The sequence below is a fragment of the Bacteroides sp. M10 genome, assembly GCF_014334015.1.
Lineage (GTDB): Bacteria > Bacteroidota > Bacteroidia > Bacteroidales > Bacteroidaceae > Bacteroides > Bacteroides intestinigallinarum.
In genome coordinates, this window is sequence record NZ_CP060488.1 from 6,065,941 (window position 1) to 6,181,283 (window position 115,343).

General features: G+C 41.8%; 74 protein-coding genes and 2 tRNA genes (2 of these 76 only partly in view). 37 read left to right on the top strand and 39 right to left on the bottom strand.

The features are described from left to right. The 20 genes from rho to H8796_RS22770 form a co-directional block, all read left to right on the top strand. Positions 1–246, top strand: the 3' portion of a protein-coding gene (rho, locus tag H8796_RS22675) for a transcription termination factor Rho (protein WP_117934034.1). 2,088 nt of this gene lie to the left of the window's left edge; the window shows 246 of its 2,334 coding nt (coding positions 2,089–2,334); its start codon lies off the left edge, out of view; the stop codon is at positions 244–246. 284 nt (positions 247–530) lie between these two features. Then, complete coding sequence (locus H8796_RS22680; RefSeq protein WP_187343880.1) at positions 531–1,997, top strand: sulfatase; 1,467 nt, start codon at positions 531–533, stop codon at positions 1,995–1,997. Between the two features lie 90 nt (positions 1,998–2,087). Next, positions 2,088–3,938 (top strand): HAMP domain-containing sensor histidine kinase, encoded by a 1,851-nt coding sequence (locus H8796_RS22685; protein ID WP_117934038.1) that lies wholly within the window; start codon positions 2,088–2,090, stop codon positions 3,936–3,938. Then, complete coding sequence (locus tag H8796_RS22690; RefSeq protein ID WP_117934040.1) at positions 3,935–5,890, top strand: HAMP domain-containing sensor histidine kinase; 1,956 nt, start codon at positions 3,935–3,937, stop codon at positions 5,888–5,890. The genes H8796_RS22685 and H8796_RS22690 overlap by 4 nt, the downstream gene beginning before the upstream one ends. 39 nt (positions 5,891–5,929) lie before the next feature. Further along, positions 5,930–7,252 (top strand): MATE family efflux transporter, encoded by a 1,323-nt coding sequence (locus tag H8796_RS22695; RefSeq protein WP_117934042.1) that lies wholly within the window; start codon positions 5,930–5,932, stop codon positions 7,250–7,252. 104 nt (positions 7,253–7,356) lie between these two features. After that, the gene (gene ffh, locus H8796_RS22700; protein ID WP_004300796.1) at positions 7,357–8,679 is read left to right on the top strand and encodes a signal recognition particle protein; all 1,323 of its coding nucleotides are present in this window, start codon (positions 7,357–7,359) and stop codon (positions 8,677–8,679) included. Positions 8,680–8,835: 156 nt separating this feature from the next. Beyond that, on the top strand, positions 8,836–9,717 hold the full coding sequence (gene folD / locus H8796_RS22705; RefSeq protein ID WP_004304330.1) for a bifunctional methylenetetrahydrofolate dehydrogenase/methenyltetrahydrofolate cyclohydrolase FolD: 882 nt from the start codon (positions 8,836–8,838) through the stop codon (positions 9,715–9,717). Further along, complete coding sequence (locus H8796_RS22710) at positions 9,714–10,862, top strand: CapA family protein (protein ID WP_117934045.1); 1,149 nt, start codon at positions 9,714–9,716, stop codon at positions 10,860–10,862. Before folD ends, H8796_RS22710 begins: the two co-directional genes overlap by 4 nt. A 64-nt stretch (positions 10,863–10,926) precedes the next feature. Further along, positions 10,927–11,002: transfer RNA gene (locus H8796_RS22715), tRNA-His, on the top strand. Positions 11,003–11,144: 142 nt separating this feature from the next. Beyond that, the gene (locus H8796_RS22720) at positions 11,145–12,440 is read left to right on the top strand and encodes a phage integrase SAM-like domain-containing protein (RefSeq protein ID WP_032853684.1); all 1,296 of its coding nucleotides are present in this window, start codon (positions 11,145–11,147) and stop codon (positions 12,438–12,440) included. A 101-nt stretch (positions 12,441–12,541) separates the two neighbouring features. After that, on the top strand, positions 12,542–14,650 hold the full coding sequence (locus tag H8796_RS22725) for a DEAD/DEAH box helicase (RefSeq protein WP_008999876.1): 2,109 nt from the start codon (positions 12,542–12,544) through the stop codon (positions 14,648–14,650). A 242-nt stretch (positions 14,651–14,892) separates the two neighbouring features. Continuing rightward, the gene (locus H8796_RS22730) at positions 14,893–15,561 is read left to right on the top strand and encodes a hypothetical protein (protein ID WP_008999875.1); all 669 of its coding nucleotides are present in this window, start codon (positions 14,893–14,895) and stop codon (positions 15,559–15,561) included. 337 nt (positions 15,562–15,898) lie between these two features. Next, complete coding sequence (locus H8796_RS22735) at positions 15,899–16,168, top strand: hypothetical protein (protein WP_008999874.1); 270 nt, start codon at positions 15,899–15,901, stop codon at positions 16,166–16,168. 93 nt (positions 16,169–16,261) lie between these two features. Next, positions 16,262–17,161: an AAA family ATPase gene (locus tag H8796_RS22740; RefSeq protein WP_008999873.1), complete on the top strand. Its 900-nt coding sequence runs from the start codon at positions 16,262–16,264 to the stop codon at positions 17,159–17,161. Between the two features lie 88 nt (positions 17,162–17,249). Beyond that, the gene (locus H8796_RS22745; RefSeq protein ID WP_232293029.1) at positions 17,250–18,278 is read left to right on the top strand and encodes a DUF3871 family protein; all 1,029 of its coding nucleotides are present in this window, start codon (positions 17,250–17,252) and stop codon (positions 18,276–18,278) included. A gap of 8 nt (positions 18,279–18,286) precedes the next feature. Beyond that, positions 18,287–18,742 (top strand): JAB domain-containing protein, encoded by a 456-nt coding sequence (locus H8796_RS22750; RefSeq protein WP_008999871.1) that lies wholly within the window; start codon positions 18,287–18,289, stop codon positions 18,740–18,742. Positions 18,743–19,714: 972 nt separating this feature from the next. Then, positions 19,715–20,389: a hypothetical protein gene (locus tag H8796_RS22755; RefSeq protein ID WP_008999870.1), complete on the top strand. Its 675-nt coding sequence runs from the start codon at positions 19,715–19,717 to the stop codon at positions 20,387–20,389. An 83-nt stretch (positions 20,390–20,472) separates the two neighbouring features. Next, entirely contained in the window at positions 20,473–20,877 is a 405-nt protein-coding gene (locus H8796_RS22760) for an aspartyl protease family protein (protein ID WP_008999869.1), read from the top strand. 1,430 nt (positions 20,878–22,307) lie between these two features. Continuing rightward, complete coding sequence (locus H8796_RS22765; protein WP_004300799.1) at positions 22,308–22,541, top strand: PspC domain-containing protein; 234 nt, start codon at positions 22,308–22,310, stop codon at positions 22,539–22,541. Position 22,542: 1 nt separating this feature from the next. Beyond that, positions 22,543–22,920, top strand: coding sequence for a VOC family protein (locus H8796_RS22770; RefSeq protein ID WP_117934046.1), 378 nt, complete (start codon positions 22,543–22,545; stop codon positions 22,918–22,920). Here the strand turns inward: H8796_RS22770 and H8796_RS22775 are convergent. Then, positions 22,912–24,777 carry a DNA polymerase III subunit gamma/tau gene (locus H8796_RS22775; protein WP_117934048.1) on the bottom strand — a complete coding sequence of 622 codons (1,866 nt, stop codon included), beginning with the start codon at positions 24,775–24,777 and terminating at the stop codon, positions 22,912–22,914. The two genes, H8796_RS22770 and H8796_RS22775, sit on opposite strands and share 9 nt — an antisense overlap. Before the next feature lie 156 nt (positions 24,778–24,933). Between H8796_RS22775 and H8796_RS22780 the strand changes: the two genes are divergently transcribed. Continuing rightward, positions 24,934–25,230 carry a septum formation initiator family protein gene (locus H8796_RS22780; RefSeq protein ID WP_004300802.1) on the top strand — a complete coding sequence of 99 codons (297 nt, stop codon included), beginning with the start codon at positions 24,934–24,936 and terminating at the stop codon, positions 25,228–25,230. Between the two features lie 3 nt (positions 25,231–25,233). Next, positions 25,234–25,575, top strand: coding sequence for a hypothetical protein (locus tag H8796_RS22785; RefSeq protein ID WP_074638637.1), 342 nt, complete (start codon positions 25,234–25,236; stop codon positions 25,573–25,575). A 100-nt stretch (positions 25,576–25,675) separates the two neighbouring features. Here the strand turns inward: H8796_RS22785 and H8796_RS22790 are convergent, their stop codons facing one another. Then, positions 25,676–26,278: an OmpH family outer membrane protein gene (locus tag H8796_RS22790; RefSeq protein ID WP_004300804.1), complete on the bottom strand. Its 603-nt coding sequence runs from the start codon at positions 26,276–26,278 to the stop codon at positions 25,676–25,678. 27 nt (positions 26,279–26,305) lie between these two features. Further along, on the bottom strand, positions 26,306–26,539 hold the full coding sequence (locus tag H8796_RS22795) for a hypothetical protein (protein WP_004300805.1): 234 nt from the start codon (positions 26,537–26,539) through the stop codon (positions 26,306–26,308). Positions 26,540–26,672: 133 nt separating this feature from the next. On the opposite strand from H8796_RS22795, the gene H8796_RS22800 reads away from it, so the two are divergent. Continuing rightward, positions 26,673–28,133, top strand: a complete 1,461-nt coding sequence (locus H8796_RS22800) for an aminoacyl-histidine dipeptidase (RefSeq protein WP_117934050.1) — start codon at positions 26,673–26,675, stop codon at positions 28,131–28,133. Further along, on the top strand, positions 28,114–29,313 hold the full coding sequence (locus tag H8796_RS22805) for an endonuclease/exonuclease/phosphatase family protein (RefSeq protein ID WP_117934052.1): 1,200 nt from the start codon (positions 28,114–28,116) through the stop codon (positions 29,311–29,313). Before H8796_RS22800 ends, H8796_RS22805 begins: the two co-directional genes overlap by 20 nt. A 164-nt stretch (positions 29,314–29,477) precedes the next feature. On the opposite strand, the gene H8796_RS22810 is transcribed toward H8796_RS22805, so the two are convergent. From H8796_RS22810 to H8796_RS22865, 12 genes are all read right to left on the bottom strand, one after another. Beyond that, the gene (locus tag H8796_RS22810) at positions 29,478–30,653 is read right to left on the bottom strand and encodes a mechanosensitive ion channel family protein (RefSeq protein ID WP_117934054.1); all 1,176 of its coding nucleotides are present in this window, start codon (positions 30,651–30,653) and stop codon (positions 29,478–29,480) included. A gap of 138 nt (positions 30,654–30,791) precedes the next feature. Further along, entirely contained in the window at positions 30,792–32,609 is a 1,818-nt protein-coding gene (locus H8796_RS22815; protein WP_117934056.1) for an alpha-L-fucosidase, read from the bottom strand. 128 nt (positions 32,610–32,737) lie between these two features. Next, on the bottom strand, positions 32,738–35,827 hold the full coding sequence (locus H8796_RS22820; RefSeq protein ID WP_117934156.1) for a glycoside hydrolase family 2 TIM barrel-domain containing protein: 3,090 nt from the start codon (positions 35,825–35,827) through the stop codon (positions 32,738–32,740). A 39-nt stretch (positions 35,828–35,866) separates the two neighbouring features. Continuing rightward, positions 35,867–38,191 (bottom strand): family 20 glycosylhydrolase, encoded by a 2,325-nt coding sequence (locus H8796_RS22825; protein WP_117934057.1) that lies wholly within the window; start codon positions 38,189–38,191, stop codon positions 35,867–35,869. Between the two features lie 15 nt (positions 38,192–38,206). After that, a complete protein-coding gene (locus H8796_RS22830) occupies positions 38,207–39,790 on the bottom strand; it encodes a sulfatase (RefSeq protein WP_117934059.1) in 1,584 nt (527 codons plus the stop codon). Positions 39,791–40,021: 231 nt separating this feature from the next. Then, the gene (locus tag H8796_RS22835) at positions 40,022–41,374 is read right to left on the bottom strand and encodes a PL29 family lyase N-terminal domain-containing protein (protein WP_117934061.1); all 1,353 of its coding nucleotides are present in this window, start codon (positions 41,372–41,374) and stop codon (positions 40,022–40,024) included. Between the two features lie 38 nt (positions 41,375–41,412). Next, positions 41,413–43,341: a DUF5006 domain-containing protein gene (locus H8796_RS22840; protein ID WP_117934063.1), complete on the bottom strand. Its 1,929-nt coding sequence runs from the start codon at positions 43,339–43,341 to the stop codon at positions 41,413–41,415. 33 nt (positions 43,342–43,374) lie between these two features. Beyond that, positions 43,375–45,180 (bottom strand): RagB/SusD family nutrient uptake outer membrane protein, encoded by a 1,806-nt coding sequence (locus H8796_RS22845; RefSeq protein ID WP_117934065.1) that lies wholly within the window; start codon positions 45,178–45,180, stop codon positions 43,375–43,377. Positions 45,181–45,196: 16 nt separating this feature from the next. After that, positions 45,197–48,529 carry a TonB-dependent receptor gene (locus tag H8796_RS22850; protein ID WP_117934067.1) on the bottom strand — a complete coding sequence of 1,111 codons (3,333 nt, stop codon included), beginning with the start codon at positions 48,527–48,529 and terminating at the stop codon, positions 45,197–45,199. Between the two features lie 826 nt (positions 48,530–49,355). Next, positions 49,356–51,341 carry a response regulator gene (locus H8796_RS22855; protein ID WP_117934069.1) on the bottom strand — a complete coding sequence of 662 codons (1,986 nt, stop codon included), beginning with the start codon at positions 51,339–51,341 and terminating at the stop codon, positions 49,356–49,358. A gap of 108 nt (positions 51,342–51,449) precedes the next feature. Further along, positions 51,450–52,199, bottom strand: a complete 750-nt coding sequence (locus H8796_RS22860) for a nucleotidyltransferase family protein (protein WP_187343881.1) — start codon at positions 52,197–52,199, stop codon at positions 51,450–51,452. Then, positions 52,196–53,623 (bottom strand): RNase adapter RapZ, encoded by a 1,428-nt coding sequence (locus H8796_RS22865; protein WP_117934071.1) that lies wholly within the window; start codon positions 53,621–53,623, stop codon positions 52,196–52,198. The genes H8796_RS22860 and H8796_RS22865 overlap by 4 nt, the downstream gene beginning before the upstream one ends. A 164-nt stretch (positions 53,624–53,787) precedes the next feature. Between H8796_RS22865 and H8796_RS22870 the strand changes: the two genes are divergently transcribed. Next, positions 53,788–57,735 (top strand): two-component regulator propeller domain-containing protein, encoded by a 3,948-nt coding sequence (locus H8796_RS22870; protein WP_117934073.1) that lies wholly within the window; start codon positions 53,788–53,790, stop codon positions 57,733–57,735. Between the two features lie 85 nt (positions 57,736–57,820). Here H8796_RS22870 and fsa read toward each other — a convergent pair whose 3' ends face one another. The 8 genes from fsa to H8796_RS22910 all read right to left on the bottom strand — a co-directional run bounded on the left by fsa (position 57,821) and on the right by H8796_RS22910 (position 69,821). Further along, positions 57,821–58,477 (bottom strand): fructose-6-phosphate aldolase, encoded by a 657-nt coding sequence (gene fsa, locus H8796_RS22875; RefSeq protein WP_117934075.1) that lies wholly within the window; start codon positions 58,475–58,477, stop codon positions 57,821–57,823. A 67-nt stretch (positions 58,478–58,544) separates the two neighbouring features. Further along, positions 58,545–59,597 carry a class I fructose-bisphosphate aldolase gene (locus tag H8796_RS22880; protein WP_117934077.1) on the bottom strand — a complete coding sequence of 351 codons (1,053 nt, stop codon included), beginning with the start codon at positions 59,595–59,597 and terminating at the stop codon, positions 58,545–58,547. 27 nt (positions 59,598–59,624) lie between these two features. Next, positions 59,625–60,371, bottom strand: a complete 747-nt coding sequence (gene gpmA, locus H8796_RS22885) for a 2,3-diphosphoglycerate-dependent phosphoglycerate mutase (RefSeq protein WP_117934079.1) — start codon at positions 60,369–60,371, stop codon at positions 59,625–59,627. A 240-nt stretch (positions 60,372–60,611) separates the two neighbouring features. Further along, positions 60,612–63,101: a zinc-dependent metalloprotease gene (locus H8796_RS22890; RefSeq protein ID WP_117934081.1), complete on the bottom strand. Its 2,490-nt coding sequence runs from the start codon at positions 63,099–63,101 to the stop codon at positions 60,612–60,614. A 16-nt stretch (positions 63,102–63,117) separates the two neighbouring features. After that, positions 63,118–64,545: a RagB/SusD family nutrient uptake outer membrane protein gene (locus H8796_RS22895; RefSeq protein WP_117934083.1), complete on the bottom strand. Its 1,428-nt coding sequence runs from the start codon at positions 64,543–64,545 to the stop codon at positions 63,118–63,120. A 21-nt stretch (positions 64,546–64,566) separates the two neighbouring features. After that, a complete protein-coding gene (locus tag H8796_RS22900; protein ID WP_117934085.1) occupies positions 64,567–68,166 on the bottom strand; it encodes a SusC/RagA family TonB-linked outer membrane protein in 3,600 nt (1,199 codons plus the stop codon). A 19-nt stretch (positions 68,167–68,185) separates the two neighbouring features. Then, positions 68,186–69,250, bottom strand: coding sequence for a FecR family protein (locus H8796_RS22905; protein WP_117934087.1), 1,065 nt, complete (start codon positions 69,248–69,250; stop codon positions 68,186–68,188). 67 nt (positions 69,251–69,317) lie between these two features. Further along, a complete protein-coding gene (locus H8796_RS22910; protein ID WP_117934089.1) occupies positions 69,318–69,821 on the bottom strand; it encodes an RNA polymerase sigma factor in 504 nt (167 codons plus the stop codon). A gap of 492 nt (positions 69,822–70,313) precedes the next feature. Between H8796_RS22910 and H8796_RS22915 the strand changes: the two genes are divergently transcribed. Further along, positions 70,314–72,134: a PAS domain-containing hybrid sensor histidine kinase/response regulator gene (locus H8796_RS22915; RefSeq protein WP_187343882.1), complete on the top strand. Its 1,821-nt coding sequence runs from the start codon at positions 70,314–70,316 to the stop codon at positions 72,132–72,134. A 35-nt stretch (positions 72,135–72,169) separates the two neighbouring features. On the opposite strand, the gene H8796_RS22920 is transcribed toward H8796_RS22915, so the two are convergent. The 10 genes from H8796_RS22920 to H8796_RS22965 all read right to left on the bottom strand — a co-directional run bounded on the left by H8796_RS22920 (position 72,170) and on the right by H8796_RS22965 (position 90,138). Continuing rightward, positions 72,170–73,624, bottom strand: coding sequence for an ATP-binding cassette domain-containing protein (locus H8796_RS22920; protein ID WP_117934091.1), 1,455 nt, complete (start codon positions 73,622–73,624; stop codon positions 72,170–72,172). A 107-nt stretch (positions 73,625–73,731) separates the two neighbouring features. Further along, the gene (locus H8796_RS22925) at positions 73,732–75,867 is read right to left on the bottom strand and encodes an alpha-glucuronidase family glycosyl hydrolase (protein ID WP_117934093.1); all 2,136 of its coding nucleotides are present in this window, start codon (positions 75,865–75,867) and stop codon (positions 73,732–73,734) included. Between the two features lie 165 nt (positions 75,868–76,032). After that, positions 76,033–77,010 carry a glycoside hydrolase family 43 protein gene (locus tag H8796_RS22930; protein ID WP_117934095.1) on the bottom strand — a complete coding sequence of 326 codons (978 nt, stop codon included), beginning with the start codon at positions 77,008–77,010 and terminating at the stop codon, positions 76,033–76,035. Between the two features lie 27 nt (positions 77,011–77,037). Continuing rightward, positions 77,038–78,168, bottom strand: a complete 1,131-nt coding sequence (locus tag H8796_RS22935; RefSeq protein ID WP_117934097.1) for an endo-1,4-beta-xylanase — start codon at positions 78,166–78,168, stop codon at positions 77,038–77,040. A 39-nt stretch (positions 78,169–78,207) separates the two neighbouring features. Next, positions 78,208–79,623, bottom strand: coding sequence for an MFS transporter (locus H8796_RS22940; protein WP_117934099.1), 1,416 nt, complete (start codon positions 79,621–79,623; stop codon positions 78,208–78,210). 16 nt (positions 79,624–79,639) lie between these two features. Beyond that, complete coding sequence (locus tag H8796_RS22945; protein WP_117934159.1) at positions 79,640–81,298, bottom strand: sialate O-acetylesterase; 1,659 nt, start codon at positions 81,296–81,298, stop codon at positions 79,640–79,642. A gap of 332 nt (positions 81,299–81,630) precedes the next feature. Next, positions 81,631–83,853, bottom strand: a complete 2,223-nt coding sequence (locus tag H8796_RS22950; RefSeq protein WP_117934101.1) for an endo-1,4-beta-xylanase — start codon at positions 83,851–83,853, stop codon at positions 81,631–81,633. A 24-nt stretch (positions 83,854–83,877) separates the two neighbouring features. Next, complete coding sequence (locus H8796_RS22955) at positions 83,878–85,284, bottom strand: glycan-binding surface protein (protein WP_117934103.1); 1,407 nt, start codon at positions 85,282–85,284, stop codon at positions 83,878–83,880. A gap of 14 nt (positions 85,285–85,298) precedes the next feature. After that, positions 85,299–86,945, bottom strand: a complete 1,647-nt coding sequence (locus tag H8796_RS22960; RefSeq protein ID WP_117934105.1) for a RagB/SusD family nutrient uptake outer membrane protein — start codon at positions 86,943–86,945, stop codon at positions 85,299–85,301. A gap of 19 nt (positions 86,946–86,964) precedes the next feature. Continuing rightward, a complete protein-coding gene (locus tag H8796_RS22965; RefSeq protein ID WP_117934107.1) occupies positions 86,965–90,138 on the bottom strand; it encodes a TonB-dependent receptor in 3,174 nt (1,057 codons plus the stop codon). A 395-nt stretch (positions 90,139–90,533) separates the two neighbouring features. On the opposite strand from H8796_RS22965, the gene H8796_RS22970 reads away from it, so the two are divergent. Both H8796_RS22970 and H8796_RS22975 read left to right on the top strand, forming a co-directional pair. Continuing rightward, positions 90,534–94,667, top strand: a complete 4,134-nt coding sequence (locus tag H8796_RS22970; RefSeq protein WP_117934109.1) for a two-component regulator propeller domain-containing protein — start codon at positions 90,534–90,536, stop codon at positions 94,665–94,667. 107 nt (positions 94,668–94,774) lie between these two features. After that, positions 94,775–96,487 (top strand): glycoside hydrolase family 43 protein, encoded by a 1,713-nt coding sequence (locus H8796_RS22975; protein ID WP_117934111.1) that lies wholly within the window; start codon positions 94,775–94,777, stop codon positions 96,485–96,487. A 21-nt stretch (positions 96,488–96,508) separates the two neighbouring features. Here the strand turns inward: H8796_RS22975 and pulA are convergent, their stop codons facing one another. The 3 genes from pulA to H8796_RS22990 are packed head-to-tail and all read right to left on the bottom strand — an operon-like array spanning position 96,509 to position 99,432. Continuing rightward, a complete protein-coding gene (pulA, locus tag H8796_RS22980; protein WP_117934113.1) occupies positions 96,509–98,515 on the bottom strand; it encodes a type I pullulanase in 2,007 nt (668 codons plus the stop codon). A gap of 51 nt (positions 98,516–98,566) precedes the next feature. Then, a complete protein-coding gene (ruvC, locus tag H8796_RS22985; protein ID WP_004300848.1) occupies positions 98,567–99,133 on the bottom strand; it encodes a crossover junction endodeoxyribonuclease RuvC in 567 nt (188 codons plus the stop codon). After that, positions 99,130–99,432, bottom strand: coding sequence for a DUF4286 family protein (locus H8796_RS22990; protein ID WP_032844683.1), 303 nt, complete (start codon positions 99,430–99,432; stop codon positions 99,130–99,132). Before H8796_RS22990 ends, ruvC begins: the two co-directional genes overlap by 4 nt. 115 nt (positions 99,433–99,547) lie before the next feature. Here H8796_RS22990 and H8796_RS22995 point away from each other — a divergent pair. The 9 genes from H8796_RS22995 (at position 99,548) to H8796_RS23035 (ending at position 112,510) form a co-directional block, all read left to right on the top strand. Then, positions 99,548–99,621: transfer RNA gene (locus H8796_RS22995), tRNA-Ala, on the top strand. Between the two features lie 282 nt (positions 99,622–99,903). Further along, complete coding sequence (locus H8796_RS23000; protein WP_004321495.1) at positions 99,904–100,476, top strand: sigma-70 family RNA polymerase sigma factor; 573 nt, start codon at positions 99,904–99,906, stop codon at positions 100,474–100,476. A gap of 79 nt (positions 100,477–100,555) precedes the next feature. Next, positions 100,556–101,626 carry a FecR family protein gene (locus H8796_RS23005; protein WP_008999827.1) on the top strand — a complete coding sequence of 357 codons (1,071 nt, stop codon included), beginning with the start codon at positions 100,556–100,558 and terminating at the stop codon, positions 101,624–101,626. Between the two features lie 23 nt (positions 101,627–101,649). Beyond that, positions 101,650–104,628, top strand: coding sequence for a TonB-dependent receptor (locus tag H8796_RS23010; RefSeq protein ID WP_117934115.1), 2,979 nt, complete (start codon positions 101,650–101,652; stop codon positions 104,626–104,628). Positions 104,629–104,636: 8 nt separating this feature from the next. Then, complete coding sequence (locus tag H8796_RS23015) at positions 104,637–105,824, top strand: DUF4876 domain-containing protein (protein WP_117934117.1); 1,188 nt, start codon at positions 104,637–104,639, stop codon at positions 105,822–105,824. Between the two features lie 91 nt (positions 105,825–105,915). Beyond that, complete coding sequence (locus tag H8796_RS23020) at positions 105,916–107,481, top strand: DUF6850 family outer membrane beta-barrel protein (protein WP_117934119.1); 1,566 nt, start codon at positions 105,916–105,918, stop codon at positions 107,479–107,481. A gap of 44 nt (positions 107,482–107,525) precedes the next feature. Continuing rightward, positions 107,526–109,715, top strand: coding sequence for a zinc-dependent metalloprotease (locus tag H8796_RS23025; RefSeq protein WP_117934121.1), 2,190 nt, complete (start codon positions 107,526–107,528; stop codon positions 109,713–109,715). Then, positions 109,712–111,919 carry a S46 family peptidase gene (locus H8796_RS23030; RefSeq protein WP_117934123.1) on the top strand — a complete coding sequence of 736 codons (2,208 nt, stop codon included), beginning with the start codon at positions 109,712–109,714 and terminating at the stop codon, positions 111,917–111,919. The genes H8796_RS23025 and H8796_RS23030 overlap by 4 nt, the downstream gene beginning before the upstream one ends. Before the next feature lie 21 nt (positions 111,920–111,940). Continuing rightward, positions 111,941–112,510 (top strand): PepSY-associated TM helix domain-containing protein, encoded by a 570-nt coding sequence (locus H8796_RS23035; protein WP_004321502.1) that lies wholly within the window; start codon positions 111,941–111,943, stop codon positions 112,508–112,510. 73 nt (positions 112,511–112,583) lie between these two features. Here H8796_RS23035 and H8796_RS23040 read toward each other — a convergent pair whose 3' ends face one another. From H8796_RS23040 to H8796_RS23050, 3 genes are all read right to left on the bottom strand, one after another. Continuing rightward, positions 112,584–112,796 (bottom strand): hypothetical protein, encoded by a 213-nt coding sequence (locus H8796_RS23040; RefSeq protein WP_117934125.1) that lies wholly within the window; start codon positions 112,794–112,796, stop codon positions 112,584–112,586. Positions 112,797–112,924: 128 nt separating this feature from the next. Beyond that, a complete protein-coding gene (locus tag H8796_RS23045) occupies positions 112,925–113,791 on the bottom strand; it encodes a hypothetical protein (RefSeq protein ID WP_117934127.1) in 867 nt (288 codons plus the stop codon). Between the two features lie 841 nt (positions 113,792–114,632). Then, on the bottom strand, positions 114,633–115,343 hold the 3' portion of the coding sequence (locus H8796_RS23050) for an ISL3 family transposase (RefSeq protein ID WP_117938157.1). It continues 957 nt past the right edge of the window; the window shows 711 of its 1,668 coding nt (coding positions 958–1,668); its start codon lies beyond the right edge, outside the window; the stop codon is at positions 114,633–114,635.

Genomic DNA, 115,343 nt, shown 5'->3' on the forward strand with positions numbered 1-115,343 from the left:
ACAGGTAACATGGAGTTGCAGCTCGACCGCAACCTGTCCAACAAACGCATCTTCCCGGCAGTCAACATTACTGCATCCAGCACTCGTCGCGACGATCTGTTGCTTGATAAAACAACTCTTGACCGCATGTGGATATTACGCAAATATCTTGCCGACATGAATCCGATCGAAGCAATGGACTTCGTTAAAGACCGTCTGGAAAAAACCAGAGACAACGACGAATTCCTGATGAGCATGAACAGCTAATCAACAGCAAACTTATAAATGAACGGTGAACAAACTGCGCCATAACAAGTGCAGTTTATTCACCGTTTTCTTTTTCAGTAACCCATTTTATGACTTATTACCTGCCGTTTATCACTTATCATTCAACTCCCATCACCGATAGTTACCCCTAACCGCTTGCCACACCTTTCATTTTTGTACAAAATACTTTCATTTGCGTCCAAAACTACTACCTCGCCCTTTTTTACGTTTCCTTTTTTCCTACTTTTGCTTCCAAATCAAATATTACTTAATTCTAACCAGTAATGAAAACTATTTATCCATTCATGGGATTAGCCCTGTGCAGCGTGACAGCGCAGGCCCAAGAAAAGCCCAATTTCCTGATTATCCAGTGCGACCATCTGACACAACGCGTTGTGGGAGCTTACGGACAAACACAAGGCTGCACCCTCCCTATTGACGAAGTCGCTTCACGAGGAGTTATCTTCTCCAATGCTTATGTAGGCTGCCCTCTCAGCCAACCCTCACGCGCTGCTTTATGGAGTGGCATGATGCCTCATCAAACCAATGTACGTTCCAACTCCAGCGAACCTATCAACCCACGTATTCCCGAAAATGTACCGACATTAGGAAGTCTTTTTTCTGAAAACGGTTACGAAGCCGTACACTTCGGAAAAACACACGACATGGGTTCACTTAGAGGATTCAAGCATAAAGAACCGGTAGCCAAGCCATTCACCGATCCGGAATTCCCGGTTAATAACGACAGCTTCCTGGACGTAGGAACATGTGAAGACGCTGTTGCTTATCTAAGTAATCCGCCGGAAGAACCATTCATCTGTATCGCTGATTTTCAGAACCCTCACAATATCTGTGGATTTGTAGGAGCGAACGAAGGAGTACATACCGACCGCCCCATCAGCGAAACCCTTCCGGAACTACCGGCCAATTTCGATGTAGAAGACTGGAGCAATATCCCTAAACCTGTGCAATACATCTGCTGCAGTCATCGCCGTATGACCCAAGCCTCTCATTGGAATGAAGAGAATTACCGTCATTACATTGCTGCTTTCCAACACTATACCAAGATGGTTTCCAAGCAAGTAGACAGCGTATTGAAAGCCCTCTACTCCACTCCTGCCGGAAAAAACACAATCGTTATTATCATGGCTGACCATGGTGATGGAATGGCTTCACACCGCATGGTGACCAAACATATCAGCTTCTACGATGAAATGACCAACGTACCGTTTATCTTTGCAGGCCCCGGCATCAAACAACAGAAAAAGCCCATAGACCAAGTATTGACACAACCTACACTGGATCTTCTGCCTACCCTTTGTGATTTGGCAGGAATTCCTGTTCCGGCCGAAAAACCGGGAATCAGCCTTGCACCTATATTAAAAGGAGAAAAACAGAAAAAAACTCACCCCTATGTAGTTTCTGAATGGCATAGCGAATATGAATATGTCGTTACTCCCGGACGTATGGTACGCGGACCGAGATACAAGTACACTCACTATCTGGAAGGTAACGGAGAAGAGCTATATGATATGAAAAAGGATCCGGGAGAACGCAAGAATCTCGCCAAAGACCCTAAATACAGTAAAGTTCTCGCCGAACACCGCGCCATGCTTGATGATTACATCACCCGTACCAAAGATGATTACCGGAGTTTGAAAGTAGATGCCGATCCACGATGCAGAAACCATACTCCCGGCTACCCCAACCACGAGGGCCCTGGGGTACGAGAGATACTCAAAAGAAAATAAATTATAAAAAAGAGTGAAGATTTCTTTGTAATCTTCACTCTTTTTAGTTCTTTTGCAGATAAACTTACAAGCAAGCAATTCTTATATCAAGTGAAAAAACACAGACGTCATACAATTGCAATAGTCGTAACCGCATTAATATCGGTCACCTTATATGCTGCACGCACAAATTCAGAGCGTCTTTCTTTATTACAACCTTTACTTGAATACAATCATCCATTTAGTCCGGACGCCCCAGTCGACAGCATCATTGTCTGGAAAAAACTTTTAGAACCGGAATTACAAAAGAAACAACAATATTCACTCCTATTTCAGATAAATCTGCTGGCCGTTCAGGCTTTAATAGCAAAAGGTAACATCAGTCTTGCCATCAATCAGGCCAACCAGATGTATCAAAAAGCTAGAGAAATGAACTATCCTTTGGGAACAGCACTCGCATTACACGCCATTGGAAATGCTTATTTAAGCTCGTCAACACCACAAGCCGCCATCGAATCGTATAAAGAAGCATTAGAAGTGATCCAGAAAATACCTCATACCAACCAATACGCCAAAACACTCTTACCCCAACTCATTCTGACCAAGCTCAAATATCATCAAATGACAGATATAGAAGATTATATTGGGGAACTCGAATCAGTTACTGACAAGGGTGGGAATCCCCAAGACGATTTTCATCTAGTTTACTGCCAGGCATTCTACCGTATTCAGACACACCATCTTCCTGAAGCATTAAGCTATATACGACAAGCCGAACAAATCAGCCAGGAGTATCAGTACCCATATTTTCATTTAATGATTAAATACCTGTACTCTTCTTATTACACTGAATCCAAAGAATATATCCAGGCATTAACCACACTTAATGAATTACTCTCACATACAAAAGCGGCCGGCTCATACACATCCCTGCAGGTACAAAAGGATCGGGCACACATACTTGCCCTAATGGGAAACAGCAAGGAAGCATGTGAAGCTTATGAAATATTCAATACATACAAAGACTCTTTGGATGCAATGAATTACATTCGCCAAATCAACGAATTACACACCCTCTACCAAATAGACAAAAACGAACTGGACAACTTAAACAGGCAGAAGACAATCCTTTTCTGGAGTTGGTTTACCATCCTATTCATAGTCATACTGATTGTATTTTTCATCCTTTTGGTCAGACGAGGAAATAAAAAACTGCGCCAATCGCAGCAGGAACTGGAAAAAGTGAAAAAGCAAGAAGAAAATTCCATCCGGACAAAGAGCCTTTTCCTTTCCAACATGAGCCATGAAATTCGCACACCGCTCAATGCGTTGTCCGGCTTCTCCTCCATCCTGACGGAAGAATCCATCGACAACGAGACCCGGAAACAGTGTAGCGATATTATTCAGCAAAATTCAGAACTGTTACTCAAGCTGATTAACGACGTAATCGACTTGTCCAGTCTCGAAGTGGGCAAGATGAAATTCAAATATGAGCGATGTGATGCAGTAACAATATGCAGAAACGTTATCGACATGGTTGAGAAAATAAAACAAACGAATGCAAACGTCCGTTTTTCAACCTCTCTCCATTCATTAGAACTGACGACAGACAATGCAAGGTTGCAACAATTATTAATCAACCTTCTCATCAATGCAACCAAATTTACTCCACAAGGCTCCATCACCATGGAACTGGAAAAACAGACAGAAGATACAGCACTGTTTTCTGTGACCGACACCGGCTGCGGTATCTCTCCGGAGAATCAGAATAAAATATTCAACCGTTTTGAGAAACTGAATGAAAATGCTCAAGGCACAGGACTCGGTTTGTCTATCTGCCAACTCATTATCGAGCAGCTGGGCGGTAAAATATGGATTGACTCCAATTATAAGGAAGGAGCCCGTTTCTTGTTCACACACCCTATTTGCCATGAGCAATCAGGAAAGGAGGAAGCCGAATGAAACAAGTCCTGCTCCTGTTCCTTCTATTATGCTGCACCCTCACCGGAAAAGCCAATACCGAGATTGTTTTGGAATCCGATAGCCTGATAAAGGTGTTGCAAACATTACCGTACGATACGACACGGCTGAATGTTCTCAATCAAATCATCAGAATAGAACAAAACAACCATCAATGTATCCAATATTCAGATGCATTAATGAAAGAAGCATTGCAACTGGGAAATGACAAATATGCCGGTCTGGCTGCTTACTACCATATCTTATACTATTACAATCGTAATAATCAAGACAGTGTAGCCAAATGGCTCACCATAATGGAGCCTCATGCCCGGAAATCAGATTTATGGAACTACTTCTTTGATGCCAAACGTTTTCAGATAGACCTGTACACATTCAACGAACAATATGAACTTGCTATCAACGAATCTCAAAAGATGCAACAGCAAGCCTCCCAAATGAACAGTAACCGGGGTAGTATAGCCGCCTATCAATGCCTGAGTAATGCATATATCGGCAGCCAGCGCTGGGATAAAGGAATAGAAGCACTGGAGGCTGCCTACCAGCTACTCACTCCAACAGAAAATCCGGTGGTCCGTATCTCGGTATTATCACAGTTAGTATCCGTTGTCAAAGAAAAGAAAGATAATAAAAAACTACTCAAATACCTGCAGGAACTGGAAAACACTCTTCATAACCACATCAGCGCGAATCCATCCTTAAAAGCGGGATTTGCCGATGTATACCTGTTCAATGAACTGTTCTACGGCTATTATTACCTGAATACCCATCAGCCGCAACAAGCTTATGAACATCTCGTAAAATCTAAAGAATATCTGGACGAGAATACTTATTTCATGTATAAAGTACTCTATTTCGACACATTTGCCAAATATTACCAGGTAATTGGAGCCTATCAACAGGCATCGGATTATATCGATACGACACTGATGATGTTGAAGAAAGACTTCACAAGCGACTATGCCGAACAACTACTCGAAAAGGCCAGAATATGGAAACAGGCAGGGCAAAGCGGAAAAGCCATCCCTCTGTATGAGCAGGCACTCGCCATCAAAGACTCGACAGCCACTGTACTCTCAAACAATCAGATGGCACAGATACAAAGCAAATACAATATCGAAAAAACAGAACTGGATCAAAAAAGGGAAAACAACCGGATCCAGCTCACCTATCTGATTTTTATATTTGTCATCCTGATTCTGCTTTTTATCTTTATGGCGCGACTCTTTATGGTACGGAAAGCACTTAAATACGCGGAAAACGAAATCCGGAAAACAACAGAAAACGTGCGGAAGACCAATGAAATAAAAAATCGCTTCCTGTCCAACATGAGCTATAACATCCGTACCCCACTCAACAATGTAGTCGGTTTCTCACAACTCATAGCCAGCGAACCCAACATAGACAAGGAAATAAGGCAAGAATACTCAAACATCATCCACAAAAGTTCGGAGAAGTTAATGAGACTTGTCAATGACGTTCTCGACTTATCCCGTTTGGAAGCTCAAATGATGAAGTTCCAGTTGCAAGACTATGATGCCACTACCCTATGCAAGGAAGCATGCAGCATGGCGCAGATGAGGAACGAAGAAACAGGTATCCAGATTGAATTTTCCAGTGAAACGGACGCCCAAATCCATACCGATACAATGCGACTGACGCAGGCCTTGATTAGCGCACTGGTGTACCCACAAGAACACCGACAAACACGAATCATCCGGTTCACATTAAGCCAGAATGAAGACATGCTCCGTTTCCGGATCACTAATTCACCTTTGGCAGACCATGCATTCGTATCACAGGAAACCATCATCCGGCATGATATCAACCTGTTGTTACTAAAACATTTCGGAGGAAACTATCTCGTCAATGATAAAACTCCCGAAGGTCCGGAAATTGTTTTCATCTACCCTATCGTTTCCGAATCGAAATAAAGCACTATCTTTGCAAAGTGTAAACTTAAACACTTAATTATGTACACCAACAAACAGATTTGGAGTGTCAGTTATCCGATACTACTAAGCTTGCTGGCACAAAATGTCATCAATGTCACCGACACAGCATTCCTCGGACACGTGAGTGAGGTAGCCCTTGGAGCATCAGCTATGGGCGGGTTATTTTATATATGCGTATTCACCATCGCATTCGGATTCAGTACCGGTTCGCAAATAGTCATCGCACGACGCAACGGCGAAGGGCGCTATTCGGATGTCGGTCCCGTCATGATTCAAGGAGTCATGTTCCTGTTCGTGATGGCACTGCTGCTATTCGGATTCACCAAAGCATTCGGCGGAAACATCATGCGTTTGCTAGTTTCTTCAGAATCCATCTACGAAGGAACGATGGAATTTCTGGACTGGCGTATTTACGGATTCTTTTTCTCGTTCATCAATGTCATGTTCCGTGCATTGTATATCGGCATTACACGTACTAAAGTACTAACCGTCAATGCCATCGTCATGGCATTAACCAATGTCGTACTGGATTACGCATTAATTTTCGGAAAGTTCGGTTTGCCGGAAATGGGCATCAAGGGAGCAGCTATCGCCTCCGTACTGGCAGAAGCTTCCTCCATTCTCTTTTTCGTCATTTACACATACCTCACCGTCGATTTGAAGAAATACGGCCTGAACCGCCTGCGCACATTCGACCCGGCATTACTGATGCGAATACTTAGTATCTCCTGTTTCACCATGCTGCAATATTTCCTGTCAATGGCTACCTGGTTCGTATTCTTTGTAGCCGTAGAACGGTTGGGACAACGGGAACTGGCGATTGCCAATATCGTCCGGAGTATCTACGTCGTACTGCTAATTCCGGTCAATGCACTGGCTACAACCACCAACAGCCTTGTCAGCAACGCCATTGGTGCAGGAGGTATCCAGCACGTGATGCCGCTCATCAATAAAATTGCCCGGTTCTCCTTTTTCATCATGCTGGGACTAGTAGCGGTATCAGCACTATTTCCGCAGTTCCTACTCTCTATCTACACCAGTGAGGCGGCACTCATTACAGAATCCGTGTCCTCGGTATACGTTATTTGCTTCGCCATGCTTATCGCATCCGTAGCCAACGTGGTGTTCAACGGCATCTCCGGAACAGGAAATACACAAGCAGCCCTGTTGCTCGAAACAATTACAATCATCATCTACGGATCTTACATTGTTTTCATCGGAATGTGGCTGAAAGCACCAATCGAAATCTGCTTTACAATTGAGATTGTGTATTATAGCTTACTGTTGATAACAAGTTATATTTATCTCAAAAAAGCAAAATGGCAGAATAAAAAGATATAAATACAAGAGATTTTTGTACATTTGCAAGCTCAAATAAAGAGCAGACGGAAAAGTCTCTCTTTCGCCCAAGTAAATTGTAATTAGTAATTCGTAATTAAATAACTATGTTCGATAATTTAAGTGAAAGACTAGAACGGTCATTCAAGATTCTGAAAGGTGAAGGCAAAATCACCGAAATCAACGTGGCGGAGACGCTGAAAGACGTACGTAAAGCACTTCTCGACGCCGACGTAAACTACAAGGTTGCAAAGAATTTCACGGATACGGTGAAAGAAAAAGCGCTTGGCCAGAACGTTCTTACGGCTGTGAAGCCAAGCCAGTTGATGGTGAAGATCGTGCATGATGAACTTACACAATTGATGGGTGGAGAGACAGCCGAGATCAACATCGACGCCCGTCCGGCAGTTATCCTGATGTCAGGTTTGCAGGGTTCGGGTAAGACCACCTTCTCCGGTAAACTGGCACGGATGCTGAAAACCAAGAAGAACCGTAAGCCATTATTGGTGGCTTGTGACGTTTACCGTCCGGCAGCTATCGAACAGTTGCGTGTATTGGCAGAACAGATTGAAGTACCGATGTACTGCGAACTGGACAGCAAGAATCCGGTAGAAATTGCACAACACGCCATTCAGGAAGCCAAAGCCAAAGGATACGACCTCGTTATCGTCGATACAGCCGGACGTCTGGCAGTAGACGAGCAGATGATGAACGAGATCGCCGCTATCAAAAAAGCAATCAACCCGGACGAAATTCTGTTCGTGGTAGACTCCATGACCGGTCAGGACGCTGTAAACACAGCTAAAGAATTCAACGAACGTCTGGACTTCAACGGTGTGGTACTGACCAAACTCGATGGTGATACCCGCGGTGGTGCGGCTCTTTCTATCCGTTCGGTAGTGAACAAACCGATTAAATTCGTAGGTACAGGTGAAAAGCTGGAAGCAATCGATCAGTTCCACCCTGCTCGTATGGCCGACCGTATTCTCGGTATGGGTGACATCGTTTCATTGGTAGAACGCGCACAGGAACAATACGATGAAGAAGAAGCCAAACGCTTACAGAAGAAAATTGCCAAAAACCAATTCGACTTCAACGACTTCCTTAGCCAGATTGCACAAATCAAGAAAATGGGTAATCTGAAAGACCTCGCTTCCATGATTCCGGGAGTAGGAAAAGCAATCAAAGATATTGATATTGACGACAATGCTTTCAAGAGCATCGAAGCCATCATTTATTCCATGACTCCGGCAGAACGTTCCAATCCGGAAATACTGAACGGTTCACGCCGTACGCGTATTGCCAAAGGTAGCGGAACGACTATCCAGGAAGTGAATCGCCTATTGAAACAGTTCGACCAGACACGCAAAATGATGAAAATGGTGACTAGCAGCAAAATGGGTAAGATGATGCCTAAGATGAAAAAGTAATCATTCTGTAGATCCAAATCTAATGATAAGTAAAAAGAGGGAGTTTCGGCTCCCTCTTTTTTTATACCACCCATCTCTTGACAAAAATTCCAATCCCTTTGGAGAGTTCAGTTATTTATTTTACTTTTGTCCATCACCAATAAATACTCTGAAAATATGACTCTGATAGACGGAAAAGCAATTTCCGAACAAGTAAAACAAGAGATTGCAGCCGAAGTAGCCGAAATGGTGGCTCATGGCGAAAAACGCCCGCACCTGGCCGCTATTCTTGTAGGACACGATGGTGGTAGCGAGACTTATGTAGCTGCCAAAGTAAAAGCCTGTGAAGTATGTGGTTTCAAGTCTTCCCTCATCCGTTATGAAAGTGACGTGACCGAAGAAGAACTGCTTGCCAAAGTACGTGAACTAAACGAAGACAACGACGTGGACGGCTTTATCGTACAACTTCCCTTACCCAAGCATATCTCCGAACAGAAAGTAATCGAAACAATTGATTACCGTAAAGACGTAGACGGTTTCCACCCGATCAACGTAGGCCGTATGTCCATCGGGCTTCCGTGTTACGTATCCGCTACTCCCAACGGCATCCTCGAATTGTTGAAACGTTATAACATAGAAACTTCCGGAAAAAAGTGCGTCGTACTCGGACGCAGCAATATTGTCGGCAAACCGATGGCTGCCCTGATGATGCAGAAAGCCTATCCGGGCGATGCCACAGTAACCGTATGCCACAGCCGTAGCAGAGACCTGGTAAAAGAATGTCAGGAAGCTGATATTATTATCGCTGCCTTGGGACAACCGAACTTTGTAAAAGCCGAAATGGTGAAAGAAGGCGCGGTAGTTATTGACGTAGGTACTACCCGTGTGCCGGATGCAACCAAGAAATCAGGTTTTAAACTGACCGGCGACGTGAAGTTTGACGAAGTTGCACCGAAATGTTCATTCATCACTCCCGTACCGGGCGGTGTTGGACCAATGACGATTGTATCGTTAATGAAAAATACACTCTTAGCTGGTAAGAAAGCTATTTATCAATGAGACATACCCTGTTTCTGATGATTTTGCTTCTCTCTTTGTCCTGCACCTCCCGGTCGCAGGCAAAGAGAGATTCTATCATTGACACCCTGTCGGACAGCCTTTCCGACAACATCTCCTCCACCGACACCCTGCGCCTCCTTTTCGTAGGTGACCTCATGCAACATCAGGGACAAATCAACGCTGCACGAACATCAACGGGCTATGATTACTCCACATGCTTTGCGTATGTCAAAGAAGAAATAAAGAAAGCCGACCTCTCCATCGCCAACCTGGAAGTGACATTAGGAGGCAAACCTTACAAAGGTTATCCTGCTTTCAGCGCGCCGGACGAATTTCTGACCGCAATTCACGATGCAGGTTTCAATGTTTTAGTGACTGCCAACAACCACAGTCTCGATCGTGGTAAATCCGGACTGGAGAGAACCATTCAATTAATAGACTCTTTAAAGGTTCCACACGCAGGCACGTATATCAACGCTGATGAACGTGAAAAGAAATATCCTCTTTTATTAGAAAAGAACGGATTCCGCATCGCCCTGCTCAACTACACGTATGGAACAAACGGCATCCCCGTTACCCCTCCTAATATCGTGAACTATATCGATACAGCCATCATCGCCAAAGATATTGAAGAGAGTAAAGCAATGAAGCCGGATGCCATCATAGCTTGTATGCATTGGGGAATCGAATACCAGTCACTCCCGGACAAAGAGCAAAAATTCCTCGCCGACTGGCTGATTGAAAAAGGAGTAAACCATATCATCGGCTCCCATCCTCACGTAGTTCAGCCCATCGAAGTTCGCACAGACAGCCTGACGAATGACAAACATCTCGTAGTCTATTCGCTGGGAAATTATATTTCCAATATGTCCGCCCGCCGCACTGACGGAGGACTGATGGTAAGAATGGAATTAGTAAAAGACAGCACTGCCCGCCTCAATAATTGTGATTATAGTTTGGTATGGACAGCCCGTCCCATTCAATCAGGAAAAAAAAATCATCAATTGCTCCCAGTCAATTTGCCGATTGATTCAATTCCTTTACAAGCACGTAACTCTCTGAAAATCTTTGTAAATGATGCGCGAACCCTTTTCAGCAAGCACAATCGGGGAATAAAAGAATATACTTTTTTCGAAAAAAAATAGCAGAATCTTTTGGAGATTAGAAGATAATATCTATCTTTGCACCGCGTTAGAGAAACGCAAACATGGTGGATGTAGTTCAGTTGGTTAGAGCGTCAGATTGTGGTTCTGAATGTCGCCGGTTCGAGTCCGGTCTTCCACCCAACAAAAACCCTTGTAAGTTAAATACTTATGAGGGTTTTCTGCTTTCAGGAGGTGGGCATTCAGGTGCTAAATTTGGCTCAAAAAGACTACTTTATGAGGTATTTGTTGGTCTATTGTTGTTCCCAAGAAAACCAATATAACATGCTGACTATCAAAGCTGAAATACTAAAAACTAAGCAGAAAGTTGATAACACCTACAATCTAAAGATAAGACTAACCTACAACAGAGAAGTAAGGAGGTTAGCTACACATATCTTTGTGAGAACAGAAGACCTGACTAAGGGCTTCAAGTTAAAGAACCCAAAGTATATCAAGGAAGCTGATAGACTAGTCAGATACTATCAGGAGCTATGCACCAGCCTACCCTTGGAATCTTCCAAGTTAACCATTAGTGATATACTTGACTATATCCAGAAAGAAAAAGAGAAGAACACTCCTATAGACTTTCTCCAGTTCTGTAATGAATGGTTGGAAACTACAAAAGTTAAGGGTAAAGTCAACTATAAATCAGCCCTTAATACATTCAAGACCTTCTTAGGAAAGGATAAGTTGAACACAAGTCAAGTTACCAAATTGCTGATGATGGAGTTCATGGATTATCTCCAGAAGAAGAGAGCTAAACATGTTGCAGAACTCCAGAAAAAAGGCAAGAGGATACCTTCCAATAGAATGGTCTCTCTGTATATGGGTAGTATCAGACACCTGTTTTATGAGGCTAAGAAAAAGTACAATGACTATGATAGGAATGTCATTAGGATACCCAACTCTCCTTTTGAGAACTTGGAGATACCCAAACAGGAAGCTACAAGAAAGAGAGCTGTGTCACCAGAGCTAATAAAGAAGATATGGGAAATACCCTATATCATCAATGCTAATGGCAGGGAAAGATTGTGTCCTTTCAATCTTGCTAAGGATTGCTTTATACTATCCTTCTGTTTAATTGGAATGAATTCAGCAGACTTGTATAACTGCACTGAATTGGAAGAGGATTCTATTACTTACTATAGAACTAAGACAGCAGATAGGAGGCTTGATAAAGCAAAGATGAGAGTTGATGTTCTTCCAATCTTACTACCTCTGATAAAGAAGTATGAAGATTACACTCACCAGAAGGTCTTTTGCTTCTATCATCTTTACTCAACCTATAAGAACTTCAACAGAGCCATCAATCTGGGGTTAAAGCAGATTGGCAAGATACTAAAAGTAGATGACTTGGAGTACTATGCTGCAAGGCATTCATGGGCTACTATTGCTGTCAACAAAGTAGGTATAGATAAGTATACAGTTCATGCTGCATTGAATCATATTGATGAGGCTATGAAGGTCACGGACATCTACATTGAAAGGGACTTCAAGATTGAGAATGAAGCAAACAAGAAGGTAGTAGAATATGTGTTTGGTAACCAAGGTGAGCTGTCCAGTCCAGAAGTGGAGTAGATTTATAAATAAAAGAACCTCTGTAGTTGATTGAACTATGGGGGTTCTTTAGTATATTTGCTCACTTACTTGTTATATCTATACTTAAAGCTAACTGCGAGATGGAAAATACTAAGCAACACAATCAAGTCATTTACAACACCTTTGCAGATGTAATAGACTGGGATGACCTAACAGAGAAAGACCACCAAGTAGTAGAGGATCTAAAGGAGAATGGGATAAACATAACTCCTACTACTATAATCAAAGACTTATCAGGCTTTCCTATAGGTCAAGCTACTTATGCAGGAAAAGGTATATTTGCTAGCAAGAGATACCTCCTGTCTGACTATTTATCCAAGACACCCCACGGGTTAATAGACAAGAAGGTAACTGGAATTGGAGCTACTACTCTTGAAATAAATTCAAAAAGAAACTCTATTATAGTTCTGCCTACTAAAGCACTTGCATCAGCTAAGTGCAATAAACACCTTAATACACTTTACGTAGGTAGTGAGATTAAAGGTGAAAGAGAAAGAACCACAGACAATATGATTCAAGAGTACTTAAGTAGAGATGGCTATAAGAAACTCTTAGTGGTAGCAGACAGTTTAAGAAGAGTACTTAAGTATATCTCTCCAGAAGAATTAAAAAACTACTTCTTGATGGTTGATGAGATAGATGTACTCCAGTCTGACAACAGTTTCAGACCTCAACTAGAAGATGTAATTGACTACTATTTCATGTTTCCACCTAAGAACAGATGTATGGTAACTGCTACTATGAAAGAGTTTAGCAATCCACTACTGAAAACTGAATGTAAGTTCTCCGTACCATGGTTATGCAATACAGCCAGAACCATTAGACTACTGTACACTAATAACATCACACAAGTAGTTGTAGACGAGTTACACTCCCACCCTACAGAGAAAATACTCATAGCTTACAACTCCATACTTCAAATACAGAACATCATATCAACCTTAGATGAGAAGTCCAGAAGTGAGTGTGCTATCCTATGCAGTGAGGCTTCTACTAAGGAAGCAGGAGATTACTTTGCTCCTAAACTAGGAGATAATGACACATTGCCTGCCAGAATCAACTTTGCCACTTGTTGCTACTTCACTGGCATAGATATAGATGATAGCTATCACCTGATTACAGTTTCAGATACGAGAAGAAGCCACTCTATGTTAGGTATTGATAGAATAATACAGATACATGGCAGATGCAGGAAAGTCACTGGAGTACTTAGTGATACAATAGTATTCAACATAACTAAGCAACACTCTGGAAAGAGCATGGACACCTATCCAAAGATACTATTAAACAAAGCCAGTAAAGTCCTCAAGGTTATAGAGGCAGCAAATGACATAACACAAGATGACTACACTTTAGATAATCTATTCTCTATCATTGCAGAGGCTATACAGGAGAAAGCACAAGAAAAGAGTATAGGAGGTGAATTAATAAACCTTGTAAGAAAGAATATACAAGGAGAATATGTTCCTGCATACCTCAACATTGACTATCTCACAGAGAGATTAGAGCTACATGATGAGCTTTATTCACATCCAGAAACCATCAAGAAAGCCTTAAGTAAACTAGGTAATATCATTAGCTACAGTACACTGTCTTACAATACAACATCACAGCAGAATGATATAGAGCAAAGCAACAAAGCCATTCAAGAGCAACTGATAGACAAGTACATCCAAAATGCCATTGTTGAAACCAGAGGACTAGCAGCTACTAAGCAACTGAATGATAACACCTTGATTATGTACATAAGACATAGCAGAAGCAAAGTGAAGATATTCTATGAAAGGTTCTTGAGACTATATAAGTATGTTGACTTGGAGAGCTTGTTGAATCAATTATGGGAAATAAGAGCAGATAACAATGCAGCTTTCAAGAACCTCAACAATGCTGTCATGTATTGGGCACTAGATGAAGAGCACCCTTTCAAAGTTGCTGTAAGAAGCAGTTTTACTTTGAATAGAGCCTACTCTGCAAATGAGATACAAGAGTTATTGACCCCTATAGTCCAATATCATCTACACAAGGTACTAAAACCAAGAAAGTACATAAGTCTGCTGAATGTGATATATCAGACTATGAGACCCAAGAACAACTACATCATTAAAGAGGAAAACCCAATGCAGCTAAAGGAGCATGGTATCAGGATAAGTTGTGAAGATAATAACATGCTAAGGTATTTTATGTTTTAAAATGTTAAGGATGAGTATATTACTAGCTGAAGATGTTGCATAAACCAACTATTTTTCATACCTTTGCATCTGATAATCAAAGAGATACATATCATTCTCACCTCTTTGGTTTCTTAAATGCAACCTATACAAATTGTGGTCAATAACACCTCTATACTAATTACTAAAGCCCTTTATACCATACTATTATCATAGTAGGTAGTTAGTATAGTAGTAATATTGACCATTCTAATCTTTAATATATGACAACCATTAAAGAATATACCATATTCCCCGTTAAAGCTTGTATATACTTCAAGCAGAGAGACCTCTACCTATTGGCAGGTCTATATATCAATGCCCATTACCAAAAAGGTGTTGATTATATAACAACAGACACTACCTACAAACAACTTTCAGAGTTGACTGGAGTCCCTGTTTATTATATCAAAGAGTCATTTGTACCTAAGCTTAGAGCCAGTGAATATATTCAGGTTAGAACTGTACAAGTAGAACCAGAAGTTAAGAGAAATACCTATTACCTACCTAATCCCAATATAAACTTTAGGTATATCTGGAAAGAGTTATTTGATGATAAAACACTTACCCCTGATGAAAAGGGTTTTATGATAGGCTTATACTGTATGTGTGCAAACAATGAGTTCAGAATAGACCTTTCAGATATTGAAGTCTATAGACATTGGAATATAGCAAAGAACACCTATGTTAAATACAGGAATCTGTTGATAAATAAAAAGGTTATCTGGTCTTCCTATGATGTACCTATGGCACTCACTTGGACTGAACATATGGATGCCAAAGTTATCTTATACCCTCACTTAGGTCATACTACATGGATAGATAAAGTTACATCACACACACCTGATGATGATGAGATAAAGGATTACCTTGATACTATTAAAGATGAATGAATATGTACATTAATTAACCTGATACCCCCTGTCTTCATTCCAGAAAGCAGGGGATTACTATATAAATACATCCGTAATGCATAACTCTTCTTACTGCAAGTACTCTTTCTATCATTTCAAATTTTCTTCTAATTTTTTCAGCTACTCTATTGGTATGAGTGTGCTCTAATTCACTTAAACACCCACCCCCTACTTTAGAAGTGGGATAGCCCCCTGTGTCAATTGTGGGCTCATTACATTATAATGGGCTTATTACACTTAAGCTCATTACCCCTTCTTAGTAGCTGAATCAACAGCAGCAGAATAGTCTACTGCACAACAATAAAATTACAAGATTATGGAAAGATTAAAGTTCTTAGAGACAATGACAGTTAATGAGTTCAAGGCTCAAAAGGGTGTTAACAAGATTGAAGTAAAGCAGAATCCACATACAGGTAAGTGCTTCTTTGTGTATGGTTGTGAGACTGGTGCTGTCAGTGATAAGTTTGTTAATGGTGAAGTGACAGTTCCTGTTATATCCCAAGTATGCTCACCTGATACTGGTGACATGTTCTACATGTTGCATCAGAAAGGTGAAGGTGGTGCTATGACAGTGGCTACCTTATAAGGTGAGTCTGTAAAGTCCTCAGTGGTAGTTAGTCTATTAAAGACTAGCTACCTTTTTTGTTTACTAATTACTAACAACTAAATACCATCTAATATGTTGAATTTAAGAGTTTCATCCAAGAAGCAAGCTAAGATTAAATTAGCTCTGCAAGGTTGTGCTGGTTCAGGTAAGACCTATTCAGCATTGCTGTTAGCTTATGGACTGTGCAGTGACTGGTCTAAAGTAGCTATCATTGATAGTGAGAATGGTTCAGCAGACCTTTATGCTCACTTAGGTGCTTATAATGTATTAAATCTAAGTGAGAACTTTACTCCTGAAACCTATATACAGGCTATTGAAGTCTGTGAAAGTGCAGGTATGGAAGTTATCATCATTGACAGTATCTCCCAGTGCTGGGATACCTTGCTAGAGTATCATGCCAGTTTACAAGGTAACAGCTTCACTAATTGGCAAAAGGTCACTCCAAGGATTAATGCTTTCATGCAGAAGATTCTACAGTCCTCAAGGCATATTATCTGCACTATGAGGTGTAAGCAAGATTATGTTCTAAGTGAGAAGAATGGCAAGATGATACCAGAGAAAGTAGGACTAAAAGCAGTTATGAGAGATGGCATAGATTATGAGTTTACCATAGTCTTTGACATCAATATAAAGCACCAAGCCATTGCATCTAAGGACAGGACTAACCTTTTCATGAATAAACCTGATTTCACTATTACACCTACTACAGGACAGATCATATTAGATTGGTGTAATGATGGAGTTAATCTGGAGATGATAAGAAGCAAGATTAACAGCAGTAAAACTGTTGAAGAGCTTACAGCCATTTACCATCAATACCCAGAGTGGTATCAACAACTTACATCAGACTTCATGCAAAAGAAAACATCCCTTCTGGAGCAGAAGAACCAACCTATTATTAATTACACACCCAGTTTTATTCAATATGGAAGCAACCCACACACTACAATTAACCCCAGTACAAAGAACTAACAGTATGTTCCAAGTACCAAGTCAGCCTAGCTTAAAAGTAACACTACCTCTAAGCACTGTAAACACAGCTACTACAACTAAGAACTCTATGATAACAGAGTCTGTAAATACAAGCCCTGTAAGCACAGTAGCTGTACCAACAGAGCCTGTATCAACAGAACTTTTAGAGGTGGAAACTGTTCAGTCCAGAGTAGGACATAAATTACCTTTCATTGAAGCTAACACCAAAGAGGTTACCATGCAGTACCTTAAAGCGGAATGTGTTGTACCAGTGTTTAGCAAGGATAATGAGGTTACTATCAGTCATCCGAACTTCATAGAAGCTATATGGGACGCAGCTAATCAGGTATTTCCCAATGAAAGAATTGAAGAACCTGCTATTAGAGTCAGCCATGTTATTAAAGGCAGAGTACCAGAAGCCATTCATAAACCTGTGAATCAGTTACTGGAGTCAGACAGAACCCAGTACTTTGAAAGAATGATGTTCTGCTTTGAGATACCTACTATCTATGAGGATATATCAGGCAACAGGCTTAACCTGACTATTGGAGGGGTGAGAGCTTATAACCATGAGAACCTGTACAGTAGGAAAGGTGCAGAGAAGTTCAAGGTATTCATTGGATTCAAGAATCTGGTCTGCTGTAACATGTGTGTATCAACAGATGGTTACAGATCAGAATTAAAGGTTATGAGCACTACAGACTTATTCAATTCAGTGATGAGGCTATTTCAGGAGTACAACATAGCTAAGCATCTGTACTATATGTCAGCTTATAAAGACAGCTACATGACAGAGAAGCAGTTTGCAATGTTCTTAGGAAAGAGTAGGCTGTATCAGTTTCTACCTACTGATAGAAAGAAGAAGTTACCACAGATGTTAATGACAGACACCCAAATAGGTTTAGTTGCTAAAGCATACTATAATGATGATAACTTTAGCACTCTTCTGGACAGTAGAGAAATCAGTATGTGGAATGTGTACAACTTGCTAACTGGAGCTAATAAGAGCAGCTACATTGATAACTTCTTGGATAGGTCACTTAATGCCACCCAATTGGCAGAAGGACTTAATAAGGCTTTATATGGTGAAAATGAATATAGTTGGTTCATTAATTAGTGCATCTTATGGACAGTATAATGAATGTAGCAGAGGTTCAGTTAAGCTATAGAAGCTGTGTTAAATCATCAACCAGATACAAGATAAATAGCTCACAAGATAGCTATGAACTGCTAATTAAGTACTTCCCTGATGATACAATAGGCTACAGGGAAAGCTTTAAAGTAGTGCTACTTAATCAGTCTAACAGAGTATTGGGTATAGTACCTATTTCAGAAGGTGGAATATCTGCAACTTATGTAGATGTAAGGCTGATATTACAAGCTGCATTACTGGCTAATGCAACACAGGTAATATTGGCACACAATCACCCTTCTGGTAGTATGAAACCCAGCACTTTGGATGATACTCTAACTGAAAGAGTTAAGAAGGCAGCTGAACTCATGGAGATTCATATAGCAGACCATGTAATCCTAAGCCCAGAGAATGAATACTACTCATACTATGATGAAAGCAAACTATAAATCCATACATATTCAACCCTACCAATAACCTATCACTCTCTACTAACACTCTCTCCCTACCATTTCTTTCCATTATGATGGGAAATAATGTTAGTCTCACTTGGTTGATGGTATATATTTATAGAGTAAGTGAGATTGCACAGTGTACTCACTTTTAATTCTAATTATAGAGAAAGTGAGTACAAACTATCATCTTGTTTAGGATATGCTATATTGGTTGAGGCTTTAGAGGTGTTGATTGAAATGGGTACGGATGTTACCTGTACTTCAAAATATCCTTCTGAGGACTGTTAGAGAAAGCTGAATAAGAATAATGTTATAACAAACTAAATTATTATGAAAGATGCAGTAACAGAGCTAGCCATGATTGTAGTATTCTCTATTATCATGAGCTTATTTATAAAGGACTAGGAGTTTAAGACCTCTTATTATGTGTTTTATTGTTGTTTCAAGCCCCAGTCTGCAATAGGATTGGGGCTTTTAAACCTATTAGAATGGAAGCTTTATATTTATTAGTGCAATGGGGTGAAGTACTTATTGCAGGTACTTTATTTGTTTATTGGGCATACAAGAAGTAAGGTTAAAACCTACCTTTGTATGCAGTTAAGATATAGCCCACACCTATGGTACTGATATGGCTTTAAACCTATTAAAAGTAGCTCTCTAATGATGAAGTATTGCTGAAAAGTTCTAACTTTGCAACATGAACTAATTAAATGAGAATTAATGAAATAGAAGTTTAACTAAGACATATTAGAAGAAGAAGTGTTTGCTTCTTGCTTGATGTTATCAGAGAAATCGCCAATTTCAATCAGATATAACCATCAAAAGCAGGTTAGTGAATGCTCATACCTATATAGGTGTGGGCTTTCCTTGTTTGCGTGGTTATAGGTGTTTGGCGATACCTTCTGATAAGCATCAAGGCTAGGCTCACACCTTCTTTTTGTAGTATGGCTACAAAAAGTAATAATTATGGGAATATTAAATTTATTCAGAAAAAGGATTAAAGACCCTGAACTATGCAGGCTACGAGACCTACTGGCAATAGTCTACGCTAGTGGAGAAATGACCACCAAAGAGAGAACTACTATTCTTGAAATAGCAGCAAAGCACAACATTAGTAGTAGTAAGTTTCATCAAATGCTTGAAATAGATCCTGATAGTGTACAAGATATATACCCTACCAGTGAAGAAGACAGGTATCAGTATCTGTATGAGTTGATATATCTAATGACAGTTAACAGAAAACACAGTACACGAGCAATAGACTATATTAGATTTATTGCTGCAAAGATGGGATACAGCCCTAAAGATGTATATGAAATGACTGAAATAATAGATTCAAGCCCCTTTACCCCCTCTACAAAACAGAAGATTACACCTACTAAATGGACTATTAAGTTTGAAAGGGACTTTAATCAGGAAGAGGTTGCAGCAGTTGAGCAGGCAGTTGTGGTATCATCAGAGTATGGTAACTCTATTCAGTTCACTTTGAGGTCTGGTGGTATGACCTACATACCTTTAGACCATAATAGTGATTTGGGTACTGGTGAGATTATTGACATAACTAAAGCCAAACTTATTTGTTTAGAGAAGTCTGGTGAGTCTGACATCTACAGAGTAGGGTATCAAGAATCACCTTGGTAACATACTAATGAGATCACTTGTTAATCCAAATAACTACATTAGTACTAAACACATTCTAATGAATATGAGAAACAACTTACTGAATGGAAAATAGATGCTCTATTATCTATGGACTAGAGCATACCAGACTTCCACTAATCCCAGTTGAAGTTAAGGATAAATACCTTAGTTTCATCTTAGACACTGGAAGTACCTGTAGTCTAATAGACAGCACTGTAGTAGAATATTTCAAGGATATAGTAAAGCCTATTGGTGAGTATTGTATCAGTGGAATAGAAGGAACTAAGCACAAGGTAGAAATGATTACTCTACCTTTCACTTTTGAAGGTCAGGTTTATAAGCCTAAGTTCTGTGTTAAGCCTTTACTTAATACCTTTATAGGTATTGAAGATGAAAGTGGAATACAGATACATGGTCTACTTGGGACTGACTTCTTACTGGAAAACCAGTGGGTAATTGATTTTAAAGAACATATAATACACTACTAAATGCTATCACTTGCTTTATTATTAATCACATTCTATGGAATTCACTTATTCTTAAAGTGGTTTTTAAGTAATAAAAGAGGGAGATGGGCAACTATTGTCTTGTTTATTCTCCATAGAGCTATGTACCTTATGATATACCTTTTCAATTGGTTCATAATCATAAATGCTATACCTAGAAAGACAGAATTACTTATAGCATTAGTCTTTACTTTTCCAATGGCTTGGTATATGGGAAAAGTGTGCCTCCATGATATAGATATGCCTCAAAGGATACAATGGTACCCTTTCTTTGGAAGGTATTTCATCCTCTTTAAATGGAAGATTATTAAATGGGAATACAAAGATAAAGATGATTACACAATATATTAGAAGATAACTATGAGATATGAACCTCACGGACAAGTAGACTTGGAAGACCAGTGGATTAATCCTTGGTTCAATTTGATAGGATGGTTGGTCATCATCCTGTGTGTATGGTATAATCAAAGCTATTCTATAAAGAAGATGACCTATAAGCAGTCTGAAAATGAATGGGAAAAGCCTGTAAAGATAGAGATGTCATGGAGTAAAAGATGTATAGTTATCTTTAAATGTCTAGCCATTGATGTTAAGAATAACCCTCGCTATACTCTTGGATGCTGTGCTCTCTTGATATACCTACTAATCAGATGCTTCTTATAGCCATCACATATAGTGAAGTCATAAAACGAAGTATCTATTAGTTTTGAAAATAAACAATTAACATAACCTATTAAACTCCAACATTATGCCTAATCCACAAAACAACAAATGGTCTGGTATCATATTACTCATAGGAGCAATCATGCTTATCATCATTATGATTATCCTAACAGTCAAAGCCAGTTCAAACATATAGTGCAATGACATTAGAGCAGTATGCCTACCTTCATTAAAATGAAAAAGATATTTGATGAATCAAATAGATTTGCTACATTTGCATTAACCACTTTAACAGATTTAATTATGAAACACAAGAAAGAAGTTTAGCACCTCTAAGTGCTATTGGTAGCATGACACTAGCAAAATAGTATCACTACCATTGTTGGTCTATAGTTGTCCTATAGACTATTACAGAGACTGTAAAAAAGACTAACAATTACACATATCATAGAAGTTTATTTTCCAGTTTGTGGTTCTGAATGTCGCCGGTTCGAGTCCGGTCTTCCACCCAACAAAAACCCTTGTAAGTTAAATACTTATGAGGGTTTTCTGCTTTCAGGAAATAGACATCTTAGAGAGCAAATCATGCTAAATCCTACCTAATATTCCTTGTTGTTGGTCTATTGTTGACCCCCAATTAAGTAAGTTAAAATGCTAACAAATAATACATAAATCTTTCCGTTTAACCCATAAACCAAATATATTCTCTATATTTGTGTAGCATTTGCACTAAAAGAACATAGTATATCATGGAAAATGAAAAGAAATTAACCCGCTCTTCCAATCGAATGATTGCAGGTGTATGTGCCGGAATAGCCGAATATTTCGGATGGGATGCTACTTTATTGAGAATAGTATATATATTGGCTACATTCTTCACCGCTTTCGCCGGAGTGATTATATATATTATCCTGTGGATTGTCATGCCGGGAAGAAAACCTTCAGACGGATATGAAGACCGCATGAATCAACGCCTACATTGATATGAAAATCAAGAATATCGACCATATCGTCATACCGGTGTCCGATATAGATAAAAGCCTACATTTCTACACAGAAGTCCTGGGAATGGAAGCCGATACAAGCAACCAACGCTTTGCCGTCAAGTTCGGTAATCAGAAAATCAATCTTCATGTAGGAAAAGCACAGTTACTTCCTGCAGCCAAGCATCCTGCTTTCGGAAGTGCGGACATCTGTTTACTTACAGAAGGAAACATAGAGGAAATAAAGGCCGAAGTAGAATCCAAAGGAATAGAAATAGAAGTCGGTATAGTCCAGCGTCAAGGTGCGCAGGGGGCCATCCGGAGTATTTATTTCAGAGATCCGGATGGTAATCTGATAGAAGTAAGTACATTAATATAATTCCAGCCCGAACTCATCTTTCAGTTGCATCAATGCCTGATTCTTTTGAGCCATCATCTGGAATTTCTCGACACGTCCCACAGGACGTACTGTTTCTGTTGCCTCACTTACCCGCACTGTCATCATCACTTTACTGTTCTTCAGTCTGCCGCGAAGATAATCCTGCAATTCGGGAATCAAAGCTGTAAAATCCTTTGCAGCAAACTCATTATCAACCACCACTTCAAAAGTCGTTGAGTTGTTAAGCAACGCCGGACGGAGCATCTGCATACGTTTTGCAAGAGCATCCTGTTCTTTCGGCAACTGGCCGGCATACTCCTGCCAATAATAATTCAAATCCCGGTCATTGAACATAAAATCCTCTTCCGGTTGTTGCACCTTAGGAACATAAGTTGTAGTCGTATTTTGCGATACTTGGTCACGCTGCGGATTCTTGATAGATACCCCCAAGCTGGACATCTTCATCACGGGAATTTTTCGTTCTTCCTTGGCAGTCTGAGCAACTCCCGCTCCTTGTGACGGAGCAGACGAAGCCGCACCAGGAGAAGCCGGTGCTCCCGGTTGCACAGCCGCAGAAGCCTGCGGATGCTGGGCAGTAGTGCCATTAGCAGCCTGTGTTGTAACTGAAGACGGAGACGAATGAACTGGAGCCTGCTGAACCTGAGTGGCAGAAGCTACCTGCGGCTGCTGTGCTGCGGCAGGCTGAGTGAATACGGGTTTTATAGTCTTCTTAGGGCCACGCCCACCACTCACGTCATCCCCCTCGGTGGTAAGCTGTGCAACCTGTATCAAGGTCAGTTCTACCAGCAAACGCTTATTTTTGCTGATGCGGTAATTCAAATCGCACTCATTACACAGCTTCATAGCCCGGTACAAAAAAGGTAACGGACATTTCTGCGCCTGTTCCTGATAACGTTGGCGTATGCTCGCTCCCACTTCCAGTAAAGGCAATGTCACCGGGTCTTTCCCGACCAACAAGTCACGGAAATGAGACGACAATCCGGTAATAAAGTGACTTCCGTCAAAACCTTTATTCAATATATCATTGAAAAGCAACAATGCGTCGCTCACCTTGTTTTCGAGGAAGCAATCCGTCAGACGGAAATAATATTCATAATCAAGTACGTTCAGATTATCAATCACACTCTTATAGGTGATATTTCCTCCGGTGAAACTAACCACCTGATCGAAGATAGACAATGCATCACGCATACCACCGTCCGCCTTCATGGCTATCACGTTCAGCGCTTCCGGCTCTGCCGTGATTCCTTCTTTCGAAGCAACATACGACAGATGATTCACCGTATCTTCCACGCTTATCCGGTTAAAGTCATAAATCTGACAACGGGAAAGAATGGTAGGAAGAATCTTATGCTTCTCCGTCGTAGCCAGAATAAAAATCGCATGACGGGGAGGTTCTTCCAGCGTTTTCAGGAACGCATTGAAAGCAGATGCCGAGAGCATGTGCACCTCGTCGATGATATATACCTTATACTTACCAATCTGTGGTGGGATACGCACTTGCTCCACCAACTGGCGAATGTCATCCACCGAGTTATTAGAAGCAGCATCGAGTTCGTGAATATTATATGACCGCTGTTCGTTGAAAGCTACACATGACTCACACTGATTGCAAGCCTCTCCGTCAGCGGTAGGCGTCATACAATTAATGGTCTTGGCAAAGATACGCGCGCAAGTCGTTTTTCCTACCCCGCGCGGTCCGCAAAACAAATAAGCATGAGCCAGTTTTTGGGTAGCAATTGCATTTTTCAGCGTAGTAGTCAACGCCCGCTGTCCCACCACCGATTCGAACGTGGACGGACGGTATTTACGGGCTGAAACAATATAGTTTTCCATATCCGGGATTCTCTCTGTTTTTGAAATTTCGCTTATTCTGCAAATGTACACAAAAAAAGTGATAAGTAATAAGGGATAAAGAGAGAAGTTTTGAAGCCGAAGCGATAAGTTTTTAAGTTATTAGTTTTATCTTTGCAGATATTAAAAGGAGAAATTATGGGTAAACTAATCAGTATCTGGAGTTTCATATGCAGACGCAAGTACCTCATTACAGTCGTTGCATTTGCTGTTATCATTGGCTTTCTGGACGAGAACAGCCTGGTTCGTCGTTTCGGATATGAACGGGAAATCAGTCAGTTGAAAGAAGAGATAGAAAAGTACCGGGCAGATTACGAAGAAAACACCAAACGTCTCAACGAAATAAGTACCAATCCGGACGCCATCGAACAGATCGCCCGTGAAAAGTATCTGATGAAGAAACCCAACGAAGATATTTACGTTTTTGAAGATTAAAGAATGAAACAATTAGTACCCGCCCTTTTCACCGTAGGCGCCATAATGGCTCTCACCGGAGCAGCTGTGTTTATTACCGGATGGATATACGCTCCTTACATATATACTGTTGGAGCCGGATGTATCGCATTGGCACAAGTGAACACACCCGTCAAAGGAAAGAGCAAAACATTGAAACGCCTGCGTGTTCAGCAGATATTCGGTGCACTGGCACTTATCCTGACCGGAGCCTTTATGTTTACCACACGAGGCAATGAATGGATTGCCTGCCTCACAGTTGCTGCCATCCTCGAACTTTACACCGCTTTCCGTATTCCACAGGAAGAAGAAAAAGAAAGGTCATAAAAAAAGCCCGTTCATAGCTTTTCAGTCTTGAACAGGCATCACTTTTTTTAATTCGATAATGTTCCGTCCTTTTATAAAGAACGGAACAGTTTTATATCATTTATTTCTTCACAGGTGAATATCTTGCATTCAACCCGTCAACAATTTCTTTTGTAATATTGAAAGTGCTGTCAGCATAAAGCAGGTTATCGAAACCAGTGTTGCTGAAGATCAGGCTATATCCGTGAGTCTTATTATATTCTTTCAGGAAAGCGTTGATAGAATCGCGGAACTGCAAGCTATTCTTGTTGTTCTCTTCCATCAAACCATTCTGAAGTTTGTTGCTCAACTCTTGCAAATCTTGTTCCAACTTCACCAGACGGTTGTACTCTTGCTGCGCTCTATCTTGTGACAGGAAAGCATTGTTTTCAACTTTCTTCTGAAAATCTTGCTTTTCCTTGTTCAAAGAGGTAGCCTTCTGATTCAATGTCATACGAACGTTTTCGCTCTTCTTTACCATCGCCTCATTCAAGTCAATACAGAAATTGTATTTGGCAAGCAGCGTATCTATTTCAACATAGGCAATTTTCATTCCTGACAGTTCGGCATTAGCCTGAGCCGGAGCATTGGTAGTTTGATTGTCAGTTTTGCCAGCACATTGTGAAAATAAAACGATAAACGCAAGAGCAGCCAAACCGTTCATGAGGTAGTTCATTCTATTCATAATTAATAAGTATTGTTTTTAATAAATTTAATTCATACTATCGTTCAAGGCTTTTTCCAACTCGTTAATAGAAAAACGCGGCTTCTTTTGTGCTTCGCGATCTTGCGACTGTGCGCATCCGATTCCTTTCTGACGCAACGCTTTATTCCCACTCACGTGACCATTCGGGAACTTCCCACCCTTCGTAAAGAATACTTTCACCCCTAATAATACCAGGGAAATAGCAACTATTAACAAAGTTATCAGTATAGTCTCAACCATTTCTATTAATTTTGTGAGTGCAAAGATAGGCTTTAATGAGATATGAGTTCAGATAAGTCAATCAAATTAACCATATTTAGCAATAGAAGAAGCGAAAACAGCCCTTCTATTCCTATTATAAAATAGAAACAGCATGGAAAAAAAAGACTTAAAGCCGGCTGGCGTATTCAAGTATTTCGAAGAAATCTGCCAAGTGCCACGCCCTTCGAAGAAGGAAGAGAAAATGATTGCCTACCTGAAGGCATTCGGAGCAAAACATAATCTGGAAACCAAGGTGGACGAAGCCGGCAATGTATTGATTAAAAAGCCCGCTACTCCGGGAAAAGAAAATCTTCAAACCGTCGTTCTGCAATCGCATATCGACATGGTGTGCGAAAAGAATAACGATGTTCAACACGACTTCCTCACCGATCCCATCGAAACGGAAATTGACGGTGAATGGCTGAAAGCCAAAGGCACTACCCTCGGAGCCGACAACGGTATCGGTGTAGCTACCGAGCTGGCTATCCTGGCTGACGACAGCATTGAGCACGGTCCGCTGGAATGCCTGTTTACCGTAGACGAAGAAACCGGACTGACCGGAGCTTTTGCCCTGCAAGAAGGTTTTATGAGCGGTGACATCCTTCTGAACCTCGATTCGGAAGATGAAGGGGAAATCTTTATCGGATGTGCCGGAGGTATCGACTCCGTTGCAGAATTTACTTATAAGGAAGTGGAAGTTCCCGCCGGATATTTCTTCTTCAAGGTGGAAGTGAAAGGGCTGAAAGGCGGTCACTCCGGTGGCGATATTCACCTGGGACGTGGCAATGCCAACAAAATACTGAACCGTTTCCTTTCCCGCATGACTGCCAGACACGATCTGTACCTATGTGAAATCAACGGTGGTAACCTGCGCAACGCTATTCCCCGCGAGGCTTATGCCATCTGTGCTGTTCCCGAAGACGCCAAACATGATGTCCGCACCGAACTGAATATCTTCACCAGCGAAATGGAAGACGAATTGTCCGTTGTAGAGCCCGACTTAAAGCTGGTTCTCGAATCGGAAACTCCGCGCAAAATGGCTATCGACCAGGATACTACTACCCGTTTATTAAAAGCTCTGTATGCAGCTCCTCACGGTGTATATGCCATGAGCCAGGATATTCCCGGACTGGTGGAAACTTCTACCAATCTGGCATCTGTCAAGATGAAGCCCAACCATATCATCCGCATTGAAACCAGTCAGAGAAGTTCTATATTGTCCGCACGCAACGATATGGCGAACACGGTTCGCGCCGTATTCCAACTGGCAGGAGCCAATGTTACTTTCGGAGAAGGTTATCCGGGATGGAAACCGAATCCACATTCGGCCATCCTCGAAGTAGCAGTTGAATCATACAAACGCTTATTCGGCGTAGATGCGAAAGTAAAAGCAATCCACGCAGGATTGGAGTGCGGCCTGTTCCTTGATAAGTATCCAACGTTGGATATGGTTTCTTTCGGACCGACACTTACAGGTGTTCACTCTCCCGACGAACGGATGCTTATTCCTACCGTAGAGAAATTCTGGAAACATCTGTTGGATATCTTGGCACATGTACCTGCCAAAAAATAACAGACAGATAAAATATCACAAAAAAGAGTATGGTAACAAGCGGAAAAGAATCGCTGCTGCCATGCTCTTTTTTACAATGTTTTTAATTGTCGTAAGTTTCTTCGTTCCTTGCTCTGTCATAGCACAAGACTATCATAGCAAACAAGCTCCCTGTCAGGAAGAAAGAATCCCTTTCCGTGTTGTCAGCTGGAACATAGAAAACCTGTTCGATACGCACCATGACAGTTTAAAGAACGACCACGAATTTCTTCCCGATGCGCTGCGTCATTGGAATTATAGCAGATATAAGAAAAAGCTGGCTGATGTGGCGCGAGTAATCACAGCTATTGGAGAATGGAATCCTCCTGCACTAGTCGGATTATGCGAAGTGGAAAATGATACGGTGCTGCGTGATCTGACCCGCCGTTCTCCTTTAAAAGAGCTTAACTATCGTTATGTAATGACCGATTCCCCTGATTTGAGAGGGATTGACGTAGCCCTGCTTTACCAACGGGATTTATTCAAGCTGTTATCTTCCCGTTCTATCTCCATTCCTCCGTTGAGACAATACCGCCCGACAAGAGATTTGCTGCACGTCAGCGGACTTCTGCTGACGGGAGACACATTAGACGTATTTGTCTGCCATCTCCCAAGCCGTTCGGGTGGAGCTAAAGAATCGGAACCCTATCGTTTATACGCAGCTCAAATTCTGCGCACGGAAGTCGATCACATTCTAAATATTCGTTCTCATCCGCAAGTTATTATTATGGGGGATTTCAATGATTACCCGACGAATCAATCTATCCAGAAAGTACTGGAGGCCGAAGCGCCTCCCATTACTGTCCCAAAGCCAGCCTCAACACTCAACTCCACCAACCCTTCAACAATTGTTCCTTCCTCACTAAAACTATATCATCTGCTTGCCCGGAAAGCGAAGTCAAAAAGCTTCGGTTCTTACAAATATCGCGGTGAATGGGGATTGCTTGACCATCTGATTGTATCGGGTACTCTATTAAATCAATCGAGCCATTTTTTCACCAGTGAAGAAAGAGCAAACGTCTGTCTTCTCCCCTTTTTACTGAAAGATGACGAGAAATATGGGGATAAAGAACCTTTCCGCACCTACAAAGGAATGAAATATCAGGGAGGTATCAGCGATCATCTTCCTGTTTATGCAGACTTCGAACTGATTCCCTATTGATTAGAACTCACCAAACGACGTCACAGTATATTCTGATAAGAGATCATTCTCATCGTAGTGAGAAAATATTCTCATCGCAATGAGAAAAAGTTCTCACCACTATGAGAATTTTTTCTCATAATGGTGAGAATGCTTGAGAATTATACTTACCTGATAATGGTTGACTAATCCGAGTACTGATAAACTTTTAAATCAAACTTCGGAACCATTGCCAGCAAATGATCGAAGATATCGGACTGGATACGCTCGTATTCTTTCCAAACCTTATTACGAGAGAAGAAGTAAACCTGAATAGGTACTCCGTACATGGTAGCTTCTTTTTGGCTGATAATCAAATCCAAATCCTGATTGACCACAGGCAGACTGCACAAATAGCGCTCAATATACACCCTGTACACTTGAGAATTGGTAGGAACCACTCCTTCTTCCGGTTGATAATCCGCCATTAATGGAATTTCTTTCCGGTAACGGTCCAGCATTTCCGGCGTACAGAATTGAAGTGTAGTTAAATCCAAAGTGATATTCTTCATCACCCGTCGTCCTCCCGACTGTGTCATTCCCCGCCAATTCTGGAAAGTACTGCTCACTAATGTATAAGGAGGGATAGTGGAAATGGTATTATCAAAATTCTGAATCTTGACCGTATTCAATGTTATCTCCTGCACCGTACCATTTGCGTCGCCGGAAGGTAACGTTATCCAGTCGCCCGGACGGACCATGTCATTGGCAGAAAGCTGAATACCTGCCACAAAGCCTAATATGGAATCCTTGAACACCAACATCAAAATAGCTGCCGAAGCACCCAGCCCGGCAAACAAAGTGGCAGGAGATTTATTCACGATAATGGCAACGATTACAATTCCACCTACAAAGAAAAGAAGCACCTGCAAGACCTGAATAAACCCTTTCATCGGGCGATCCTTCATCGTTTCTTTTCCGTCATAGATATCCATTATCATCAACAGAATCCCATTAATAGCCAATAGTAAAGAGAAAATAATATAAACGACACACGCCTTTTGAGAAATCAACAACAACTCTTTCCCCCGGATAAAAGCCATCGGCAACAAAGCATAAACCAGAAAAGCCGGGATGGTATGAATCAAATGATGAAACACCTTGCGCTTCATCATCAACGTATTCCACTGATGGGGCTTCCGCCTCGTATACTGTTTCATTCCTCCGATCAAAATCGCCTGGCAGAGGTAATTCAGAACGACGGCAACCACTATCATCAGTAAAGCCATAATAGTCTCATCAAAACGATCGGCAACGCCCGGATCTATTCCCCAATTTATGAGGGTTTTATTCATCCATTTTCCTAAATCTACTACTAACATAACTTCTGTCTTTTTTAATAAATAACAGTAAAATATTCATTTGGTTTAGAAAAAAAGAGACCGGCACCTGATTCATTAAAAATCAAGATGCCGGCCTACACTGCTATTCTCTAAACATATCTTCCGATGAGGGCTCTATCAGGGAGCCACCATCACTCCTATTTCATCCATATTTACTTTTGCAACGGCAGCATCAGGCGTAGTGGCCTCCAGTTTAATGAAACGTGCCTGCACTTTCTGATTGAAAGCAACCGTCTGTGGCAACGGATTATGCATGATATTGCTGAACTCCCCACTGGTAGGAACCTCTTTCCAATTCTTGCCATCCACACTTACCAAGAATTTATAGCGGAATGCCATCGTCGGCTTTGCCTCCGCTTTCGCGGGAGCATACGTAAAACTGTTCAACGTTACTGTCTTTCCCAGATCAATCGTTAACGGAGAGGCAACCACTTGTTTCCATCCGGAACGCGGCAAATTATTCCAGTCTTCTTTCGTTGTTTCTTCCTGCAAAGGTTCCGCATAATAGGCAGCAACCTGACTAATAAATGCAGTCAACCGGCATTCGTCTATTTTCACGCGGAGCTTACTGGCCTTCACTGCCGGAAAACGCAACATACGCTTATATCCTATCGTCGTACCTTTTCCAACTTCCTTCCAGCCATTATCAGTCAGGGCTTCCACCGTAAAGGCTTCTACCCGCTGCCCTTTCGTTATATCTTCCTGAAGCATCACCACATTCATCTCTGCATTCGGCTTCAATGAATAAATCTTTTCACTGCCAGGGGTTGTATTCCAGTATTTTCTACCATTCACAACCTTGTTAGAAGCGAATACCCGCTCACGATAAGCTGCAAATTCATTCAATCGCCGCACATCGGCTTCATTAATCAGTCCCCTACGATCCGGAGGAATATTCAGCAACAAAACAGAATTATAACCTACTGATTGAAAATAGATATCCGCCAAATGTTTCAATGACTTCACTTTGCTGTCTTCTTCCGCATGATAGAACCATCCCGGACGAATGGATACGTCCACTTCCGAAGGATACCAGAATAATTCCGTAGCTTTCTCCAATATCTTACGGCTTCCCAAATCTTCCGCTTTACCAAAAACTCCCAGACGGTTATTATTCTCTTGTGAACGGGTATATATGCCGGGAGTTAGCACAGTTGCACTCCATTCTGTTTCACGTCCTAATCCTTTTTCGTTTCCTACCCAGCGGACATCATCCCCCATAATTGCCATCACAGCTTTGGGTTGAAGGCGTTGGATGGTCTGATAGAAAGCATCCCAGTCATACACCTGTTTCTTTCCGTTCGGACCTTCTCCATTCGCTCCGTCGAACCAGACTTCATGCACTTCGCCATAATTGGTGAGCAATTCAGTCAGTTGCCGGATGAAAAATTCATTGTAACGGGGAGAGTCCCCGTAACATTCCGCATTCCGGTCCCAGGGAGAAAGATATACTCCAAACTTCATATCATATTTATCACAGGCAGCACGAAGTTCTTTCACTACATCGCCTTGTCCGTTTTTCCAGGGAGAAGAGGCTACGGAATGTTTGGTAGTAGCCGTAGGCCACAGGCAGAAGCCGTCGTGATGTTTGGCAGTCAGAAGCACCATTTTAAAGCCGGCTTCCTTGAGGGTACGCACCCATTGTTCAGCATCCAGTTCCGAAGGGTTAAAGAGTGCGGGATCTTCTTTTCCGTCACCCCATTCACGCCCGGTAAAGGTGTTGATTCCGAAATGGAGGAAAGCTGTCAGTTCCAATTGTTGCCAGGCATATTGCTGCGGAGTGGGCACCAGCCGTGCTGCCATATCGACTTTCTGTTCGAGAGTTGCACCTTGAGGAAATTCAACATGCTTCACATAATAGTTTTCTTTTTTCTGCGCCTGCACTCCGCTCATGAGAGCAACAGACAATAAAAGAGAGGTCAGTAGTTTATTCATGGTCTATTATTTATTGCAATCGTACAAAGATAAAATAAAGGTGCAGATTTCACGATTATCACGGAATACTTTCTTACGATATTCCATCCAATCAGTGTAACCCCCACCTTTATATATTATCTAAAAACCTATTGATTCAGTATCCATTTCACCGGATAAAGGGTAAATTCAAAACTCTGTTTCCTTAATGGAACCAAGTATTGCGGTAATACTCCGGGGCCACAAGTGGCCGTTCCCACACCTGCCTGTTCGGCATCCAGATGTACTGTCAGCAATCCATCACGTTCCAGTTCGTTGATATGGCGGGCTTTCACTAATAATACATCCGAGAAAGGAATGATACTAAACTGGAAAGCACGATCCGACTCAACAAAGATGCCTTCGCCGGAAGTATCTGCCAATTTCGCCCAACGTACATCGGTGCGGTTGCCCGTAGATTGCGGAGCAACATAATAATGGAACATCCGTTCCGGTGTAGTCTGATATACACCGATTTTGCCGGATTGATTGCGGTCAGCGTATGTTTCATTGTCCCCGCGTCCCAAGTAAGAAACCTGATCGTAAGAGTTCGCTACCCGGAATGTCAAGCCCAGACGGGCCATGGATTTCACGATGGTCGTATCGGGCTGGAAAGTAGTGTGTACCTTCAGTGCACCGTTTTTATCCAACGAATACACAAAATCGGCTGTTCCTACCTTTTGATTTTTCGCATTTAGAATTTCTACACGGGCGGTAGTCGAAGTCTTACTTTCCTTCAGTGATATTACTTTCTGGGTCAGACCATCCAGTCCTGCATCACGCCACAGGCGTGCGCCGTTTTTATCCCGGTTGTCATTATCCGTTGCCGGGCGGAAAAGGCTCAATGTCAGCGGAGCAGCCAATAAATCTTTGCCGTTCAGGTTCAATGAAGTAAGCGCACCTGTTTTCTTATCAACGGTGAAAGTTGTTTCACCTGCTTTTTGCGGACGGTAGCCTGTGTAATTCTTATTACCGGCAAGTACAAACTGGTCGTATGCCACTTCCCAGTCCTTATCTATCATTGAAGAAGCTTCACGACGGGTCCAGCTGATATTCAGATAAGCCTCACGAACTGTATTCGGAAGTTTTACAGCACCCAAAGTAATATCGACGGTGGCGTGCGGCGCACAATCAACCGTTTTCGTACCTTCCGCCAAGATCTTACCATTATCTGCTGTCACATTCCAGGTCAGTATATACTCGTTCAAGTTAGAGAAGTCGTACCAGTTCTTAACACGGATAGTCAGATTCTTCTGATTTGCCATCGTTGCTTTTATGTTCTGATATACTTTCTTTACTTCGAGCAAATGCGGGTGCGGTTCACGATTAGCGCCTACCAAGCCGTTACAGCAGAAGTTGCCGAAACTTGGAATTCCTTCCGGTCCGTAATCGCCGCCATACGTCCAGTACCATTTACCGTTCTTGTCTATTTCGCGGAATGACTGATCCACCCAGTCCCAAACGCAGCCGCCTTGTGCCATCGGGTTGTTTTCAAATACATCCCAGTATTCTTTCAGTCCACCGCAACTATTACCCATTGCGTGAAGGTATTCACAAAGAATAAAAGGACGATAGATGTCTTTCTGGTTTACATACGCTTTGATGTCATCCACACCGCGGTACATACGACAGTAAATATCTGTGTTATAGTTCAATTCGGCACGTTCATACTGCACGGGACGAGTTTTCTCTACCGATTTCAGCCAGTCATAGGTACGTTCGAAGTTGATTCCGTTTCCGGCTTCATTTCCCAACGACCAGATAACGATAGCCGGGTGATTCTTGGAACGTTCATACATACGTTGGGTGCGATCCATGTGCGCGGTCAACCAGGTACTATCCTTGGCAAGGGAAGCAGGCCCGTATCCCATTCCGTGAGATTCGATGTTTGCCTCATCAATCATGTACAAGCCGTAACGGTCGCAAAGTTGATACCAGTAAGGATGCGTGGGATAATGCGAGTTACGTACGGTGTTGATATTGTGCTGCTTCATCAGTTTGATGTCCAGTTCCATCAGTTCCTTGCTCACGGTACGTCCCAGCTGGGAGTGTTCGTGGCGGTTGGTTCCCTTCACCAGTACCGGAACGCCGTTGATACAGAAACGTCCGTCTTTGATTTCCGAGGTACGGAAACCTACTTCACAGCCGGTCAGTTCAGTGACCTTGCCTTGTTCATCTTTCAGTTCGAGCACTAATGTGTAAAGATAAGGATGCTCCGCACTCCAAGCCTTTACACCGGGGAGCTTCTTTTCGTCAAATGCGATAAAATTGCTCAATCCACGGGATTTTATCCGGATGGCATCCTGCAAAACTGCTTTGCCTTCAGCATCTTTCAGTGTATAAGCAATGGAAGAAGCAGTAGCGGAAGGTCCTTCCACGGCCACTTCAAGTCCGAAAATACCATCTTTGTATTTCTCTTTTTCTAAAGAAGCATTCAGTTTATAGTCTGCAATGTACTGCTTGGGGGTGCTGTAAAGATACACGTCACGTTCGATGCCGCTCAAACGCCACATATCCTGACATTCCAGATAAGCGCCCGAACTCCAACGGTATACCTCCAAGGCGACCACATTTTCGCCTTCATTCAGGACATCTGTAATATCCCATTCGGCAGCCGTCTTTGATCCCTGGTTATATCCCAGTAATTTTCCATTCACCCATATATAATAGAAAGAAATAACTCCTTCACAACAAAGTACTACCCTACGTCCTTGCCAGTCGGCAGGCACTTTGAAAGTACGGCGGTAGGAGCCGACTTCATTCTCTGCATAAGGTACCAGCGGCGGATTCTTCTTGAAGTTGAACATTTTATCATCAAACTCGTACGTCTCGTTGACATAGATAGCTGTGCCATACCCCTGTCGTTCCCAGTTACCGGGCACGTTGATATCCGCCCATCCTCCTGTATAATAAGAAGGTTGGTAAAAGTCCTTCGGACGGTTATCGGGATTCTTCACCCAATGGAATTTCCACTTTCCGTTCAGGCTCATATAAAAAGGAGACTGTTCATATCCTCCCGGCTTTTCAATGTCGGAAGCGTTGGCGTAAGGCCATACGTATGTGTGAGGAGCGAGTTTGTTCAGTCCCACCGCATATTGGCTTTGCCATTCGGGCAATGGCTGTTGCTGCGCTAAAGTGAAAGTAGTAGCAGCCAGCACTACCGATAAGATAAAAAAAGTTCGTTTCTTTAGGTTCTTCATTGTCATTGTTATTGATGGTATTATGCTATACAATAAATGTTATTCAATCCTGATTTCATCAAAATAAACTCTCGCCTCTTGTCCCGGACGTACATGATCGGCAGGACATACTCCCGCCCCTTCTGCCGTTACACGGACATATCTTGCTTCCGTTCCTTTCATATCCACGGAGAAATCTTCGATAAAAGCTCCTTCACGGAAGATCTCTTCAGCAGTAAAATGCAGACCGGCTATCTCACGATAGGTTTCATTATCATCCGAAACTGCTATGCGGATTGATTTCGGTTTATGTACCGCCATGCCGTAGTTGGTGATACAACCTATGGTGAAAGTATTCAATTTGTCTTTTTGCAGCAAATCTATCGTGAAAGAAATATGATCGCCCTTCTCCCAACAACACCATTCAAAGTCTGTATACTTCAAGCTGCCACGTACCCCGTTCGTCATGAGTTTCTCATTCGGCTTATTTCCGAGGATAGGTTTGCCGGTCGCTTTGTTCCAGGCAATAGGCAACACAAGCGTCTGCCCCATCTGCTCACCTTGTGCAAAAGTAGCACTCTTAATGGTTTGAGCCGCCGTTACTGTTAATGAATCGGTATATAAGGATGAACTTGCCGTCGGCTCGCTGCCATCTACTGTATAACGGATTTCCACATCGGGACGAATACACTCCAGCTTCACTCGCAACACTCCGTTTTCGGGAGTCACTTTATGCTGAATATTATACATGGAACGAGCATAAACAATTCCTTTCTCTGCAAGATGCTCATTATACCTGTCCATTCCTTTCAGGAATAAAGCCCAGTCTTTCTTATCCGGTTGTGTCCAAGCGACTTCTGCCACTGCTGCCAGACGGGGGAATAAAAGATAGTCCACATCTTCCGGCTTGTTACAGAATTCTGTCCACATCGAACCTTGCACTCCCATCAATAAGGAAGCATATTCCGGTTTCCAGTCTTTCTGCACCGGTTCGTAGTCATACACATCTTTCAGTGTGTTATTTCCAAAGTATGTCAACGGCTCGAACCACTGTGGTCCCTGATAGCGAATCAAATACATGATGCGCGCCGGAGTCATGATAAACCGATGTCCCTCTTCCGCTGCTTTCAATGCAGCCTGTCCAAATCCCTGCCAACCAAGAATGATAGAGTTGTCGGGCAGAAAGCTGCTATTGGTCAGTTCATCCCAGCCGATCACTTCCCTGCCTTTACTGCGCACATAGTCGCTGATCCGCTTCATGAAGTATCCCTGTAGATCTTCTTCATTAGCCAGCTGTTCCTTTTTCATCCGTGCCTGACACAACGGACACTGTTTCCAATGTGTCTTTTGAGCCTCGTCACCACCAATATGAATATAGCGTGAAGGGAATAATTCCATGATTTCATCCATCACATTTTGCAAAAAGGTGAAGACACTATCGTTTCCCGCACAATAAATAATTTCGGAATTTCGTCCTCCTAAACCGGGCAGTACGCCGATATATTCTTTCACTACCGGACAAGCCAGTTTGGGATAAGCCGCCAATGCAGCATTGCTATGAGCAGGCATATCTATTTCGGGCACAATCTCAACCTGACGTTCAGCAGCATAAGCCACCATTTCCCGAATATCCTCTTGTGTATAGAAGCCTCCTACCGGGGTAGGTTCTCCCTTTTTCGGATTGCGACGGGCAGGAAAAGGTAAATCCTGACGATCCACCCGCCATGCACCGACTTCCGTCAATCGGGGATATTTCTTTATTTCCACCCTCCAGCCGTTGTCGTCTGTCAAATGGAAATGAAGTGTATTCAGTTTAAGCATTGACATACAATCAATGATACGCAATACATTTTCTTTAGGAATAAAGAAACGGGATGCATCCAACAGCAATGCCCGGTATCCAAAACGTGGTTCATCCTGGATGGTCACGACCGGAATGCTCCATTCCAAATTCTTGTCCGACAAGCTTTCTCTTTCAATGGAGGGAGGAAGTAATTGGCGAATTGTTTGCAAGGCATAGAAAAAGCCTTTATTATCCGAAGCTTTAATAATGATCTCTTGGGGAGAAACTTCCAAAGAATAGGCTTCGCTTTTCAAAGATGGGTCTGTCAGTAAACGGACATTTCCCTCTCCTCCTACATTCAGTTTGGGGGTGAAACCGGCTGTACGAGTAAACAAAGCAATCAAACTCCGGGCAACTTCCGCCTGCTCTTCATTCTCCACCACAAAAACGGTCTGATCGGAGAATAAATGGTTGCCACTGCCCGGCATCATCTGTGCCGGGCGTGGAACCATAGAAATACTGTGTGTTAAGTTTGTATTATCACATCCTGTCACTATTGATACCAGAAATCCGGTCAACAGTATGAAGATATATTTTATCATGATATTATTTCAGGGTTATTCCTTGTCTCTTTCGGGGGAGAATCGGACAGGGTCATTATATTGTTCTTGTAGTTTCAACATCTCTTCTTTCAACTCTTTCACTACCGGTTCGTATTCAGGTTGCTCGTAGAGGTTATGCATCTCTGTCGGATCTGCCTGCATGTCATAGAGTTCCCACCAATTGATATCATTATAGAAATGAATCAATTTATAGCGTTCCGTGCGTATTCCATAATGACGTTTCACCATGTGCTCGGCCGGATATTCATAGAAGTGATAATAAAGTGCCTTGCGCCAGTTCTCCGGATGTTCTCCTTTCAACAGAGGAACAAGTGAGACTCCCTGGATATCCGATGGCACCTCTGCTCCTGCCAATTCGAGGAAAGTGGGTGCATAGTCGATGTTCTGTACCATTTCGGTGATATCCCCTCTACGGTCGAAGCCTTTCGGCAAGCGCATGACAAGCGGTGTGCGCATGGATTCTTCATACATAAAGCGTTTGTCGAACCAGCCATGTTCACCCATATAGAAGCCTTGGTCGGAAGTGTAGACAACGAGTGTATTATCCAGTAATCCTTTTTCTTTCAGATAATCGAGTACACGGCCTACATTGTCATCCAGAGACTTCACTGTCTTCATGTAGTCGCGCATATAACGCTGGAACTTCCAGTTAGCCAGTTCTTTTCCTTTCAGATTTTGCTTATAGAAGTCGTCGATAATCGGAGCATAGAATTTGTCCCATGCAGCACGTTGTCCTTCGTCCATTCGGCCCAAGAATCTTTCATACAGTGATTTTAACCGTGAGTTTTTGTCGGGACGCAGCATTTTGAGGTCATAGATCATATCCATATCTTTCACAATGCTCATTTCTTGTGCGGCAGCAGCCGGACGACCTTCATAATCATCAAAGAAATTATCCGGCAATGGGAAAGTCTTGTCCTCATACAAAGCCAGATTGCAGGTATCCGCCATCCAGTTACGATGAATAGCCTTGTGATGAATCAAAAGGCAGAAAGGTTTTTGCGGATCACGCTTGTTTTCCATCCAGTCGATGGCATCATCCGTAATAAGATTGGTGATATAGCCGTGTTTCTGAATGGTATCATTGTTCTGCGTGATAAAGTTCGGATTATAGTAGTCTCCTTGTCCGGGGACAATTTGCCAGTAATCAAATCCTGATGGCAAACTCTCAAGGTGCCATTTACCAACTAATGCGGTCTGATAACCGACTTTTCTCAAGAGTTTAGGGAAAGTCTGTTGAGAACTGTCGAAAACGCAAGTGGTATTATCGTAGAATTTGTTTGCACAGCTATGTTTGCCCGTTATCATGCAGGCGCGGCTGGGACCGCTTAGAGAATTGGCTACAAAACTTTGAGTAAAACGTACTCCGTCGGCAGCAATACGGTCGAGATTCGGAGTTTCCATATAGCGAGTGTCATAACAGCTCATCATTTGAGCCGTATGGTCGTCTGTCATGATATAGACAATGTTCAGAGGTTGCTGTTCCGCAGGTTTTTGCTTGCCTGCACAAGAAGCAAGGGAAGCTACAGCAGCTACTCCCGCTAAAGGAAAGAATAAGTTGGATTGCAGTTTTTCCATAAAAACAACTTTATATTAGATTATAGCGACAAAGGTAGGGGATGCCATCTATTCAGACTTCCACAAATCACCAATTAATGTCCAATATTCTACAAATCTTTTTGTTTCACCAAAAAATACAGGAAATCACTATTTACTTGCTATACTTATAAGTGGCAAAAAGGGGGATTTTCCCCCTTTTGATTGAAAGGTATTCATGTCATTAAAAAATCTGATGACAAAATAGACCTTTTACTCTCCTGCTTCGGGAATCGGTTTGATCTTATCCGCTAGTGCACTCCAACCCGCTTTATATGCTTCTACTTTATCTGTCGCTACAAAGATAGATTCCAAAGCATCACAACCTTCGAAAGCCGTAGCATTATATCCTAAGGTAGTTGCTGATAAAATAGTCAAGCTTTTTAAAGCAACACAGTTCTTGAATGCCAGATTGAAAATATTAATAGTCCCCTTCGGAAGAATAATTGTTTCAATGGATGTGTTCTTGTCCTTTTCTGGCAAAGCAGGAAGATTTATATAAAATGCGTTAGCTGGAATAGCCGCACTATATACCAATTCCGATAAATCAATATTTACCACACCACTTGCTGTCTTCAGAGGTGTAGCGATGTGATCTCTAAAACTTGGAGCTCCTCCAGAACACGCTCCTGTCACCTTAATACTCGATACCCCCTCCGGTATTGTGATAATTGCACCTGTATATTCTATAGTAGTCCACTGGATACCCGGGTCTGTAGCTGCCTTAAACGTCACTGTTTTAATTACTGTTTGAGTTTCTCCATCCGAAAGCAAGAAAGCGACTGTAGCTTCTCCGGTTGCCGGATAAACAACTTTCAATTTTGTGTTATTTCCCGAACCTGTCACTTGGATTGCCCAGTTTGAAGGATTGGTATCCAACATTCTCATAATACAGCCTTCCGGAAGCACTATCGGATAAATTTCTTCTCCTGCAGTCTCTTTACTATATTCCGCTGCTAAATAACCATTCCAGTTGATATATTTAGGAAGTTCTACCGTTGCACCTCCGTTCAATGTAATTGTAACAATATTACCCGATTGAGTAACTCCTGTCACAGGATGGGCAACCGGATATGACGGTATCGTCACTGAATTATCTCCAATGGTTAATTTGGTAGAACCGTCCTGATTTGTTTCCATTTTGATAGCATCTCCACTATTTACGTAAATAGTTTTACCATCTACCTGCAAGGGCTCACCGCCCAATGTCCAATACCATTTACCATCATCGCCTTTATCCACGCCAATACTTTCTTCATTCGTTCCACTCACCTCACCGTCTTTGTTGTAAAACAACGTAATAGGAGATGCATGAAGGAATGAGATTTTATAGCCTTCCGTTCCATCTTCTTTTGTCACCTTCTCTACATCGGTAATATAATCTGTAGCAGTAAGAATTCCCTGCAAGGAATTCAGTTGCTCAACCACTGTCTTCTGCCATTTCTCCAAAGCGGAAATTCTCTCTTCCTGTCCGTTGACTGCATCCCACAAATCTCCGTCATCATAGCTACAACTGCCTAATAAAGTTGCCGCAAATACTACACATAAAATTGATTTCAGTTTCATATTATTATCTTATTAAAAAGGTTTATTTATTCAGTTTATTAATAAAGGATCAGATCTTTCCGATATGGCATATCATGATCGGTATAGGTATCGTCGATATAGAAACGAACCCAGTCTATCTCCATACGGGGAATCAGCGCATTCGGATTATTTTTCAACATATTCCTTGCTGTCAAATAACTCATTTCCATTGATGGATAATTCGGAGCCTGTTTACCTAGGAACATCATCGTCAGAATGTAATAAAGTCCCTCGGTATTTACTTTATCTGTAAACGGCCATCTGGCACCATTAGCCAACGCTTGTGCTTCAGTTATGGTTATTGTAGTCTTACCATTGACTCCCATACGCACGGTCTGATTATCCACCCATTCCATCCAATAAATCTGGAACTGATCTATTGTTCCCGCAATGTCAGTTACGGCAACAGTCGGATTATAATGCCGGCTTCCCCCTGTTCCAGGAGCTGTATTTCCGATATGGAAAGTTTGCTCCGCTGATCTTCTATAGCTTAGATTTCCATGTTTGGTGTTATTTTCCATCACGTCTATTTCTCCAAAATCCGGCCAAACGTTCCACTGCGAGTCGCCTCCTACCTGCTCATTACCCTGGAGCCAGATACCCGGTAACATTCCGCTATTTTCTGCACCACGAATGCGTGCGCGTGTCTCGATACGCATTCCCGGATAAATACGGATGTTAGAGGATGCCCAAGTAGGACTATTTACATTTCCTCGCATAAACTTACAGGAATAAAAAGCAGAAGTTCCAAAATCTTTAGTACCATTATTTCCTGGAGTACGCTCTTTCAGTGAAATCATTCTCAAATAACCTTCGTCTGTAACCCATGCATATTTAGCATTATCCACAGAACCTGCAGTTTCTACCGCCGCTGTGTTCTGGTCAGCAAAACCTAAAGGATATTCATTACTCACATATGTTTTATCATTGCTTTCTTTTGTCGTTAAACACGAAGATATTTTATGAAATTCGTATGCACGGAAGAACTTCCATTTTCCTTCCGGAAGCACTTTTCCACTATTCGGATGAGGATCGCCCTCATTCATTACCTGATAATTAGTCTGTCCCCAAGCTTTTATAGCCGCTTCATTTTTCGGTGAAACAAACAACTGATCTGCATCTTCATATAGCCAGCGCTCATCTCTTACCTCACTGCCCATATTCTTATGAATATCAATCTTCTTTATAATCAGCTTCGTATCTTGCAAAGGATAACGGCTAAGAACAGGAATTGTAGCAAGATCAAGAGTCAGCTCTTCATCCTCGGTAGTATTCACATCTTTTATCATAGTAACCGGCGCACTTTCTACCGAGTTCGCTCCGGCAGGAATAGTCAATTCTAAAGGAAGATTTTCATAACGTTCTCCTTCTCCGGCTTTAGGAGTAATAGTAATGGTAAGTTCGTCTTTCAATGTAGTATTGACGGAAGCTACCAATACAAAAGTCTGTCCCTCCTTCACCGTATTATCGGCATTATTTTTCAATGAAACTTTAGAGTAGTGATAGTCACTGACAGTCACAATTTGCAAAGCACCTGCCATTCTATATCCACGTGCAAATGCAGATATTTCGACGGAACGTTCTCTATTCAGTCCTTCTTTCTTTACAGGAACCCGGACGGTTTTAGTCGTCTCTCCCTGCTTCATGGTAACCACCGATGGAAAATCATCAAATACCAACTGGTCGACTGCTCCTTTATCAGTAGTGGCACTCAATCTGATATTCAGATCCTCATTCATCGCTTTTTTTCCTTCTTCCGTACCTGTCACGTCAAAAGTGATTTCCATCACCTCTCCCATTACCAAATCTGTACTATTCAGTGTCATCTTTAAAGGTACAGGTTCTGCCAACGGGCTTACATTATCATCGTCAGAACATCCTGACATACTCACTGCCACCAATATAAGCAGCATCCACAAATATGTCCATTCTAAAATCTTTTTCATACAGTATATCTTTAATTATAAAGTCTATGATTATTATTTCCACCCCGGATTCTGTTTCATCTGCTTATTCAGTTCCAGTTCACTTGGAGGAATAGGTAACAGATAGTCTCTCTTAGGATTGAATTGATAACCACCCGGTATCAACTCCTGCAAAGGATCCATCCATCCGTTGCCATCTACCAATACTTTGGCCAATGCTTCATGTTTATCTTCCGCAAATGATTTGTATAAAATACCATCATGTCCCAAATATGCTCCTTTGCCACGTTTGCCAACAATTACTTTATCAGCAGCCCAACGCATCAGATCATCCAGACGATATCCCTGCAATGCCAGTTCCACACGACGCTCACGACGAATCTCCTGCATAACGGGAGTCAACGTATAACCATAATCTGTAAAGTTAGGATCTCTGACAGGTGTCACATAAGTGACTCCGGCACGTGCGCGCAGAGGTTTCAATGTTTTACTTAACACTTCATCATCACATTTGCCCAGTTCCTCGGCAGCTTCGGCATAGCTCAATAATGCATCAGCATAACGCATGAGTACCAGTCCGGTTTCACAGTCCCCCGACACGTATGTCGTATCTACTCCAAGACGAATGTGATACCCTGTTACATTTTTGGCATTACCATCACCTGCCAGAAAAGGAGGATTGATTGTTTTATCACCGGCAGAAGCATCTGCCACTTTCATCGGACGAGAACCTTTCGCAGTAGATTTAAACTTATAGCCAGTGCTCATGATAGTTTCTGTGAGACGCAAATCCCTGCTTTTAAAGGTTTCGTTAAAATCCTTAAACTTGCTATTGTTCGGATCAACGGGCGTTCCATCAGCATTCAAATAGGTATTTACCAAATCTCCGGCTATACCGGCAGGTCCATCCTGATCGACAACTCCTCCACCCACTAATCCGGTCAAAGCATGAAATACACCATCAGTAACCGAATATTTTCTCCAGAACAATACTTCTGAAATGTTGGAATAATCATTTTGATTAAACAGACGTCCGTAAGCATCTCCCGAATTGACTACACCGCCATCTGTTTCTTTCGTATTTAATTTTATACCTTGCTCGAAAAGCATATCTCCCCATCTCAACACTTCTCCAAAGAAATAAGCCGATTGGTCAGTGGCAGCCGCAAATTCATCATTCTTGTGGTATTTCTCCCACGAACCTTCATATAGCGCAACCTGCATGGCAAGCAACATAGCCGCTTCCTTACAAATACGCAAACCGCTGTACTTGCTTCTATTGAACAATAGTTTCTCTGCTTTGTCCAGATCTTCCAAGATAAATTTAGCAACTTCACCACGATCTTTCTGCGGGATCTGCAAACCAGCTATCGTGGCATGTTCATCCCAGAAAGCATCCATAATAGGAATATTACCGAACTTCTTCAACTGAACAAAGTGCCAGTAAGCCCGTAAGAAGTAAGCTTCGCCTTTCAATGATTTTACTTCTTCTGTTTCCATGTCTTCCGGTACCAGGTAATAGTGAAAGAAATAGTTCACATTACGCAGATTCCTATAACCGTTTTCCCAGTCTTCACTGCTGGAAAACAAGGTTTCCTCACCATTCAGACGCTTATTGTAAATTTCAGAAAGAATATTATCACTGTTCTTTTCTTCTCCACGCACTCCCATCCCGAATTTTGCCAATGAAGGAAGCGCTGTATAAAGACCATTGATATATCCACGCACTTGGGCTTCACCGGACAAGAACGATTCGTTGTTCGGCACGGTAAGCGGCTCACGATCCAAAAAGTCGGCACAAGAAGATACACATGTGCCAAGACCTGCCATCAATACTATATATAAATAAAATCGTTTCATACTTCTCTATTATTTATTAAAAAGTAAAATCAAGACCAAACACAAAGTTTCTGTTCATCGGATATACTTTACCGTTACCGTTTTCATTGGCAGCGGAGGTAAGTCCCGGTGCTGTGGCATTGCTACCACCCGCCCAAGTATTTACCTGATTCAATGTTTCAGGGTCAAAAGCCTTAGGCAACTTAGTAATAGTGAACAGATTGTCACACGTAAAATATACTCTCAAATTTTCCAGTCTCATCGTTTTCAGGAGTTTCTTGTCGAATGTATAAGACACGGTTAGGTTCTTCATACGCATATAGGCGGCATTGACCATATAGCGTGTTGTATTGTAACCAATATTTGTATTATAATCTACTGTTTTGGGGTCTGTCAGACGAGGAAGATATCCACGGGGATTCGACGGGCTAAAATAGTCGAGATGTTCTTTAAAGAAGTTCTTTCCACCAAAAAGATAAGTACTTCCCGCTAATGCAAAATCACGTTTCGCCACTCCCTGGAATAAAGTAGAGACAGAGAATCCTTTATATCCCAAGTTCAAATTGATACCAAATGAATATTTAGGTGTAGCATTTCCGATTACCTTCAGATCGCCATGATCCTCCAATGTTCCTTTTCCCGGATCTACTTTACCATCACGATTAGTATCCAGATATTTCAAATCACCTACTTGCCAAAGGTTGTCATTCTTAAAGAAAGAAAGGTCTTTACTATTCAGATATGAATCAATCTCCTGATTGGTCATAAACAAGTCATCTGCTACGAATCCCCAGATTTCACCTATATCCATTCCTTCATAATAACCTTTGTTGCGATCCAAACCGGTATGGTTGTTATAAATAATGCCTTCAGGATTGTTATACTTCGTTATAACAGCCTTGTAATTGAATAAATTGAATCCTATTCCATAACTAAAACCACATTTCAACTTATCCTGCCAGTTGACAGAGAGTTCCCAACCACGGTTACGAAGAGTAGCATTATTTATTTTTGCACGATCATCAGGAATGATACCGCTGACAGCCGGAATCGCTTCAGCAGGACCAATCATGTCTTTGGTCGTACGTTGATAAACATCAAACGTTACAGACAAACGATCTTTCAATAACATAAGATCCAAACCGAAGTTGGCAGTATCTACTTTCTCCCATGTGATGTACGGGCTAATCATTTTCGGAGTTAATGAGATTGTTCCTTTACCTATTACATCACCTCCTCCCGGAAGTAACCATGCATTCACATTATTCGGGTCAAGACTCATCACTCCCAGATAATCATATAATCCGGCACCATTCTGATTTCCCAGACGTCCATAAGAGACACGTACTTTAAATTGTGATACCGGCATATTTAAATCGGTAAAGTATTTAGTACGGGCAATGTCATAACCGGCAGAAAAAGACGGGAAGAATCCCCAACGATGTCCCGATGCAAAGCGGGAAGAGCCGTCATAACGTCCGCTAAGTTCCAAGAAATAAGTATTCTGATAGTTCCAGTTGATTCGAGTATAAAATCCCATCGTAGCCCAGTGGGTACGAGCCTCTCCGGCATATACGGTTCCATCAGCATTGTCAAATGAATAAGTATCTTCGCTCAACATTCCATCTTTATACATATATTCACTGGAATTTTCTTGCAATTCCATTTGATAACCTGCCATGATTTTAAAGTCATGATCCCCCCATTGATTCATGTAGGTACTGGACAAACTGGGAGACAGATAGTAATTGAAAGCACTACCGCGTGTCAGTGAACCGAAACGTGTATTTTGCCATCTCATACCCGGATATTGATACCCCTGACGGTTGCCGGAAGTCTCTATAACTTGCCCGTTAGGCAATGCATGATTGCTTTTTTTCAGTTTAAAACTATTATTTTCCACATCCAGACGAGCTTTCATTTCTCCCATGATGTCCCACCCTTGCAGCGGGGTAATAATAGCCGAGAAAGATAATGCATCCGAAACACGGTTCTGATTATAATTGGACTTTTTTAAGTATAATAATTCATTCCAGGTTGGAGTAAAATACTCCGTCTGTTCAATGGGTAATTGAGTCACACGGGTTGGAGCCGTATTGGCTATCGTACCATAAAAAATAGTCTGATTAGCCATCGGGCGATTGATTATGTTTATCGTTGCATTATTATTAAAGTGGAATTTCAACCAATCGGTTGCTGTAACCGAAAACTTAGTATTGATATTATACTTTTTTAGATCATCCTGAACCTGATCCATCAAACCTTCCTGATAAGTATATCCTAAACCAATGTAATAAATAGATTTTTCTCCACCACCCTGTACACTCAAATTATGAGAATGACGTATCGCACGGTCTTTGAAATAATAATCAAACCAATCTGTATTACCATACTGAACATTATCGGCTGCAGCCCAACCGTCACCCGCTTGATTAGGACCGATGCCGGGAAATTCTGCCGAATAAGGATTAGCCATAAAACCTTTCATTTTTTCGATGGTTGCATTTGAGATCTGCGCCGTACGTCCCATATTCACATCCCGCTGATTGCAATAGTTGGCATACTCTAATGAGTTCATCATTTGCGGCATATTAATAGGAGAACTGAAACCAACTGTTCCGCGATAGGTAACACGTGTCTTTTCCTTCCGTCCGCTTTTAGTGGTCACCAATACTACTCCATAAGCAGCACGGGCACCGTACACTGCTGATGCGGAAGCATCTTTCAAAACACTGATACTTTCGATATCGGCAGGATTGACATTCTGCATACTTTGTTCCACACCGTCTACCAATACATAAGGTTCGCCACCATTGATAGAACCAACTCCACGAATATTAAATTTAATTTCAGCACCAGTCTCACCACCTACACCGTCCGCTGCAGCATCTGACGCAAAGTTTAAACCAGCGACATTACCTTGCAGCGCACTAGTCACATCGGTTACCGGACGATTGACAATCGCATCCGACTTAACAGTAGCTACGGCAGCCGTAATTGTATTGCGTTTCTGCTTACCCATACCTACCACTACCACTTCATCAAGTACTTTTGAATCTTCTTTGAGCACGAAACGATTACCCTCCAGTTTCGTTACTTTTACTTCAAGAGGAGAAAAACCTACATAAGAAATAGTTAATGTGGCTCCAACTTTACCTTTTACAGAGAAATTTCCATCAATATCGGTTATGGCACCTTCTTGCCCTCCTTTTACCATGACTGTAGCACCAATAACAGTTTCACCCTTATCATCTACTACTTGTCCTTTAATCATTTGTTGCTGTGCAAATACTCCCGACGGAAACAACAGGAGCAGCATCAGAAGAACAACAAAGCAGCTTTGTTTTTTCATAAGCTTCTTTCTTTTCATAATATTACATTTAATAATAAAGACTTTATTTATTAGCTAACAAAAATAAATCTCAAAGATTATTAGTTTGAAAGAGTTCCTAAAAACCATTATTTGGCAACTCTTATCGGCTACAAAAATAAGAAGGCTATAAAAATAAGATGTTCCAAAATCGCTATTTTATATCCAATTTTGTCTAAAATCATCCATTTCATCGATAAATTATAGCGTTGTAGACATTATTGAACACTTTTCAAGTCAAATAAGGAAATCTATAATTATGATAAGGCCTAACTTTTCTTTTAAGCTGGATACATGTTCTATTTTTCATATCCAGAAAGATGAAACGGTTACAGAAAAAAGTACCCTGGTATAAAAAAGCATTAAGAAATTACATATATATGCATATTAGAAGAGAAATACTACATTTGTTTTCGGATAATATGCATTCTTCCCAAAGAAATTAATAAACTTCCCCGGTGAGCAACAAATCGTTCCTCGGTGAGCAACACCTCCTTACTCACCGAGAAATCTATTCAAAGCCACCGACCAAGATACAAAAGCTCTCTAAAAAGACTATTTGCAAGCTAATTCATCTTTAAATAAGCAACCGAAATAAAAAGCAGAATATTCTCTATATAGGAAAATAAGAAGCATATAAACATAAAAATGAACCAACAAGAAGCATTTTCAACTGTTATACAGTCAAACGACATATAATTTCACACTCTATAAATGAAAATGAAGCGCGTTTTTCTGCAAACTATAAGCCAGTGATCGAAAAATTGAAAGCTGGATGAATGGAATATACATTTTTTCAGATCAGCACATTTTTAATCCAATCCTTTCAGCAACCATACTCTTTCAACGTCTGCATCAACTTTGCTCCATTGATCGGCTTCACCAGATAATCATCACAGCCGGCTTTTAAAGCAGCTACCCGGTCGGCATCAAAAGCATGAGCGGTCAGGGCGATAATTGGAATTTCCGTATTGAATTTCCGAATCTCGGAGGTTGCAGCGCGCCCATCCATAACAGGCATCTTCATATCCATCAGTACCAGATCTACCGCTTGGGTACGAACAATCTCAACCGCCTTCAGCCCATTCGGTGCATGTAGCAGCTGACATTTGTTTTTTAAAATAGAAGATACTAAGAAGAAATTACTCTGAATATCTTCTACTACAAGAATTCTCTTTGGAGACTTCATTTCTCCGGAAGCATGAGATTCATCTTTCTCCCCATTCACTTCTCTTCCAAGCCGTTGACGGGAAGCCCCCGGTTCACTGTCGACCGATTCGAACTGACACGGCAAAACTGCCCAAAACAAAGATCCTTTATTAAATTCCGACTCAAAACCTATCTCTCCTCTGCAAGCCTCAACTATAGCCTTACAAATGGACAATCCCAATCCGGTTCCTTGTGCAAACTCATCCAGTTTCTCGAAACGATGAAACACCTTGTCTTTTTTATCTTCCGGAATACCGATGCCTGTATCGCGAACATAAAGATGGACACTCCCGTTTATCTTTTCATACCTCATTTCAATGGTTCCTTCAGAGGTATATTTGATGGCATTAGTTACAAAATTAGTGAGAATTTGTGCCAACCGGTTCTTATCCAGACGAACAATACAAGACTCATAAGGATTTATAGCAACCAAACGAACCTGTGGATTCACTACACGATGATGCATTGCAGCAGCCAATTCGTTGAAATAAACAGCCAGATCAAAATCTTCGTATTTCAATTCTACCGAGCCAGCTTCTATTTTCGAAAGATCCAGTATGTCGTTAATCAGTTTCAGCAGTAATTCATTGTTGGCATTGATAATCTGGATGAATTCTTCTTTTTCTTCTTTATCTTCCGTCACCATCAGCAAGTCGGAAAAACCTACGATAGCATTTAACGGAGTACGGATTTCATGGCTCATATTTGCCAGAAAAGCAGATTTCAGTTTATCGGATTGTTCCGCCCGATTCCTTTCCTTTTCAAGTTCACCAATCATGTGCTGCCGCTCGGTAACATCATCTACACGAATCACGACACCGTCAACATCTCCCTGTTCATTAAATATAGGAGTAGCAAATACTTCAATGACGTGCTTATTGTCCAGATTAAAAAAGATGGACTCTACCTGACCGGATTTCCGGGCACGTTGCATCACACAATTCTCACAAGGAGTAGTACGATTATGGGCTGTCAGATAGCAAGGTTCTCCTTTTTTGTAAGCCTCATAAGAAAGGCTTTTACTACAAAGTGAGATATTCTCCCATTGTACGATATAGTCGTTTGCAATATACGCTAATCCTGAATTAATATTGTTCAAGACCAATTCATTCTGACGAATCAAATGAATCATCCTTTGCTCGCTCTCAAGAAGTTCTTTTTTCGAGCGCACAGCCTCTTCGTAAAGATTGTCATATTTGTTTTGCCACAAAACACGTTCGGTGACATCTTGAGTTATCACCATATAGTTGGTAATTTCAGACTTATCATTATGTACGAAAGAAACGGTAATCTCGAAGAATTTGATACCGGACAAATGGGTAGGAAAAAGACGTCGCAAAGTTTCAAAATCATATTTTGCCACAAAGCGTACGGTTTCTCCCTTTCGGATCTGCTCCTTGATTTCATCAGAGAAACTGGTGTAGTTGAATAGATTATAGCCCAGAATGTCTTTTTTGTCTTTTATCCCCATTGATCTCAACCGCGAATAATTGACATCTATCATAAGACCATCCTTATCATACAACTCCAAGCCTACAGACAAGTCATTAAAGATATTATGCAAGAAGTTATCAGCTATCCCATTTACCAAAGTCTGTTCCATGCAGCAAAATTTGTATAGTATTACAATATTGATTGTTTATCTAAGCAAAGTTACTTAAATATTTTGTTACATAGAAAGAAAGAGGCCTTTTAGCCTCTTTCAGTATCTTTATCTAGTATTTTGGTATAGGAATTCTTCTGCTTTCGCCAATGTTTCGGGTTTACCGATATCAATCAGATGCAATTTTTCTGCCAGGTAACCGCCATAGTTCACTTGCCGGCAAGTGGCAAGATAGAAATCCATAATTGAGAATTTCCCATCCCAGCAAGGAGAAGTCATCCACTGGAAAATGGCTGGTGAAAGTACATGGATGCCACTGAATGCGTATTCCTGATAAAGAGAACGATCATAATAAAGACCTTCCGGTTTCACTTGTTCGGTATCCTTGTTGATCCATCCGCAAAGTCTCTTATCCATATCAAAAAGAAGATAGCGGGACGTTTTACGCCGGCTGGCCAGTAAAGTGGCAACAGCGCCACTTTGTAAATGATAGTCATATAATTCTTTCAGATTCACATCTGAAAGAATATCTACATTATGTATCAGGAAAGGTTCATCGGAATTTTCAAAGAAAGGACGGGCTTTCCTGACTCCCCCACCCGTATCGAGCAACAGCTCACGTTCGTCGGAGATATGTATGGTAAGCCCGAAATTCCCGTTGGCTTTCAGGAAGTCAAGTATTTGATCGCCAAAATGGTGGATGTTAATCACTATTTCCGTGAATCCGGCAGCTTTCAGTTTTAAAATCACATGTTCCAACATCGGACGTCCGGCTATGGGAACCATGGCCTTAGGCATGGTATCGGTAAGCGGTTTCAACCGGCTACCCAAACCGGCTGCAAATATCATTGCTTTCATTTTGCCTCAAACGTACGTTCTATATTCTGTTCCCGGTGCACCAGTTCGACTTTCACACCAAATTTCTGATTCAGGTGTTCTGCCAGATGCTGGGCTGAGTAAACGGAACGATGTTGTCCACCGGTACAGCCAAAGCAAACGGACAAATTGCTGAATCCACGTTCCATATAGCGTTTCACGGAGGCGTCTACCAAAGCATAGACATGATCGAGGAAACGGAGTATTTCACCATCTTCTTCGAGGAAAGTAATTACAGGTTCATCCAGTCCGGTAAAGGGTTTGTAACGCTCATACTTACCGGGATTGTTGACGGCCCGGCAGTCAAACACATACCCTCCTCCATTGCCGGTGGAGTCATCAGGAATCCCTTTCTTATAAGCAAAGCTCATCACCTTGACAGTAAGCTGCCGCTTTTTCAGGTCATCCGTAAACTGTTTCAGTCCGGTAAGTTCCCGTAAAACTTTGCAGAGATACGGATATTCCGGGTATTCTTCTTTTAGCAATTCACGCAGGTTTTCGATGGCATAGGGAACACTCTGAATAAAATGCGGTTTCTTTTCGAAGTATCCACGGAACCCATAAGCGCCCAGCACTTGCAACGTACGGAAAAGAACAAAGTGACGAAGTTGGCTATAAAAATAGGATTCGTCAATCGGTTGGTATTTGCGAAGAGCTTCTATATATTCTTGCAGCAGTTCTCTACGGAGACTATCCGGGTATTTCGCTTTCGCTTGCCACAGGAAGGAGGCTATGTCATAATAGAACGGTCCTTTGCGTCCTCCCTGAAAGTCGATGAGCCACGGTTCTCCGTCTTTTATCATCACATTACGGCTCTGAAAATCACGATACATGAAAGTAGCGGAAGAACTACGAAGCAAGACATCACTCATTTTCTGGAAATCGTCTTCCAGTTTGTCTTCCTGGAACTCCATGCCGGTAGCTTTCAGGAAACAATATTTGAAGTAATTCAAATCCCAGAGAATAGACCGTTGATTGAACTCCGGTTGAGGATAGCAGCGAGAAAAATCGAAACCATCGGCACCGGCAAACTGGATAGCAGGAAGCAGGCGGATCGTCTTTCGAAGCAACTCTTTTTCGTCTTCGGAAAAAACACTGGTAGCACGTCCTTTCTCTATGGCATGAAACAATAGGGTATCTCCTAAATCTTCCTGCAAGTAATAGGCTTTATCCTCCGAGACGATGCGAACTTCGGGAACAGGCAGACCGCATTTGCGGAAATGTTCTGCCATATAAAGAAAAGCTTCATTCTCGTCGATAGAAGCTCCATAAACGCCAATCAAGACTTGTATACCCGTCAACCGAAAATAACGGCGATTGGAACCGGAAGATGGTAATTCAGTGATGTTTTCAGCGGGAACACCCGTATATGACTGATAAAGGTTCTGTAGTTCTTCGATAATCATAGTCGTATATTTTCGAGCAAAGATAGAGAATCTAGCTAAATAAAGAAAAGAAATTTCATTCAAAGACTATTCTCTTACTCAAAGGAATAATAAAATAAGCTTGTTTTATAACAAACATTCATTTGAATATATTATCTTTGTTTCAGTTTAACTGACCTAATTCCATGAAAACAAGAATCTTTATTCTACTATACATAGCATTTTTTATGCAGCTTGCCGGTATTCTTCCAATACAAGCCGGGCATTACTTTTATAAACAAATTTCGCTGAAAGACGGACTCCCCTCCACCGTACGATGTATCTTGACAGATGAGCAAGGTTTTGTGTGGATAGGAACCCGTTCCGGACTAGGACGATATGACGGACACGAACTAAAAAAATACATTCATCAGGCGAATAATCCGGATTCTTCCCTCCCTCATAACATAATTAATCAAATCACAGAGGACAAGCAGAATAATATCTGGGTTCTGACGGATAAGGGATTGGCATGTTATCAACGGCAAAGTGATAATTTTTTTATTCCTACAGATGAAAAAGGGAATAATATCTGGGTCAATTCGACTTGCCTGATTAAAGACGGGGTATTGTTCGGCTCGCAAAACAAGTTTTATTTCTATAGTTATCAAGATTCCTCTCTCCGCCTTTTGCAGTCACTCAATCAGGAGTCCAATTTCAACATCACGCAACTGAGTCTATGGAATGACCATACTCTCCTTTGCTGTAGCCGATGGCAAGGGTTACTACTTTTAGATTTAAATACAGGCAAATATAGTCTTCCTCCTTTTGACTGCGGAAAAGAAATCATGAATATGTTGATCGATTCACAGAACAGGATATGGATCGCTCCTTACAACGGAGGTGTAAGCTGTTTTACTCATGATGGAACACGACTGGCTTCGTATACCACGCAGAACTCTGAATTGAACAATGACGTCGTACTAAGCCTCGCTGAACGAGAAGGGAAAATTTGGATCGGAACAGACGGAGGTGGTATCAATATCCTCGAACCGAAAACAGGAAAATTCACCTTGCTGGAACACATACCGGGAAGCGACAATTATTCCCTCCCTGCCAATTCCATCCTCTGTCTTTACAATGACCGAAACAACAATATGTGGGCAGGAAGTATCCGCAACGGACTAATCAGTATTCGGGAAGTATCCATGAAAACTTATACGAACGTATTGCCGGGAAATGATAACGGACTAAGCAACAACACTGTACTAAGTATTTATCAGGAATCCAGCGATCGTATCTGGGTAGGTACAGACGGTGGAGGTATTAACCTGTTTAATCCTGTCACAGAGAAATTCACTCACTATCCTTCTACATGGCAAAACAAAGTGGCATCCATCTGTCCCTTTACCTCCGGCAATCTGTTGCTCTCCATTTTCTCACAAGGAGTATTTGTGTTCAATCCGGCAACCGGCAAAAAAACTCCGTTCATTATTATCGACCCGGAGACATCCACACGTCTCGGAAGCCGCGGGAAAACAGTGAACTTATTTCAGAACACTCCTCACAGTGTATTACTGCTCGGAGATCATGTTTATCAATATGACTTAAAAAAACAGACGTTCAGTATCGCTACCGAGCAACAGGGAGCGGACATTATCGGCACTATTCTCCCCATAATGAATGATAAAAACCTCACCTATCTGAATGATACTAAACATATTTTCAGTCTGAATAACGAGACTAACCGACTTGAGACCTTGTATCAATGCATTAAAGATACGCTTATCAACTCCGTCTCCCGGGACGAATATGGTAATTTCTGGATAGGCAATAATTACGGACTGGTACATTACAACCCTGCTACGCAAAAACAAACCCCGATACCCACTTCTCTTTTCAGTGAAGTCACACAAGTAGTGTGCGACCAACAAGGAAAAGTTTGGATAGGAACAGATAATATGCTCTTCGCATGGTTGATTAAAGAGAAGAAATTTGTTTTATTCGGTGAATCTGATGGGGTGATCCAGAATGAGTATCTATCCAAACCCCGTTTGCTAAGTTCACAGGGAGATGTCTACATGGGAGGCGTGAAAGGATTGCTTTACATTAACAGTAAATTGCCGCTAGTTACTACCGGAGTGCCCAAACTCCAATTATCAGAGGTTGTCATCAATGGTGAATCCGTTAACGATAAGCTTACTGGCAATCCGACAGGTATATCCGCACCTTGGAACAGTAATATTACGATTCGGATCATGTCGAAAGAAGAAGACATCTTCCGACAGAAAGTGTATCGATATCAGATAGAAGGACTAAACGATCAACAAATCGAATCATATAACCCTGAACTGGTTATACGCTCTCTCCCTCCGGGAAGTTACAAGATCATGGCTTCCTGCACGGCCAAAGATGGTAGTTGGATTCCCAATCAGGAGGTACTGGAACTGACGATTTTACCTCCCTGGTATCGGACATGGTGGTTTATCATTAGTTGTGCGGTGTTCATTACTGCTGCTGTCATCGAAACTTTCCGAAGGACGTTAAAACGCAAAGAGGAAAAACTGAAATGGGCAATGAAGGAACATGAGCAACAGGTATATGAAGAAAAGGTGCGCTTCCTGATTAATATCAGTCACGAACTGCGTACCCCATTGACACTCATACATGCACCGCTTAGCCGAATATTAAAATCGCTTTCTGCCGAAGATACACAATATCTGCCAATAAAAGCGATATATCGCCAGTCACAGCGAATGAAGAATCTTATTAATATGGTACTTGACGTGCGTAAGATGGAGGTTGGAGAAAGCAAATTGCAGATACACCCGTATGCGCTCAATCAATGGATTGAACATGTATCACAAGATTTCATCAGCGAAGGCGAAGCAAAGAACGTATGTATTCGTTATCAGCTTGATCCGCATATCGACACTGTTAGTTTCGATAAAGACAAGTGTGAGATTATTCTAAGTAATCTGCTCATCAATGCCTTAAAACACAGTCCGCAAGATGCAGAAATAATCATTACTTCAGAGTTGCTTTCAGAGGGAAACAGGGTTCGTATCTCCATCATAGATCAAGGAAACGGTCTCAAACAAGTAAATACACAGAAACTCTTCACCCGTTTCTACCAGGGTACAGGAGAACAGAGCGGAACTGGAATCGGACTATCTTATTCCAAGATTCTGGTCGAACTGCATGGAGGGTCTATCGGTGCCCAAGATAATCAGGAAGCCGGTGCAACATTCTTCTTTGAACTCCCGCTGCGACAACAGTCGGAAGAGATTATCTGTCAACCGAAAGCCTACCTGAACGAGTTGATGAGTGATGACAGTAAAGAACAACTGCCGGAGGAGAGTAATTTCGACACGAGTCCTTACAGTGTGTTAGTAGTAGATGATAATCCGGACCTGACGGATTTCCTGAAAAAATCACTGGGGGAATATTTCAAACGGGTAATCATTGCTTCGGATGGTGTGGAAGCTCTCCAACTGACCAAAAGCCATGTTCCGGATATTATCGTCAGTGACGTGATGATGCCGAGAATGAATGGATATGAACTTTGTAAAAATATAAAGGAAGACATTACCATCAGTCACATTCCCATTGTGCTGCTAACTGCAAGAGATGATAAACAAAGCCAGTTAAGTGGTTATAAGAACGGGGCAGACGCTTATCTTACAAAACCTTTTGAGGTAGAAATGTTGATGGAAATCATTCGCAACCGGTTAAAGAACCGTGAATCTATCAAGAAGAGATATTTGAATACAGGATTGGTCCCTGCACCGGAAGAAAGCACATTCAGCCAGGCAGATGAAACTTTCTTATTGAAACTGAATAAAATTATTCAGGAGAATCTGGATAACAGCAATCTGGATGTCACTCTTATTTGCAAAGAAATAGGAATGAGCCGGGCTTCCCTTTACAATAAGCTGAAAGCTCTAACCGATATGGGAGCCAATGATTACATTAATAAATTCCGGATGGAGAAAGCGATCACATTAATCACTCATACGGATATGTCTTTCACGGAAATTACCGAGAAGATCGGATTTACTACTTCACGCTATTTCAGTACGGCTTTCAAACAATACACAGGAGAAACGCCGACCCAATACAAAGAAAGGCAGAAACGAGAAAGGAAAGAATGAGAATAAAAAAAGGTGAACATCATGCGGATAGGAAATATCCACGATGATGTTCACCATCCATTTTATCATTGCATCTCACTTAATTTCAGCCATTCACTTTCTTATAATCCTCCAGGAACTTCTTCAATCCCGAATCAGTTAACGGATGAGTGAGCAATCCTTTGATAGCACTTAACGGACAAGTAGCCACATCAGCTCCTACTTCCACACACTCGATAATATGTTTTGTATTGCGAATAGAAGCAGCCAGCACCTGTGTTTTATAATCATACGTACGATACATACGTACAATATCTCCCACCAGTTTCACTCCATCTTCACAAATATCGTCCAGACGGCCGACAAAAGGTGAAACATAGGTCGCTCCGGCTTTAGCTGCCAACAATGCCTGCCCTACTGAAAAGACTAATGTACAGTTGGTACGGATTCCTTTTTGCGTGAAATGTTTGATGGCTTTGATTCCATCGGCAATGCAAGGAACTTTCACTACGATATGCGGATTGAGTGCGGCAAGTTCTTCGCCCTCACGAATCATTCCTTCATAATCGGTTGCTATCACCTCGGCACTTACATCTCCGTCAACAATCTTGCATATCTTGACGTAATGTTCACGCTGGTTCTGCGTTCCTTTAATGCCTTCTTTCGCCATCAGCGAAGGGTTGGTAGTCACACCGTCAAGCACTCCGAGGTCATAAGCCTCCTGAATCTGCTCCAGATTAGCTGTGTCAATAAAAAACTTCATACTCTTAATTTTTAATGGTTAACGATCTAATAGTCAAAGATAAGAATTTATTTCTATTCATCCCTGATTAAGCGATCGTAATTGACGGATCAAGATATACATCCTGAATGGTATTCAATAATTCGACTCCTTCGTTCATTGGCTTCTGGAATGCTTTACGTCCGCTAATCAATCCCATACCTCCGGCACGTTTGTTGACTACGGCTGTAATGACAGCATCACGCAAATCGGAAGAACCATGAGATTCTCCACCCGAGTTAATCAAGCCTACACGTCCCATATAGCCGTTGGCTACCTGGTAACGGCAAAGGTCAATCGGATGTTCGGAAGCTAGTTCAGTATACATACGCTCGTCGATCTTTCCGAAACCAATGGCTTTGAAGCCACCATTATTAGTAGGAAGTTTCTGTTTCACAATGTCAGCTTTGATAGTGACTCCCAAGCGGTCGGCCTGGCCTGTCAGGTCGGCGGCAGCATGGTAATCGACTGCACCTTTCTTAAAATCATTGTTGCGCAGATAACACCAGAGGATGGTTGCCATACCCAATTCGTGAGCATATTCAAAAGCTTCGGCAATCTCTACCAGTTGACGGCGACTTTGTTCCGAGCCGAAATAAATAGTAGCTCCTACGGCCACTGCTCCCATGTTCCAGGCTTCTTTGACAGTGCCAAACAACACCTGGTCGAAGCTATTCGGGTAAGAGAGCAGTTCATTGTGGTTCAATTTCACAATGAAGGGTATCTTATGCGCATATTTACGTGCTACGGATCCAAGAATTCCAAACGTGGAAGCTACTCCGTTACAACCGCCTTCAATAGCCAGTTTCACAATATTTTCAGGATCGAAATAGATCGGATTGGGAGCAAATGATGCTCCGGCAGTATGTTCGATGTCCTGATCGACAGGAAGTATAGACACATAACCGGTATTTGCCAGCCGTCCATGTCCCAACAGGGATTGCAGGTTATTTAATACTCTTATGTTTCGATCCGAATCAATCCAGATTTTATCTATCGTATCGGGAGACGGAACATGAATTAATGATTTATCGATGGTTTCACAGGTATGTTCCAAATAATAACAGGCCTGATCTCTTAATAATTCAACTACTTTACTCATAACTTTACTTTTTAATATGTAACTATTTTATTTTTTCTTTCCCTGATTGGCAACTGCTTCCATTAGCTTTTTGATCTCTTCCGGATTTCCCAGGAAGTAGTCGCTGGATACATTCAGGTTTTCATCAAACTCAAACACGTAAGGCACAGCCGTAGGTAGATTCAGTTTGACAATATCTTCATCGGAGATGTTTTTTAGATGTTTGATGATGCCTCTCAAACTATTGCCATGAGCGACCACCAACAGCGTATGAGCTGTTTTCAGACTGGGGAATATATCACTTTCCCAATAAGGCATAATACGTTCAATGGTATCTTTCAACGATTCAGTGCGAGGTAATTCTGCATCGGGCACTTCATGATAACGGTAATCAAAATGCGGATTTCTCAAATCTTTTTCTGAAAGTGGATTAGGGGCTATATCATAACTACGGCGCCAGATGAGCACTTGTTCTTCACCATACTTCTCGGCAGTCTCGGCTTTATTCAATCCCTGTAAGTCCCCATAATGTTTCTCGTTCAGGCGCCAGTTCTTTTCGACAGGAATCCAGTCGAGATTCATTTTATCGAGTACACAATTCAACGTTTTCACTGCACGCTTTAAATAAGAGGTATATGCTTTATCAAAATTAAAGCCATACTCTCTCAATGTTTCTCCGGCTTTTTCGGCTTCGGTAACTCCTTTTTCTGTCAGGTCTACGTCGGTCCAACCGGTGAAACGATTCTCTTTGTTCCATGCACTTTCTCCATGACGGAGCAATACTATCTTTTTCATTGCTAAAAGTCTCCTTTCTTCTGTTTATATATACAACAGATTGTTTCTTCACAAAGTTCACCAGAAAACAAATAGTTGGCAATACCCAGAAATAATGATTCTTTTAGTTGAAAAGTAAAATGTAGTAATTAGACATATAAAAAAATTACCCTCCTCTAACTCTAAACTTGCATGGATTGATCGATTATGAATCAAAACAAGTTTATTGTTAGAGAAGAGTAAGCCTGTTAGAGAGAGAATTTATTTATCGGTATTTTTCCCGTAATACGCTTCTTTTGCTTTCTTTATATTCCGTAGTAAAGCCGTGTAATGTCTATAATTAAAATCGCCTTCCTTGCATACGGCAAGTTGCCTTTTCACATATTCTTCAATCTTATCCAGATGCATTTCTATAAAAAGCAAAATATCAGAACGATTCACCGTCGTATTTACATTTCCGGCCTCTTTGTCACTTGGATTCATCATACGTTCAATAAATCCCAGATAAGTCCGTTGCTGCTGACGGCGGAAATTATTCTCTAATTCATTTGAATCATTCAAAGGTTTCCACACTGTACCAAACACATCGTCCAAATATTCCTCGAGTGGATAAGGATCCGAAGCACACATCGAAGCCGAATACAAATTCTGCAACATTCCCGGCGCCAGTAATAAGGCCATAATAGAACTTTGGCGGTCACGAATTTCATCCACAGCTTTCACTCCTGTGCAATTCACTACCTTATCAGGATAAAGCCAAAGTGGAGCTACAAGCAAATTCCGTCCTAACCATTCTACAGCTTCTTTTTGCACACTACGCGGCAGGTAATCATGAGGTTCCTGTCCTGGCAGATTATTAGTATACCGCCCTCCCAAGTTTCTCTGTACATGCAGCGTATATTTCATATATTGGGCACGAACTGATTTATAAATCGTATTTAAATCGTCATATTGACCGTCAGGTTGTGCAGTCCAAGTCATAATATTTTCCATCACCCTCTTCAGGTTCTTCATACCGTATTCATTGGCCTTCATATTATTATCCCCCAAGTCCTCACTCTGGCTGCGGGGATCAGCTCCTTTTCCTTCATCACCGATAAACAACAGGCGATGGTCGCCTTGAAGTTTCTTCGTGACTTCAGAACGCAACACAGCTTTCTCCTTAAAGGGATCTTTAAACTCCGGACGATATTGATACCCCCATTTTATAGCCCATTTATCATAATCGCCAATACGGGGGAAAAGCCCTTTTTCTGAAATCCGGTCTTCGGGTTGTGCCACATAGTTAAACCGTGCATAATCCATAATAGATACTGTGTGACCATTGGCCTCCACCCATGCTTTATCACGTAATTTCTCTACCGGGGTAGCCGAGCTGGCAGCCATATTGTGACGCAAACCAAGCGTATGTCCTACCTCGTGCGAAGAAACAAATTGAATCAGAGTCCCCATTAATTTATCATCAAAGGTCATTGATTGTGCACGTTTATCCAAAGGTCCACACTGCACCATATACCATTTCTTAAGTAAGTTCATTACGTTGTGATACCAACAGATATGACTTTCCATGATCTCTCCGCTACGAGGATCTACAATACGCGGACCATAAGCATTTTCTGATTCCGAAGGTAGATAGCGCAATACGCTATAGCGTGCATCGTCCAAGCTCATTGTGGGATCGTCCGGCCATTCTTTGGCAATAATGGCATTCTTGAATCCGGCTGCTTCAAAAGCTACATTCCAGTCATTCACACCAGCTTTAAGATAAGGAATCCATTTTTTGGGTGTCGCCGGGTCTATATAATACACAATAGGACGTTTGGGTTCAGTAAGTTGTCCTTTCCGATAACGTTCCGGATCTTTCGGTTCCAACCGATAACGCTGGATAATGGCTCCACGAGTCGTAACTTGCTGGTCATCAGAAAACTCTATCACCGGATTTTGGAAGAATCCAACCCGTTCATCTGCCAATCTCGGCTGCATAGGCTTTTTGGGTAACATCACCATACTGGTATTCAGTTTCACTGTCACCGAACCTGTTGCCGCAGCCGGCAACTTGCCGGAAGTTATGTTGTAAGTACGTAAGGTAAGCACTTCCACATTAATGGGATAGGTTTTTATGGTATCCATAAATGTACGATCCTGCGCTAAAGAACCAATGCCAAGAATAGAACGGTCACTCGATGTAAAGCCACACGTCTTATTATCACTCAAGAGAAACTTGGATACATTGATAAGCTGCGCCTGAGTCTTCGGATTTCTACCGATAACGTCAAACTTACAAATAACCGGGTCTATCGTTGACTGCTTCAATGCTTCCGCAATTTTATCACCTGTGGGAGCAAACTGTGACTGTACATATTCACGTAAAAAGAGCGTCTTGTCGTTATGCTGTTCCCAATAAACCACACTACGGTTCACCTCTTCCCCACTAAGCATTTTGAACCCTTGCGGTACAGCTTTAAAGCGAGTGACAACCAATAACAATCGTCCCAACAAAGAATCCGGTACTTCAAAATACCAATCATCCTTGATATGACGCACTGTAAACATGCCCTCACATTCACTTCCTCCATCTTTCAAAAGTTTCTCGTAAGCTGTCGCTTTCTTAACAGTGTCTTTCTTAACTGTATCTTCACGGACCACCAGACTTTTCTTTCCATGTTCAAGCGGATTTATAACACCGGACCGTGCTTCTGCTCCTTGCAGTGCCAAAAGTAGCAATACAGTTATCATCAAAATCTTTTGCATTGTTTTTCTATCTATTTTATTCGTTAGTATTTAATGTCAGGTTCGGATTTTTTTCACGGGCAGCCACCGGGAACGGAATGATGTACAAACGTGAATCCGGCTTCAACGTATATGTCTTCTGTTCGACATTAGTAGAAACTAGCGGGAAAACACGGGTGATCGTCTTTGCATAGTCCGGTTCCGTATTAAACCGCTTCAAATCCCAAAAACGACTAAAACCAAGAAGTAACTCTTTACGACGCTCATTAATAATTTCCTGCATCATCTCACGCTGTGTAGCCGGCTCCGGTAATATCGCCTCACTTCCCTTTATTCGTTTTTCACGCAACAGATTCAAGACTTCAACAGCTCCAGACAAATCGTTCTGACGGGCTTTGGCTTCTGCTAGAATCAGATAAACTTCGGCTGTACGCATACCTACAGCCATATACTGGAATTTGGCATAAGTAAGTGACGTATTCCACAAAGCAGCCCCAGAACCTTTATCAAAATAGTATTCAAGATTTCCAGTCGTCTTGAAAAACAGATTCATACGCTCATCATTCGTACCAAAAAGTTGTACCAGTTCCGGGCTGATCATACCATAAGTAAAAGCCGGATTTTCGGTAACGCCACCCATATAAGCATAATTCAAAACTTCAGGGTTTCCACCTTTAGCATAAGTTGAAACCTTCATTGGCCCTCCCTCATCCTCCAAAGCTATATAATCGATCAAACTGTTATTTCGTTTTAATGATTCCTCCGCTGCATCTTCAGCTTTTTTCCAGTCGCGATGAAACAAATAAACACGGGCAGCCAAAGCATAGCCAAAAGCTTTCGACGGATGATAGACATTCACCGGTTCTTCTTTCAAATAAGGTAATGCATCCTCAATATCTTTGATGATAAAATCATAGACCTCGGCCACAGTCGCTTTAGTAGGAGTAGCTTCAAGATCATACTCTCTGACAATGGCAACACCACCGTCAGTAGCCGCCGTCTCTGGATTATAACTTTTCGCAAAAGTGTTTACTAAAATAAAGTGGTCCCAAGCACGCATTATCTTTGCTTCCGCTTTTGCCAGTTCTTTAGTATCCTTGTCACCTGTACTATAATCCACCAATGAAATCACGATATTCGACCGCAAGATATATTCATAGCAATTCGCATACAAATTATTATCACTCAACTCCTTACGATCAGCATCTTCATTAAATGTCATATTGATTCCATCCCAAGATAGATATTCTTTGCCAATAATATTCGATTCTTTTGACCAGACATTATCACTCAACAGGGCAAAGGCCGACGGATAATAACACCGGTTAGGCAAAGCTACCAGTTCGTAATAAGTATCAGTAGAATCCACAGTCTTCTTACCTGTGGGAGTTATATCCACGTAATTCTCACAAGCCGCAAGTCCCAATATCAGCAGAACCGGCAATATATAAAGTAGTTTACGCATATTCTATAGTCTTTTTAATAATTAGAAACTTGTTGATAATCCAATAGAGTAAGTCTTGGGCGAGGCCATGCCACGAGTACCTCCGTTTAGATCGTAGCTCTCCGGGTCTATATCATTTCCTGCCTTACACCAGGTAAAAAGATTGTTCACCTGCAATTTCACCTTCAGCGAACTAAGCCGGAGTTGACGACAAATGTCAGACGGCAAATTATATCCCAAACTCAGACTACGTAGTTTCACATAGCCGGCATCTTTTACATTGATGTCACCATACCGCCACCAATCCTGAAAAGTCCCCGCATAAGTTTTCACTTTTGCAGGCATATCAATATACATACGTACATCTCCATTCGGATCATCAGAGCTCCAACGATTAGTAATATCTTTCAATGTCTGACTTCCCACCTGATCATTCATATCTACTACACTATTACGTAATTTATTACCTCCTGCATATACAAGGAAAGCATTCAGATCAATTCCTTTATAGCTTAGTCTGAAAGTCAGCGCTCCATTGAATTTAGGCGTCAGTGAACCAAGATTTACCAGATCATCTGTACCTTTAAGGGATGATCCGGTAGTAATGTTAGCCACCGTTCCATCTTCATTAAATGTTACAAGATCATTCCCGTCCTTATCCACCGCTACCGGATATCCATTCTCAATACGATCGATGCGGTAAGCCCAAAGCGTGTTATGACTGGTTCCCTCCATAAAGTAGTTCAGCGGACTCTTGATAAAGCTTGTCGATGTGTCCGAATCGCTATGATCCACTTTTATCATTTTATTTTTGTTATGAGCGAAGTTGAAATCAATGGCAAAGTTCCAGTCTTTCTTTCTGATAATATTGGTTGTGAGTGATAACTCAATACCCCGGTTACGCATTTTGCCATTGTTCACGACACGTGATTTAGCTCCCAAAGTGGGATCCATGTATCGACGTACAAGCAAATCTGACGCAGAACGGTTATAATATTCCAAGCTACCGGCAATCACATTATTGAAAAGACGGAAATCCATTCCCACATTATAAGTAGCAGTTTTTTCCCAACGAAGTTTAGGGTTCGGAAGATCATTATCTTCATAAGTCAGATAATTCGTCTTAATCGGATTACTCTGAGTTTTTTGCTTTACCACAAAATAGGTAGTCGAACTTTGGTCTACATTACCATTAATACCATAGGTCATACGTAATTTCAAAAAATCAAGCCAAAAAAGTTCTTTCATAAATGACTCGCCCGACACAATCCAAGAAGCACCGACCGACCACAGAGGGTGACGTTGGTTACGGATATCAAGTCCGAACAAGTCTGCCTGATCCCAGCGAATACTTCCGGAGACATTGTAACGTGACAGATACGAATAACCCGCATTAGCATAAAAAGACGCATAACGATGGCGTGATTCTTGCAATGTAGCCGACAAACCTGTTAACTTAATAGTATTACCGGAAAGAGCACTTGTCCCTATTCCATCGCGATATGCTTGCCAATCTATTATATCGGAAGTTAACGTTTGGGGATCGTAACCGTACATTAGCTGTCTGGTTAATTTAGGAATTTTATTTTCCCGAAATTCCAATCCGGCGATAGCTGTTACAGAATGATCCTTCCAATTTTTATCAAAATCTATCTGGTTACGGACCGTATAACGGTTACTTCCCACTTCACTTTGATAGAATCGTCCACCTTTCGGCATCCCCGAGTTCCCATCCGTATCAATCATGGAATTGTGCGTCATACGCATCAAATAAGAATCTTCTGCATCATACACCTCACTTTTACTATTGTTCCATTCATATTGATACATAAAATTGTATTTGAACATCTTCAAAAAACGAGCCTGCAAGCTGACAAACGGACGTATACTAACATCATGCGATTTTGTGCCACTTTCACCTAAGGCATCAAGCACATTGAAGCCAAATGATTTATAAGGTGAAACACCTTCCGCCTGACTTACCACTCCCCCATTATAAGAGCCACCTGAATATCCGCTTACATTTACATAGGGAGAATTGTAATGCCCGCCATCGTCATCCAGTATTCTTTCATAACGTTGTTGTAAGGTATAACCGGTAAATAGACTATTAGGCGTGTCACTACGTCCCAAGCGGGCATCCACTCCGGCATTCACATTCAGCCAACTGGTGATAGCATAGTTCGACTTGTAGTACAAAGAAAATCTATTGCTTTTGTCATTTATAGTACGCCCTTTGTTATTTTCATAATTGAAAGAAAGAAAATGATTACTGTCCCCTACTTTTTGAGAAACAGTCATATTATAACGTTGCGTCACAGCTGCACGCCAAGCATTATCACGATACTCTTTATAATAGTCGTTATTACGCCACTGATTCAGTGTATTTTCTACTTCACTGTTACTTACCGTTCCATTCTCCTTATCTAAATAAAGCTGAAATAATGGATAATAGTAACCTGATTTATAAGTGGATAGAAAACTGGAAGCACTGCCGGATTCAGCCACATTAGCATCAAATACCGCAGTCTGATAATCAATGATATCGCTTGTAGAAGCCAGATTTAAACTATTGAAATTAGGTTTGCTAGTGATGAACCAGTCTGCATTGATACTTACATGTGCTCCTTCTTCTTTAGCCTGCTTGGTTACTACCACAATAACTCCGTTTGCAGCCAAAGCACCATAAATACTAGCTGCCGCTGCATCCTTCAAGACAGTCACGCTCTCCACATTATAGGGATTTATCTCACTTAGAGTCAAGTTTGTCGGCATATCATCTACAACAATCAGCGGATCTGTTCCTACATCATTCGAGAATGTACCTACACCACGAAGGATAGGACTCATATCACCATTATTCGGATTAATATTCATACGCAAGCCGGCCACTTGTCCTTCCAGAGAAGAAGTCAGGTCCGTGTGCATCTGTCTTGTCAGTTGTTCGGAATCCACAAAGCCGAAAGCAGCGGTAGAACGCTCCCGACTAATACGCTGATAACCGGTCACTACGACATCTCCCAACTGTTGTTTGTCTTCGTGCATAATCACATTGACATGAGTACGTCCTTTAATAGAAACTTTTTCTGTCTGCATACCGACAAAAGAGACTTCCAAAGTGTGAGTTTCCTCCAACACCTTACAGGTAAAATTTCCTTCGACATTGGCAATAGCTCCGAACGGGCTATTGATTCCCCGAATATTTGCGCCTGGTAATGGGGTACCTTTTTCATCTACCACCCTTCCCTCTACACTTCTAGTTTTCCGTACAGCACCTGTGGAAGTGGTTTTCACTTTACGGATAGTAATGAAATGCTGGTTCACCTCATATTCAAAAGGTTTTCCCTCTAGAATTTTCTGAAGCGCAGACAAAGGTGCCAACTGGCGTATACTGACACTTACCCGGTACGGACCGACATCTTCACTAGGGAAATTCACCTTATAACCGGACACATTGCTGAACTGCTTCAAAGCCTCTCCCAGCGATGCTTCTTTCAGTTCCAAAGAAATCAGTTTGTTGTCCGTACTTTGTGCCCATCCATGCAAGGCAGTTACAAACATCAGCAATAAAAAGGCGGTTTTCATCCACACGATCCTTCCCGTTGCCTTTTTGTAAGACAATGTAAATTGTTGCTTTTTCATAAGAGTTGTATTTGTAAAGTTATATATGTTTAATCGTGATCGTTTCGTCTTGATAATCCACACGTACTTTCTCCAATTTATTCAGAAGTTCCAAAGCTTCTTCCAAGCGGGCATCACGGTTAGCCCAGAAGTTTAACCGGATATGGTATAGTTCCGCTTGTTCGAAATCAATATTCACGTTATACCATCTGCCTAAAGAACTCATAATGTCTTTCAATGATGCATCTTCAAAATAAAACATTCCTTCAGTCCAAGCTGTATAAGTCGCAATGTTCACACGTGAGATATTTTCTTCTCCGTTTTCCGTATAAGTGAGATCCTGACCTGGCTGAAGTATAACGGATTGATGACTGGTCATATTCGTAACCTCCACCTTTCCTTGTACCAAAGTCACGTGTCGGTCCTCCGTTTTATATGAACGTATATTGAATTTAGTACCTAAGACCCTAGTTTCCATACCATCGGCACTTACAATAAACGGACACTTTTCATTCTTCGCAACCTCGAAACAGGCTTCCCCTTTCAGTTCTACACGCCGTTCCTTCCCATTAAAAGCCACAGGATAACGCAGGCTACTTTCAGCATTTATCCAGACTTTAGTACCATCTGACAACACCAATAGAAAGCTCTTCCCACGTGGGGTAGTCAAAGTCTGACAACATATTGTGTCCGGAGTTAATGCTTCCACTTCTTTAAGATTCATCACACTATCCTCCAACAGTTGTTCACTATGACCATCTGTTTGCAGCATCACATATTCTCCATCAGTGATTGCAGCAAAGAACCGTATCGGTTGTTCCATTGACTGGGGCGTAGTTGGAAATAACGAAGGAATCAGAAAAACCAGCACTAATACGGCAGCTGCAGTAAAAGCCGCCACCCCTATATACATTCTTGATCTGACTCTACGTTTCCGTTCCAGATTCTCACGTATCACAGCTTCCTTACAAGCCATTAATTCCAAGAAAAGTTCTTTATTTTCAGGTATACTTATCCACTGAAGAAATTCATCAGTTTCCCTTAATTGCGGATGTTGTATGGCACGAAGTGCATAATCTAAATTTTTATCTGAATGGTCTATCATAGTGTCAATAGTTTCATTAAACACGTAAAGGTTACTGAAACTGATGACACCCCGATAGGATTTTTTTTTAAAAAAAGATGGTTAATTGTTTTCGGAGTATCTTTAAAGCTCTGGCAATGTGCGTTCTAACGGTATTATCACTAATACATAACTTTTCACTGATTTCCGCACATTTCTTTTCATTTAAGAAGAATTCTTCCACTACGGTTCGCATTTGCGGAGCCATCTGGCGAATGCTCTCCTGCATCCGGTTTATCTTATCTTCATACTCACGGTATTCTTTCACAGTCCAGCCACTGTAAAGTTCTTCCAGATATCTTTCCGCATTTTTATGCACCACGTTCTGATGGCGTATTTGGTCAATACAACGATTTCGCACCATGACGAAGAATAACGGCAACAGATCCTCTTCCGTTGTCAACCGTTCGTTGCTCTCAAGCACCGAACAAAAGACATCGTTCACCACATCTTTTGCGCTTTCCTCATCATTCAGCAGATTATATGCATGAATATAGAGTTTTTGCCAATGTTCCCTGTATATAACAGTTATAGCATTTTGACTATTATTCATGTATTTATAGTTACTTTTTGCGTTTCATAGAGCGCAAAGATAACCAATTGGAGCAAAAAACATTCTATTTATTAAAAAAGATTATAATTCATATAAATACATTTGTTGTTATAGACATATTCTATTCCCATCGTCTGACTCTTAATATTTTGACACCCTGTTTCTCTCCAGAAAGATACGATTCAGAACTATATCCGGCCGTTTCCATTCATCTGGACGTTGATTTAATCTTCGCTTTATCTTTACGCTTACAGAATGTTTCGATTACTTTTTTTACACGAAGATAATTTATTGATATTCTGCTCATATATGCCCATTTTCTTTGTAGTACGGACTTTCCTCGTGATACAATCATACTATCTTTTACTTTTTTAAGGTGGAATTCAACAAAAATGATTATTTTTACGAGCAAATTATTGTCTAACTACCTGATAATACAGACATATCTTGAAAATAAACGAACAAAACGAAAGCGAATTCCTACAAAAGCTTATGAACAAAGCGAATATAGGATGGTGGGAAGCTGACTTGAAAGCAGAGACTTACAAGTGTTCGGAACTTATCTCCCAACTACTCGGAATAGGAGAAGACGGGCTCATCAGTTTCGAAGATTTCAACAAGCGTATTCTAAAAGAAGACCAAGGATACGCCACTTTTCCGTCTTTTGACAAAGTACAACAGACTGTAGAAGAAATATACTTGTTTGATACTCCCAAAGGCCATGTATGGATTCGCAGCAAGGCATGCTTTCAGGAAACAGACGAAAATGGTAATACCAAAGTATATGGAATTGCCGAAACACAAGAGGGAATTCATATTGCATCTGCTCATCAGGCTCTACAAAATAGCGAGCGTATCCTGCATAATATTTATAAGAATCTTCCAGTAGGCATCGAATTATATGATAAGGACGGTCAAATGGTCGACCTGAATAAAAAAGATATGGAAATGTTCCGTATTTCCAATAAAGAAGATATTCTAGGAGTCAACATTTTCGAGAATCCTATATTGCCGGAGGAGATAAAACAAAAGATTAGAGACAATGAGAACGCAGATTTTACATTCCGGTATGACTTTTCCAAAATCAACAAATATTATCAACCTAACAGTACAACCGGCTTCATTGACTTAACAACGAAAGTCACCACTCTATACGATCACAATCACGAACCTATCAACTACCTCTTAATTAATGTAGACAAGACCGAAGATACAATTGCTTATAATAAGATTCAGGAATTCGAGAGTTTTTTCGACCTGGTAGGAGATTATGCCAAAGTAGGTTACGCGCACTTCGATGCTTTGAGTCGGGATGGGTATGCTTTGAGAAGCTGGTACAGGAATGTAGGTGAAGAAGAGGGTACCCCATTGCCGGAAATCATCGGCATTCATTCCCATTTCCATCCGGAAGATCGGGCTGCGATGATCGACTTTCTGGATAAAGTGATAAAAGGAGAAAGTTCCAAGCTATCCCGCGATGTCCGCATTCGCAGAGCAGATGGAAATTACACTTGGACACGGGTTAACGTATTAGTCAGGAATTATCAGCCGCAGGATAATATCATCGAAATGCTGTGTATCAACTTTGATATTACCGAACTGAAAGAGACAGAGCGGATGCTGATTGGTGCCAAAGAGAAAGCTGAAGAAGCCGACCGGCTAAAATCTGCTTTTCTTGCGAATATGAGTCATGAGATACGTACCCCGCTCAATGCGATAGTAGGCTTTTCCAGTTTGCTTGAGGAAGCGGAGGATGCAGAAGAAAAACATCTGTATGCAAAGATTATTGAAGAGAACAACAAGCTCTTGTTACAACTGATATCGGATATTCTTGACTTGTCAAAGATTGAGGCAGGGACTTTCGACATTATTCCGGAACAAGTGGATGCACAACAGCTTTGCAACGAACTGTTACAATCTATGCAGGTAAGGGCTACAGAGCAAGTAGAGATTCTCTTAGCACCGGAACTGCCCGAGCTTACTTTTACCAGCGACAAAAACAGGTTGTATCAAGTATTGCTGAATTTTGTAACGAATGCTCTGAAATTTACTTCCGAGGGCAGTATTGTTATTGATTACCGAATCAACGGAAATGAAGTCAGATTCTCGGTTCAAGATACGGGAATGGGCATCGAACCGGAAAAGCAGGAAGCTATCTTTACCCGATTCGTGAAATTGAATAATTTCATTGCCGGCACAGGGCTGGGACTCCCTATCTGTCAAAGTATCGTCACACAGTTAGGCGGCAAAATCGGAGTGGAATCTGAACCGGGGAAAGGTTCTTGTTTCTGGTTTACACATCCGATTAACTAAAATCTAAATTCAAAATAAATATCAGAAAACAATGTTTACCGGTTTCTCTTTAAGAAAATACGATCTGTTATAGTGTCGGGAAGTTCCGATTCATAATGTGTCACCATAATCATCGCCTTATCTTTGCGTCGGCAGAAAGCCTCGATCACTTTCTTTACCCGCCGACGATTATAGGTGTCCAAGCCATGAAGCGGTTCATCCAGAATCAGCAGTTCCGGATCTTTGACGAAAGCTCTTGCCAACAAGGCCAAACGTTGTTCTCCACTGGATAGTTGCAAGAATGGCTTATCTTTCAAATCTGCAATGCCAAATATATCCATCCACCACTCACAGATAGCCATCTGTTCCGGTTGAGGACGTTTATACAGACCGATACTGTCATGCAAACCACTGGCTACAATCTCAATAGCGGGCAGATTTTTAAGATAAGCACGGTGCATCTCCGGACTTACGTAACCGATATGTTTCTTGATTTCCCAAATACTTTCTCCCGTCCCTCTTTTCCGTCCGAAGAGACTGATGTCACAAGCATACGATTGCGGATTGTCTGCACAGACAAGGCTTAACAGAGTCGATTTCCCGGCACCGTTCTCACCACTCAACGCCCACTTCTCACCACGACAGACTGTCCAGTCCAGTTCTTTCAGAATAGTTCGGTCGCCATAACGGATACTGACCTTATTGAGTTTTACTACTTCCTCCGAATCGTAATTGTTGCCATCAGATGGCAAATCTATAATCCGTTGCTGCAAATCATCAAAAGAGGTAACCACATCTCTACTGCGGAAAGCGTCCAGATAGGCTTCACGTTCCATTTTAGGAAAGACCTCCATTTTGTCCACAGGAATGACATGAGTGATGAATGAAGGTATATCATCGAGCATGGAAAGTACCAGAATGATCTGTACGGACGACATTTTTGTCAGACGTTCGAGCAAAGAAAACAACAGTTCACGCGTAGGAGCATCCAGTCCGATAAACGGATTATCCATAATCAACACGCGGGGAGCAGTCAACAGGGTTTTGGTTAGCTGGAATTTACGTAATTCACCGCTGGAAAGGAGAATAATTTTCTTGTCGAGCAACGGTTCGATACGGAAGAGTTCAAACAGTTCGCGTTGTAGTTGCTCGTCCTTGATTTCTCCCAACATCTCACGAACATCAGGAGCTTCATCCTGATCGTGAGCATTCCAACGCTGCTGGTAGTAGTAATTGGCATCGGCGGCTCCATAGGTATCACGGAAAGCAATGTATTTCACATTATCATAAAGAGTCTGGGTGGCAGAGGGGGAAAAATCATATTGTACGGTTCCTTCACGCAATGGATATTTTCCGATCAGGGTATCTACAAAAAGACTTTTACCACCACCATTGGGACCTACAATAGCTATGTGTTCATTCGCTCCGATAGTTGTCGTGATGGGTTTGGCTAAACGCACAAGCGGGTTGCGTGCTACGCCCCCCGCCATGCAGAATGTATTTTGGTTCATATTCTTTTATTCTGTTTTATTATTGCCCGCAAAGGTAACAATTTTATCATAAAAGACGCCAAATTGCAAACATATTCTTATTCGTTGCGTAGAAGGAATATCTTTATTTACTTACTAAACCCATAAGGTGGACATTCAAAATTGGTAATATCCAATTTGTATTCCATCATATCTTTCAACTCGTGTATGGGACGTTCCAATTCGTAAGGTATCGGTTGTCTGCTGAATTGCTGGAAGTAAAGCAAACAAGCATCCCGCCACCAGACCGCATCCCGTGCCTGAATCTTCAGGCGGTGTTGCACATCACGAAAACGTTCGGAATCAATATACGGTTCCATCCTGTCCCACACTTTTTGAAAGTTTCTCACTTCGTTTACACCACGATCATACGCGTAGCACAGTTCTGCCCAAAGTGTACGTCCGTTCTTCATCTGATGATTCCAAGGGACATGGTGAAACCAAAGGAGCAGATTCTCCGGACAAGTATTCACATTGTCCAGTTGCTCGCATAATGGAGAATGGTATTGTCCGGTAGCATTACTTCCTGTACTGCTGCGGTCGAAACCTATTCCCATGTTGTCGGCACGGTGGTAATAAGGAGGTAGCCAATCCGGGCGGGCATCGGGAATATCACACCAGGGTTCCGGTCCGTAATGATGTCCCCATGCAAAGATATGATGCAAGCCGAGAGGCATCATGTAGTCTACTACTGCTTCTCTCGATTTCTGAAGCACTTGAGAGTTGAGAAAAGAGAGTTGAGCGTCGATTTGCTCTTTTTGAATGACTTCTCCTGCCGGAGTATCGGTTTGCGCACCGGTAACGGGAAGAAAAGTTTGTTTCAACCATTCTTCTCCTATCTGTTCGGAAGAGAGCGAATGTTTCCATGCCAATCGTCCGAAAGCATACCAGTTGGCTTGAGCAAAAGGATGTCCACACCAATTAGTATCATCACCGATGTTTGCCACTCCGGAAATAGCCGTGAGCGGATGAAAGAATAAAGAACCATCTGTCACACGGGCAACGGTAGAGCCTTTGCCTTGTAGATAAGTATCACTGTCTAAACACTCTTTCCACATAGGAGCAAGGAACGCAAGATGATTGGAAAAGCCAAGATACTCTTGTGTGATCTGAAACTCGGGCATAACTGCCGTCTTCTTCATAGCTCCGAACAGCGGGCTGAATGGCTCACGGGGTTGGAAATCTATCGGACCGTTCTTGATCTGCACAATAACATTATCCCGAAACTTACCATCCAAAGGTTCAAATTCAAGATAGGCTTGTTTGGCACGGTCGCTGTCGGTAGGAGAATAAACGAAAGCACGCCACATCACAATTCCATGATAAGGCCTCAACACATCAGCAAGCATATTGGCTCCTTCGGCATGAGTGCGTCCGTAATCACACGGACCGGGCTGCCCTTCGGAATTCGCTTTCACCAGAAAACCTCCGAAATCGGGAATCAGAGAATAAATCTCTTTGGCTTTCTGCTTCCACCAGTCTATCACTTCTTTATTCAACGGATCGGAAGTGGATAAACCGCCTAAAGCTGCGGGAGAAGAGAAATTGATAGAAAGATATATTTTCAAGCCATAAGGGCGGAAAACGTCGGCCAAGACTTTGACTTTCTGCAAATAATCATTAGATAGTATCTTAGGACTTGCATTGACATTGTTTATTACGGTGGCATTAATGCCGATAGAAGCATTGGCACGAGCATAAGCTTCATAACGGGGAGAGACAACAGACGGAAGTTCGTCCCATTTCCAAAGTGAATGTCCGGCATATCCGCGTTCGATTGTACCATCCAAGTTATCCCAATGATTCAGGATACGAATTCGATAATCAGGTCGTTCGGAGATATTGAGGGATTGCAAAGCTGATTCCGGTAGTTGTCCGGTAGCTTGCAGACGGAGTAAATGATACGTTCCATAAAGTACTCCTTGTTCACCGGAAGAAGCTATCGTTATTTGACTGCCATCTTTGGAGGTCTGAATCGTATATCCCTCATTTCCAAGTGCACGAAGTTCTTTATTGTTCCGGACCTCCAAAGTAACCGGGATTCCTCCCTGCCAGAAGTTCTGTAATTCGGAAACTGCAATACGTAATGTAGGCGATTGTTTCTTACTGCTAATTTCCGCTTTCGCTCCCGATGCATAACGAAGCCACAAGGCACTTCCATCTTCTGCCCAAATAGAAGAAAAGCAAAAAAACAAAGTGAATGTCAATGCAAATATATTTCTCATAGTACAAAGTATGTTATCACAATTAATTTACAGTATGATAGCATAAGTAAATTAAGCATTCATAGTTAATAATAACCGCCTCTACCTGAAAAATCCCTATTACCTAATATTCTAGTAAAAGTAGGTATGTTTTTCAAATAGAGGCGGTTGTTTTAATGTATCCTATTATTCATCTTTTCCCTCAATGGTAATAATTCGCCCGTCTGCATCATACTGAAGTTCACAGACTTTTAGGCTACGGAGCCAAGTCTTTCCCTCTGATGGTACACAATCGTGATGAAACAGATACCACTTACCTTTAAACTCTACAATAGCATGGTGAGTAGTCCATCCTACCACCGGAGTCAGAATGATTCCCTGATAAGTAAACGGACCATAAGGGTTATCACCTATTGCATAGCAGAGCAGATGAGTGTCTCCCGTAGAATAGGAAAAATAGTATTTACCATTATATTTATGCATCCACGAAGCTTCGAAGAAACGGCGTTCCGTATCCCCTGCTGTCAATGGCTTACCGTCTTCATCCAGAATTACCACTGCACGGGGTTCTTCGGCAAACTCCATCATGTCTTCACTCAAACGAGCAACACGCGACGGAATTGCTTCCTCCTCTCCTTCCGGCAAAATAGCAGATTCCAAGGCTTTATTATTACGGTAACGTTGAAGTTGTCCACCCCACAATCCACCGAAATACATATAATAGTTACCATCTCCATCATCCCATACAGCCGGATCGATGCTGTAACTTCCCTTCATCGGATTAGCTTCCGGTATAAAAGGACCATAAGGTTTATCACTCACAGCTACCCCGATACGAAATATATCATTCTGATCTTTCAATGGAAAATACATATAATACTTACCATCTTTACAAACCACATCACAATCCCAAAGTTGACGGCCCGCCCAAGGAATATCCTCTGTGGAAAGCACCACTCCATGATCTTTTATTTCACCGTTCATCACATCATCCATAGAATACACGTGATAATCTTTCATATTGAAATGATCGCCATTATCATTTTCGGCAATACCACTTTCCCAATCGTGAGAGGGATAAATATACAGTTTGCCATCAAATACATGTACGGCAGGGTCAGCCATATAATCACCGGGAACTAAATATCTTTTTTCTGTTTTCATACTATTTCTGTTTTTTCTGTTAGAAACTTATTTTGTTTTTTCAGCCTCTTTGATAATCAGGTCGACTACCGGCTTCGGCTGATAATTGCGATCAAAAAGTAACGGATAATCCGTGCGGCCTCTCATCGGCCAGTCATTACGCCAAGAGTTCTGATCGGCTACTCCCCAAAGAGTAACCCTGGTGATGAGGTTATGATGTTTCAGGAACAGACGGAAAAAGTCATTCATTCTTTCAGTCCATGCTTTCGATACCTCTTCCGGCAATCCATCCGGATAAGGATTCATCTCTTTTTTATATTCGAAGGAAGCGGAAACCTCTGCACCTACATTGGGATTCGGTGATGGTATCACCGTCAAATCCAGTTCTGTTATCATTATCTTCACTCCTGTTCCGGCAAAAGCCAACATACTCTTCTCAAATTCACTGATTTTCGGGTAGTCCATGCCGATATGCCCTTGCATACCTACGGCATCAATACGGATTCCACGTCTTTTCAAATCGTTCACCATTTTCACGACGGCTTCTCTTCTGCCCGGTTGGGCCATTGAGTAGTCATTGTAGTAAAGTTCGGCATCCGGATCAGCCTCGTGTGCATATTGGAAAGCCAATGGGATATATTCTTCACCCAGAATCTCATAAAACTTTGTCTTGCGATATGCTCCATTATCTTCAATCGCTTCATTTACTACATCCCAGCCTTTGATGCGGCCTTTATAGCGTTTCACGATAGTCATGATATGATCTTTCATCCGCTTCTTCAGGACTTCCGGAGAAACATTGTTCCCGTCCTTATCTACGCAAAACCAAGGAGCCAATTGTGAATGCCAAATCAGGCAGTGACCAATAATAGCCATTTGATTGCTCTCACCAAAACTGACAAATTCATCTGCCTGCGCAAAATTATACTTATTTTCTTTCGGATGAATGACAGAAGACTTCATGCAGTTTTCCGCCACGATGGAATTAAAATTCTTCTTTACAACTTCAACAGCTGCGACATCCTTACCGGAACTTTGATGTGTGTTCACTGACACGCCAATCAAAAACTTGTTTTTCAAAGCCTTTTTCAGCGAATTTCCATCTTTCGCAAAAACTTCTCCATAAAAAAAAGTAAACATCACAGTCAATAACAACAGAATTATTCGTTTGAGTTTCATACGTTATATTTTTGAGTAATAAACATTCTACTATCTTATCTATTCGCCTTTTTTACAGCGCGATTCTATCTCCTCATTTATATTGTCAATCACATTATCTTCCAATTCATATTTAGAAATAATGAACATAGCGACCAAAAGTAACAATGCCGGAATAACGGCTACGAGCCACAGTATTCCCTGTTCGGCAAAAGGCGATTGTGACACTTCATTTGTCTGGTCGAATCCGACAAAAGCCATAACAAGTCCCGGTACAACTCCTCCAAGAGCCATTCCCGCTTTATAGAAAATACCAGTCAAAGCATTGACTATACCCGAAATACGTTTACCATGAGTATATTCGCCATACGAAATTACTTCAGGAACCAAAGCCCACATATACCCTGTCGCAATAATGACTCCCGTCGATTTTATGAACTGCGCCACAAAGACCAACCATATCTGCGTTTTGAGTACCGGAACCACAGAAATAATATACAGCAATGCCATACCCAATATAGCGACTGAAAGGAATACATAAAACATTTGCTTTTTTCCAATGGCACGTTTAATGGCAGGTACCATCGGCATGAAAATGAATGCGGGTATCGAGCCCAAGGCCATGAAATAAGGTAACATCTCCGGGGCACGTACATTATAAATCATATAATATGAACCGGCAGAATTACCAATCGCCATCATTGCAAAAGCAGTAATGAAAAAGAACGCCAAAATACGCAAAGGTTTATTTCTACAAAATTCTACCCACAAGTCGGACACTTTTACTTTAGATGTCTCCTCCTGATCCATAACCACACGCTCCTTCGTCTGGCTAAAGCAGAACACCAATAACGCCAATCCGATAACAGCATAAATAGTCATCGTAATAAACCATGCGTTAGCAGATGCAGTAGTATTGATTTTACCATCGGGAGACAACACCTTCACCAGTATCGGAATACCGTATGCCACGGCCAAACCGCCCAAATTGGCAAGAAACATGCGCACTGACGTCAACACCGTGATTTCATTCGTATCGCGGGTAAGTGACGCATTCAGTGCTCCATAAGGCACATTAATCAATGTATAACACATGGATAATCCAACGTAAGTGAAATAGGCATAGAACAGTGAACCCGAAAAGCCGTTCCAAAAACAAAGAATAGCAAAACCAGTCAGCGGAATTCCTCCCCAAATAAGGTATGAACGGTATTTGCCTAGTTTAGGATTGTGTTTATCGACGAAAGCACCCACTAGAGGATCCCAAAGCACATCCACTATCCTGACAATAAGAAACATCACGGCTGCCACCTCCGGTTTAAGTCCATATACATTGGTATAAAAAATCAGCAGATACATACATACGGTCTGGTAAATAAGGTTTTGCGCCAAATCACCGGAACCGAATCCTATACGTTGAAGCCAAGAGAGTTTATAGAAACCTTTCGCTTCATTAGTCTTCATTGCATTCTCCATAAAATAGATAAATTGGTCATTTTCTGTTTTTCGTATTCATTTCTATCAAGATAGCTGCTGCCACTCGTTGCCCTAGCGTCTTTTTATCCAATGGATGAATATCATTCCATTCTCCTAAATCACTATTTTTAATCAGAGTAACATTTTTATTTGTATCAGCTACTTCCGCCTGCGCTTTCCGGAATTCCGCCCAGGCAGCGCGTCCTCCTTTATCTGTGGGTGAAAGAAAATCCGCCAGTTCAATGATATAGAAAGGCATATCTGATCTATTCCATCGTTGTCTCCAATCGGTAATCATAGCTGTCAGCAAGTCTTTATACTCATTTCTGCGTGAGACATTCGATTCTCCCTGATACCAGATAACACCAGATACCGTATAGTTCAGCAAAGGAGCAATCATGGCATTATACAGTCCTGTGGGTTTATAATGAAAAGCCGTTTGTCCCGGAGCAGCGGGCATAGGAGCACCGAGGCGATATTTCCAACTCCCCTCCAGATTGATCTCCGATTCTCCTTTTTCCGGCTGACCTTTTCCGAAAAGAATTTTATAAGGCTTCTCCTTTACAAATTGAGGACGACCGCCATAACTGAAAAGGCGTATGGTTATTGTATTTTTTCCGGCTTTCAGCAATCCGGCAGGAATGGTATAGATACGGGGAGGATATTGATAAGAGACACTCCCCACAAATGTGCCATTTACATAGACGGAATCCGCATCTACGATACATCCCAAGCGAAGAGTCGCTTTTTCTCCTGCCTGTTGGGCAGACACCTGAAAGTCTTTACGGAACCAGTGGGAACCATTGATGGCATTCAGTCCGTTTGTTGCCCAGCCGGAAGCAAACAAATCTGTTTCTTTCCAATTGCTATCATCATAATCGGCAGCATACCAAGGGGTAGCCTCATGCATTCCTTTGTCTCCCTGATACAATGCCACATTCCAGGCACGACTTTTCTTTCTCTCCTCCTTTTTCATTGATTCCACCAAATCGTCCGATTCATAGATACGCTTTTCATTCAAATAAAATGGAAAAGGCTTCAAACCTTCCTCACTGCTCCACGCTTCTATCGGTGAACCTCCGACACTGGAATTTATGATTCCTACCGGAACTTTAGTCTTTTGATAGATCTCTTTAGCGAAGAAATAGACCAAAGCAGAAAAAGGCATCACATTTTCAGGAGTCATCGCTTGCCAGGAAATTCCCGGAATGTCTGTCTGCGGAGCATGAAAATTATAAAGCAGAGGTGTTTTTATATAGCGCACCATCGGATAGTTGCTGTCCGTAGATATTTCATCGCGAAAACGATCTGTAACCCGCGAAACAGGCAGTTCCATATTCGACTGTCCCGAACATACCCACACATCACCAATAAGAATATCCTTTAATTCGATATCATTAATAGTCATCGTATAAGGTCCGCCGGCTTTCAAAACAGGCAAAGTCACTTTCCAGTTACCTTGTGCATCGGCAACAGTCTTATATTTCTTTTTCAGGAAAGTTATATCAACGGTTTCATCAGGACCAGCCGTCCCCCAGATATTGACAGGTTCCCCACGCTGAAGTATCATTCCGTCGGAAACAAGAGCCGGAAGTTTAACCTTTGCTCCGCCCAACAAGGCGAAGCAAAGGAACACAACTACTAACCCTACCTTATAAAACCAATACTTATTCATTCTGTCTTTTCTTTTATATGTCTTTATTTCATGATAATTTAGCAAGAGAAGAAATCCATCGGGATTCCACTTTGCAAACTTAGGAAGTTTCTTCCCACTTACCCAGAAATTCTGATTCAAATCATTACTCGCTTGTTACATCATCGTTTACGTATGTTACAAAAACTTGTTGCAATGTTACATTCAAGCTGAAACCACCGATAAACAAGAGGAAAGGGAAAGTTTTAGAACGAGCGGATTACAGTAGTTATTGTTATTCATTTGATCCACTCCAAGATAATAACAACTACTGTAACCCTCACTCTCCCCTTCTTTAATCGTTATAAAATCATTTATTCCAAATCTCCGGTAAAGTCTCCGCTGACATCTTTACCAGCCAAACCATCGGCCACTCCCTTATAAGCATGTTTACGTGCATAATTAGCATCCCAAAGGTTCGGAGCGTCATTCGGTATCCAATTCACATGTTCTTTTTCATTGTCCGATACTCCCCAGATGGTAATACCATATTGTTTGTCCGCCGGGATATACTTCTTGTACATATCAACGACATACTGATACATTTCTGCCTGTTGTGCCAAATTTTCAATAGTAGGCGACGAGGTGTTAACCTTAATATCCAACTCGGATACTTTAATCAACTTACCGGTAGCACCCAGTTTCTGGAACATTTGAGCAATATTGTCTTTATTGGAATCAATAGCAATATGCATTTGTGTACCGATACCATCCACTGTGGCCCCTTTGCTTTCGATGTATTCCACATATTTAATCAGACCGTCACACTTATTGAGGTTATACTCCAGATTATAATCATTGATGAATAGTTTGTCATCCGGATTTCCATACTGACGGGCAAGTTTGAAAGCTTCTACTGCATAGTCTTTCGGAGTCAGGAAATAATCTTGCCAGTAGAATTCATCAGAAGCCAGATCAGTTTTGCCTTTACCAGTCTTAATGTCTGATGTTTTTCCGTCATCCATCGGTTCATTGACTACGTCCCATGCATGAACATAAGGTTTGCAATGGGTAACCATCTTTGAAATCCAGTCTTCCATGGCATCTCTGATGATCTCGGCTTTTTCTTCATCGGTCTTCTCAATGATAGTAGGACCGGAAGCACGGGTGACAGCACGGGTCTCCACCACTTTCTCCGACAATACGATATTATCTATATAATAATCACCCGCACTAACTCCGAAATTGATACAGAATCGATTCATATCCTCTTTAGACACTGTAAACTCTTTCTTAAATTCTGTCCAAGTCGTACTCACATTTCCATCTACATAGCATTCACCTGCATAACTCGATGAGTTCTGAATTTGGATCTGGAAAGTAGTTGAGACACTTGCTTTAATCATAGCAGAGAACTCATAGGTCTTGCCAGCTTCCAAAGGAGTATCAAAGCCATATCCGGCCTGTGCCTTATATGCATTGCCCGCCCCTCCGTCAACAGAACTAGTCAGCTTCATCGAATATGAACTTCCATATCCTTCACCTTCTTCCGAAATCGCGGCCTTTCCACTACTCCAAGCTCCCCAAGGAGTAATAGCTTTGCTTTCAAAATCTCCGTTAGAAATCAGATTAACCACAGTAGGCTCCGCATCTTTGTCTGTCACAACAATATTATCTACATAATAAGTCACATCCGGCAAATAACCAAATTCAAATGCAATCTGAAATGTAGTACTAACAAAATCATTCACTGTGATCTTCACCTGCTGCCATTGAGACGTTGTCTCAAAAGCTTCCGTCCAACTGCCACCTGTAGCATACCAGTCTTTATATGGATAATTATTCTCTAACCCAGCAAAAGTCAACCGGGCTTTACCGGGATTATCCGAACGGACAAAAAATGAAATTTCATAATTATGCCCACTTACTGCTGAAATGTCAGGAGTATATAATTGCACTGAATGAGCAGCCGTTACAGAAGATCCTACTGCAAATTTCAATGCTTTGGAAGTAGCTGTCAGTCCTTCCCCTTCCACAATGGACATCGCATCACTTCCATTTTTACGATTCCAACCATCAAAGGTTCCATCTTCAATGCCCGACAAATCCAACAAATTACTGCCCGCCGGTCCCGGAATAACTTCCGGTGCAATCAGACTATTCAGATAACTCGCATTCTGATTAGTGTGCCAAATCAGACAGTGCCCATAAATGCTGATACCCGCTTCTATGGTCTTTGTAAACAACTGATCGACCTTATCAAATTTCAAATTCCCTTTAGAATCGACCATAGGACCGTGCTTCATGGCATATCCTATCGTCAGATCATTAAAGTTCTCATTCACAATGGTAGTCGTTGTCTCGTCACCAAGATATTCATCCATCCCCACTCCGATACCCAACTTAAAGTTGGGATCGGATAAATATTCTTTCAACGGCTTGTAACGGGAAATCTTTTCAGCCAACTGTAAAGGCAGTTCGGAAGAAGTAACCGCTCCATGTGTAGGGTCTTTATACCACTCCATCTTATTATCGTCACACGATGTCAATATCAGCACCGACAAGGCAACAAACGGAAGCATATTTCTGTATTTCATAATCTTTTCAATTTAAAGTCATTATTATTCTGCATCCTCTTCTTCATCCGGGAAATCGGTATATTCCGGCTTCGTCAAAGGTACGACACGCCAGTTATCAATATAAATCTTCACGGAAGTTGTTTTGGATAGAAACTCTGTTTCTTTATCCGAACTCGCACCTGTGATCTTATCCAATGTAATATCAGAGTTCTCAAAATAGAAACCAAAGTTGGCATAAGAAGCAGATGCACGGGTAGCGGCCACATCGGCAAAAGTGGTCCAAGCTCCGCTGGATGCTTTCGATTTGTAGAATTCACTGAACGGAACAGTTACAGTCTGCCAACCGGTTGTCTGGAAAGGAACGATCTTTCCGCCTACAAGCCACGGTACGTAATTATAACAGTCTCTCTCCCATTCTCCACCATTGAATCCGTTCTGACCACAAATCTTCAGGAATCCGGATTCAGACCAAGGTTCGGGCACATAGATTTCAAACTGAATAGCACATTCGGCAACAGGAGTTTCAGCAGGGACACCCAGCGTCAACCAGTCAGGATCAGTACCATTACCAGCTGTCCAAACTTCAGCACAACGATTCTTCGCTGCTGCCACCGGCAACTGTCTTTCTAATGGCAAACGACAGTAAGCACCTTGCGACACATTACCTTCACCAATCGAAGCAGATTCCAGTTCGGTTGTTTGAATCATACTTTCAGAATCGCCCCATGCTCCTTGTGCACCCACTCCATCGAAGTTCAACAACAAGCCTTTCTTATAATTGAAATAGGCAGGAGAATAAGCACCACCATTCGAACCTTCTACGAAAATAGAACCGCCCTCTTCAGAAACTCCGGCAGGCATATCCACCATAAAATATTCACCGTCAAGATCAGAAATAATACCTTCTGTCACCACCACATTTCCGGGGAAAATGACTTTTGCTATTTCCGTCAATCCACTTCCATAAACAATGATAGGTTCACCTACATTCGGCATACAGTTGGAGATTTTCGTTATAGACGGTGCAGCAGCACGAATCTGGAAATCATAAACGTATTCACCGCCATCTTTTACCAAACGAATTGTATTACGTACATTCTCGTCTGCTTCTGTAGTCGGAACTTTACTGTTCACACTAACCAGAAAAGATTTATTCGAAACAAATACCGGATTAAAATAACAGTTATATCCATTAATATACACTTTCTTCAATCCGTTGAATCCTTCACCTTCAATTCGGATCAGCTGTCCCAAACGGGCAAAATCAACCAAGCGGTCCGGAACATTCGACTTCGCGTCTTCCAGGTAAATCCCTGTAATATTCATCACAGCGCTTCCGCCATTATCATCATCGTTGTCGTCACACGAAACAAATGAACAAGAGCAGATGAGCAGACTCACCAATAAGCCAAATGCTTTCATACTATTTTTATATATCAAGCTTTTCATTCGTATTCTCGTTTTTAGTTAAACAAATCGGTTATTCTGTCTTCCTTAAATGCATAAGGCACAGGATCCGCTTTCAACAAAGGATTTTGCACAGTCTCCGATTCCGGATAAGGAAGAAGGAATATACTGGAATCGACATCACCTATGGCACGCTTCGTTTCATCCGAATCCTCATCTCTCTTCAAAGTCTGTGTATCCGCATCCCATACTACAGGAATAGCAGTACCCCTATCCTGTCCGGTGATATAATTGAGTACTTCCTGTTGTTTATAATAAGCTCTACGTACCAAGTCATACCAATACTGTCCTTCCAGACAAAGTTCCAGTCTACGCTCACGACGAATATTTTCGTAAGTAATCGAATTTTGGGGTTCCAAACCGGCACGCTTGCGCACTTTGTTAAAGTATTCCATTGCATCGGCATCATCTGTTGAAGAATTATTTCCCAATATAGCTTCTGCATAAATCAGATATACTTCTGCCAGACGCAGCATGTAAGTATTGATAGGAGTACTTCCAGAAGTGATCTTCGCATTATCTTTGCTGGAACCACAAACATATTTCTTACAATAGATTCCGGAAACAGTACCCGATGCTTTCTTCTCACAAGTATATCCTCCGTTTGCTTTCTGTATTTCAGGATAGTGATCGCCATAAGCCATCCAAGTCGGCTGACGTCGTTTATCTCCTTTTTCATACTCCCAAATCACGTCCGGTTGTGCAAAAACATAGCCACCCCATGCACGGTCATTACCGGTAATAGCCGACTCACAAGCAAAATAATCCTGTATCGTGTTACATTCTCCATACGTACCATTACTAACCCATTGCAAAGCAAACAGTGTTTCCGAGTTGTTATTTTTATCAATCATAAACAAATCGGCATAATCAGTCATCAGTTCAAAATTTCTGTTTTCTATCACTTTTAAAGCCGCTTTCTTTGCCAAATCCAGATAGTCCTGATTACGGGTCGCACTATTAGGGTTACTACTATAACCGGCATACGTCAGATAAACACGCGACAACATGCCAAAGGCACTGTATTTATTGACACGCCCGGCAGCAGAAGAAACCTCCGGCAAATATTTTGCCGCAAATTCCAAGTCACGCATCGCAAATTCATAGACATCACTTACCGGGCTGGTATTGACAATTGGATTAGCCACCAGTTCATCCGTATCTTCATTAATAATAACATTTCCCCATAACATCGCCAGATAGGAATAAGCAACTCCACGCATGAACCGTGCTTCAGCAATATATGGGTTCTTCACTTCTTCACTATTGGATGAGTTACCTTTGATCCCGTTAATAATCTTATTAGTTTGCTGTACTATATTGTACAATGAGCCCCAAGCCGAAACTAACGGCCCCGTCAATCCAGTTTCGGTCAAATCGGCAAAAGGATAGATATAATTAGAGGTTGTCGCACAAAGGTTGAATCCGCGTCCGTCACCCAGTCCATAATAGAACTTATCGTTAAAGTCGAACCACACCTTATTATACAAAGGAGCTGTTGCTGCCCGGAAATCATCTTCCGTTTGATAAAAGTTATCTCCTGCGATATTGGAGTTATCTTTAGAATCGAGGAAGTCACTGCATCCTGTAAACGCCAAAGCTACAGCCAACATGAAAGAGTATATATATTTACTTGTTTTCATATTTAGTCACTTTAAATGATTAAAAGGTTAAATTCAGACCGAATGTATAAATTCGCGGAGAAGGATAACGATAGTTATCAAAACCTGTAAGCAAGGCATCCTGATTGGCTGAACCTATTTCAGGATCCATCCCTTTGTATTTTGTGAATGTATATACATTCTGCAGGTTACAATAAAGTTTCAGATTCTGAATACCAATCGGTGCCAGCCATTTACGCGGGAACGTATAACCGAAAGAGATAGACTGAATACGCAGGAAAGAACCATCTTCCACAAACCGGTCACTGAAACGATAATTGGAATCATCCGTACCTTTGGCAATAGCCATACGACAAGCATAAGGATCACCACCTACAATCTGTATATTCCGGTAATCATCCGGACCATTCGGATCAATCAAAGCCAATTGTGCATAATCCAAAGCCGATTTCAGGATATTATTATTGCCACGTGGGTTTTCAAGTTCACGACGTCCCCAGTTTACAACTTCATTTCCCACCGATCCGGTCAGGTTAATGCTCAAGTCGAAGCCTTTATAAGAGAAAGAGTTACCGAAGCCGAAAGTAAAGTCCGGTTCAGGATTACCGATATAAGTACGGTCCTGTTCATTGATAACACCGTCTTTGTTTACATCTTCAAAAATATAATCACCAATCCAGACACTATTCTTGGAAATCGACATACCTTCAGGCAATGCTACCGGCTTAATTGCTCCGGAAGCATCTTTATAGTAAAAGTCAGTAGCCTTTTCAAAGCGACCAATCACTTTATAACCATAAAACTGTCCGATAGGGTTTCCTACTGATGTACGCGTCAGTACGGTTATTGTTTCGCCTGTCTGATTACTCTTATCTATCAGGCTGGTTGCCGTATCCAGCGATTTTACTTTATTACGGTTCATAGAGAATACCACGTTACTTCTCCATTGAAATCCGCCTTTATCAATATTCACTGTATTTAAAGTCAACTCAAGTCCTTTATTCTCCAAAGAACCCACATTCTTCCAGGGTGCGGAAGTAGAACCCTGACCTGAAGTTCCCACGTAAGCAGGAAGAGGCACTTGCAACAACAAATCATTTGTTTTCTTATAATAAATATCGGCTATCAATTCAATCCTGTTCTGGAAAAGATTAATATCAAGTCCCAGATTACTTGAATAAGTAGACTCCCATTTCAATTCGGGATTCGGAGTATTGCCAGCCAGCAATCCTGTTCCCCAAACGGTAGCAACAGATGAATAAATGGCTTTATATGCATTATTAGGCACATTCTGATTACCTACAACACCCCATCCTAAACGCAATTTCAGATTATTAATAATATTGTTGTCTTTCAAAAAAGATTCATTGGAAACCTTCCAAGCCAAAGCAGCCGACGGGAACCATCCCCAACGATTATCTTTGTAGAATTTGGAAGAACCGTCACGACGAAGAGTAAATGTCAACAGATATTTGTCATCGTACGAATAGAACAGACGGCCGAAATAAGATAAAATCGAACTTTCTCCACTATTACCATTATTCTTGGCTGTTGCGGCATCTCCCAATGTCAGGTCGGTTGCGGCATTGGACAAATATCCCATACGGCTTCCCATCAGATATTCCCATTTGCTCTCCTGCATTTCCTGACCAATCATTGCATTCACATTATGCACTCCAAAAGTTTTCATGTAATTCACGATATTTCTCCAACTCCAGAACTTATTATATGATTTGGAGAAAGTCCCCTGACGGTCCGTATTTTCAATCGCACCAAAAGTATATGAGGGATCAAATTTATAAGTATTAGCTACCCCATAATCGAAAGACAATTCCGTTTTAAACGTCAGTCCGTCAATGATAGTAGCTTCAGCATAGGTGTTTGCTCGAATACCCATTTTCTCGTTGCGGTTATCCTTAATCATGGCAAGACCCACCGGATTCGTTTGTACCCATTCGTCCGTATCCGGTCCGTCAAATGTGCCTTCAGCATTACGAACAGCCACACTCGGACTCTGCAATAAAGCAGTTCTAATCAACGACTCGTCAGATACAGTCAATTTCTGACGGGAATTACTAAACGCAAAGTTAATACCCATTTTTAAATAGCTCTTCACCTGGGCATCAAAACTACCTCGTAAGTTCAGACGCCTGAACCCTGAACCAACAGCAATACCATCCTGATTGAGGTAGCCTGCTCCCAAAGCATAGTTACTTTTATCAGTACCTCCGGTCACAGAAAGATTATGACTGGTCATCATAGCTTTAGAGAACATCTCATCCTGCCAGTCTGTACCCTCACCTAGTAAATCCGGACGAACAAAGTTATTATCCTTGTTCACTATTCCCCAATCATTTCCCGAATAGTCTTTTCCTGAACGAACATTCTTATGCTCCGCATATTCACGCAGATTCAGCATATCCAGTTTTTTAGGCATTTCCTGCCATCCTATATATCCGTCATAAGTTATTTGCGCCTCACCTTTCTGTCCACGTTTGGTAGTAATCATAATCACACCGTTTGCAGCTCGCGCACCATAAATAGCAGTGGCGGAAGCATCCTTTAATACGTCCATAGAGACGATGTCCGAAGGATTGATAGATGCCAGTGCATTATCACTTCCCGAACCTGTGGAACCGTCGATGATAACACCGTCAATGACAAAGATAGGTTCATTGGAGGCATTCAAAGAGTTGATACCACGAATACGGATGGAAGAACTACCACCGGGCATACCGCTATTAGCCTGTACCTGCACACCAGCAGCACGTCCTTGCAGTACCTGGTCAACGGAAGTCACTACAGATTTCTTAATGGCTTCATCGTTGACCGATACAACAGAACCGGTCAGGTCACTACGTTTCATCTGACCATATCCAACTACAACTACTTCGTCTAATACTTTTGCATCTTCTTTGAGGGTAATATCAAACTGCTTTTTCCCGGCTACAGGAATCGTTTGTGTCTGATATCCGATAAAAGAAATCTTCAAGCTACCTTTGGCTGATACATTCAACTTAAAATTACCATCCAAATCGGTAACTATACCATTGGTAGTGCCAGCTTCTACTACACTGGCTCCGATAATCGGTTCGCCCGATGCATCTTTGACCACTCCCGTCACGGAAACAGTCTGTGCCAATACCCATACAGGGAAGAGGCAGAAAAGAATGATAAGACCTAACGGTCGAAAATAATGATTTGTGCTTTCCATAAAATCATTTTTTTAATTAATAATGATAGTGGTTAATCCAAGTTATAGGTTTTTCTCTTCTTATTTATAATAAGGAATAGAGTAAGGAATTCATGTTTCCATAAGCAGTTATTATTTTAAGGTGTCCGACAATTCATTTTTTTGGTTAATGCAAATTTATGGATAATATATCAAGCATAGGTGGAGATTTTGTTTCAAGCAATTGACAGGCGGTTACATACACTTGCATGTACGTTACAAGCTATTGCACACCCGTTACATACCCCTCCCAGAAGCATCCCTAAAGGGTTTGCACGTAACATCAGTAAAAGGAAAAGTAACAAAGCTAATGCTATTTTAATTTAATATAGTATCTTTGTCTATATAAAAAGCACCAATAAACCCTGCTTATATTAATGAGTATGAAAGCACAAATCCTATTCCTTTTTTCCATATACTGTTTCCTGATAGGAAGCACTCCTGTTATGAAAGCACAGACCGGCAAATTCTATTCAACAGACAAAGAACTTTCCAACAGTCTGATCAATGCCGTATATCAGGACCGGAAAGGATTTATCTGGATAGCTACCGAAAACGGACTTAATAAATTCGACGGGACACGTTTCTCGATCTATCGACATAATGCTACGGATAGCACCAGTTTGAAGAACAACTATGTACGGACATTATTCGAAGACAGTCGCGGTAATTTCTGGATCGGATGCATCAATGGCTTACAACGATATGACCGCGCCACAGACAACTTTCACGAATTATTCATCTCTCGGAAAGACGGACGAAAGAATCCTCATATCACTTCCATTATTGAACGCCGGAACGGAGATCTTTGGATAGCAACTTCCGGACAAGGCGCCATATCCCTAAAAAAGAACAATAATCCCGCTTCCTTCCATATCGAAACCGAACTTACAGACCGGATAGGTAGTAACTACCTGAATGTCATTTTCGAAGATTCCCGGCAAAATTTATGGATTGCTACAGAAGAAAAAGGACTTTACCGTTATTCTCCGGAAAGTAAAGAGCTTAAAAGCTATAAAGCACCTTATCATATAGCAGGTGATGACGTTTCTGCCATTTGTGAGGATGCACACGGACAAATTTTCGTAGGAACCTTGACAAAAGGTCTTTTCAGACTATCATCCCGACAGGAAGGAAACTTCGAACCTGTCCTCTACCAAAACCGGATGAATTTGAATATCCGGACTCTCATCATTGATACCCGTGGAAAACTTATCATAGGAACAGACGGTGAAGGAGTAAAAGAATATCAGCCTCAACAAGATATTATTGTGGACAGTGAGATTAATGCGGGTCCCTTTGACTTCTCCAAATCCAAGGTTCACTCGTTAATCGAAGATAAAGATCACAATTTATGGCTGGGCATTTTTCAGAAAGGTTTGATACTAGTGCCCGGCATTTCAAATAAGTTCGACTACTACGGCTACAAATCAATACACAACAACACCATTGGTTCCAGCTGTGTTATGGCTATTCATACAGATGAACAAGCTACAATCTGGATAGGTACGGATAACGACGGATTATATGCCATAAACGATCAGGGAAAACAATTACGCCATTACACCCATCAGGCAGGTAATCCCCAATCTGTCCCCGGCACTATCCTATGTCTCTATGAAGATTCCAATCAGGAACTTTGGCTAGGATCTTACTTCGATGGTCTGGCACGGATGAACAAACAAACCGGAACATGTCAAGATGCCACCTCTCTTTTACAAGGAAATCTTAACGCAGGCAAGCCCAAAGTTTCCTGCATCATTGAAGACAAAAACAAAAATCTCTGGGTGGGTACTTATGGTTCGGGCTTATACAAAATCAATTTACCAACTCAACATGTCACCTATTACGAATCTACCCGCAACGAAAACGATGACTGGAGCATCAACCGTCTTCCGAACGATTGGATCAGCTACCTACTGGAAGATAAAGAGGGAATGATATGGATCGGCACTTATAAAGGTCTGGCCGTACTCAATCCTCAAACGGACAATTTTATCAATTATAAAAAGCAAAACAATCTCCTCCCCGGGTATGTCGTTTACAGTTTATTGGAAAGTAGTAATGGAGAGATCTGGGCTGGTACTTCCGAAGGATTGGTCTGCCTGAATAAAGACAGACTAACACCTGTACTTTTCACTACTGCCGATGGACTCCCCAGTGATATTATTTGCAGCCTGGCTGAAGACGAGAAAAAAAATATATGGATCAGTACCCATCAGGGAATCTCCAAACTGAATCCTCCGGAAAAGAAGTTTATCAACTATTATGCAGGCGACGGTCTGCAAGGAAATGAGTTTACACGCACTGCTGTATTTAAAGATAAACGCGGCAAGATATTTTTTGGAGGTACCAATGGAGTAACAGCTTTCTACCCCGAGGATATCACCGAAATCAAAAAAGAAATGAATGTATTGATTACCGGCTTTCACGTTGCTAACCGCCCTGTGAAAAAAGGGGATAAATCCGGCAACAATGTCATCACTGATACTGCTGTCATGGATACCGAGCAATTTACACTGGCATATAATGAAAACACATTCAGCATTGATTTTTCTGTTTTGGAATTCAGCAATCCCGACCGGATTAGTTATCAATATAAGATAAAAGAATTAGGCGATGAATGGATCAGTACGCAACCGGGAACAAACCGGGTGACTTATAGCAGTCTGAAACCGGGGAAATACACTTTCTCCGTACAGGCACGCGACCATAATAATTTCTCTAATATCCGTACAGTTACTATTGCCATCACTCCACCCTGGTACCAGACCTGGTGGGCAAAAGTAATCTGGGGATGCCTCGGAGCATTACTAATCTATGCTCTTACCATGTATATTCTGTCACGTATCCGCCACCGGCAAGAAGTGATGCGACAAAAACACATGGAACAGATTAACGAAGCCAAATTACAATTCTTCATTAATATCTCACATGAAATACGTACCCCGATGACTCTTATCATCAGCCCGTTAGAGAAACTGTTAGCCGAACATTCCGAGAAACAACCGGTTTATCTCATGATTTACCGGAATGCCCAACGTATTCTACGTCTAATCAATCAACTGATGGACATACGAAAACTGGACAAAGGACAAATGCATCTGAAATTCCGGGAAACAGATATCGTAGGATTTATCAATGACTTGATGCAAACATTCAATTATCAAGCGCAAAAAAAGAACATCACATTTACTTTCGAAAAAGAACTGGAAGGTGCTGATTCTCTGAAAGTATGGATTGATCTAAATAACTTTGACAAAGTATTGATGAATGTCCTTTCCAATGCTTTCAAATATACACATGAGGGAGGAAATATCGAAGTGTTATTGAAAACCGGTCACAACGATGCCTACCGGGGTGCTTTGAAAGATTATTTCGAGATAGATATCACCGATAACGGGATCGGTATTGACAAAAACAAAATAGAACAAATATTCGAGCGTTTCTATCAGATTGACAACGACATGACACAATCTAATTTCGGTACAGGAATCGGACTGCATCTTTCACGGTCGTTAGTGGAACTGCACCACGGCATCATCAAAGCAGAAAACCGCGAAGACGGACAAGGAACCCGTTTCATCATCCGCCTGCCGTTAGGTAGTAATCACTTGAAAGCAGAGGAACTGGAAAATCCTGAAGAAATCGGAAGCGAACCAACCATCTCCCAACTTCCCAAAGATTCGATCTATGAAACGGAAGAAGAAAACAAAACCAATGAGTACAGGAAACCCAAAGCAAAAACACGTTATCGCGTCTTAATCGTAGAAGATGATGAAGAAATACGCCGCTACATACGTAGCGAACTGGATAGTGATTTCCGTATCTATGAATGTACAAATGGACGGGAAGGACTGGAAACCATTTTGAAGGAGAAACCCGATCTCGTCATCAGTGATGTTATGATGCCCGAAATGGATGGGATCACTCTCTGCCGGAAAATAAAACAGAATATCAATATCAATCATATACCTATTATATTATTAACCGCCAAATCGAAAGCCGAAGACCAAATCGAAGGGCTTGAAATTGGAGCAGATGCTTATATCGTAAAACCATTCAACACTGAATTATTACGAACTACTATCAGTAATCTGATAGCCAATCGGGAAAGACTGCGCGGCAAACTGGTAGGTGAACAACAAGTAGAAGAAAAAATAACAAAGATAGAAATGAAGTCCAATGATGAGATCTTGATGAGTAAAGTAATGAGAACCATCAATGACCATCTCGCCGATCCTGCCCTTAATGTAGAGATGCTGGCAGCCAACGTTGGAATGAGCCGCGTACATATGCACCGCAAATTAAAGGAGTTGACTAATCAGTCAGCACGAGATTTCATTCGTTCTATCAGACTGAAACAAGCTGCCAATCTGCTACGTGAAAAGAATCTAAGCGTTTCGGAAGTTGCATACGCTACAGGCTTCTCCAACCTCTCTCATTTTTCCAATACATTCAGAGACTTTTACGGAATTTCACCGAGTGAATATAAAGAACAACAGATGTAACAAACAGAATAAGACTTGTTACAAACAAGAATCCGAATTAGAAAAGAAGCCGTTATCTTTGCCGTGTATCACAAATGTTCCATTTCATTCATTAATAAAGTAGAGCCATGACGACACAAAAGATTTTCTTTTCTCTAATTATTATCCTGTTTACCATAGCTACCGGATTAAATATAACCGGATGCCAATCCATTCCCCAAACAAATGAAGCCATTTTCGACTTCTTCGAATATCAGGGAGAAGATGTTATTTTCGAAACACCGATTGATTCGATATATGAATACCGGAATCCGATTGTCTGTGGTTTTTACCCGGATCCCAGTATCTGCCGGAAAGGAGAAGACTATTACATGGTACATTCCTCTTTCTCTTACTATCCGGGAATCCCAATCCTACACAGCCGTGACCTTGTACATTGGGAACAAATAGGACACGTACTCGACCGTCCCTCACAATTAAAGCTCGACAACCTTCGCCTAAGCGGAGGTATTTATGCACCAGCCATCAGCTATAATCCTGTCAATGACACTTTTTATGTGGTTACCACCTGCGTAGATGGCATCGGCAATTTTGTTGTAAAAACGAAAGACCCGCAACAAGGTTGGAGCGACCCGATCCTTCTTCCTGAAGTTGGCGGAATCGATCCTTCCCTCTTCTTCGACGAAGATGGAAAAGCATATCTCGTTCATAATGACGCACCAATAGGAATACCGGAATATGACGGGCATCGTGCCATCTGGATTCACAACTATGATCCGGGCACCGACCAGACATTCGGGAAAAAACAAGTCATCGTAGATGGAGGCGTAGACAAAAGCAAACACCCTGTCTGGATAGAAGGCCCCCATCTCTATAAAATCAAAGGAAAATATTATCTGATGGCTGCTGAAGGTGGCACATCCATCAATCATTCAGAGGTTATTTTCACCTCCGACCATGTGAAAGGTCCCTACCGACCCGTATCCGACAATCCGATCTTAACGCAACGTGATCTCCCCGAAGACCGTGCCAATCCAATCACCTGCACAGGACATGCCGATCTTATTGAAACACCGGACGGACAATGGTTTGCCATATTCCTGGCTTGCCGCCCTTATGAAGGTGACTTATACCATACCGGACGTGAAACATTCCTGCTTCCGGTTACATGGAAAAAGGGAACACCTGTCATTATGGAAAAAGGGAAAGCAATTCCTACTGTTGTACGTCCCGAAAATTGGAAAGCTGATGTTGCCGGAATTACGCCACAAACATTTACAGGTAACTTTAGATGGAGAGATGACTTCAATACCGATGAGAAATTAGCTTTGGAATGGCTGTTCATCCGGACACCGCGAGAGAACTGGTGGAGTATTCACGAAGGCAAACTTCATCTGACTCCTACCGCTTTTGATATTTATACTGTGGGTGCTCCCGCCTTTATTGGTCATCGTCAGCAACATACCAATTTCACTGTTACTACGGAAATGAGTTTCACTCCGCTCAATGAACAAACATTTGCCGGACTTGTCTGCTATCAGAATGAAAAATTCAATCTCATTTTTGGCAAAACAATCCGGAAAGGAAAACAAGTGATTACTGTAGTCCGTACTGACAATGGCAAACAGACAACTGAAGGTACATTTACACTAGAGGATAAACGAACCGACCTCCCTCTTTACCTTCGCATCACTGGACGCGGTGGAAAATACAGCTTCACCCTATCTTTCGACAAGAAGAAATGGCAAGAAGTAGTCAACGATTTAGATGCCACCATCTTAAGCACCCATAAAGCAGGTGGGTTTACAGGAACTATTATCGGTATGTATACCGGAAAATGATTCTTAATCTTCAAACAAAAGTTACTTGTACATAATCAATGCAGACTGTCCGGGAATAATTACTTCCGGTCCGGTCTGCGTACCTAATCCACGCACATCTATCACGCCATCTTTGCATACCACTGTATATTTACCAACAGGCACTTCCAAACGCGCAGGAGTCATACGGGAATTAAAAGCCACGATAATATCTTCCCAATTATCTCCATTCGCATGATCCTTCAGGCGGAATGCAATCAGGTTTTGTCCTTCCACCGGAAGAAACTCCAGATGCTTCCGAACCTTTTCCGCATCTCCCATACGGAAAGCGGGATGGGACTTACGCAGATCTATGAGTCGCTTATAATACATGAAAACATCTCCGTTCGTCGTTTTACGCCGCCAATCGATAGCATTGACTGCATCCGGACTCTTATAACTATTGTCCACTCCTTGTTTATCGCGCATCACTTCTTCTCCTGCATAGATGAAAGGAATACCTTGCGAAGTGAAGACTACCGTCTGCGCAAGCTTATCAAGTCGAACCAGTTGCTCGGGAGTAGCTCCCGGCATACTTGCTTTCAAGCGATCAACAAGGCACAAACCGTCATGGCAGGAAACGTAGCTAATCATCTGGGTAGGCTGCTCCGCCCACGGTTTCTGACTGTAATTAACAGAATCACACCGTACTTGCGGATGCTCAATAGCACCCACAATACCGAATTTAACACTCATTTCTGCTCCCGGAACTCCGGCGAGGAAAGCCCCTTTCTCCTTTTTCCACACAGGTCCGCAAAGCCCATCACGCAATTCATCCGAGAATACGGCAATTCCCGGCATGTGGGAAACATTCTCTTTCATTGCCAACGAATCTGCCGGATATTGGGGAGTGTCGGCCGCCCAACCTTCTCCATAAATACAGATGGTAGGATCAACCTTGTTCACCGCTTTCCGGATCTCATTCATGGTTTCAATATCATGCACTCCCATCAAGTCAAAACGGAAACCGTCAATATGATATTCTTTTATCCAGTAAAGAACGGACTCTATCATAAACTTGCGCATCATAGGGCGTTCACTTGCCGTCTCATTACCGCATCCGGAACCATTTGCCAATGTCCCGTCTTCTTTCTGACGATAAAAATAACCGGGAACAGTACGTTCAAAGTTACTTTCAACGGTATTAAAAGTATGATTATAAACCATATCCATTATCACACGAATACCAGCTCTATGCAGTGCTTGTATCATTTGTTTGAACTCTTTCACACGAGTGGCAGGTTGATAAGGATCAGTTGAATAAGAGCCATCCGGCACATTATAATTCGCCGGATCATATCCCCAGTTATAGTGGTTTTCTTCCAGTTTTGTTTCGTCGATAGAAGCATAATCAGAGGAAGGAAGAAGATGTACATGTGTCACTCCCAGTTCTATCAAGTGATCGATACCGGTCAGTAACTTATCTGAATTCATGGTCCCGTGTTCAGTCAATGCGAGGTATTTACCTTTATTCTTAATTCCCGAAGTAGAATCAACCGAGAAGTCACGATGATGCATTTCATAGATAATCATATCAGCAGGAGATTTCAGAGAAGGACGCCTGTCACTCTCCCATCCCTCGGGATTTGTAGTCTTCCAGTCAATAATGGCAGCACGTTTCCCATTCACTCCGACAGCATGGGCATTGATTCCCGGCGTGTCTCCCTGCCATTTATCATTGATTTTTACATTGAAGGCATAGAATTTACCAAGCAGGTTCTTATCTACTGAAGTTGTCCAGGTTCCATCTTCTGTGGGCTCCATCTTTACTGTTTCATAAGCATGTCCGCCTTCACCGGCATCATATAGCATCAGGCGTACTTCTTCTGCAGTTGGTGACCAAAGATAAAATTTGGTTGCCAACGGCGTATATTCCATTTCCGTAAGACTTCCCGTACGAACCGGATACAGCTCAAAAGAAGCATATTCCTTTTTCGCAGGGGAGCAGCTCATTACTGTTGTCACTGTAGTCACCCCTAATATTGCTAAATAATTACTTCCCATCTTCATTTAAACCTCCCCTAGATATTTCCTTTATATCTATCCCTATAATCAGTCGCTTTACTTCACCTTATCCGGATTCTTCGCTATAAAATCCTTCCAGCTATTATAACCTTTTTCCATGGTCGGCCGCCCCATTTGCAGGAAATGACAATAGGCTGCTGCCAATCCGTCTGTTGCATCCATAAAAGTAGGCATATCCTCTTTGGGAAAGCGCAACATCCGCTGCAACATATCCGCTACCTGTTCTTTTGATGCCTGCCCGTTTCCGGTGATAGCCATCTTTATCTTCAAAGGAGCATATTCCGTAATCGGAATGTCCCGGCTCAACGCCACTGCCATCGCTACCCCCTGTGCACGGCCCAACTTCAACATCGATTGTACATTTTTACCGAAGAAAGGCGCTTCAATAGCCAGCTCATCAGGCAGATAACTTTCAATAATACTCAATACCCGTTCATGGATATGGCGAAGTTTCAGATAGTGGTTGGCAAATTTACGCAAGTCGATAATCCCCATCGCAATCATTTCAGGCTTGGTTCCTTTCACTCTTAGAACACCGTATCCCATGATTGTCGTACCGGGGTCAATCCCCAGGATTATCTTTTCTTTTACCGGTTGAATCACTCTATCACCTCCATCAGGGTCGGAAATCCGATCACTTTATCTTTAAATATTTTTGCCAGTTCGTCATTCAAACGTACTCCCTGTTCCAAATGCCAACGATGCAGTAACCCACTGCTTTCCACCTCCCATTGCAAAGAATACGCACTTCCTTCTTCCCGATGACTTAATATCCGGCAAATGCGCGGTGCCTTTAAAGCACCGTGTTTCTGTACTTCAGGGATATAGCTTTCTTTTATCCAAATCATGAAATTGTCGTGAACATCCTCGTCCACTTGAAAAGTTGTATTATAAATCAGCATATCTTAATTTCATACTATTATTTACCGCAAACATAGCAATTATTTCAGAATAATGCATTATATTTGCGGCAACAAAAAAGATTCGTTTACAAACGTTATCATATAAGATAGAAAAGGGGCGTTAGCTCATCTGGCTAGAGCGTAACACTGGCAGTGTTAAGGTGATCGGTTCGAGTCCGATACGCTCCACAAACATCGCAGAAGGGTTCTAAAACAGAACTCTTTTTTCTTTTTTATAACTATTCCATCCCTCTATTCCCTTCAAAAGAAAAACTCATAGAAAAAAACGCCTAAATCTCCCATGTTTCCGGCCTTACAGCTGCATTTCCGACTAAACATCTACACTTTCAAAAAGATATCGAATACCTACAAATAGGTATTTCAATGACGTTTTATCATAAAAACATAAACAAGAAGTATTATATCTTAAGATTTTTATATTATTTTGCATTGCGTAATTCTATTATAAAAATGAATCATTTAACGGATAAAGAATTAGTAAGTCTATTCAGTACGGATAAAGAGAGGGCCTTCAACCTTTTCTTTCAGCGTTACTATATCCGTTTATGTATGTATGCAGTACAGATTACAGATGACTTTTCCGAATCCGAAGATATCGTTCAAAGTTTTTTTATTTCATTCTGGGAAAAGAAGCTCTATAAAACCATTACTGACAATCTGAAAGGATATGCCTATCTCTGTATTCGCAATGCATCACTGAAATTCATTGAAAAACGAGAAAAGATAGACTCCAGCGATATTCTTCTCAACGAAGAAGAATACCTATATATATGTGAAAGCCTTGAAGAGAATGAACGTGAACAAAAAGAAAAGGAGTTGGAAAAAGCTTTAGCAGCATTGCCCGAACAAGAAAAGAAAGCACTCTATGGTGTCGTTATTGAAAACAAAAGCTATAAAGCAGTAGCCAGTGAACTGCATATCAGCGTCAATACATTAAAGACTTATCTTGCCAGAGCGATGAAGAAACTGCGTAAAAACGAGAAATTACTTCTAGTATCTTTATTCTTGATAAACCTATCATAAATCTTCCAAGAAAAAAAGTCTCTCGTTTTTGACACCCATTTTACACAATTCCGGATCATATAATAAAACGAGAGAAAAGATGAATCAAGAAGATCATAATAAAACGGAGAAAAATCTGATTACTTTGCTCAACTGGTACCGGTTGAAACGGGTAAATGAATTTGCGGCACAATGCGATGAAGCACAAGCATGGGAATCAATCCAGCAACGCATCCGCCACCGTAAACGGATACGAATGTACACCTATTGGAGCAGCACTGCCGCTGCCTGCCTGTTAATAGCAGCTTTCAGTTTTTACACACTCACAGAATATGACCAATCTCTATTTGCACACAGAGGGGAACAGAAAGCAACCCTGTTTGTAAATAACGGAGAATCTTACGACCTGCTGTCGCAAGATAAATCCATATTTAATGCAAACGGCATGCAAGTTGCTCAAAATACAGAAAAAGAATTAAGATACGACACTCAAACGAGTATACAAAAGAATGCAGGAAAGCATATTTTAAATGTACCCAGAGGAGGAGAATATAAACTCGTGCTTTCAGACGGTACACGCGTACACGCCAATGCCGAAAGCCGCCTTACTTATCCCGTTTCTTTTACCGGTAATAAAAGAGAAGTCTACCTCACAGGAGAAGCTCTCTTTGAAGTTGCCAAAGATACCCTCCATCCTTTCATTGTACATACCCCGTACGGTATAGTAGAAGTAGTAGGAACGCGGTTTAATGTCAATACTTACGAGAAGAATCAAACTACCGTAACCTTGGAAGAAGGAGCCGTAAAAGTATACTGCGAGGAAAAGAAAGGGACAGAACAAAAATCTCTTTCACCCGGTGAACAAGCTGTCATACAATCAAAAACAATTAATACACAAACAGTTCAGGTACAGGAATATACTTCCTGGGCAAACGGTATATACGAATATACCGATACGTCACTGGAAACTATTGTGCAACAACTTTCGCGCTGGTATAACGTCAACATGACCTTTACCGACCCGCAATTGCGTGAACGAAAGTTTGCAGGAGTCATCTTCCGCGACCAACCATTACAAAAAGCAGTAGATATATTATCCAAAGTTTCTAATGTACACTTCAGACAGAAGGGAAATGTTATTGAGATAACAGAGAACCGTCCCCAATATTAAACAGGAAAAAGCGTTGTTCAAATATGAAAAAATATCTTTTAATCCGGATGATGCAAACAGTAGCCATTATCCTGTTTGCCGCCAATGTATCGGCACAAAACCAAAATGTGGTCATATCAGTACGGAATATCCCGGTACGTACCGCACTGACCCAGATTCGGCAAGCTGCTAATGTACATTTTGTCTATGAAGAGAAGAATATTAATAGCCAACAGACTGTAACACTCAATTATCCGCAAGGGACATCATTGAGCACTTTACTCAACAACCTTTGCAAGCAAATAGGACTGACGTACGAAATCAATGAATCCGTTATTCTACTCTATCCTGCTCAAAAGCAAACCACCACTCATGACATCCATATCCTGTTATTGGAAAGGGGAAACAAACAGCCGCTACCAATGGCAACCTGCGTTCTCAATCCGCTAGGAGCTTATGCCGCAACCGACATGGAGGGAAAGGCAGTACTAAAAAACGTCCCCACAGGAAAATACATATTAAATATTTCGTATGTAGGCTTCGAGACTGTGCAACGGGAAATCAACGTTGAACAAAACCTGGATCTGACGATCCGCATGTCTCCCACTTCGCTAGCTTTGAAAGAGGTAGTAGTGGTAGCAAAACAAAATGCGGCCGGAGAATCTACCAGCTCCATTATAGGCAGACAAGCGATAGACCATTTACAGGCTATGAGCCTTGACGACGTGATGCAACTCATACCGGGGCACTTAATGAAAAATACAGATTTAACATCCCGTTCCAATGTGCAGCTCCGTACTCTTGTTAACAATAACACCAATGCCTTCGGTTCGAGCATCATAATGGACGGAGTTCCCATGTCCAACAATGGTACACTATCGCAAGGAGGATTTTCAAGTACTGCATTTGTCGGAACAGACTTACGCCAAATTAGTGCGGACGACATTGAATCCGTAGAAATAATCCGTGGTATTCCTTCTGCCGAATACGGTGATTTAACCTCCGGACTTGTAGTTGTTCATTCCAAAATCGGACAAACTCCCTGGCAGATCAAAGGAAAGATAAATCCCGGAACAATGAATTACTCGCTCGGTAAAGGATTGCGTTTAAACAAAGATGCCGGTATCCTGAATTTCAATCTCGACTATGCACAAGCATGGGGAGACCCACGCCAGAAAACAAAGTCATTCGACCGTTACACCTTTAGCTTGGGATACAGCAAAGATCTTTCACGTATCTGGCATACAGACACAAAGGTACGTTACATGATGGGCAAAGACTGGAATGGAAAAGACCCGGATGCCATCGACGACGGCACTTTTCAAAAGAATCGCAACCAGCTGTTCTCACTAAGCCATAATGGTAAACTATCAATTAATAAACCATTCTCACGTACTGTTAATTACACATTAGGTGTCAGCTATACTCAAACAGAGATGGAAAAGAGCGCCATTGTTGCCAATTCGTCCGGATTACTACCGATACTTACTGCCACAGAAACAGGGTATTATAATGTGCCTTTCGAGCAAAGCTCATATCAGGCAAGCGGGGGGTCCCTTAGCCGCCCCGGAAATGTATATGCCAAAGTCAGCAACACGTTCTTCGTAAAATCAAAGAAAACATATCAGAACTTCAAAATGGGAGTGGAATACCATTACGACTGGAATAACGCCCGCGGATATTATAATGATGACGACCGTTATCCATTGCAACCCAACAGTAACGGACGTCCCCGTCCTTTCTCCGATATTCCGAGCATCCATCAGATGGCCGCTTACATAGAAGATAACTTCCGCTGGGATATATCAGAAAACAGATTTCTGAAAATACAGTTAGGCGGACGTTTCACCACTTTACAGCCGTGGGCGGATGAAGCAACCTTTTCTTTCTCTCCTCGTGTAAATGCTTCATTCTCCGTCAACAAATGGCTGAATATCCGTGGAGGATTCGGACTCAACTCAAAAACTCCCGGTTTGGATTACCTCTATCCCGATAAAAAATACATTGACCGTATAGCTGCCAATTACATGCCTCAAGACGACAAAGTCGGACAAATATTGATGTACCACACCCAAGTGTACAACGTGCAACGAACTAAAGGATTGAAGAATGCGACCAATCGCAAATGGGAGGCAGGGTTCGACATAAAGTTATCGGACAAGCATAAATTAAGCCTCATCGGTTATCATGATAAAACAGCTAACGGATTCGGATCGGCCACAGAATATTTTACGTATACAGCCAACTATTATTCTGCGGAAAAAGGACTGATTATCACTCCCGGACAAGCCACTAAAATAGATTGGAATAATCCAGAACGCACGGACCTTGTACTCAGTACGACCGGTAAAATAGGAAACACGAACGTCTCTATCAATAAAGGTATAGAAATGGACTTTGACTTCGGCGAGATTCCGGCACTGCACACTTCATTTTATCTATCAGGAGCATACATGGAGTCCAAGACTTACTCTACAGACATAAATAGTAGCAATCCTACCGATCTACCTACTGAATATCAGGTAACCAATACCATTCCATTCAAAATTGTATATCCATCGGGACTAAACTACAACACTTACCGCCGTTTTACAAATACTCTGCGGATTGTGACCAATATCCCGGCACTGCGTATGGTAGCTTCGTTCTCAACACAAGCCATCTGGTACAATTATTCCAAGAGCAACAATCCTCCGATGGACCCTATCGGATGGATAGACACAGACCTCTCTTATCATGAAATAACAGCAGATATGCTGGCAGATGAGAACTACAAAATAAAAGGAGTATCATTGAAAAGCCAACGCAAGAATCCTAAAGACAATGTGCCAAGCAAAGCCCCTATTACATGGTTAATGGCGGGACGCCTCACCAAGGAGCTGGGCAATATAGGCGGCATTTCATTCTATGCCAACAACATACTCTTTTACGAACCTTTTCTCAAAAACTCTACCTCCAACACGCTAGTACAGCGTAATACAGGTAATTTCAGTTTTGGTGTCGAATTATTCTTTAATTTATAAATCACAATATGAATAGAACTATTTCTTTTATTACAAAAATGATGTTTGCGGCTGTCATAGTTATCATGGCTGCATGTTCCTCTGACGACAATGCTACACAAGCATTGACCGTACAAGTGAAAGTATCCATGCCCGAAGGATTCAAGTCCGACATTCTATATACAGGGCACACTGTTACAATGGGTAAATACACTGCCATTACAAACGAAAAAGGTATAGCCACTTTCGAAGGAGTGATTCCCGATTTGTATGACATCTCTACTTCCTGCGAAATCACTGCAGAAGAATATGAAGAAATGACAGGCAACGATCCGCAAAATGAAAATTATGTGATTTCCGGCAGTCTATTGAAATATACTGTCGGCTCGTCAGCAACCATCGAACTTCAAACAAGTATTTCTGCCAAACAATCAATTGTTATCAGCAAAGTTTACTATGCAGGAACCAAAGACAACAATAATAAAAATTATCTGGCAGGAAAGTACATTGAGTTCTTTAATAACTCGGACCAAACCGTTGATATAGCCGGACTTTATTTCGGACTGGTAGAGTCGGAAAGTACTCCTGCATATACGCTTGGCTCCACACCGGAATATATCTACCTAAAGCAGATTTATCGTTTCCCATCTAATGGAGTCACAGAAGTTGCACCGGGAGCCTCGATAATCGTTGCCAATAGTGCCATCGACCATACAGGAAATAATGAAGTAGATTTATCCAAAGCCGACTTTGAAGCTAAAGATACGCAAGGGAAAACAACCAACAATCCTGCAACCCCGGCTGTGGAACTGATATATACAACATTTCCCACAATCAGTAATATGAACCTGGTACAAGGTGGTCCCTGTTCTGTTGTATTATTCAGTACAGATGAAGATGTGACCTCATGGGAAACTGTATACGTTGACGGCAAGGATAAAGGAAGCAAGTTTGTCAAAACCCCTGTAAAATACATAATGGATGGTGTAGAATGTTTGAAAAACAAAAGTACGGGAGTAGATAAAAACACTAAACGTCTTTACAACTACATTGATGCAGGCTATCAATACACGGAGGCTACCACCGGATATACCGGAGAAGTAGTCTACCGCAAAACAGCCAAGACAGAAAACGGGCGCACCATTCTTGCTGATACCAATAACAGCAGTAACGATTTTGCCGTATCAACTGAAATCAAACCGAGGGAATACAAATAATAGAAAACAAAAGAGACTGTGCCCCAAGAACATATAACCTTCCGGTACAGTCTCTTCAACTACTTCACGAAATAATTAAACCAATTCAGAAATGATGATGAACCATCGATATATACTCTTTACCGGTCTGATGGTAACTGCACTGTGCATACATGCCCAAGATATCGAATTACAGACAAAAGAAAAATACGAGTACGCCGATGCTACCCAGTTATGGAGACGTACCCTGAATCCTGCCGGGCTCTCTTTGGATACGCTGACCAACCGGGGAATCAGTTATTTCGAATTCTCTCATCAGCAAGGCACACACTATCGGGTTCAGGACGGTGATGAGCAAAACAAATTATTGTTCACTTCAGAACGATACCAAAAAATTGGGAAATTTCTCTACGGATACGGGCGTTTTACCTTTGACATGGGACGGCAATTCAACCGTTCATGGAGCGACGTATTGCGTAGCCACCACTCCAATCCTTACTTTTCAGGAAGCTCCATCAAAGGAAAGTACGACTTCCAGAACTTCGACCTCTCGGCAGCGTTAGCCACTCTGCCTATCAAAAACTTCACTTTCGGCGCACGACTGGATTATAAAGTAGGAGATCTTTCCCGACTGAAAGACCCCCGTTCACGCACCAATCTGGCAGACTATCAACTGACTCCTGCCGTCACCTACACGTGGAACAAACACTCGCTGGGTCTTAGCGGTTATTACCATCGCAGAAAAGAAAAAATCCCCAACATCACCACCGTACAAACCGATCCGAACCTCAAATACTACACCTTCACCGGAATGGAAAATGCAGATGGTACCACTGGTGGTTACTCCGGTTTTGAACGTGAATTCGTCAACCATGAATTTGGCGGTGAATTGTCTTATCAATATAAGAACGAACGGATTCAAACGCTTACCACCCTTTCATACGCCAAAGGCAACGAAGACGTATGGGGAGACATCAAATATTCACCGGGAAAATATCACACCACCACCTACAACCTGCTTTCTATGAACCGGATCAAATCCGGACGCACAGAACACATCATCGACATTTCCATTAACTATCAGACAGGAAAAGCCGACGAATACCGTCAGGAAAAAATAACAGAAAAAGATCCGGTAACAGGTATCGAATCCTCCTACTGGAACACACTTCTCACGTATGACGAACGTTACACCGTCGATTTACTCAATGCCAATCTGCACTACCGCCTGTTGTGGAGTAATCATCACACCGGAGAAGCCACAGCCTACGCAGGTGCACGCGCCTATTTCCAATCGGTAGAAGATCAATACAATCTTCCGTCTTCATCACTTACAGTCCGCCAGGCAACTATCTGCATGGAAGGCGGATATTCATTCCTGCGCAAAAACAACCGTTCATTATGGATAGAAGCAGAAGCCGGATATCACATTTCGCTATCATCGGACCTGTCACTCAACGATCCGTCCACAGAATACGCCCAAAGTGTGCTTTTACCCGACATGACCTATTATGGAGCATCGTATGCGCACGGAAAACTGCAAATACAATATCAAATGCCTGTAACTATAAAGAAACACACCAACGTGTGGTTCGTCAAAGCCACAGGAGCATATCTGAAGACCGACAAGAAAACCGATTCCAAAATGTTCGGAATAAGTCTCGGACTGTACCATTAACCTTCCTCACCCCACAAAAACCAACCAGATAATTTACACCAATCATGATGAGAATTGCCAATAACAAACTTCGGTTGCTACTCCTGCTGCTCTTTCCCACCCTCCTTTGGGGTAACTCTGCCCCCATGTTTCACATCCGGCAAAACGCCAAAGGATGTTTGGTAGAAATCCCCAAACGATTGATAAACCGGGATTTCCTGTTAGCAGCCCGTGTGATGACCGTCAGTTCTCCCAATAATAAAGTCAAACTTTATGCAGGCCAGCGACTTTATGATCCGGTATGGATACGTTTCAAATATGACAAAGAACAGTTATATCTGTTACGTCCCGACTCCAAAAACTTATGTGAGGACACAACTCATCTTTCATATCCGGCTTATGCGCGCAATGCCATCACTCCCATAGCGGAATCCTGGAAAATAGAACAGGAGACAGACAGCTCGATTGTTGTAAACTGGAGCAAATTTCTTAGTGAGCCCATAGAAGGTGTAGACCCTTTTGGAGGGAAAACGTCACCAGGACGTTCCCTGCCCCAACTCAATAAAATACTTCAGGTAGACGTCCACGAAAAGAACCTGGAAGTCAGCGTACAGTATGGTTTTGAAGGAACCACCCAACCTTTCCTCACTACGATACGGAAATCGCTGTTACTACTGCCAGAGCAACCCATGCAACCACGTATACACGATGCCCGGGTAGGATATGACAATATCCCTAAACGGAAATTCAACTTCGATACTCCCTCAATCGCAGCGGAAAACTACATCACCCGCTTCCGGATTGTCCCCTCTCCTAAAGATGTACGCAGTTATTTGCAAGGCAAACAAGTGAAGCCTCAACAACCCATCGTTTTTTATATAGACGATGCCTTCCCTCCTCTTTGGAAAAAAGCCATACGCAAAGGAATACTGGATTGGAATAAAGCATTCGAAGAGATTGGTTTTAAAGAAGTTATGCAAGCAAAGACATACGCCGAAGCCGGACCGGAGTTCGATCCGAACGATATACGTTTCAACTGTTTCCGATATGTAGTCAGCGATTTCCCGAACGCAATGGGGAAACACTGGGTAGACCCGCGTTCAGGAGAAATTCTGCAAGCAGATGTGTTGTTTCACAGTAATGTCATAGCCTTGCTACGCAAATGGTATTTCCTGCAAACATCAGCCTACCATCCTGCGGCACGCACGAAAACACTACCGGATGACATAACGGCACAATTAATCCGTTACGCCGCCGCCCATGAGATAGGCCACTGCCTCGGACTGGAACATAATTTCAAAGCCTCGTATGCCTATAATACAGAAGACCTGCGCCGTCCGGAATTTACAGAACGTTACGGCACCACCCCGTCCATCATGGATTATGCCCGGTTCAATTATGTCGCCCAACCGGGAGACGGCGTCCGTTACGTATTACCTCCCTTGTTGGGAGTGTACGACCGATACGCCATCCGTATCGGATACGCCTATCTCTCCCGCGAGAACACCCGAACTGTAGCCGGATGGATAGATGAAAAACAAAACGACCCCATGTATCATTGCGGACGCATGGCACCGAGCACTATCCCCACTGATCCTACCGTTCAAACCTCCGATCTCGGCAACGACCCTGTCGCATCGGCAACCTACGGAATCCGCAACCTTCAACAAATATTGACGCAATTGCCGGAATGGAACAAAAAACGTCTGACAGATAACCCGTTTGAGGAGATGCCCGCCACCTATACCGATTTGCAGCAAGCCTATTTCGACCATCTGGAACGTGTGATTCCTTTTATTGGTTTCTCCGATGAAGTATCCGGAAAAGCTGTCGAATTTCTTTGGAAAGAACTGCTTGGCGGATACAACTTCCTACGGACGGATGCCGTATGCAAATATGCCGGCAACCCAACCGAAGCCATCATAAAAGCACAAAAGACAATTATTGAAAAGATGTTTGGCAGAATCATTGCCGAACGAATCTCTTCGAACGAAACACCAGCAGGATTTACCTACGCCCATTATCTGGAAGTCTCTGCCAACTATCTTTTTACGGACAAGACACCGGACATATTCACACGACATTTGCAGGAAAGCTATCTCCAGACCTTGCAATCATTGCTAACAGAAGCACGTACCTCCTCTTTCAGCGTACTCTTCTCCCCGACGGTCAGCGAGCATCTTACCCGCATCCGCGAACAGTTAACAACTAATCCTTCTACCTGGAATAATTATTTAAAAAACAAAATACAATGAAGCTAACTACCATTATTTCCGCCTTCTACCTCTTCTGCCTGTTGTGCATACAGCCCGTGCATGCCGATGGAGGCTTCTGGCTACCTACTCAAATACAAGGAAAAGTACATCAGGCAATGAAAAAACAGGGATTGCGTCTTAGTGAAAAAGACATTTACGACATCAACCAGTCGTGCTTGTCGAATGCTATCCTTTCATTAAGTTATGACAACAGTACATTTTCTCCCTCTGCCAGTGCCTCTTTCATCTCCGGTGAAGGACTGGTATTGACCAACTTCCACTGTGTCGCACGTTATCTCGAACATATCTCCGATGCAAACCACGATTACGTGAAGCATGGCTGCTGGGCTACCCAACGCAGCGAAGAGACTTATCTTCCGAATTTACAGGTCAATCAATTAATCACTATCAAAGACGTAACGACGGAAATCACACAAGATACCGGAAATCTTACCGATCAGGCACTTACCCAAAAGATCAACGAGAACGGGAATAAAATTGTCAAATCCCAAGCCAAAGGTCGCGGTGTAGAAGGAAAAATCTACTCCTTATTTGGTGGCAGACAATACATCCTGGCTGTCTTTCGCTGCTTCAAGGATGTGCGTATCGTAGCCGCTCCCCCCATCTCGATAGGGAAATTCGGAGGCGACACAGACAACTGGCAATGGCCCCGTTACTCCGCCGATTTCGCCATCTTGCGCGTTTATGCCAACGATAAAAACCAACCGGCAGCCTACAACAAGCAGAACCGCCCCTATCAACCCGACGCTCATTTGTCTATCTCTACCAAAGGAGTGAAACCCGATGATTTTGTGATGGTTGCCGGATATCCTGCACAAACAAGGCAATATGTCCCTTCGTTCGCCCTTGAGAAAATTGTATTCAAAGACACGCAAGCAGAAGCAGATATTGCCAAAATCAAGCTCGACTTCTACACACAACGTAAAGAAACGGCTGCCGACTCGCTTTACTCCTACTATAACATTAAGGCCGGAAGTGCTGCTAATGTCTATCTAAAATCAATTGGTGAGATCAGTGGTGTGAAAGAATCCGGCATCATTGCCCGGAAACAGCAGGAGGAACAGGCGATGACAGAATGGATTCTGTCTGATGACACCCGTACGCAACGCTACGGGGCAACATTGCTCGATGATATGAAAGCAAACTACGAACGTCTTACCCAACTGAACTTCACAGACCAGATGTTTCGCGAAGTCGCACTTTACGGTGCCAACGTCATCCCTTTTGCCGGAAAATTTGAAAAACTGGTGCAAATGGAACAAAGAAAAAGCAAGAATGTAAAGACTGCCATGAAAGGAGAAATCCGCAAACTGAAACCGCTTACCGTAGCATTCTATCGTGATTTCAGACCTGAAGACGACAAATATATCATGAAAAAGATGTTGGCTTATTATCTGGATCACGTAGATTCTATTTTCTACTCCACAGCATTGAAAAAGGTAGAAAAGCATTACCCTCAACATCTTTCTGCCTATATAGACAGCCTGTACGATCATTCCCCCCTGCGTAATCAAGAAAGTATGCTCGCACTTCTGGACAGTGTACCGACACAAGGAACAGCTGCACTGTCACAAGATGGGCTGTATCAGTTGTCACTCGGTTTCTATCTGGTGTATGTAGAAAAAATAAACCGTTTGAAACAAGCGTATCAGAATAAAAACATGAAACTCTACTCTTTGTATCTGCAAGCATACGCTGAAAAGAACAAGGGGACACAAATTGCATTTGACGCCAACCGCACCCTGCGTTATTCTACGGGAAAAGTAAAGGCAGCCGTTCCCAGCGAAGGAGTCATCTATACTCCATTTACAACTGTTGACGGAATGCTCAGCCGTCATCGCCTTTATGCCGGAAACAAGGACTTCAATCTGCCGGCACGTTTCGTCAAACTCATCGAACACCGCCAACCCAGTAACTACTTTAGCCAGAAAGTGACACCCACCTGTTGTTTCCTGACAGATGCACATACCACTTCTGGTAGTTCGGGCAGTCCGGTATTGAATGCCAAAGGAGAAGTAGTGGGTATCAACTTCGACCGTATCTGGCAGGGACTTAGTTCCGACTACGAAACTGCAGGCAATGAGAAAAGCCGTAACATCGCGGTAGATATCCGCTATGTATTATGGACTTTGGAGCAATACTCACATTCCCAATACATATTAGACGAATTGGACATTCACTAACTTAGTAAATTCTATATAAAAATGTTATCTCCCAAAACACTAAAATACTTACGTTTAACGCACCGTTATGTATCTTTCATTTGTGCAGGCATCCTGTTTGTCTATCTCCTTTCCGGCTTCCTGCTCAACCACCGGAAAGAATTTACATTCATGAATCAGAAAAAGGAGCGCACAGTGGACTATATATTCCAGCTCCCTGCCAATAAAGACGATTTTACAGAAGCCGATGCACGAAAGATTATCTCCGATCTCTCATGCAATCCTGACCTGTATAACCGTTTCAGCCTCAGTAAAAACAAACTGACCATCTTTGGCAAAGAGCAATTGGTAATCAAGTTGGATGCAACCAGCCAGCAGGCATTTATCAAAGAAATGCATCGTCCCGCTTTCCTAACCGCATTGAATAAGTTACATCGCAATCCGGGTTCTTTATGGACAATAACCTCCGATGCATTCCTCTTACTCATGTTTATTTTGCTCATCACCGGGTTACTGATTGTTCCCGGGAAAAAGGGATTGTGGGGCATCGGCGGAATTCTAACGATAATAGGAATTTTAATACCTATATTGATTTACTGGATGATAGTATAATTTCTTATTTTTATTCATCCGTATGCATCTTTCTGTATTACCTTTCCGTATCGCAGAAAACAAAAAAGGACCTTTATTCAAGGTCCTTTTTAATCACTTCGTCCATTTCTTTTATACGTTTCTCACGGTCTTTAATGGGACCGTCTTTCTTGTCATTCTTAAATGCGTCATCGGCACGGTCGGCAACCTCGCCACTCCATTCCTCAAACTGGTTCTTAGCCGGACGACCATTCGGTTCGATATTTTCTTCGGCTATCGAATCATGCCTGTTAATCATATCATCCATAAGTTCTCATTTTAAAAGTTTATGGCTATAAGACAATACAAACGAAGAAAAGTTTTCTATTTTAATGATTTTTGAAGAAATCAGTCATGTTATTATACTATCAAAGAAACACTCCAGCCCAATCTGTGTCATTCATCCAGATACCTATATAAATTACAGTTACCGGCAACGTCCAGTACATTCAGCTCTTTCAAGCGTTTTTCCACTTTCTTTTGTGAAACCAGCCCAAAATTCCGTAACATATCACGCAATTTCCTAAACCCATATTGAGAAGTGATTTGTAACAGTTCCCGGAGTGTTTTTATATCAGCTTCAGAAATGATCCGCTGCGACCGAATATCGAATTTCAATTCTGTAATAGGAGTATCGAGCAAAGCCTTTATCGCTTTTATATCTTCGGGAATAAAAATTTCCGGATTCGTTTCTTCTGCTTCCCTCATGAGCATATCATTATCAAAGCCATTTTGGCGGGATTTCATTTCATACGCCCGTACTGTTGCTCTAAGGCGGATATTTTCTTCCTTATAAGTCCTAAGGAATCCCGCTTGAGATTTTATTTCCTGTACAAGTCCCTCAAATGCCTTCTGCGCTTGACGATATTTCATGCGTTTCCGGACACTAAAATCCTTAATATTTCCTTGTAAGACGGTATAAAGAAATAGTTGTCGTCTTTCATCATTCCTTATCATTCCGGCAAGCTCCTTTATTATTAGCCGGATCAATGGGGTCAACTCTTTCAGTGATTGAAGTAGAAAAAATTCCTCTTCATTTTCCTTCATCTTCTCATCCATCCGGCGTTTGTGTTCTTCTTCGGAAAGACTGAACCGGATATTTCGTTCAAGACAATCCGTCAGACTGTTTTCATCAAGCATTAGATAATCGCCGATTTCTGAATAAATAATCTCTTGCCTTTCACACCAAGTAATAATACGTCTGGTAGATACCTGATACTTGGCTGCCGCTTCTTCAATACCAATCCATTGTTTTGTTGTCATACCTCGTTTTGTTTTTAGATGTATGCGTCGCAACCAGATATAAAAAAGGTGCGAACGATACATATATTTCCTAGTAGAGGTAGTCGCATACCCATAGATGAAAAATACAGTATGCCCGCACCAGAACTTATATATCGATAGGGATATAAGCTTGGCACGGACATTTGATTTATCATCTATTCGAAAATGCGACTTTCCTACTAATAAATTAAATGTCCTATAAATACAAGTCCGGCTGTCAAAGGTCCGGTCCTTGATTGCAAATATACTTCTTTTTTCTGAAAAGAAAGATAATAAATGACAAGCTTTTTAGTTACAATAGAATTTTATATAAGACAAATAAGTAAACAACTACACGGGAGAATAGTTTCATCGGTGAGAAACTAAAGTTCCATCAGTGTGAAACTATAGTTTCATCAGTAAGAAACTAATAGTTCCAAGCAAGAGAAACTAAAGTTTCAAGGCGATGAAACTGTAGTTTCGAACCGCAAAACCAATAGTTTCAAGGCTTGAAACTATCAGTTACAAGGCAGGTCCCGCCCCGTAAGTACAGGGGTAATAAATAAAATAGCTTATCTGCCTGTGGTTAATACTATTCAGGCAATGAAACTTCATCTGTGATTTTTACTTGATTTGGGTATGCATCTCTACCATACCGCCTTTGCAGTGCGTTTATCTCTTCTTTGCTTTGCAGTGACAGCATTATTGTCGTCACAGTGCTGTCACCATGTTGCTGTCACGCCATTAACTTTTCATAATCAAACAGTTAAGTTACAATCTGTGACAGATGACAGCAAATTTATTTTTTTTAGGTTCTTCGTCAAATTTGGTGGTACTTCTTCTATTGTGAATAAATAATCTTCGCTCTCAGTAGTTTAATTCCTGCCCTATTGTACATCTGTCTTTTTACCGCTTTAATTTTATTCACTGTCCCCTCCAGTAATCCGTTACTGAAGGGGATATCAATAGCTGCCTGTACTGCCTCCCAGTCTTTTTCAATACCATATGCAAAGTTCGTCAGTGGCATATTCCGTGTTGCCTTCGCTTTTTCAATCCACTTTCTAATATCCTTATCATAAGTGTTCCCATTAATCATGTCTCTGAAATTTTGACACACGCTTAAGAGTTCTTTTATCTGTGGTGAGGACTTATACAGTTCCGCTAGTTTAGGATTATCCGATTCTCCCTTTAGAATGTATTTGCGTATCTGATTCTGTGAAACTCTCTGTATTTTACTTCCGTTTTCAATGCTCTCATTATGCTCCTTGATTTCCTTCCTCTTTTGTTGATACCTTTTTCGCAAGCTGGATGTTATCCTTCCAATAAGTGCGCCACTGATTTTACTCCCCATTTTTTGCGCCAATATTTTTCGAGTAATACAGCCCGCACTAATGATTGTAGCCAGTTCGGATACATATTTAAGAGCTGTCTTCTGTTGCTCATTCAAGTATGCCCCTATTCTTCTGTTGTGAATGATCTTATAAATGTAGCGACTTTTCTTACCCAAATGTGTGGCTGTCTGCTCAATGGTCATCCCCTGCATTTTTAAGTT

What these genes read in the sequence shown, in the direction of transcription:
- H8796_RS22680 (WP_187343880.1), top strand. Translation starts at nt 531, where the DNA reads ATGAAAACTATTTATCCATTCATGGGATTAGCCCTGTGCAGCGTGACA.
- H8796_RS22690 (WP_117934040.1), top strand. Translation starts at nt 3,935, where the DNA reads ATGAAACAAGTCCTGCTCCTGTTCCTTCTATTATGCTGCACCCTCACC.
- H8796_RS22695 (WP_117934042.1), top strand. Translation starts at nt 5,930, where the DNA reads ATGTACACCAACAAACAGATTTGGAGTGTCAGTTATCCGATACTACTA.
- ffh (WP_004300796.1), top strand. Translation starts at nt 7,357, where the DNA reads ATGTTCGATAATTTAAGTGAAAGACTAGAACGGTCATTCAAGATTCTG.
- folD (WP_004304330.1), top strand. Translation starts at nt 8,836, where the DNA reads ATGACTCTGATAGACGGAAAAGCAATTTCCGAACAAGTAAAACAAGAG.
- H8796_RS22710 (WP_117934045.1), top strand. Translation starts at nt 9,714, where the DNA reads ATGAGACATACCCTGTTTCTGATGATTTTGCTTCTCTCTTTGTCCTGC.
- H8796_RS22720 (WP_032853684.1), top strand. Translation starts at nt 11,145, where the DNA reads ATGCTGACTATCAAAGCTGAAATACTAAAAACTAAGCAGAAAGTTGAT.
- H8796_RS22725 (WP_008999876.1), top strand. Translation starts at nt 12,542, where the DNA reads ATGGAAAATACTAAGCAACACAATCAAGTCATTTACAACACCTTTGCA.
- H8796_RS22730 (WP_008999875.1), top strand. Translation starts at nt 14,893, where the DNA reads ATGACAACCATTAAAGAATATACCATATTCCCCGTTAAAGCTTGTATA.
- H8796_RS22735 (WP_008999874.1), top strand. Translation starts at nt 15,899, where the DNA reads ATGGAAAGATTAAAGTTCTTAGAGACAATGACAGTTAATGAGTTCAAG.
- H8796_RS22740 (WP_008999873.1), top strand. Translation starts at nt 16,262, where the DNA reads ATGTTGAATTTAAGAGTTTCATCCAAGAAGCAAGCTAAGATTAAATTA.
- H8796_RS22745 (WP_232293029.1), top strand. Translation starts at nt 17,250, where the DNA reads ATGATAACAGAGTCTGTAAATACAAGCCCTGTAAGCACAGTAGCTGTA.
- H8796_RS22750 (WP_008999871.1), top strand. Translation starts at nt 18,287, where the DNA reads ATGGACAGTATAATGAATGTAGCAGAGGTTCAGTTAAGCTATAGAAGC.
- H8796_RS22755 (WP_008999870.1), top strand. Translation starts at nt 19,715, where the DNA reads ATGGGAATATTAAATTTATTCAGAAAAAGGATTAAAGACCCTGAACTA.
- H8796_RS22760 (WP_008999869.1), top strand. Translation starts at nt 20,473, where the DNA reads ATGGAAAATAGATGCTCTATTATCTATGGACTAGAGCATACCAGACTT.
- H8796_RS22765 (WP_004300799.1), top strand. Translation starts at nt 22,308, where the DNA reads ATGGAAAATGAAAAGAAATTAACCCGCTCTTCCAATCGAATGATTGCA.
- H8796_RS22770 (WP_117934046.1), top strand. Translation starts at nt 22,543, where the DNA reads ATGAAAATCAAGAATATCGACCATATCGTCATACCGGTGTCCGATATA.
- H8796_RS22775 (WP_117934048.1), bottom strand. Translation starts at nt 24,777, where the DNA reads ATGGAAAACTATATTGTTTCAGCCCGTAAATACCGTCCGTCCACGTTC.
- H8796_RS22780 (WP_004300802.1), top strand. Translation starts at nt 24,934, where the DNA reads ATGGGTAAACTAATCAGTATCTGGAGTTTCATATGCAGACGCAAGTAC.
- H8796_RS22785 (WP_074638637.1), top strand. Translation starts at nt 25,234, where the DNA reads ATGAAACAATTAGTACCCGCCCTTTTCACCGTAGGCGCCATAATGGCT.
- H8796_RS22790 (WP_004300804.1), bottom strand. Translation starts at nt 26,278, where the DNA reads ATGAATAGAATGAACTACCTCATGAACGGTTTGGCTGCTCTTGCGTTT.
- H8796_RS22795 (WP_004300805.1), bottom strand. Translation starts at nt 26,539, where the DNA reads ATGGTTGAGACTATACTGATAACTTTGTTAATAGTTGCTATTTCCCTG.
- H8796_RS22800 (WP_117934050.1), top strand. Translation starts at nt 26,673, where the DNA reads ATGGAAAAAAAAGACTTAAAGCCGGCTGGCGTATTCAAGTATTTCGAA.
- H8796_RS22805 (WP_117934052.1), top strand. Translation starts at nt 28,114, where the DNA reads ATGTACCTGCCAAAAAATAACAGACAGATAAAATATCACAAAAAAGAG.
- H8796_RS22810 (WP_117934054.1), bottom strand. Translation starts at nt 30,653, where the DNA reads ATGTTAGTAGTAGATTTAGGAAAATGGATGAATAAAACCCTCATAAAT.
- H8796_RS22815 (WP_117934056.1), bottom strand. Translation starts at nt 32,609, where the DNA reads ATGAATAAACTACTGACCTCTCTTTTATTGTCTGTTGCTCTCATGAGC.
- H8796_RS22820 (WP_117934156.1), bottom strand. Translation starts at nt 35,827, where the DNA reads ATGAAGAACCTAAAGAAACGAACTTTTTTTATCTTATCGGTAGTGCTG.
- H8796_RS22825 (WP_117934057.1), bottom strand. Translation starts at nt 38,191, where the DNA reads ATGATAAAATATATCTTCATACTGTTGACCGGATTTCTGGTATCAATA.
- H8796_RS22830 (WP_117934059.1), bottom strand. Translation starts at nt 39,790, where the DNA reads ATGGAAAAACTGCAATCCAACTTATTCTTTCCTTTAGCGGGAGTAGCT.
- H8796_RS22835 (WP_117934061.1), bottom strand. Translation starts at nt 41,374, where the DNA reads ATGAAACTGAAATCAATTTTATGTGTAGTATTTGCGGCAACTTTATTA.
- H8796_RS22840 (WP_117934063.1), bottom strand. Translation starts at nt 43,341, where the DNA reads ATGAAAAAGATTTTAGAATGGACATATTTGTGGATGCTGCTTATATTG.
- H8796_RS22845 (WP_117934065.1), bottom strand. Translation starts at nt 45,180, where the DNA reads ATGAAACGATTTTATTTATATATAGTATTGATGGCAGGTCTTGGCACA.
- H8796_RS22850 (WP_117934067.1), bottom strand. Translation starts at nt 48,529, where the DNA reads ATGAAAAGAAAGAAGCTTATGAAAAAACAAAGCTGCTTTGTTGTTCTT.
- H8796_RS22855 (WP_117934069.1), bottom strand. Translation starts at nt 51,341, where the DNA reads ATGGAACAGACTTTGGTAAATGGGATAGCTGATAACTTCTTGCATAAT.
- H8796_RS22860 (WP_187343881.1), bottom strand. Translation starts at nt 52,199, where the DNA reads ATGAAAGCAATGATATTTGCAGCCGGTTTGGGTAGCCGGTTGAAACCG.
- H8796_RS22865 (WP_117934071.1), bottom strand. Translation starts at nt 53,623, where the DNA reads ATGATTATCGAAGAACTACAGAACCTTTATCAGTCATATACGGGTGTT.
- H8796_RS22870 (WP_117934073.1), top strand. Translation starts at nt 53,788, where the DNA reads ATGAAAACAAGAATCTTTATTCTACTATACATAGCATTTTTTATGCAG.
- fsa (WP_117934075.1), bottom strand. Translation starts at nt 58,477, where the DNA reads ATGAAGTTTTTTATTGACACAGCTAATCTGGAGCAGATTCAGGAGGCT.
- H8796_RS22880 (WP_117934077.1), bottom strand. Translation starts at nt 59,597, where the DNA reads ATGAGTAAAGTAGTTGAATTATTAAGAGATCAGGCCTGTTATTATTTG.
- gpmA (WP_117934079.1), bottom strand. Translation starts at nt 60,371, where the DNA reads ATGAAAAAGATAGTATTGCTCCGTCATGGAGAAAGTGCATGGAACAAA.
- H8796_RS22890 (WP_117934081.1), bottom strand. Translation starts at nt 63,101, where the DNA reads ATGCAAAAGATTTTGATGATAACTGTATTGCTACTTTTGGCACTGCAA.
- H8796_RS22895 (WP_117934083.1), bottom strand. Translation starts at nt 64,545, where the DNA reads ATGCGTAAACTACTTTATATATTGCCGGTTCTGCTGATATTGGGACTT.
- H8796_RS22900 (WP_117934085.1), bottom strand. Translation starts at nt 68,166, where the DNA reads ATGAAAAAGCAACAATTTACATTGTCTTACAAAAAGGCAACGGGAAGG.
- H8796_RS22905 (WP_117934087.1), bottom strand. Translation starts at nt 69,250, where the DNA reads ATGATAGACCATTCAGATAAAAATTTAGATTATGCACTTCGTGCCATA.
- H8796_RS22910 (WP_117934089.1), bottom strand. Translation starts at nt 69,821, where the DNA reads ATGAATAATAGTCAAAATGCTATAACTGTTATATACAGGGAACATTGG.
- H8796_RS22915 (WP_187343882.1), top strand. Translation starts at nt 70,314, where the DNA reads ATGAACAAAGCGAATATAGGATGGTGGGAAGCTGACTTGAAAGCAGAG.
- H8796_RS22920 (WP_117934091.1), bottom strand. Translation starts at nt 73,624, where the DNA reads ATGAACCAAAATACATTCTGCATGGCGGGGGGCGTAGCACGCAACCCG.
- H8796_RS22925 (WP_117934093.1), bottom strand. Translation starts at nt 75,867, where the DNA reads ATGAGAAATATATTTGCATTGACATTCACTTTGTTTTTTTGCTTTTCT.
- H8796_RS22930 (WP_117934095.1), bottom strand. Translation starts at nt 77,010, where the DNA reads ATGAAAACAGAAAAAAGATATTTAGTTCCCGGTGATTATATGGCTGAC.
- H8796_RS22935 (WP_117934097.1), bottom strand. Translation starts at nt 78,168, where the DNA reads ATGAAACTCAAACGAATAATTCTGTTGTTATTGACTGTGATGTTTACT.
- H8796_RS22940 (WP_117934099.1), bottom strand. Translation starts at nt 79,623, where the DNA reads ATGGAGAATGCAATGAAGACTAATGAAGCGAAAGGTTTCTATAAACTC.
- H8796_RS22945 (WP_117934159.1), bottom strand. Translation starts at nt 81,298, where the DNA reads ATGAATAAGTATTGGTTTTATAAGGTAGGGTTAGTAGTTGTGTTCCTT.
- H8796_RS22950 (WP_117934101.1), bottom strand. Translation starts at nt 83,853, where the DNA reads ATGAAATACAGAAATATGCTTCCGTTTGTTGCCTTGTCGGTGCTGATA.
- H8796_RS22955 (WP_117934103.1), bottom strand. Translation starts at nt 85,284, where the DNA reads ATGAAAAGCTTGATATATAAAAATAGTATGAAAGCATTTGGCTTATTG.
- H8796_RS22960 (WP_117934105.1), bottom strand. Translation starts at nt 86,945, where the DNA reads ATGAAAACAAGTAAATATATATACTCTTTCATGTTGGCTGTAGCTTTG.
- H8796_RS22965 (WP_117934107.1), bottom strand. Translation starts at nt 90,138, where the DNA reads ATGGAAAGCACAAATCATTATTTTCGACCGTTAGGTCTTATCATTCTT.
- H8796_RS22970 (WP_117934109.1), top strand. Translation starts at nt 90,534, where the DNA reads ATGAGTATGAAAGCACAAATCCTATTCCTTTTTTCCATATACTGTTTC.
- H8796_RS22975 (WP_117934111.1), top strand. Translation starts at nt 94,775, where the DNA reads ATGACGACACAAAAGATTTTCTTTTCTCTAATTATTATCCTGTTTACC.
- pulA (WP_117934113.1), bottom strand. Translation starts at nt 98,515, where the DNA reads ATGAAGATGGGAAGTAATTATTTAGCAATATTAGGGGTGACTACAGTG.
- H8796_RS22990 (WP_032844683.1), bottom strand. Translation starts at nt 99,432, where the DNA reads ATGCTGATTTATAATACAACTTTTCAAGTGGACGAGGATGTTCACGAC.
- H8796_RS23000 (WP_004321495.1), top strand. Translation starts at nt 99,904, where the DNA reads ATGAATCATTTAACGGATAAAGAATTAGTAAGTCTATTCAGTACGGAT.
- H8796_RS23005 (WP_008999827.1), top strand. Translation starts at nt 100,556, where the DNA reads ATGAATCAAGAAGATCATAATAAAACGGAGAAAAATCTGATTACTTTG.
- H8796_RS23010 (WP_117934115.1), top strand. Translation starts at nt 101,650, where the DNA reads ATGAAAAAATATCTTTTAATCCGGATGATGCAAACAGTAGCCATTATC.
- H8796_RS23015 (WP_117934117.1), top strand. Translation starts at nt 104,637, where the DNA reads ATGAATAGAACTATTTCTTTTATTACAAAAATGATGTTTGCGGCTGTC.
- H8796_RS23020 (WP_117934119.1), top strand. Translation starts at nt 105,916, where the DNA reads ATGATGATGAACCATCGATATATACTCTTTACCGGTCTGATGGTAACT.
- H8796_RS23025 (WP_117934121.1), top strand. Translation starts at nt 107,526, where the DNA reads ATGATGAGAATTGCCAATAACAAACTTCGGTTGCTACTCCTGCTGCTC.
- H8796_RS23030 (WP_117934123.1), top strand. Translation starts at nt 109,712, where the DNA reads ATGAAGCTAACTACCATTATTTCCGCCTTCTACCTCTTCTGCCTGTTG.
- H8796_RS23035 (WP_004321502.1), top strand. Translation starts at nt 111,941, where the DNA reads ATGTTATCTCCCAAAACACTAAAATACTTACGTTTAACGCACCGTTAT.
- H8796_RS23040 (WP_117934125.1), bottom strand. Translation starts at nt 112,796, where the DNA reads ATGGATGATATGATTAACAGGCATGATTCGATAGCCGAAGAAAATATC.
- H8796_RS23045 (WP_117934127.1), bottom strand. Translation starts at nt 113,791, where the DNA reads ATGACAACAAAACAATGGATTGGTATTGAAGAAGCGGCAGCCAAGTAT.